Below are 115,092 nucleotides of genomic sequence, written 5' to 3'. Positions count from 1 at the left end.
AAGATCGGGGCTAGACGTGCCCGTTTCTGGCGGGCAGGAAAGCCCGTACATGCCATGGGGTCAGAAGAAAAGCGGCCATGCCACATGCGGTACTCACCATGGCAATGGCCCAGCAGGGAATGCTTTCAGGCGGCTGGCCGGTCCAGTCCCACCACCGGGCCTGGCCCTCACCGTCCTGCCCCAGATAGGTGAGCGGAAAGATCGTGGCAACCGGGATGATCCAGGACAGCTTCCGGCCGAAAATTCGACCGGAGAGCAACGCGAGACCGAACCAGATGACGCAGGCCCGGGCAAGCACGATCGCAAGGCCGGCCCCGGACGCGAAGAACTCGGTTCCGCCGACCAGTGCCACGGATACGCTACCCGCGATGAGTACATGCCAGATCTCGTAGACCCGCAGATTCGGGCCGGCGGCAAGTTCGAACTGGCCCATGCGACTGTTCAGACTGCCCGCCGCGAGCGCGGCGAAAGCGATGGGAAGTTCACGGCGCATCGGGACGCCGATCATCCCGCCGGGACCACTTCCTGGAATGGCCAGCATCTGCGATCCAAAGAAGGCGCTGATAGCAGTCAGTAGGGTCAGGCCTATGGCGAGCGCCAGGAGCTGATGCGCGCGGGCATACTGCAGAAAATTCCTGGCTTGCGGACTCGGGATTTTCTCAGCCGCAGTAGGCATGTTGAATCTTGTCAATCCGCTGCTTTGCCCATTCCAGTTGGATCTGCTCGGGTTGATGAATCAGCTGCGCGATGGGTTCCAAATTCACCTCCGGTGGGCCGCCGTGCATCCCAGCCGGCTGGCCGCCCCCGAAGATGCGCATCGTCAGCCACATCATGAGCTCCCCGTTTGACTGGACGAAGTCCTTGGTGACTCGTGACCCGTCAGGCAGTGGGCAGTTCTTCGGCCGAGATGCGAACAGGATGCTTCCGGCCAGCGACTGGGCCGGATCCCACATGGATCCTTCCAGGATGTAGAAATCCTCGAAGGCATGCTGCCTGCCGCTCCGGAGGCCCTTTTCGTAGAAAGCATCAGGAATCACGAACATGCCCTGGGGGAGCTGCCGAATGCGCTCGCTCATCGCTCCGGCCTGCGAAAGGTACTTCTGGTCGTCGGGCCACAGGCAGAGTGCCGGTGCTCCGGAGGTGCACAGCGGCTCACCCGGCGTGGCACGGTCGACCTGGACGGGCTTCGTGGCCATCAGTCCGACACCGGCGATGACCAACGAGAGGCAGGACGCGGCTGTACCGATGCGACGTGCGGTGTTGGGCCAACTGCCTTCCGTCGCAAGCGGAGACCGCCTGGTGAATGTCACCGCGACAAGAAAGGCCGCCAGGGCCAGCAGGCTCCGCGCCAGGACCGCCGGCTGCGACGCCGAGCGGAACGGCTCTCCTGAGATCACGTAGAGGCCGAGTGATGTCGGGGCGCCGAACCAGGCGATGACGACCAGTGAGCCCAGCCCGACGAGCACCGGTGCGGTGAACTGTGTCCGCGACCACGAGCCGACCAGGTGCCCCACGCTCGCGAAGGTGACCAGCAGCGCGGCACCGAGGATCAGATAGCCAGGCCAGAGAAAGCCTGATCCGGCCTTCGGCCAGCTGACGGCAGCTGCTACCAGGACACCGACGAGATAGGCGCTCAGACCGTAGGTGAGCGTTGAAGAAAGCTGGGCCGCCTGAACCTGCCAGGAGGGTCGGGACGCAGAGTCCATCTGGTCGTGGAAGTTGTGGCGAGCGGAGCGCCCCCCCGCCCAAGCGGCTGCCGCAGCCAGCACAGGAGCGAAGTAGAAGGCCGGGATCTGTGCTTGAACGCTCGTCTGGGCCCACTCGCCGATCCACCACCGGCTACGGCCGAAGAGGGTTGCGAGATCGAGTGCGACCAGCAACGGAAACCACCAGCGGAGCGGGGAACGGCGCAGTTCCACCAGGTAGGGCTTCATCGAACACCACCCGACCGGGCCGCGAGCGCGGCCATATAACCACGCTCGAGCGACGTGTCCCCAGGTGTGCCCACCGGTACCGGCAGTTCACCGAGTTGCTGCGGAGTGCCCCGGAACACGAAACCTCCGGATGCCATGACCGCGACATCGCTGCAGACGGCCGCCACATCCTCGACCAGGTGAGTGCTGAGCACCACCGCCGTATCGTCGAGAGATCGGATGAGCTCGCGGAACTCCAGGCGCTGCGCGGGATCCAAGCCGACGGTGGGTTCGTCGAGCAGGACCAGGCCGGGGGACCCGACGATCGCCGCGGCGATACCGGCGCGGCGCACCATCCCGCCGGACAGGGATTTCATTCGCGCGTTCATGCGGTCGGCCAAACCGACGCGCTCGATCACCGCGACGGAGTCACGGTCGGCCTGGGAGGACGGGACCTGACGCAACCACGCGTTGTAGCGAACGAACTCGTGGACGGTGAACGCCGGTAAATACCCGAAATCCTGCGGAAGGAATCCGATCCCGCGTCGCGCCATTCGGGCAGTCTTTTCTGACACAATTTTCTGATTGTGGATTTCGACCGTCCCGGAGCGCGGCGGTGTGATCGTCGCAAGGGTACGCAGGAGCGTTGTCTTGCCGGCGCCGTTGGGGCCGAGCAGTGCAAACACGCCAGTGCCTATTTCGAGATCCAATCCCGAAATGATGATCTTTTTTCCGTAACCTTGCTTTAATTCGGAGATACGGACTACCGAATCCACAGGATTCCCTTTCATGTATGAGCTGTGTGTCGCAGGGCGTGCTCTCGACGAACTGCCGGGCGTCCTTCTCCTGTTCGTCGCGGCCCTTGATGTCCCGTCCCGTGAGGGGGACGAATTTCCGGCCCGGTGCCGCGTTGTCCGAGTCGGAATCTTTGCCTGCGGCGGGAGTTGGGTCGGCGTCCACCTCGAAGGAGAGGCGGGCCGGTCCAGCCCAGTTCTGCCCTGTCAGATCGCCCAATGGGCGCGAGTCACCAGGTCTTCGGCCATGGACGTAAAGGTACATCTGATGATGCGTTGCCCGGTCGAGGGCATCGACAACTACCTCGTCTACACCCGCTGGCGCAGCGAGGAGGACTTCAAGGCCTGGATGGAGGGCCGATGAAGGCCGCGCACCAGAGTGGCGGCGAGGGTGAGGCCCCGAAGCGGCCGGCTGCCTCCGGGGCGACCCTGTGGTCCTTCGAGGTCGTCCAGTCGGCCGGGCCCAAGGGCGCTCACCCGGACGGTCATCAGGCCGTCCATGGGTACGAGGTCGACGGTCGGCCGGCCGCCGTGTGGACCTGGAGTGACCTCGACTGACGACGGCGACGCGACCGCCGATCAGACAGCCGCAGCTGCAGCCGCTCGGGCCCCGACGGTCCCCGGTGCGGGGCGGGTCGCCCCGCACCGGGGACGCGGGCTCAGGCTTCCACGCCGTAGTACTGGGCGAGGAAGCCGATCACGTCGGCGGTGTGGGGGAGCAGTTCGGGGAGTTCCCGGGCCAGGGTGGTGCGGGTGGCCTCGGCCAGTTCGGGCAGGCTGGTGGCGGCGGACTTGACGTACGGGTCGAGGCGGCGGACGAGTTCGTGGTTGCTCTCCACGTCGAGCTGGCGCATGGCCTTCTCCAGCGGGGGGCGCGTCGGCCGGCGGGATGTCGGGCAGGACGCGGCTGACGAAGGTGACCCGGTGCAGGACCCGCCGGCACGGCGGCTTGCGGTCCGCCTGGCGGGCCTGGCGCAGCGCAGCCGCGTTGGGGTCGTTGCCGTTCTGCAGCCGGAGCGGGTCGACGACCTTGTTGACGCGGGGCTTGAAGTAGCTGTACTCGCCCCGGTCGCGGGCCCCCTGGTAGTCGGGGTCGGCGACCTTGCCGCGCTCGTCGAAGCCGACGGTGCCGTCCAGGGTGCCCTGCTCGGTGTAGCGCGGGTTGATCGGGAACGGGACGACGTTCCAGTCCTTGGGGATGTCGGGGTTGGGCTGGATGCGGTAGGCCACCAGGGCGCCGCTGTGCGCCAGGCGCAGCGCAAAGACGTCGGCGGTCTGCGACTGGACGACGGCGAAGCCGGTGTTGGCCGGGACGTACCGGCGTCCGGCGGGGTCGGGTCGCGGGGTTGACACCGACCACTCGGCGTGGGAGTGACGGAGCCCGCGATCGTGTCAGTGGGCTGCGGTTGAATCAGCGCATGACCGTTTATGAGGTGACAAGTCGGCTGCCGGAGATCTCGGCTGTTCGTGACCGAGCCCAAGCCATGGCCGTGCTGGAAGTGATCATGTGCGACGAGCCATCGCTGCGCTACTACTCGTTCGACCTGGCGTGGTCCGAGTCGGAGATGCTGGCGTCGATGGACGACGGCTCGGGGAACGACTACTCGGTGGTGTTCTCGTCGGCCGGCGCGTTCGCTCGCGGCTTCGACCACGAGTCGCCCATGACACCGTGGGCCGAGGACCCGCTACGGCTCTGGCCGGGGTTGGTGGATGCGGTGCCCGAGGCGTTCCACTCGCTCCTGACCGAGCCGTCGTTCTGTGAGACGGACGGAACCCTGAGGGCGACGGTGTGCTTCTGGCGGGAGTCCTCGGACGTCGGCTGGCAGAGCGGGGCCGTGGACCTTCCGGACGGGGGCATCGGCGACGTGGACGGTGCGAGCTGGCTCTTCGACGTGCTGCTGGCCGGAACGGCCACGGCCTATCGGGACTTCGCCGAGGAGTACTACGAGAAGGCCCCTGACCTGACGGCGATCCAGCACGTCCTCGATCATCGACCGCTCACGGAAGCCGTCGTCGCCCTCCTGAATCCCGATCGCCGCCTCGGCGACATCCACGGAGACGTCGCCCGGATCGGGTACGGGCGCGACCTGGCCGTCGGCTGAGTCGGCGGGTGCCCGAGAGGCCCCGGAGGCCTCGGTCGTCCCGGTTCACACCGTCGAGGCGGTCGCCGCGTCGCGTGCGGCGCTGCCGACCCGCCTGGCCGTGTTGCGTGCGGACCGACGCGCCGGGCGGGGGCCGCTTTCGCGGCCCCGTTCGGTTCCTCGGTGGTTCAGGGCGCCGCAGGTTCTGCCGGGAGGGGGGCGTCTTCAGTGGTCCCTGAGGTGTCTGTGGCGGTGGGCACGGCGGTGGGGGGCAGGGTGCCCTCCTCGGCGCTGCGGCAGCTGCTGCAGGTGGTCCAGGGGAGGCGGGGGCGCAGTTCACCGAGGTCGGTGGGCAGGTGCGGGGCGAGGGTCATGTCGGCGGTGTCGAGGCCGCACAGCGTGAGGGGGTCGCAGACGCCCGAGGCCCCCGCGCGGGCGGTGTGCGCGCGGCGTACGGGGTTCTCGGGGTCGGCCGGGGTGTGGTCGGGGCCGAGGAGCCGCACGTTGGTCGGTGTGTCCGCTTCGAGCACGATGATGGTGTCCATCTCCTCAACCTCGTCGCAGGGCCGGTGCGCTGCACGCGCACGGTGGCATCCGGATCAGTCGGTCGAGCCGGGTGTCTCGCGTCCTGGCCGTCGGACCGTCGAGACCCCGGGCTCTCACCCGGGCTGGGCCAGGCCGCCGAAGCCCAGTGCGGTCGTCCGGGCCGCATGCAGGGCCGCCCTGGCGCGGGCCACTCCGACGAGGGTGGTCGCGCCGCTGCCGCCGACGGCGGGCGGGGGTGCTGCAAGGCCGGCGCAGGGGCGGCAGATGCCCGGCTGCGGGACGGGGTCGTGGCACTTGGCGCACTCGGCGTACCGGGGCGCTGAGGGGCGTGCGGGGGCCCGTTCGGGCGGCATCTTGTGCTCCAGGCGGTAGCGGATCACGGCTGCCGCCGAGTGCAGCGGGACGGGCAGCCCGGGCAGCAGGGCCCGGGCGAGTTCGGTGTGGGTGGCGCCGCGTTCCAGCCACCGGGCGACCAGCGGGGCGAGCTTCCGGGCTTCGGCCTCGCCGAGGTGGAGGCGGGGCTCGGGCCGGATCGCTCGGAAGAGTGCGGCGACCGCCTCCCGGGTTTGCTCGTCCGGCAACGGGGGAGGGTCGTCGGCAGTCTGGTGCCCGTCCTCCGGCCCGTCCTCCGGCCCGTCCTCCGGCCCGTCGTGCTGCGCGGCGTGCTGCGCGGCGGGGAGGGAGGGTTCTTTGTCTTGGTTCTTTACTACGGCGTCAGCACCACCGGTGGTCGCCTCACCGGGCGCCGGACGGGTGGTACCCGGTACCGGGAGCTGCGGGGTGTCGTAGACGTGGTTCTCGGTGCGGAGGGTGCCATCGGGCAGGCGGATCGTCTCGATCCGGTAGAAGCCGGCGACGATCAGCTCCTTCAGGGCCTTGCGGATGGCGCCGCGCCCCTGGGGGCTGGTGTCGGCCATGTGCCGGCCGTCCTCCTGCCAGCCGTCGGGGCGGGAGAGGAGGTCCGCGAGCAGACCGCGGGCGGTGTAGGAGAGCCGTCGGTCCTGCAGGACGGCGTTGCGAAGTACGGCGAAGTCACGCACGAGAGCGCTACGATGAATACGCATCGGGAGCCGATTACTCCTGTTGCCGGGCCCCGGGGTGTTGCAAGCACCGCCGGGGTCAGCCAGTTTTCCGGTTGGTTCGCGAAACGTAACACGGCAGGTCAGGCGGGGATCCAATCGGTCGCCAAGCGACTCTGATGGCACGTCAGTCGACGGCGAGCGGTCCGATGCCGACCGAGATGCGACAGCTCCGGTCACCGGGCCGTGCCGTGGGCGGCACCAGTGGGTGGCCCGGCCGCGCGGCCGGGACCGGTGGGACGCGAGTCGTGCGGCCGGTTCATGGAGGGCGCGCCACACATTTCACCTCTTCGAGTGAATCGGTGGCGGGAGCACCCCACATGGGGCCGCCGCGCTGATCACGTGGGCGAGGGTGACGGCGAGGGTGACACCGCCAACCTCGGCGGCGACCCGGACGACCTCACCGCCCCGGCTCGGAATCGCTCAAGCGCCCCGGCGGGATTGCGTGCGGCGCAGGTGGCGGTGGGGCCGGGCGGGTTCACGGAGTAGGGGAGTGTGGTCGTGCTTCTCGGGCCGGGCGGGTGGTCAGCGGTAGGGCCGGCCGTCGTCCCGGTGGTCGGTGGTCCCGCCGACGAGGCGCCAGGAGCGGCTGTGTCGCGTCAGGGTCCACGCCTCGGGCGCGCGTTCGGCGGCGTCGATCCAGGCGGCGAGTTCGGGGAGGGCCTGCTGTCGCAGGGCCTCGCGGGCGGCGGCCCGCCGGGTGGACGGGAGCGGCGTGACGCGGATCCGCACGCTGGACCACAGGCTGGGGTGGATGCCGCAGCCGTAGTTGGAGGAGAGGGGCGGGAGCCATTCCGCGTGGAGCAGGGTCCCGTCGTCGCACGGACGGTCGGCGAAGTCCAGATCGACGGTGTCCGTTTTCTGCTCCCTGAGGACGGTTCGGATGTCCGTCGGGGTGAGCGGCCAGGACAGCCCTCGCGGCAGACGGCGGTTACGGGACGGCATGGCCCCGAGAGTGGCATGCGCCCTGGTGGGAGCGCATGCGATTTTCGGCTCGGCCGCCGGGTCGTGGTCGGGCTGTCGGGCTCCGGGGCGAACGGTCGGGGTTCGTACGGCCTGTCGGCTCGTGCCGACCATGCCCGCTTCGCGGGGGTTTACGGGGTCCAGGGCGGGAACCTGATCTGCCACGAGGGAGCGGGCCGGAGCGGGGATCAGGCGAGGGATCAGGACGGGGACCAGGACGGGGACCAGGACGCGGACGAGGGCGGCGTCCGGCCGGGTCGGCGTAGGTCGCCGCGGCCGGGGCGAGCGCTCGGCGAGCTCCGCGCGGAGCGCGTCACGGTTGTGCGTGAAGCGCCTCAGGTCGGCCGTGAACGCCTCGGGGTTCGCGGCCGCCAGGGCCTGCTGGATGCGCACCGCCTCCTCGGTGGCGGTCGGTGCCGCCTCCGGCCGAGCGGCCGCGGCGAGTCGGTTGCCGAGGTCGGACAGCGCGCCGGCGAGGCACGTGGACGTCGGCGTCGACCCCGCCGCACACGGCCGACCTCCGAGCCGCCGGTCCTGCCGGAGATCTGACGACTGGTCAGATATGGTCCTCCTGCCCCGACCCCGACACCGAGAGGCTCGTGCGTTGAAGGTAACCAAGATCGTCCCCGGTTCCCCGTGCTGGGCGCAGCTGAGCGCCCACGACCTCCCCGCCGCTCAGGCGTTCTACGGCGAACTGTTCGGCTGGAGTGCCGAGACCGACCCGGACCCGCAGTACGGCGGCTACACCACCTTCTCCCACGGCGGAGCGCCCGCCGCGGCCGTGGCGCCGCTGATGAACCCGCAGCAGCCGGTGATGTGGCTGGTGTCCTTCGCGGCCGACGACGTCGACGCCACCTGCGAGACCGCCAAGGGCGCGGGCGCCCAGGTGTGGATGGGGCCGATGGAGATCGGCGACCTCGGCCGCTGGGCGCTGTTCAGCGACCCGACCGGCGCGCCGTTCGCCGTCTGGCAGGCCCGGAAGTTCGCCGGGTTCGGCGTGGTCAACGAGCCGAACGCCTTCGGCTGGGTCGACCTGTCGACCCGGGACAAGAACGCCGCGGTCGAGTTCTACAGGACCACCTTCGGCTGGCAGGTCTGGCCGAACGATGTCTACCCGATGGTCGGCCTGGCCGGCGAGATGTTCGGCGGCGTGATGGCGATGGACGCCTCCATCCCGGCGGAGGTCCCGTCCCACTGGGCGCCGTACTTCCAGGTCACGGACGTGGACGCCGCCGCGGCGACCGCGACGCGCCTGGGGGCGGAGATCCTGCACGGGCCCGTCGACGTGGAGATGGAGAACGGCCCCCGGATCGCCGTGGTCCGCGACCCGCAGGGCGCCACCTTCGGCGTCTTCGCCCCCCGCACCACGAACTGATCCCGCCGGGCGCCCCGCCCACCGCCACGGGTCCCGGCCGCACAACGGCCGGGACCCGTGGCGGTGGGCGCCACCTCATCCCATGCGGTCCGGACGGTTCGCGAAGCAGACAGGGGAAGCTCTGGCAGGGTCTACTCGGCCGGTGACGTGCTGCTTCTCGTCGACCGCCAGGATCTGCTGCCGGCGGGGCAAGCCCGCGGCGTCCTGGAGTCGCCGAATCACCACGCCGCACGGGCCGTTGATCAGTAGGCTGGCTCACCGACCAGCAGATCGTGTCGGCTGGACGAGGGCGGGGGCGCTTCGTGTCGGATGCAGTGCTGAATGTCGTGATCGGGCTGGTCACGAGCGTCGTCAGCGGCGGGTCCGTGTGGGTGTGGAAGCGCGTGAGTACCGCTCGCATTCTTCACCGGAAGCAGGCACTCCTCGGCCTGCGGCCCGGCGTGCCCTGCGTCATCATCCTGAACAGCCACTGGCAGGTGCCCGCGGTCACCGAGCACAGTGATGTCTACGCGATCATCGAGCTGGCGATGCTCGCCGAGGAGGCAGGCTGTGCGTTCTCGCTCGTTGCCGCCGAAGCACCTGAGCTGAACGGGGATCGCGCCGAACTCAGCATCGGTGGTCTTGGATCGAATCGGCGCAACGTCGAATACGTGGCACGGCACCTGCCGGGCGTGAGCGTCAATCAACGTGGTGACTTCACCGTCGGCGGTGAGTGTTTCATCCACGAGCAGGGGCGGGCTGACCATGCCCTGGTCGCGAAGTTCACCCCGCCCCGGCACGCTCAGCCGGTCCTCGTGATCATGGGGCAGTCGGCGATCGCCAACCGCGCTGCGGTGCACCTGCTCAAACGCGACTACAAGGTTCTCCTGAAGGAGATCGAGTCGCCCGATCGGTTCTGTCTCATGGTGCGCGTCGACGCGGCGGATACCTACGGGTACCAGGCTGTCGAAGTCGCTACCGACCTCTCGGCCGTCGCGTTCCAGCGTTGATGTTCCCCGGTGGGAGGACGGTGGCACGGGCCGCCCTCCGGCGTCAGGCCTGTGCGGTGGGGCGGACGACGATCTCGCTGACGTCGACGCCCTCGGGCTGGTCGATGGCGTAGGCGATCGCGGAGGCGATGGCGGAGGGCGGGATGGCGATCTCGTCGCGCTGCCGGAGGAGTGCCGCGGCCACGTCGGGGGCGGCGCCCTTGCCGATGCCCTCGGTGTGGGTGAAGCCGGGGGAGACGAGGGTGACGCGCAGGTCGGGCCCGGACTCCTGGCGCAGGCCCTCGGTGAGCACCTTCACCGCGGTCTTGGTCGCCGCGTAGACGGCCTGGGGGGACTTCACCGTGTAGGCCGCGGTGGAGGCGATGGTGACGAACTGGCCGGAGCGCTGCGCCCGGAAGACGGGGAGGGCGGCCGCGATCCCGTTGAGCAGGCCGGTGATGTGGGTGGCGACCATGGCGTCCCAGTCGTCCTGGCGCAGTTCGTCGAACGGGGACACCGCCATGGTGCCGGCGTTGGAGACCAGGACGTCGAGCCGGCCGAACCGGTCGAGCGCCGTGTCCGTCAGGCGCCGTAGGTCCTCGCGGCGGGTCACGTCGACGACGGCGCCGACGGCGTTGCCGCCCTGCGCGGTGATCTGCGCGACCACCGCGTCCAGCCGGTCCTTCCGTCGTGCTCCGAGGACGAGTCGGGCGCCCCTCCCGGCGAGGTGGAGGGCCGTGGCCGCCCCGATTCCGCTACTGGCGCCAGTGATCGCCACGACCTTGCCTTCGATTCCCGTCATGGGCAGCCTTCCTGAGTCGTGCAGGCGGACCGGTGTGAGAGTGGCCTGCGGTTGAAGTGGGGAGTCCTCCACTTGATGGAACGTTAAGCGGGGAACCCCCCGTTTGGCAATCGGCGGACAGGCCGGGAAGGATCGACCGGCAGACAGGAAGGGACGACACGTGACCGACGGCAGCTCACACCGCCCGTTGCGCGCCGACGCGCAGCGCAACCGGGACAAGATCCTCGCGGCCGCCGTGCGCGTGTACACCGAGGACGGGCTCGACGCCCGGATGGAACACATCGCGAGGGCGGCGGGCGTCGGCAGTGCGACCCTCTACCGCAACTTCCCCACCCGGGAAGCCCTGATCGAGGCGGTCTACCGCAACGAGCTGGCCCAGTTGTGCGACGCCGTCCCCGGCCTGCTCGCGGCCGAACCGCCCTACGAGGCCCTGCGCGCCTGGACCCGGCTCTTCCTCGACTACGTCGCCGCCAAGGCCGGAATGGCCGACGCGCTGCGCGCCCTCGCCGTAGCCGGGAACATCTCGCACGGCCGGAGCCGGGACATGATCCGCGCGGCCCTCGCCGACCTGATGGACGCCTGCACGGCCGTCGGCGCGATCCGCACCGACATCAGCCCCGCCGACCTCGGGGCCGCCCTCGAAGGCATCGCCCTCACCTCGGCCGGGCCCGACCGGAGAGCACGCGCCGAACGCCTGTTGGACCTCACCCTGGACGGCCTGACGGTCCGTTCGTGAGTCATCGGAGCGGGTAGCCACCGGCACGGATGGCCGTCGGCGGATGGCCACGGGCGCGAACGGACCCGCGCCTCCCCGGTGGGTGACCGGGGAGGCGCGGGTCGGCGGATGGTTCAGGAGCGGCGGCGCAGGCGGCCGACGAGGACGAGCGCGCCGGCACCGAGGGTGGCGAGCGCCGCGGCGGCGGCGACTGCCGGGACGGTGTCGGACCCGGCGCCGGTGGCGGCGAGTTCGCCCGCGACGGGTGCGGCGGGGGCGACGCCCGCAACGGGGGCGACGGGGGCGGGCACCGTGTCGGTCGCGGGCTTGGTGTCCGTGGCCGGCCTCACGTCCGTCGCGGGCTTGGTGTCGGTGCCCGAGGTCCCGGTGGTCGGCTTGGTGCCGGTGCCCGAGGTGCCCGTGGTCTTGGTGGGCGCCGGGGTCGGGGTCGGGGTCTTGGTGGAGGTCGGGGTCGGGGCCGAGGTCGGGGCGACGACCTTGACGGTGCTGCCCTGGCTGCACAGGGTGGTCCCCAGGAACGGGGTGCTCCCCTCGTTGACGAAGACGCACGGGTTGATCTCGGTCGCGCCCAGCGGGGTGGTCCCGTCGTAGGACACGCGCACCCGGGTCACCGTGGTCTTCCCGGCGCCGATGGAGGAGTTGCGGCCCTGCAGGTAGACGCCGGGCTTGTCGTCGGGGTCGCCGCCGGTGACCTTCTTCAGCGTGGTCCACGTGCCGTCCGCCTTGCGGACCTGGACGGTGGCGTGGCTGTCGGTGAAGAGCACGTTGCCGAGGTTGACGTAGGCGGACGGGGTGGGGTTGGACAGCACCGCGTCGAATTCGATCGGCTCGCCGCCGGCGACCGCCGTGGCGGGCACGTGCGCCACGGAGTTGGCGATGGACTCGACCGAGATCGTCCTGACCAGCTCGCCCAGGTTCTCCCACGTTCCCGGAACGGTCAGGCGGGAGCTCAGGGTGATGGAGCGGAAGCCGCCGTTGCTCGCACCGTCGTGCGGCAGGCCCATCGGGGCGCCGATGCGCATGTCCAGCTTCACGGTCTTGCCGGCCGCGACCGTGATGCCGTTGATCAGGCCGTGGTAGGTGGCCTCGCCGTCGCCGCGGTAGAACTCCAGCGGGACCGACGTCCACGTGCCGTTCGCCGGGTCCTTGTAGTCGATCGTGATCGCGTGCGGCGGGGTGCCCGCCTCGGTCGTGGTCTGCAGGACGAGGGAGAAGGCGGTGGTCTCGGTGCCGGTGTTGGTCACGGTCTCGGTGAACGCGACGGGCTGGCCGGCGAAGCCGACCGCCTCGGGCGTCCGGACGGTCAGCGTCCCCTGGTGCACGCCGTCGGCGAAGGCGGCCTGCGCCGGGAGCGCGAGCGAGCCGCCGAGCGCGAGGACACCGAGCGTGGCAGCGACGGCGACCGCGCGGCGGGAACGGCGGATGCGGGTGGTGCTGGACATGGTTCCCCCTGGAACAACTTGTTGTGGGCATGCCGAATAGAGGATTCGGCGACACCGAATGCGATGGGATGTGGGTGTGTGCGTGTACGTGGGTGTACGCGAGTCAGCGGTCGAGACGCCTCGTGGACCCGACGGGTCGCGGAGGCCGGCTCTCGGACGGAGGACGCCCCCTTGGGAGTTGGCCCCGTTCCTCGCTTCTCACTGATACAGACGTGCGGCGGTCGCCGGGGTTGCGGGTGGTTTCGAAGAATTTTTCTCGCCTCCGGAACTCGCCTTCGGACGCGCCTCCGGAACTCGCCTCCGAGCTCGCCTTCGGAGCGGCCGCCGTCGGTATGCGCCGGGACGGGCCGGCGGACCGTGGGACGCCGGGGACGCCAGGGGTGCGCGGGACGCCTGCGACGGCAGGTGACACCGTGACGGCCGGTGTGCGACGCTGCACCTCGCGCGCCCTTCGCGCGCGGGGGACCGGGGGGTTCGCATGAGCGGTGGATCGCCGTCGCGTACGCGCGGGCGGTACGGCAGGCCGACGGGGGTGCTGCTGGTCGTCGTCGGGCTGCTGACGGCTGCCGCGACCCTGCGGCCGGGGAGCGGGTTACTGGGCACGGCGGCGAGCGGGCCGGTGACGGGCCTCGGCTACGTGGTGCTGCTCTCGCTCGGCTGGGCCGTGCTGGTGGGCAGGTTCGCGGTGCGCTTCCGCGAGGAGGTCCGCCACCTCGACGGGCCGACACCCCGGGCCGACCGCCTGCGGGAGACGGCCATGCTCCTGCTGCCACTGGCCGCCGCCGCGGTGCCGGTCCTGCTGCTGGTCCTGTACAGCCGGTCGCGGTCCGGGCCGGACGAACTGCCCCACCTGCCGCTGCCGTCGCCCACCTCCACGCCCGAGGTCGTCCCGTCGGACCCGCCGGTGCCGGTCTCGCCGGACTCCGGCCACGGGATCGCGTTGCTGCTCGTGGCACTGTCCGTCCTGGCGGCGGCAGCCTTGGTCGCCCTCGGCGTGGTCGCCGTGCTCCAACTGCGCACGTTGAGGCGTCGCCGCCGGGAGCTGCCCGAGGTGCCGCCCGCTGCGCCCGCGAGCCCCGAGGGCGCGCTCGTCGAAGCCGTCGCCTCCGGCCGCAGGGCCCTGGAGGGAGCGGACGCCCGGGCGGCGGTGATCGCCTGCTACGCGGCGATGGAGGGTTCGCTGGCCGCCTCCGGACTGCCCCGGCAGGCGTGGGAGAGCCCGACGGAGCTGCTGTTGCGCGCCATGTCCGACGAGCGGATCGACGCCGTCGGAGCACGGGAGTTGACGGCGCTGTTCCGCGAGGCCCGGTACTCGACCCACCCGATGGACGACAGCCAGGTGCGCCGGGCCCGTACGGCCCTGGACGCCATCGCAGCCCGGCTCGCGGACGCCGAAGCCACGACGGCTGCCGGCGCACAGGCCGCGGCCGACGCAGCGGCGGCACACACAACTGGGGAGCAGCGGTGAGCAGTTCGGCACTCCGACGTGACGGGTCCGTGGACGGGGCGGACCGCGAACTGGCCCGGCCGGGCTCGGTGCGGCACAGCCTGATCGAGCTGGCCGTACCCGCCGTCCTCGCCGAGATCCTCTTCGCCCTGGTCGGCGGCTGGCCCGGGGCGGGGGCCGGTGCGGTGCTGCTGACCGCAGTCGGCCTGCTCGTGGCCCGCCGGGTCGCCGGAGCGGGAGCGGGAGCCGAGACCTTCTTCCGGCGCCGTCGACCGCACCAGATGGAGGCGTACGAGCCCGGCCTCGGCGACTGGCGCTGGACGGTCCGCCAGGGCCTCGACCCCCAGGGGGACACCGCGCCGCTGCGCTTCCGGCTCCAACGGCTGTACGCGGTACGGCTCGCGGAGGCGCACGGCGTGGACCTGTCGGCCGACCGCGCCCGGGCCGCCGAGCTCCTCGGGCCCCGGCTGTGGCCGTGGATCGACCCGTTGGCGCCCGCCCCGGCCGAGGCCTTCCCGGCGGCGGTCCTGCGCGAGCTGGTCGACCGGCTCGACTCGCTGTGACCCACTGCGTCCCGGGGGCGGCCCCGGGCCCGGGCGGGCACCCCTCCCATCCCTCCCGTCCCCTTCCACCCGTCCCAGTCCTCCCCACCGACCGAATCGTTTCTGCAGGAGAGTCATGCCCGACCTTTCCACCAGCCCCACGAGCCCCGTACTGCCCGGGGCCGTCCCGACGACTCCGCCGCCGACCTTGTCGCCGACCCCGCCGCTGACCCCGCAGCAGGCCGGCGAGCGGGCCCGCGCGGTGATCGCGGAGATCGAACGGGCCGTGGTCGGCAAGCCCGAGGCGCTGCGCCTGGTCATGCTCGGCGCCCTCGCCGGCGGGCACGTCCTGATCGAGGACCTGCCCGGCCTCGGGAAGACCCTGCTCGCCCGCTCCTTCGCGACCACCCTCGGCCTGGACTTCCGCCGGATCCAGTTCACCCCCGACCTGCTGCCCTCGGACGTCACCGGCGCCCCCTTCTACGAGCGCAACACGGGCGAGATGGTGTTCCGGCCCGGCCCGCTGTTCACCCAGCTGCTGCTGGCCGACGAGATCAACCGGACCCCGCCCAAGACCCAGGCCGCCCTCCTGGAGGCGATGGCCGAGGGTCAGGTCTCCGTCGACGGCGCCACCCGCCGACTGCCCGACCCCTTCCTGGTCATCGCCACCGCCAACCCGATCGAGTACGAGGGCACCTACGCCCTGCCCGAGGCCCAGCTGGACCGCTTCCTGCTGCGCGTGCGCATGGGCTACCTCCCCACCGCCACGGAGGCGGCGATGCTGCGCGCCAGGATCGACCGCGCGGCCCCCGAACCGGTCCTGGAGACCGTGGTCGGCCCGGCGGAACTGCTGGCCATGCGGGCGGCGGTGGAACGGGTCGAGGTCGACGACGACCTGGTCGGGTACGTCATCGCCCTCGTCGACGCCACCCGCAACGACCAGCAGATCCAGGTGGGCGCCTCGCCCCGCGGAGGCCTGGCACTGGTCCAACTGGCCCGCGCCCACGCGATGGTGGAAGGCCGTGACTACCTGACCCCCGAGGACGTCAAGGCGCTCGCCGGCCCGGCCCTGGCCCACCGCATCACGCTCAAGCCGGAACTGTGGGTGCGCCAGATCGAGGCGGACGACGTGCTGGCGCGGCTGGTCGCCTCCGTCCCGGCACCGCAGACGCTGCCCCGGGCGGGCGCACGGTGAACCCGGTGCCGGACAGCGGCGGGACCCCGGCCACCGGCCGGGCCCCAGCTGCCAATCAGGCCCCGGCCACCGGCGGGCCCGCCGACGGCACGGACCGGATCGCCCGCCGCGTCCGGGCACTGGCCGTCGCCCGCAGCGCCCGCGCCACCGCCGCCGGCCTGCCCGACAGCCCGCCGTCACCGCACTGGCGGCCCGGCGAGCAGACCCTGCGCCTGCTCACCGTGGCCACCGTCGCGGCCGTCGCCGCCCTGGTCACCGGCCACGCCTGGCTGCTCGCCCCGGCCGCCTTCGCGGCCGTCCTGCTCGCGCTGGCGGCTCCCGGCCGCAGCCGCCCCACCCGGCTGTCCGCCGAGAGCACCGTCCGCCCGCAGCGCTGCTTCGAGGGCGAGCCCGTCGCCGTGCACGTCACCGTGCACCACGACGGCCGGATCGGCCCGCCCGAGCCCGTCGTGACGCTCGGCCCCGGCCTCACCCTGGACGCGCTGACCGTCACCCCGACCGGCGTCGACCTCGTCCTGCACGCCGCCAGCTGGGGCCGCCGCCACCTGGGCGTCGTCGACGTCGACGTCCCCGACGCCCGCGGCCTGACCCGCCGCACCGTCCGCACCGACCTCGGCACCGTCGACGTCTTCCCCGTCCCCGACACCGCCCGCCTCACCCCGATCCCGGTCCGCCTGCCCGAACGGATCGGCGAGCACACCACCGCGCACGAGGGCACCGGCATCGAGGTCGTCGGCGTCCGCCCGCACGTGCCCGGCGAACGGCAGCGCCGGATCCACTGGCCGTCCACGACCCGCCGCGACGCCGTCCAGATCAACCAGTTCGCCGCCGAACGCGCCGCCGACGCGGTCGTCCTGCTCGACACGCTCGCGGACTACATCGACGCCGCCACCGGGCGCCGCAGCCTCGACGAGACCCTGCGCGCCGCCACCGGCCTGACCCGCGCCTACCTGCGCCGCCACGACCGGATCGGCCTCGTCGCGGTCGGCGGGCGCCTGCGCCTGCTCACCGCCTCCACCGGGGACCGGCAGTTCTACCGCATCGTGGAGAGCGTGCTGGAGGTCCGTCAGGACCGCCCCCAGCGCGGCCCCCTGCCGACCCTGCCGCTCGCGGCCCTGCCCGGCCACGCCCTCGTCTACGCGTTCACCCCGCTCGCCGACCAGCGCATCCTCGACGTGCTCGGCCAGGTCCGCGAACGCGGCAACCCGCTCGTCGTGGTGGAGATCCCGGTCGGGGAGCCGGCGGTCGGCCCCGACGAGGAGACCGACGCCCTCGCGCTGCGCCTGTGGCGCGCGGAACGCGAGGCGATGCGCGCCACCCTGCGCGGCCGGGGCGTCCCGGTGGTCCGCCACACGCCCGGCGAGAGCCTGGACCTGGCCCTCGGGCCCCTGCTGCGCCGCCGGATCGTGGGAGCCGCCCGATGACCGGACCGACGAAGACGAATACGCCGGCGACCCGCGCGACCCGCCAGACCCGCACGAGCGGTCCGACCCGCGCGACCCGCGCCACGCAGCCGGGGTCACCGCTGCGCACGCTCGCCGAACCGGCCCGCCACCCCCGTACGGGCGCCGCGGCACCGGCCCACCACACCGGCTGGGCCCCGCGCCTGGAACGCGCCGCCCTGCGCGCCACCGGCACCGCCCTCGCCCTCGCCGCGGCGGGCACCGGAGACGGCACGCTCACCGACCGGCTCGGGCCGGTCAGCCTCCTGCCGGTCGCCGTCGGCGCCCTGTGGGCCGCCGTCCCCGCACCGGACGCCTCGGACGCGTCGGGTGCCCCGCCGGCCTGGCTCGCGCGCCTGTCGGCGACCCGCACCACCCTCCTCGCCGCGGCCTCCGTCCTGCTCGCCGCCCTCGGCGAACCGTCCTGGTGGCGGGCGCTCGCCGTGACCGTCCTGCTCGCCGGTCACCTGCTGCTGCTCGACGCGTTCGGCCCCCGGCACCCGAGCATCCGGCCCGCCTCCGCGGCCGCCGCCCTCACCGCCGCGCTGCTGGTCCTGCCACCGGCCTTCGCCCCCGCCACGGTGGGCGAGTGGTCCCGGCCGCTCGCCGCGCTGGGCCTGGCCGCGGCCGCCGTCGGCGTGGGCCTGGCCCTGCGCCCGGAGCGGACAGAGCCTCCGGCGGACCAGCCGCCGCCCGCCGACGGCCCGGCCCGCTCCCGCGACGCCGCCGGCCGCCGCCCGGCCGGACGCCGACACTGACGCGGCAGCCACCGCGCGCCACCACGCCGTCCCCGACCCACCCACGTCGCCTCGAGTCCCACCCACGTCGCCCCGCCCACGCGGTGGCGCGCGGACCAACCGCCGTAACGCCACGGGCCGTTGCCGCCCGCCGGTGGTTGCGCGGCCTGAGGTGGGTGGCAGGGGCCGACATCTGAAAAGGGGTGCGTCGGTGGGTGCCGGGCGGGTAGTGTGCGGACCATGTCGAGTCCTGAATCAGACCGGGTGGGGGCTTTCGGTCACGCCGTCAGCCCCCTGAACCACTGACTCCACAGTTCCGCCGTCCCGCCGCGTTCCGCGGCCGGACGCGTGCGCCCCAGGGGTGCTGACCGCGGTGACGAGATGACCTTCTCGCTTCTCCTCACCCCGGAGCCACTCGATGCCTCTCCCGTTGTACCTGCTTGCCCTGGCTGTCTTCGCCATGGGCACCTCGGAGTTCATGCTCGCCGGCCTCCTGCCGGACATCGCCTCGGACCTCGGCGTCACCGTCGGGACCGCGGGCCTGCTCACCTCGGCCTTCGCGACCGGCATGATCGTCGGCGCCCCGCTCGTGGCAGCGTCGGCCCGCCACCGGCCCGCACGGTCGAGCCTGCTCGGCTTCGTCCTCGTGTTCTCGGCAGTCCATGCCGTGGGTGCCGCCACCCCGAGCTTCCCGGTCCTGTGCGTGACCCGGGTGGTCGCGGCGCTCGCCTGTGCCGGGTTCCTCGCCGTCGCTCTGACGACCGCCACCAGGCTGGTCCCTGCCGACAAGAAGGGACGCGCGCTCGCCGTGCTGCTGTCGGGCACCACGGTGGCCACGATCGCCGGCGTGCCCGCGGGATCACTGCTCGGCACTGTGCTCGGGTGGCGGGCCACGTTCTGGGCCGTCGCCGTCCTCTGCCTGCCTGCGGCCGTCGGCATCCTCCTCGGAGTCCCGGCGCGCCGCGTGCGGAGGAACGCGGCTGACGGGCCGCCACTGCGGGCGGAGCTCGCACAGCTCAGGAGTCCGCGGCTGCTCCTGGCCATGCTGCTCGGCGCGCTGGTGAACGCGGCCACCTTCACGAGCTTCACCTTCCTCGCCCCCCTGGTGACCGGCACCGCCGGGCTGGGCGAGCACTGGATCCCCGTCGTCCTGGTGCTCTTCGGCGCCGGTTCCTTCATCGGCGTCACCGTCGCCGGACGGCTGGCCGACCGGCGTCCGGGGCAGGTCGTCGCGGTCTGCGGTCCGCTGCTGCTCGTCGGCTGGCCGGCCCTGGCCGTGCTGGCCGACCGGCCGGCCGCCCTGCTCGTCCTCGTGTTCGTCCAGGGCGCGCTGTCCTTCGCGCTGGGCAGCACGCTGATCACGCGGGTCCTGTACGAGGCGGCCGCGGCCCCCTCCATGGCCGGCGCCTACGCGACCGCGGCACTCAACGTCGGTGCCGCCGTCGGACCGGTCGTCGCCGCGACGGCCCTGCGCACCGCGGCCGGGGACCTCGGGCCGCTGTGGGCGAGCGGACTCCTCGTCGCTCTCGCGCTCCTGGTCGCGTCGTTCTCGCGCGGCGTGCTGCCGGCCGGCACGGTGACCACCAACCGACCCTGAGTCGAGGACATCGAGGACGTCGAGGACGTCGAGGACGCCGAACGCCGGCCCCGGGCCGGGCGGGCGGAAAGTCGGGCGGGTCGAGTGAGCGTCAGGACCGTTCGCCCGGCGCGCGATCGCCGGGTACCTGCCGGTACGAAGCGGGCGCGGTCCGGGGGTTCCGATCGCCGTGGCACCCGCGCCACCATGGCTGCACCACCGTAGAGACCGGAGGGAATCGCCATGCAGTGTCCGAACTGCGGGTCGCTGATGCAGGATCAGGGTAAGCAACTTGCCTGCGGGCAGTGCGGCGCCGTCATCGGCCGCGCGGTGCCGTCGGATCCGCTGGCCGTCCCCGTCGTCCCGTCCATCGTGAGGTAGGTATGAACACTCCCCGTTGCGGCAAGTGCCGGCAGCCCGTCGGCCGCGGCCCGCAGGGTGGTTACGTCTGCGGATCGTGCTGGTACGTGGTCCCGCCGCCGGCGAACGCCGCACTGCGGGAGGTCACCACGCGGGAGGTGAGCGTGTCCGGGATGCACTGCGCGCAGTGCGGGGCGGAGATCACCTACGGGCCGGAGGGGGGCTACGTCTGCGGCAACTGCAACTTCGTCGTGGAGCCCCCCGGTGCGGCCCAGGCGCGCAAGGACGCCGCGAAGGACCGGGCCAACCGACAGCGGCGCGCGGCGGAGGACCGGGCGATGCAACGGCGTTAGGCAGCAGCGTCGTTGACCCACCAGCGGGCATCGGGCACGGCCGCGCGGGTGGCCGTGCCCGATGCCCCCTGTTTCCCGGCGACGGAGGCGGCCCGGCGCGTAGCATCGGAGGATTATCGGGCCAGGGGCGCGGCGGCGGGGCGCGGACAGGGGGGGCGTGTGACGGGGCGTGATGTCCGCCGCGGTGCGGTGCGGGGTGCGGTGTGGCGCGGGGTGTGGGCGCTGGCCGCCTGGTGGCTGTGGATGCCGCTGGTCGTGGCGCTGGTGTGGCTGGTCAAGCACGTCGCGTTCGGCGGGTTCGGGCAGCAGGACCAGAGCTATGTGCTGCTGCTCCAGCAGGAGTTCTTCCCGCACGGCGGCGTGCTGGACGCGACCCCGCTGTTCTGGGTGTGGGTCGCGGTGGGGCTGTGCGGCACGGTCGGCGCGGTCGTGTACCTCGCCGAGCAGTCCGGGGCCGACTCCCGTGGGTGGCGGGCGCGCCTGGCGGTGGCGGCGGTGGTGCTGGCCGTGGTCGGCTCGCTGGTACGGGTGGGCACCGGGCTGTGGGACGACGACAAGGACGCGGGCCGCTTCTACGCGGCGGCGACCGTGCTCGACGTCCCGGCCGGCGGAGCGGGCACACCGCGGTCGGTGCTGCCGGTCACCGAGCACACCCGGGCCGGCGACGGCGGCCGCTGCGACCTGGTGGGCACCGCGGACGTGCCGGCCTGCGTGAAGACCGCGCCGATGCCGGACTTCGACTTCGAGGCGCGCACCGCCTCCTACGCGGCGGCGACCAAGGCGCTCACCGACAGCGCCGGCCTGACCTCCGGGGTCCACCTGATGGGGCACAGCCTGCACTACCTGCCCGACGCCTCGCAGGGCGGCGGGGTGTGGACGGCCGTCCTGGACGGCTCCGGCGAGCAGCCGACAGAGGGCGTCGCGGTCTGGGACGGCCGTTCGAACTCCGTCGTCACCTGCGCCTTCCGCGGCGACCATGCGTTCGACCGGGCCTTCGCCGGCACGGGGGCCGTCAGCCTGCGCAACCTGCTCGCCGAGCGGTTCCCGGACCTGGTCTACAGCGACCAGGACATCTGGGGCTACTGCGACGGCGCCGACCCCCGGACCGCCCAGCCGGTGGTGGTGATCTCGGTGGCCCGGCAGATCGGCTGGCAGCAGCGCACCGTGCTGGAGCCGGCCGGGGTGCTCGTCCTGCGCGGCTCGCCGGACGGCCGCCCGAGCATGACCTACCGGGCGCAGGTGGCCCCGGGCGACCTGCCCGGGGCGGTGTACCCGGCCTCGGTGGTCCGGGACCAGATCCACGAGGTGCAGTGGCTCGGCGGACGCGGCGCGAAGGACGACCGCGGCTTCGGCTACGACCACACCTCGGCGGCGACCAACGCCGGCAACCCGGGCGAGTTCCTGCTGCGCTCCAAGGCGGACGGCCACCTGTACTACGTGACGCCGCTGGTGCCCCGGGAGAGCTCCTCGCAGCTGGTGGTGGCGTTCGCGGTCCTGCAGGCCGACCGGGCCGGCGGCGGCCTCAATGACCTGCACGTGTACGTGCGCGGCGACGACGCCCCGCCCGTGAACCTGGACGTGCTGGCCAGTCGGATGGTGTCGTACATGGCGCAGCAGACCTCGATCACCATCAGCGCCGGGCAGGGCGGCGCGCTGCAGGAGATCATCCCGTACGGCCGGGACATGTGGCGCGGCTTCGTGGACTTCAACGGGCAGACCCAGGACTACATCGACCTGTCGGGCGATGCGACGGTGACGCCCAACCTGGTGTCGCTGAACGGCAGCATCACCCCGCCCGGCGGCGGCCAGCCCACCCCGGCACCGGCACCGACCCCGGCCCCGGCACCGACCCCGGCCCCCGGCGCGCCGACGCCGACGGGCGCGCCGCCGGTCGTACCGGCGGGCGGGTGCGGCGGTGATCCGGGGCAGTTGACGACCGGGCAGCTCGCGGCCTGCGTCGCGGAGCTGTCCAGGCAGCTGCAGGGGCGCGTCCAGGACCCGGCGCCGGCCCGGCCCTGACGGCGCCCGACCGGCCGTGACGCCGCCGAGCGCCGCCGACGGCCGCGCGGGGACGCACACCCCCGCGCGGCGGCCGGACGCCCGGCCGGGCGGAGGAGGTGAAGGATCTGCGAGCAGCCGCTCCCGCGACGCCGTCCGGCGGTAGATTTCGCTGCCATCGTGGGACTCCGCCGGAACGACCGCCGCCCGGCAGCGGTCCCCGGGGAGAGTGAGGACACCGTGCCCGGTCCACCCTTTCGGCCCGCCGGCCCCGCGCGCCGCCCCGAACTCCTCCAGGCCCTGCGCACCGGACCGTTCGACCTCGCGCTGCGCACGGCGATCCGGGACAGCGGACTGAGTCTGGAGGGGATCCAGCGCCGGCTCGACCGCCGTGGCGTCCAGGTCAGCGTCTCCAGCCTGAGCTACTGGCAGCGCGGCCGCAGCAGACCCGAACGGCCCGACTCGCTGGCCGCCGTAAGGGTGTTGGAGGAGGTGCTGGGGCTGCACCGGGACGAACTGGTCGTCCTGCTCGGCCCGCGCCGCCCGCGCGGACGCTGGGTGGAGCACGTCCCCGGTTCACTCGACTACGCCAGCACCTTCGGCGACCCGGCGGTGGAGGGCGTCCTGGCCGACCTCGACCCGCGCACCAACGCCCGGGTGGAGACCCTGCACACCCGGGTCGACGTGCACATCGGCGCGCGGCGGGAGGAACGCCGGGTGGACGTCGTGCAGGTGGTCCGCGCCCTGGCAGCGGGCGCCGACCGGCTGATCCTGCTCACCCAGGCCAAGCCCGAGATGTCCGCCGGTGCCGACCTCGGCCTGACCGGGTTGGTCGGCTGCCGGCTCGGTCGGCGCCGGGTGGACCGCGAACGCGGCCTTGCCGCAGCCGAGTTGCTCCTGGACCTGGTGCTCGTCCCGGGGCAGTGCACGATCGTCGAGTACAGCTACGCCTACCCCTCGGAGCAGGTCGCCACCCACTACCAGCGCATGGTGCGCTTCCCCGGGAAGAACCTGGTCCTGCGGGCGCGCTTCGACCCCGCCGACCTCCCGGCCGGGTGCGCCGCGCTCTGGCGCCCGCAGCACGACGCGCCGCCGTCCAGCGACCAGCAGGTGCGGGTCTCCCCGGCCGGCCACGCCTGTGCCGTGTTCCCGGACGTCACCCCCGGCATCTACGGGCTGTCCTGGGAGTGGAACGACGACCTCGCGTCGGTGCCGCCCGGAGCGGGCTGACCGCCCCGGCGGGGAGCGCCCCTCGGCGGGCCGCCGATCCTGCCGGCGGCCCGCCGAGGGATAATTGACGATTCGTCAGGTCCGTACCGAGTCCGTTCCGGGCCCGTCGTATGGTCCGTTGCAGGCCCGCCGTGGAGGGTCAGCGGACGACGGCCGGTGCCAGGGCGGCGCGCACCAGCAGGGCGGGCGCCCCGGAGCCGTCGGCCGGGACGTTCCACACGTCGGTGCCGTCGTCGCTCGGCAGCGCGTATGCGAGGGTCCGCCCGTCCAGCCACAGGGCCTGGTCGTCGACGTCGCGCTGCTCGGCGGTCGCGCTCTCCGCCATGGTCCGCAGGTCCAGCACGTACAGCCGCCAGGGCGCGTCGTCCGGCAGCCCGGGCACGCGCTTCTTGTACGCGATTCGGGAGCCGTCGGGGGAGAGCGAGGGGCACTCGACGTTGCCGTGCAGGGTGGTCAGCGTGCGGCGGGTGACGTCGCCGGCGGCCAGGTAGGTGCGGCCGCCGGTGGCCACGGTGGCGTAGAACCGTTCGTCGTCGGCGAAGGTCACGCCCCAGATGTTGACGTCCGGGGCGCGGTAGGGCGCGCCGTCGAGGGTGACGGCGTCGTCCTCCAGGTTCTCCTGGAGCGTCCAGGTGCGGGTGTCCAGGACGGAGGTGCGGGTGGAGAAGGAACCGCCCGCGTAGGAGTCGCCGCTGAGGAAGACCGTCCACGCCACCAGGTGCCCCGAGGGCGACACCCGGGCCCGGGTCGGGATCCCGGCCAGGTCGTAGTGCCGCACCTCGTGCAGGGCCGCGTCCAGGACCACGGCGCGGTAGCCGTCCTGGACCAGCCCGTGCACCGCCTGCAGGCAGATCCCGGTGCCCGCCGCCGCGTGGAAGCGCAGACAGGTGGGGGCGGCGGCCGCGGTGCGGGTGTCCTCCGGCTGCCCGAGCGGGACGGAGGCCAGCCGGTCGCGGTCGGGGCCCCAGGTCATGGTGCGGAACACCAGGCGGGGGCCCGCCGGTTGGGCGCCGAGCGTCACCGTCCCGGCCCGCACCGGCGGACCGCCCGCCCGGGCGCCGCGGGCCTGCCCGGCGGCGTGCAGCACGGCCAGCGTGGCGGTCGCCGCCAGCAGGGCGACCGCCGTGAGCAGGACGAGGAACCTGCGCCCGTCGCTCACACCGCCTCCTTCCCGCGCGCGGGACCAGGCCGCAGCACGCACGTCGCCACGGCCACCGCCCCGGCCAGCACGGCCGTCATCACCGCCAGCGCCGCACCGTCGCCCCATCGCGCCCACAGCACACCGACGGCCAGCGAGCAGCCGAACCGGCCGGCCGCCTGGCCGGTGCCCACCAGCGCCAGGCCCGTCCCCTGCCGCGCCGCGGGCACGACGGCGGCGGTGGCCGCCGCGAGCATCCCGTCGGTCGCCGCGTAGAACACGCCGTGCAGGGTGAGGACGACGGCGGCGACCGGCAGGCCGCCGGCCGGGCGCAGCAGCAGGACGGCGTACCCGCACAGCAGCGCCAGGTGCCCCAGGACGAACACCCGCCGCCGACCGTACCGGTCTCCGGCCGCGCCCAGCGGCACCGCGAGCAGCAGGTAGACCGCGGCCGTGCCGAGCGGCAGCAGCGGGAACCAGCCGACCGGCAGGCCCAGCCGCCGCTGGGCGAACAGGTAGACGAACGAGTCGCTGAGGGTGGCGAGTCCGAGCAGGGCCGCGCACAGGCAGACACGGCGCAGGCCGGGCAGGCGCAGCAGCCGGGCGGCGGGCCGTCCGGCCGGCAGCGGGAGCATGCCGCCGACCGTGCCGCCGGGGCGGGCGGGCACGCACAGCACGAGGACCACGACGCCGAGCGCCGCGACGCAGGCGCTGACCGAGAAGACCGCGTGGTAGCCGCCCGGGGCGGCGCGCAGGATCAGAAAGGCCAGCAGCGGTCCGGCCAACGCGCCGGCGGTGTCCATCGCCCGGTGCACGCCGAAGGCGCGGGCGCGGCGCTCGGGCGGGGTGGACAGGGAGATCAGCGCGTCGCGCGGGGCGGTGCGCAGCCCCTTGCCGGCCCGGTCCACGGCGAGGACCAGGCCGAGCATCGGTGTGGTGCGGGCCAGCAGCAGCGCCGGTTTGCACAGCGCCGACAGGCCGTACCCGGCGGCCGCGACGGCCTTGTGGCGCCCGGGCCCGCCGTGCCCGCCGGGGTCGCCGTGCCCGGCGCCGGGCCGGTCGGCGAGCAGCCCGCCGAGCAGCCGGACCACGACGGTCGCGCCGTTGTAGACCCCGTCCAGCACCCCGAACCCCAGCGGGGACACGGCCATGGCGGTGACCAGGTAGAGCGGGAGCACGGCGGCGACCATCTCGGAGGAGACGTCCGTGACGAGGCTGACGGTCCCGAGCGCCAGCACGGTGGTGGCGATCCGCGCGGGCCGCCCCGGCCGTGGGGCCGGGGCGGCGTCGGACGCCGGGGTGTGGCGGCTGTCCGCGAGGTACACGGTCAGTTCCAGACGCCGGTGATGTCGGCGGCCGAGGCGGACTTGCCGGCGTGCGCGCCGGTGCCCGCCAGGTCCTCCAGGGTGTGCAGCAGGTCGTAGTGGTTGTACGAGGTGCTGCTGGTGGCGCCGGCCTTCGCGGGCTGCCCGTAGACGAGGGTGGGGATGTGGTTGCCGCTGTTGCGGTCGTCCTCGTCGTAGGTGACGACCAGCAGGCTGTTGTGGTTCTTGGCCCAGGAGGCGTAGCCGCCCAGGTTGTTCTTCAGCCAGGTGTCCCCGGTGCCCACCGAGCAGTTGTGCATGTCGCTGCAGAGATCGGGGATGACGAAGGAGACCTTGGGCAGTTTGCCGTAGTCCGAGGGGAACTGCGCGAAGGTGTGCTCGGTGGAACCGGGGACGTTGTCGAAGCCCACCCAGGGGGCGTGCTTGCGGGCGTAGTTGCCGCTGCTGCAGGTGGTGGACCCCTGGCTGGGCAGGGCTTCGCTGTAGCTGCCCCAGCTCTTGCCGGCCGCGCTCAGCTCGGAGGCCAGGTTGGCCGCCTTGCTGAAGCCGGGGGAGTAGCAGGAGTCGTCGGTGATGCCCTGGGTGCTGCCGGAGAACACCGCGAAGTAGTTCGGCTGACTGGGGTGGGTGATCCCGTACGAGGCCTTGAGCAGGGCGCCTCCGGTGGCGAGCGAGTTGAGGAAGGGGGCGTCGGAGCTGCCGATGATCTGCCCGTAGGCGTGGTTCTCCAGCATCACCACGACGATGTGGTCGGGCGACGGGAGGGTGGCGGCGGCCGAGGCGGTGGTGCCGACGGTGAGGGCGGCGGCCGCGGTCGCGCCGGCCACCGCGGCGGCCAGGACGAGCGTGGTGCGGGAACGGGCCTTGGCGAGGGGCATGCCTGTCTCCGGGAAAGGGGTGGGGGTGGGATGTCCGGCGCGGTGCGCGCCGGTGCGGACGGCGGTTGCACCGGGTTCGGGGCGCCGGGCCGTCGGCAGGGGTAGACGGTCCCGCAGCACCGACTGACCGTCAACACCCGGTGTGGCAGGGGCGGTTCGTGCTGTCAAGCGGCCGTCAACTGTGTGGATGCCGCCGGACCGCAACGACGGGCCCGCAGCCGGATCGCGGTCCGCGGCGACGGCCAAAACTGTGGATTCCCCAGTGCCGGCGAGCGGCTCCGCGGCAGTGCGGCCACTCGACTGGCGAATCCACAGAATTGCCGGCGCCGGTGCCCCGGGAAGCATGCCGCACCGCAGCTCACCGGCCCCGCGTCCATGCACTCCGGAAACCGCCGTCAACCGTCAACCATGAGCAATTCCAGTGGCGTTGACCATCACGGCGACGATCGACACGCTCGTCCCAGCACGGCCCGCCCCCTCGGGGCCGGCCCCTTCCCCCCTTCCCGAGGAGTCCCCTCATGCCACCGCGCGCCACCGTCCGTCCCCGGTCGTACGCCCGCTCCCGGTCGTACGACCGCAGCCTCGCCGCCGCCGCGGCGCTGCTGCTGTTCGCGCCGCTGACCGCCACGCTCATCGCCACCACCCCCGCCGTCACGGCCGCCTCCGGCGCCTCCACCCCGGCGGGGACGCCCGCCGCCTCCTTCGCCGGCATCACCTCCGGCAACTGGTCCGGCTACGCGTCCACCGGCACGACCTACCACTCCGTCACCGCGAGCTGGACCCAGCCCCGGATCAGCTGCACGGCGGTCGGCGCGGTGTCCATCTGGGTCGGCCTCGACGGCCAGGGCACCAGCACCGTCGAACAGACCGGCACCCAGGCCGAGTGCACCGCCGTCAACGCCACGCCGCACTACTTCGCGTGGTGGGAGAACTACCCGGACCCGGAGTCCCCCTACCGCGACAGCGTACGGCCGGGCGACACCATGACCGCCTCCGTCGAGTACGACCACGCCCAGGACGCCTACACCGCCAAGCTCACCGACGAAACGCTCGGCTGGACCGAGACCAAGTCCTTCCCCCGCTACAGCGGCGCCACCAACGGCAGCGCCGAGGTGATCGCCGAGGCCCCCAACCGCAACGGCTCCCGCCAGCCGCTGGCGAACTTCGGCAGCGTCACCTTCACCCACGCCGCCATCGACGGCCGCACCCTGGCCGCCGCCTCCGCGGCCACCGTGACCATGGCCCGCAACGGAGTCACCGAGGCCGTGGCCGGCCCGCTGTCCACCGGGGGCGACTCCTTCACCGACACCTGGAAGCACTCCTGAACCCCTCGATCCCCCAACCGACCGGAGAGGAAACGACGATGACCCCCCAACACCGCGCCCCCCAGCACCGCGCCCCCGAGCACCGGACCCCCCGTCCCCGCGCCCGGCGCCGGGCCCTGTGGGCCGCCGCCGCGCTGACCCTGACCACCCTCGCCACCTCCCCCCTCGCCCACGCCGCGCCGTCCGCCGCCCCCCACCGGCCCTGGCACCAGCTGTGCGCCGTCCCCACCGAGACCACGGCCGGCTGTGACGTCCTGGAAGCCGACGCCCCGTCCGGGAACACCGTCTCCGCAGGGACCGCCACCCCCTCCGGCTACGGGCCCGCCGACCTCCAGTCCGCCTACCACCTGCCCTCCGACGGCGGCTCCGGCCAGACCATCGCCGTCATAGACGCCTACGACGACCCCAACGCCGAGAGCGACCTCGCGACCTACCGCAAGCAGTACGGCCTGCCCGCCTGCACCACCGACAACGGCTGCTTCCGCAAGGTCAACTCCGACGGCCGGACCAGCCCGCTGCCCTCGGGCGCGAGCGCCAACCAGGGCGCCGAGGACTCCCTCGACCTCGACCTGGTCTCCGCCACCGCCCCCAACGCGAAGATCATCCTGGTCGAGGCGAACAGCGCGAAGATCGGCGACATCGGCGCCGCCGTCAACCGGGCCGTCGCCCTCGGCGCCAAGTTCGTCTCCAACAGCTACATCTTCAAGGAGTCCGCCGACGACCCCACCTACGACAAGAACTACTACAACCACCCGGGCGTCGCCATGGTCGCCGGCAGCGGCGACTGGGACTACTCCTGGGGCGTCGGCTACCCCTCCAGCTCCCCCTACGCCACCTCCGTCGGGGGCACCTCCCTGGTCCGGGCGAACAACACCCGCGGGTGGAGCGAGAGCACCTGGAACACCAAAGCCGGCGAGGGCACCGGCTCCGGCTGCTCCGCCTACGAGGCGAAGCCCTCCTGGCAGAAGGACACCGGCTGCGCCAAGCGCATGGCCACCGACGTCTCCGCCGCGGCCGACCCCGGCCACGGCATGGCCGTCTACGACAGCTACCAGAAGAACGGCTGGGGCTCCTACGGCGGCACCAGCGCCGCCACCCCGATCATCGCCGGCGTCTACGCCGACGCCGGCGCCCCCAGCGCCGGCTCCAACCCCGCCTCCTTCCCCTACGCCCACCCCGGCGCCCTGAACGACGTCACGACCGGCAACAACGGCACCTGCAGCCCGGCGTACTTCTGCACCGCCGGCGCCGGCTACGACGGCCCCACCGGGCTCGGCACCCCGAACGGCACCACCGCCTTCAAGGGCTGACACACCCGTCGGACCGGCCCGGGTACGGGGGAGCCGTCGTCGTCGCAGCGTCGACGGCTCCCCACCCCGCCGCACCCGGCCCTCCGGCGCCCGACCGGCCCTCCGGCGCTCGACGGCTTTCCCGGCCCCCGCCGCCTCCCCGGACGGGAGCCGGGAGAGCCCGTCGGAAGGAATCCGAAAAAAATTCATCCGTGTCGCTCCACCGTGTCGATTTCGCTGTCGCGCCGTTCGACCTGGGACTGAGAGGGTCGAGGAACGACCCCCGAACAAGGAGACCGACCATGGCGAAGTACATGCTGATCATGCGCGGCACGGACGAGTCCCTCGCGAAGATGATGGACACGCCCTTCGAGGACATGCTCGAAACGGTGGGCCGCTTCAACGAGGAGCTGATCCGGGCCGGTGTGCTCGTCGCCGCCGAGGGACTGGACGACCCGTCGCAGGGCGTCGTGGTCGACTTCGACGGGGAGACCCCGGTTGTCACCGACGGGCCGTACGGTGAGACGAAGGAGCTGTTCGGCGGCTTCTACCTGATCGACGTCGCCTCCAAGGAGGAGGCGGTGGAGTGGGCCAAGCGGCTGCCGTCGATCCCCGGTTCCAAGTGCGAGGTCCGCCGGGTGCCGGGCATCGACGAGTTCCCGCAGGACAACGAGTGGATCATCAAGGAGCGGGCGTGGCGCGAGCGGACCGGCCAGCTGTGACGTCCGCGGCCGCCGACGGCCCGCCGATCGCCGACGCGGCGCGGCGGGCCGTCGAGGCCGTCTGGCGGATCGAGTCCGCCCGGATCGTCGGGGCGCTGGCCCGCTACACCGGGGACTTCGCGCTCGCCGAGGACGTCGCGCAGGAGGCCCTGGCGGAGGCGCTCGTCGCCTGGTCGCGCGACGGGGAGCCGGGCAGCCCGGTGGGCTGGCTGCTCGCGACCGCCCGGCGGCGGGCCATCGACGCCTTCCGCCGCAGGTCGGCGCTCGACGAACGGTACGCCGTACTCGCCGGCCCGCTCGCCGACGGCGAACTCAGCTCGGGTGCGGCCGCCGCGCCCGAGCGGACGGACGACCTGCCGTGGGACCCGGACCGGGTCGACGACGACGTCCTCGCGCTCGTGTTCACCGCCTGCCACCCCGTGCTCTCGCCCGAGGCCCGGGTGGCCCTCACCCTGCGCGTGGTGGGCGGCCTGTCCAGCGAGGAGATCGCCCGCGCCTTCCTGGTGCCAACGGCGACCGTCCAGGCCCGGATCACCCGGGCCAAGAAGACGATCGCCGCCGCCCACGTGCCGTTCGAGCTGCCGCCGCCGGAGGACCGGCGCGAGCGGCTCGGCGCCGTCCTGAGCGTCCTGTACGTGATCTTCACGGAAGGCTCGACGGCGACCACCGGCGACGACCTGCTGCGCCCCGACCTCGCCTACGAGGCGGTCCGGCTGTCCCGGACGCTGGCCGCCCTGCTGCCCGCCGAGCCGGAGGTGCACGGCCAGCTCGCCCTGTTCGAGCTCACCGCCGCGCGCTTCCCGGCCCGCACCGGGCCCGACGGCGAGCCGGTGCTGCTGGAGGACCAGGACCGGCGCCGGTGGGACCGCTCCGCGATCCGCCGAGGCCTGGCCGCGCTCGGCCGGGCCTCGGCCCTCGGGCGGGGCCTCGGACCGTACGGGCTGCAGGCCGCGATCGCCGCCTGCCACGCGACGGCGCCGTCGGTGCCGGACACCGACTGGGAACGCATCGTGCTCCTCTACGAGGCGCTCGGCCGGGTGGCCCCTTCGCCCGTGGTGGAACTCAACCGGGCGGTGGCCGTCGCGATGGCGAGCGGGCCGCTGGAGGCGCTGTCCGCGGTCGACGACCTGGCCGCCTCCGGCCGCCTGTCGGGGTCGCACCTGCTCCCGACCGTCCGGGGTGAACTCCTCACCCGGCTCGGCCGCACCGTCGAGGCCCGGGCAGAGCTGGAACTCGCCGCCCGGCTGTGCCGCAACGCCCGCGAGCGGTCCGTGCTGCTGCGCAAGGCGGCCGCCCTGGGGTGACGCGCCTGCCCGCCGGTGCCTGTGCCGGTGTCGGTGCCGGTGTCGGCGGGCGGGTGCGGGCAGGTGCGGGAGTCAGTCGTCGGCGCTGCCCGGCTGTCCCGCCTTCCACGTCAGCTCGATCTCCAGCTCGATCTCGCCGTCCTCCAGCTCGACCTCGATCTCGGTGTGCAGCTCGTCGGGGATCCGCAGGGACAGCTTCCCGGGTCCGAGGTCCAGCTCGGCCTGCCCGCCGCGCCTGAGCGCCGCCGCCAGCGCGTCGAGCTGATCGGCGGCCTCGGCGCGGGTCAAGGTGCGCTTCTGCTTGAACTCAAGGTCCTTCATGGAGGCCTCCCGAGCCGGTCGAACACGGCAGCTACGGCCCATTCTCACGCCGCTGCCCGGCATCGGCCCGGCGGCAGCGGTGCGGTGCGGTGCGGTGCGGTCACGCGAATCCGGGCGGTGTCGGTGGAGGTGGTGGTCGAGGGCGTCGGGCTGCGGGACGGTCACCGGCCGGAGCGACCCGTGCCGTCCCCCAACCAGCGGATCAGGGCGGCTTCCAGGCCGCCCGGGCCGACGGGGTCACCGGCGGTCGACGCCCACGCCACGAAGCCGTCGGCACGGACCAGCAGGCCGTTCGCCCCGACGCCGTCCGCACGGCCCCGGACCAGCTCCAGGCGCCCGGCGTACCGCTCGGCGTACCGCTCCGCCGGGGCTGCCGGCCGGTCGTTCCCGCCGAGGTCGACGAGCAGCGCCCGGCCGGCACGGGTGTGGTCGGAGAGCCGGGTGCCGTCGTCCAGCCGGAGGTCGGGCACCGTCATGCCGACCAGCGGATGGCCGTTCCCCAGGTCGTAGCGCTGCCACAGGCCGGAGATCCGCTTCACGTAGTGGGTCGCCCCGTCCCGGGTGGCGAGGAAGTCGGTGGTCACGTCCCGGAGGGCACGGCTGTGGGCGTCGCCGCGCATCACGGCCACCTGGGCGCGGGTCCAGTCGAGCACCCGGGCGCCGATCGGGTGCCGTTCGCCGGTGTAGGTGTCGAGCAAGTCCTCGGGCGCCCACCCCTGCACGGTGGCGGCGAGCTTCCAGCCGAGATTGACGGCATCGCCGATTCCCAGGTTCAGGCCCTGGCCGCTGAACGGTGAGTGCACGTGGGCGGCGTCACCGCAGAGCAGCACGCGACCGCGCCGGTAGGTCGTCACCTGCCGCGCGTGGTCCGTGAAGCGGGTGCCGAAGGTGAGCGTGGTCATGCGGACGTCGGCGCCGCTGACGCGCCGCAGACTGGCCTCCATCTCGGCCGCGGTGAGCGGCGCCTCACGGTCCGCCGGGGGACCGTCCAGCTCCACGGTGCGCACCTGGCCCGGGCCCGGCCCGTGAACGTACACGCCGGTGGGAGTGTGCTGCCAGCCCCGCCCGAGGTGCTCCGCCCCCTCGACGGTGCCCACCGCGTGTCGGACCGTGATCTGCGGGTCCGTGCCGGGGAACTCGAAGCCCGCTCGGCGGCGGACGGTACTGCGGCCTCCGTCGCAGCCGACGAGCCATGCCACGCGCACGTCCTCCCCGCCGTGCAGGTGAACGGTGACACCGGCCTCGTCCTCGTCGAAGCCGCGGACCTCGACCCCGCGCCGGACCTCGACGCCCAGCTCCGCCGCACGCTCGCCGAGGACCCGCTCCACCTCGACCTGCGGGACCTGCACGTACCAGTCCGGGCCGCGTCCGCGCAGGGCGGGATCGTGCTCGTCGACGGGGCCGGACGGGACCTGGATCCCGCCGAAGTGCCCGACGAAGGGCGATCGCCTCCCGTCGGCCTGCAGCGGCTGCCTCCCCGCCACGGCCCGCATCGCGGCGAGCAGGCCACGCCGCTCGAAGGCCTCGGCGGTGGCCGTGTTGAACGCGCCCGCCTTGGGCGCGGTGTCCAACTCCGTCCGCCGCTCGACGACCACGACCCGGACGCCCGTCAGCCGAAGTTCCGTGGCCAGCATCAAGCCGACCGGGCCGGCACCCACCACGAGCACGTCGTGGTCCGTCGCTGTCGACATCCGGTTTCCCTCTCCCATGGACATCCGGTTCTCCTTACGGAACACCACTTAAGATAGAGAGATCTATCTTGTGACTCTCAGGCTAGGATGCCGAGATAAGAAAGGCAACTCTTTCCAAAGGGGTCCGGATGGCTGAGCGACGCCGCGGAGCGGCACTGGAGAAGGCGCTCCTCGACGCGGCCTGGGAAGAACTCGCGGACAGCGGCTACGCCGGATTCACCATGGACGCCGTCGTCCGGCGCGCGGGCACCAGCCCGCCCGTGCTCTACCGCCGCTGGTCGGGCCGCGACCAACTCGTCCGGGCAGCCATCACCCACGTCCTCGAACAGTCCCGGGTCGACGTGCCCGACACCGGCAGCCTGCGCGAGGACGTCCTCACCCTCATGCGGACGATCAACGCCACCCGCGTCCAGCTCGTCACCGTCATGAACGTCCACCTGGCCGGCTACTACCAGGCGACCGGCACCAGCCCCGGCGACCTCCTCACCGCAGCACGCGAGAACACCGCCGACGTCCTCTTCGACCGCGCCGTCGCCCGCGGAGAGGTCGACGAGGAACACCTCAGCGAACGCATCAAGGCCCTCCCCTTCGACCTCCTGCGCCACGAGATCCTCACGACCTTCGCCCCCGCGCCCGACCACGTCCTCGAAGAGATCGTCGACACGATCTTCCTCCCCCTCGTGCGCTGACCGCGGCACCCCGGCAGGCATCAACCTCCGGGAGCCGCTTGGCCGTTGGCCGTAGCCGGACGGGAGCGGAGCCTTCTGTGCTGGGCCCGTCGCATCGACGTTCGACGGGCGGTCAGCCCGTGGGCAGCTCGAACCCGAGGGCGGTCAACGCCTCTTCGGCAGCCTGCTGGTCCTGCTGGTAGCTGCCGCCGGAGATCCCGAGTCCACCGACGCACCTGCCGTCGTCGGTGATCGGGTAGCCGCCGCCGACCGCCATCAGCCGCGGATGGCCGGCCAGCGGCGCGACCTGCGGGTCGGCCAGGTAGCCGTTCCACACGTGGGTCGGGGTGTGGAAGGCGGCCGCGGTCCAGGCCTTGTCGACGGCGACCTCGGCGGTCAGGAACGGCGCACCGTCGGAGCGGTCGAAGGCCAGCAGGTGCCCGCCCTGGTCGGTGACGGCGACGGCGGCGGTGAAGCCGATCCGGGCGGCCGCCGCGTGCACCGCCGCGATGAGCGCGCCGGCGGCTGCCTGGGTGATCGAGCCGGTGGGGCCCGACTTCCGGAGTGTGTCAGTGGTCATGAACGGTCTCCTGTCTTGCTGTGGCGAACTGCTGCGGTCGCCCGGTCACCGCAGCGGTGAGGCGGGCGTGGGGGTGACGCGGGTGACGACGGAGTTCTCGGCGATCAGCAGTCCGTGGACCACGGGCCCGATCTCGTTCTTCCAGCGGTCGTGCCGGTAGACCGCCGCGTACAGCGCCTCGCTCTGGGCCACGTCCTCGAAGCGGCGGATCCACACGTAGCCGTCCTCGTCCTGGTCGTCGGTGAAGGAGGCGGTCACGTCCATGCCCAGTGAGGCCTGGAACGGGATGACCACGTCCTCCATGTAGCGCACCCACTCGTCCCGGCGTCCGGGCCGGGCCTGGTAGCGGCGGATCTCGTAGTACATGACGCTCCTCCAACTTCCTTGCAGAGGTGCTCAGTCGGTGACGGTCAGGACGAGCTTGCCGCGGGTGCGACCGGCCTCGCCGCGGGCGTGGGCCGTGCCGGCCTGCTCCAGCGGGAAGGTCTCCTCCACCTCGACGGCGACCTCGCCGGCGTCGATCAGGCCGGCGATCGCGGTCAGCGCCGCGCCGTCCGGCTCGACCAGGAACGGGGTCACCCGCACACCGGCCGCCTCGGCGGCCTGGGCCAGCTCCGGGGAGACGCCGGCCGGGATCGCGACCAGCAGGCCGCCCGGGCGCAGCACCTTCAGCGAGCGGGTGCTGGTGCTGTCGTGGGCGTCGCCCACCAGGTCGATCACCACGTCGACGTCCTCGACGGCGTCCTCGAACCGGGTGGTGGTGTAGTCGACGCTCTCGTCCGCGCCGAGTTCCTTGAGCCAGGGGTGGCGGGCGGCGCTGGCGGTGGCGATCACGTGGGCGCCCAGGTGTCGGGCGAACTGGACCGCGAAGTGGCCCACTCCGCCGGCCGCGGCGGTGACCAGGACGCGCTGGCCGGCCCGCACCCGGGCGGTGTCGACCACGGCCTGCCAGGCCGTCAGCGCCGCCAGCGGCACCGCGGCGGCGTGCACGTGGTCGAGTGTGGCCGGCTTGCGGGCCCACTGGCGGGCCGGCGCGGTCACGTACTCGGAGTAGGCGTTGGCGACGCGCGGGAACCACGGCATGCCGTAGACCTCGTCACCGACCTTCAGCGTGGTGACGCCGAAGCCGACCTCCTCCACCACGCCCGAAACGTCCCAGCCCAGCGTGAACGGCGGCTCACCCAGCAGGCCCGCCATGCCCGTTCCGCCGCGGGTCTTCCAGTCCACCGGATTGATCCCGGCCGCGTGCACCCGGACCAGCACCTCGGTCGGCAGCGGCACCGGCCGCGCCACCTGTGCGACCCGCAGCACCTCCGGGCCGCCGAAGGTGTCCTGGACCACCGCGCGCATCATGTCTGCGGACATGCGTCATCTCCTGAAACAGTGCTCTGGGGAAGGCCGTTGGCGGCTCTTCCCTGACGTCGACGACGCTATCCCCGTGGGTATGGTTACCTTCAAGGTCCACTACTTCCCATGGGGAAGTGACCTGGTGAGGAGCCCACGAATGACGACCACCTGCCCGAGCGGCCAGCACTCGCACCACGACGTCTACGCCGCCCAGTGCCCCTGCCGCGCCCTGCTCGACCTGCTCGCCAACAAGTGGTCGGCGCTGGCCATCGGCGCCCTCGAGGACGGCCCCCGGCGATTCGGCGAACTCCAGCGCAAGCTCCAGGGCGTCAGCCCCAAGGTCCTCACCCAGGCGCTGCGCCGGCTGGAGGACTTCGGCATCCTCGACCGCACCGTGTACCCCGCGGTCCCCCTGCACGTCGAGTACTCCCTCACCCCGCTCGGCCGGAGTGCCGCGGTCCCGCTCAACGCGCTCCGCGCGTGGGTCGAGGACAACATCGACCACGCGTACCGTCCCGAGCCGGTCGCATCGTAGGACGGTCGAACGCGACACGCGGCCCGGGCGGGAGCGGCGGGTGCCGGGCTCAGGCAGCGGCCACCGGCGGGCGCAGGCTCTCCCGGTGTGCCCGGGCCGCGGCCATCAGGGCGTCCAGGGCCTCTCTCGTGCGGGTGAGGTCGGCGATGTGGTCGTTGAGCCGGTCGCGCTCCTGGGCCATCCGTTCCAGCGCGGCGTCGGAGTTCTCCGTGCTGGGCGATTCGACGCACGGCAGCAGTTCGGCGATGGTGCGGCTGGACAGGCCCGCGGCGTACAACCGCTGGATGAAGGTGACCCGTTCGATCTCGTCGTCGGTGTAGTGCCGCTGCCCGCTGGCACTCCGGGTGCTGGTGAGCAGCCCCTGTTCCTCGTAGTAGCGCAGGGACCGGACGCTGACCCCGGCCCGTTCCGCGAGCTCCCCGATACGCATGCCGCCCTCTCCGCCGTGACCTGTGCCACATGGCTTGCCTCTGACATCGACGTGAGGTTTTAGCGTAGCTGCCGGGCCCGAAGGACGGGCGCCACGGAGCACGAAGGAGTCCCACGATGAGCCTCTTCGACAGCCATCGACTCGGTGACCTGACCCTGCCGAACCGGGTGGTGATGGCCCCGATGACCCGGGTCCGGGCAGCCGCCGACGGTCTGGCGACACCGTCGATGGCCACGTACTACGCCCAGCGGGCGACGGCCGGGCTGATCGTGTCCGAGGGGGTGCAGCCGAGCCTGATCGGGCAGTCCAACCCCGGGACGCCGGGACTGCACACCGCCGAGCAGACCGCCGCCTGGCGCCCGGTGACCGCGGCGGTGCACGCCAACGGCGGACGGATCTTCGCCCAGATCATGCACGGCGGGCGGGTCTCGCACCCCGACACCACCGGGATCCGGCCCGTCGGCCCCTCGGCCGTCCCCGCCACCGGTGACGTGTTCACCCCGACCGGACCCCAGCCCGCGCCCGTGCCCCGCGCCCTGGAGACCGCCGAAGTGCCCGAGCACGCCCGGTCGTACGCCGACGCCGCCCGCCGCGCCCTCGACGCCGGCTTCGACGGCGTCGAGCTGCACGGCGCCAACGGCTACCTGATCTCCCAGTTCCTCTCCTCCAACGCCAACCTGCGCACGGACCGCTACGGCGGCTCCGTGACCAACCGGATCCGCTTCGCCGTCGAGGCGGCGGCCGCCACCGTCGAGGCCGTCGGCTCGGCCAGGACCGGCATCCGCCTCTCCCCGGGCGGCACCTTCTGGGGAGTCGCGGAGAGCGACATACCCGAGCTCTACGCCGCCCTGCTGAGCGAGCTCGCCCGCCTCGACGTGGCCTACGTCCACCTCGAAGCCACCATCGCGGAGGACGTGCTCCTCGAACTGCGCCGCGCCTGGCCGGGCACCCTCATCGTGAACCCGACCGTCCCGATGGGCCCCAAGCAGGCCGGCCGAGCCGACGCCGACCACTGGCTGGCCCTGGGCGCCGACCTGATCAGCTTCGGCCGCGCCTTCATCGCCAACCCCGACCTGGTCGAGCGCCTGCGCCTGGGAGCGCCGATCGCCCCGGCGGACGAGGCCACCTTCTACCAGGGCGGCGACGCCGGCTACCTGACCTACTCGGCGTACCAGCACACGAACTGAGGCCGATCCACCGCGGCCGCTGCCGACGGGCCGCGGTGCCGACGGACCGCCATGCGCTCCCCCGAGGGGGCCGGCCCGGCTTCGAGCAGAGGAACCCCAGCCGACGCGCGGCTGGGGTTCCTCGACGCAGTGAGTGTCGGTCAGCAGTCGGAGTCACCAGTGCCGTAAGCGGCTTGCCTCCGTGCCGGCGAGCCGCACCCGATCTCGGTCACTGTGGATCGGGCGGGTCAGTGCTGGAGCGTGAGGAGGCTCGGGCGCCAGGGGAGTTGGTTGTAGGGGCCGGTGGCGTTGGGGGACTTGCCCTGGTAGAGGAGTTGGAGGTTGCAGGGGTCGATGGTCATGGTCTGGTCGGGGTTGTTGCGGATCAGGTCGCCGTGGCTGATGTCGTCGGTCCAGGCGGCGCCGCTGTTGGTCTTGCCGGCGAAGGGGTTGTTCTCGGTGGCGGCCTGCGGGGTCCAGGAGCCGCTGAGGCTGGTGGCGGTGAAGGAGCGGAAGTAGCGCTGCTCGTTCGCGCCCCGGGCCTCGACGATCATGAGGTACTGGTTCTGGTCCTTGACCTTGTAGACCTGCGGCGCCTCGAACAGGTTCTTCGTCGTGTCGCTCATGGCCGTCGTGTAGGACGAGCCGAAGGTGCCCGGGAAGTTCCCGATCGGCATGCTCGCGCGGTAGATGTTGCCGTTGTCACCGGCGAAGAACAGGTACATGTTCTGGTCGTCGGCGATCAGGGTCTGGTCGATCGGGCCGGTGCCGGAGTTGGGGATGCTGCCGGTGAACAGTGGCTGCGGTGCGGACCAGCCGTTGGGGTTGGTGGGGTCGCTGGACGTGCGGTAGACGAACGGCCACTGGCCCCACTGGTAGGCGAGCACCCAGATGTTCTTGGGCGCGAAGTAGAAGAGCGTGGGTGCCACCGCGGCCTGGCCCATCCCGGTCTGGGGGGCGGAGGCCATGTCCGACCAGTTGGTGAAGGGGCTGAACATCATCGAGCCGTACGAGGATCCCGACACGTTCGACGCGTACACCAGGTGCTTGCCGTTGTAGACGACGTCGGTGAAGTCCTTCACCGCGCCCCACCCGTTCGCCGGCTGCGCCAGCGCACCCGTCGAGGACCACCGGTAGGTCGACGGAAGGGCGCAGGTGCCGCCCGTCGAGGTCGGTGTGGGGGTGGACGAGCCGGACCCGGACGGCCTGAGGTTCCAGTGCTGGTTGGCGGCGCCCCAGGAGTCCCAGATCTGCACCGGAGTGCCGTTGTCGGTCTGGTTGCCGGGGGTCTCCAGGGCTCGGCCGCTGGCGACGTTGGTGAGTGTGTAGGAGCCGTCGCCGTTCTGGCTTGCCTTCCAGTGCTGGTTGGCGCCGCCGTTGGCGTCCCAGACCTGCAGCTTCGTCCCGTTGCCGGTCTGGCCACCCGGCTCGTCCAGGACCCGTCCGCTGGCGAGGTTGGTGAGCGTGTAGGAGCCGTCGCCGTTCTTGGTGGCCCGCCACTGCTGGTTGGTGGCGCCGCTGGCGTCCCACACCTGGAGCGGGGTGCCGTTGCCGTTCTGTCCCGCGTACTCGTCGAGGACTCGTCCGGCGGCGGCCACGGCGGAGAGTGTGTAGATGCTGCCGGAGGTGATGCCGCCGCCCGGGGTGCTGCCGCCGGCGCCGGCCAGGGTGGTGAGTACCGCGTTGTAGGCGGGCTTCCTGTTGCCGTTGTTGTCGAACAGCAGCGGGTTCTCGCCGGTGCGCCAGGAGTCGCTGTCGCGGATGCCCCAGACCGTGATGCCCGTGCAGCGAGGGACGTTGAGGCAGTCCTGGACGGCGTTGGTGTAGGCGGTGGCGGACGCCTGGGCGATGTCGAGTTCGGTGATCTGGACGTCCACGCCGAGCGCGGCGAAGCTCGACAGGGTGGTCCTGAAGCTCCCGGGCGGGCCGCCCGCGCCGAAGTGGCTCTGGAAGCCGACGCAGTCGATGGGTACGCCGCGGGACTTGAAGTCCTTGACCATGTTGTAGACGCCCTGGGTCTTGGCGTCGGACCAGTTCTCGATGCTGTAGTCGTTGTAGCAGAGCTTGGCCGAGGGGTCGGCGGTGCGGGCGGTGCGGAAGGCCTCTTCGATGAAGCCGTCGCCCAGTACGTTCTGGAACACGGAGTCGCGGTGCCGGCCGCTGCCGCCGTCGGCGAACGCCTCGTTGACCACGTCCCAGGCGTAGATCTTGCCCTTGTAGTGGCTCGCCTCCTGGGTGATGTGGTTGTCCATCACGCTGCGCAGGGTGTTGGCGTCGGTGGTGGACTTGACCCAGTCGGGCAGTTGGGAGTGCCAGACCAGGGTGTGGCCGCGCATGCGCTGGCCGTGCGCGGAGGCGTGGTTGACGATCGCGTCGCCGGGGGCGAAGTTGAACGACCCGCGGGAGGGTTCGACGGTGTCCCACTTCAGCTCGTTCTCCGGGGTGATCGCGTTGAACTCCCGGTCGAGGATGGTGGAGTACGTCGAGTCCCCGAGCCTGCCCGCGGCCACCGCCGTACCGAAGTAGCGACCACTGCCGGCCGCCGCCGCACCCAACGTGGTCGGCGTGGGGGCATTCGGCGTGAGTGCGGCTTGGGCGACCAGCGGTACGGCAGCACCCACGGCGGCGAGCACCACGGCGGTGGCGATCAGGCGGCGGGTTGCCGGACGGCGGCGATGAGAGCGGTTCTGATCTGGCAAAGGCTTGTCCTTCTGGCGCGGTGGGCCTTGGTTTCGGCCCCGGTTACCCGCCAGTTGCCGCTACGCACAGAAAGGTTGCCGTGATCGGGGAGGAATATTTCGTCGAGCCGGAGAGTGGCGCAGCCTTCGTCCCGTCGGGGCGAGGTTGCCCGGACCGCGAGGACGCCCGCCTGTGGCGGTCCCGGTTCCGTCGGGCTGCGCACCGGCCCGTGCCCTCACCGTCGGAGGCCTTCGTCCGGCCGGTGACACGAACATCGTCGCCGGCCTCCGCGACCACGCCCGGAACCCGAACCGTCCACTCGCCACGCTGGGCATCACGTGATCAAAACGGGACGGATCACCTGCACGACGCCACCCTGACCCCACCGTGCCGACCCTGCCCCGCCGACCCCATCGTGCCGGTCTCAGCCTGCCGGGCCGAACCCTCCCCAGACCGAGGCGGGGCCGCCGACCGACTGGGTGTCGACCCGGTAGCTGTCGTTCGCGGCGCTGCGCACGCCGGTGGCGTGGTTGAACTGGCCGGCGAATTCGTGCTGTCCGACCGGAACAGTGCGGCCCGGCTTGAGGACCCAGCGGTAGACCAGTGCGCCGCCGGACTCCTGGACGGTGACGGTGAAGTCGTCGCTCGGCAGGGTCCGCCAGTTTCCGGTGTCGCGCACGTCGCCGGTCTGCGCGATGCGCAGCTCGACGGTGAGCGAGGTGAGTGGTTGGGTGGTCCTCAGGATCAGGTTGTTCTGGCCCCAGTAGACGGTGCTGTGAGCGTCGATCGACCCCTCCGACCACAGCGGCCCGTTCTGGGCCCGGGGGCTCGCGGGCGGGGTCGGGCGTGCGGTGGGAGGGGTGGTGGCGGCGGGTGCCGGACCCGACGTGACCGGCGGGGCCGACGGCGTCGGCGAGGGTGTGACCGTCGGGGGGGCTGTGACCGACGGCGAGGGTGTGACCGTCGGGGAGGGGGCCGACGGGGCGGTGGTGGTCGTGTCCGACGGCGGCTGCGTCCGGGCGATGCCGGCCGCCGCGAAGGCACCGGTGGCCAGGATGCCGGCGGCGGCGAGGCCCGCGAGCGCGGCCTTGGGCCACGAGCGCAGGCCGGACCGCGCGCGGTGACGGGCGGCGGGGCCGGCGGCGCCGCGCTGCACGCGGGCGAGCATCCGCGCGCGGTCGGGCTGGTGACCCTCGGCGGCCTCGCGCAGCTGCCGGGCGATGTGCTCGTTCACCGGTTCCTCCTTCCTGTCGCCAGTTCACCGGCCGCTCGTGCGCCGAGCAGCTGTTCCAGTTCGGCCATGCCCTTCGAGCTCTGGCTCTTCACCGTACCGACCGATATGCCGAGCGCCGCCGCGGTGTCCTTCTCCGAGAGGTCGAAGGCGTGGCGCAGCACCACGCACGCCCGCTTGCGGAACGGGAGCCGGGCGAGTGCCGCCCGGACGTCCAGCACGGCCGCGACGTCAGGTCCTTCGGTCTTCTCCGGGCTGCGGGTCCAGAAGAGCAGGACCCGGCGCCGCTCGCGGACCGCGCTGCGGATCCGTGCGCGCGCCATGTTGGCGACCACCCCGCGGGCGTAGGCGAGCGGGTGGTCGGCCGCGCGGAGCCGGTCCCAGCGTTGCCACAGCGCGATCATGGCGTCCGCGGCGAGGTCGTCGGCGGCGTCCGTCTCACCGGTCAAGAGGTGGGCGAGACGGGCGAGTTCGGCGTAGTGGCGTTCGAAGAAGTCGTGGAACTCCGCGGACGCGTCATCGAGGAGCATCTCCCCCGGTCGCCCTCTCCCTGCAATGTGAGCGTTAACAACCGGCCTGAGCCTAGCAGTGCCCGTCTCCTGCGCGCGGCGGTGGTCGCCCCGGAGGGGCGTCCCCGAGGGCCGACGGGCGAGCTGTGCGGTCAATGCCGGGCGAACTGGACCTGGGTCGGCTGGACGACGTCCGGCTTCACCGCGATCCCGTCGACGGTCAGTTGCTCCCCGTAGATGTCGGTGATCCTGATCGGGCCGCCGCACCCGCTGCCGTCGGGGGAGAGGAAGTAGTTGTAGTCGGTGCGGGACAGCTGCCGCCAGCCGCCGCCGACCCGGACCTCCAGGGCGGCCACCGGGTTCCGGTGGCCGATCACCTGGATCCCGCACCACCACTGGCTGGACCCCGCCTTGTACCGGATCGACATCGTGGCGGGTGCCGTGCCGGGGCTCAGCAGCGTCCAGGTGATCGGGAGGCGGCCGACCGAGAGGTCGGCGAGCTTGCCGAAGGCCTCGTGGCTCAGGTCGAGCTGCCCGGGTTCGCAGGGCAAGGGGCACTCGTTGACGATCCGCACCGTGATGCTCGGTCCGTTGGCCGCGTGGACGAGCACGTACGCCCCGCACGCGTCGGACGTCTCGTAGTCGGTGTGGTTCATCGCCGCGACCATGAGGTCACCGGACGGGCCGAACGAGCAGGCACCGTTGCCGTCCGCGGCATCGTAGGACGTCGCGACGCCCTGGTGACTCGCCCCGGGCTTGATCCGTCCGGCCAGGGAGGCCGTGGCCGGTGCGGTGCGGGCACTGCTGGTGGCCGAGGGTGAGGGCGAGGGGGCGGTCGTGGTGGCCGACGGCCGTGTCGCGGCCGTGACCGACGGCGGGGGAGTGCCGGTGGCCGAGGGCGAGGGTGCGGGGCCGGCGGCTGTCGGTGCTGCGGTCGAGGACGTGGCGGCGGCCGGTGCGGTGGCGCCCGGCGGGTCGCCGGCCGGGGTGCCCGTCCGGGTGGCCGCGACGGACGCGGCGGCCGGTACCCCGGCGTCGGAGACGCCGCTCCCGCCGTCCGGCAGGAGTGCGAAGGCCAGGCACATCAGCGCACCGACCGCGATCAATGCCAGCGGTACGCCCATGACCAGCCCACGGCTGCGGTTCGACAGCGGGGCGGCGTGCTTCGTTGCTCTCATTCCCGTCCATTCGGTAGATCGACTCGGCGTCGCACCCACCAGTGGGCGCCGGGGACGGAAAGGTTGCCGTTCGAGCGAAACCTTTTCCGGCGCGGCGCACGCTCAGCCGGACGCCCGGACGACCAGCCGGGTGGGCAGCACGACCGATTCGCCGCGCTCCGGGTTGCGCAGCAGCAACTCCATGGCACGGGAACCGAGTTCTTCCACCGGCTGGCGGACCGTGGTCAGCCCCGGCCGGCACCGCGCCGCGACGGGGGCATCGTCGAAGCCGATCACCGCCACGTCCTCGGGTACCCGCAGGCCGTGTCGCCGCAGGGTCCTGAGGGCTCCCGCGGCCATCTGGTCGGAGGCGGCGAACACCGTGTCCACCTCGGGGCGCTGGTCCAGCAGCCACTGCATCGCGTGCTCACCGGAGGCGCTGCTGAAGTCGCCGAACGCCACGGCGGGCCGTGCCGCGGCCCTTGCGGCCATCGCCTGGTGGTAGCCGGCCAGCCGATCCGCGCCGGGGGCGGTGTCGGGCGGCCCGGCGATGGTGGCCACCGCGCGGCGCCCGGAAGCGCACAGCCGCCGTACCGCCTCTGTCGCGCCGACGAGGTTGTCCGCGTCCACGAACGCCACCGTGCCCGGCTCCGGCGGCCTGCCCAGCGACACCACGGGCACCCTGGCGGCGTGCAGCAGGCGGATGAGCGCGGTGTCCCCCCAGGGGCCGACCAGCAGCACTCCGTCGGCGTGGCCGCCGCACAGGTAGCGCACCAGCGGCGGTCTCCGGGAGCGCCTGGGCACGGTGAAGACGGCCGGTTCCCGCTCCGCGCCCGGAACGGAGCGTCGCAGCCCGGCCAGCAGCCGTTCGGGGAAGGCGTCCGCGTGGTACTGCAACGGATCCGCGAAGACCACGACGGCGACCACGCCGGTCTCCCGAGCGCTGGCCGCCCGTCGGCGGACGTACGCCAACTCGCGCGCTGCGTGTTCCAGCCGGGCCGCCACCTCCTTGGAGACCCGGGCGGAACGGTTCAGCACGCGGGAGGCCGTGGCGGTGGAGACTCCGGCGCGACGGGCGACCTCGGCCAGCGTCGGAGCGGGATCGTCGCCGTGAGGGGGTCGGGGCATGGGGCCGTCCTCGATCGGTCCTCGACAAGGGAACTTCACCCCGGACCCGCCACCCCTGCCAGCTTGGTCGTTTGAATGACCAGCGTCAAGGGATCCGACACCCTCACGCACGCGGGTCGGGCAGTGCGCCCCGGCGGATCACCTCCGCGTACCACCGGGCACTGTCCTTGGCGATCCGGGCCTGGGTGGCGTAGTCCACGAAGTACAGGCCGAACCGTTTGCCGTAGCCGTACGCCCACTCGAAGTTGTCCATCAGCGACCAGAGGAAGTAGCCCCGCACGTCCGCGCCGGCGGCGATCGCCTGCCGGACGGCGTCGAGGTGGCCGCGCAGGTAGTCGATGCGCTGCGGGTCGTGCACCGCACCCTCCGGTGTCAGCCGGTCGTCGAAGGCCGCACCGTTCTCGGTGACCATCAGCGGAAGCCCGGGGTGTTCGCGGTGGAGGCGCAGCAGCAGGTCGGACAGGCCGGTCGGGTCGATCGGCCAGCCCATGGCGGTGCGCCGGCCGGGCGCGCGGTGGAGGAGCACGTCGGCGCAGCCGGCGAAGGGGGACTGGGCGCCGTCGCCGTGGCCTGCGTCGCTCGCCGCTGCGGGGTCCGGGCTCCGCCCGTCGGGCAGGGCCGAAGCCACGGTGGGGGTGTAGTAGTTGACGCCCAGCAGATCGATCGGCCTGGCGATCGAGGTCAGGTCGCCGTCGTGGACCAACGCCGACCAGTCCACCAGGTGTCCCGTGTCGGCGAGCAGGTCCTCGGGGTAACCGCCCTTCAGCATCGGTCCGGTGAAGACGCGATTGCCCACCGCGTCGATCCGCCGGGCGGCCTCGCGGTCCGCGGCGGACTCCGTGAGCGGCCGTACCTCGTGCAGGTTGAGCGACACGGCGATCCGCGCCTCCCGGGGCAGCGCCGAGCGCAGCGCCTCGACCGCGAGGCCGTGCCCGAGGTTGAGGTGGTGGGCCGCGCGCAGGGCGGCCGCCCAGTCGGCACGGCCCGGGGCGTGCACCCCTGAGCCGTACCCGAGGAAGGCCGAGCACCAGGGTTCGTTGAGGGTCGTCCAGATGTTCACCCGGTCTCCGAGCGCGTCCGCCACCAGCGCGGCGTAGTCCGCGAAGCGCCCCGCGGTGCTGCGGGCGGGCCAGCCCCCGACGTCCTCGAGCTCCTGCGGCAGATCCCAGTGGTAGAGCGTCACCGCGGGTTGGATGCCGTGTTCCAGCAGCTCGTCCACCAGGCGCCGGTAGAAGTCCAGGCCCCGTTCGACGGCAGGCCCGCGCCCGGTCGGCTGCACCCGGGGCCAGGACACCGAGAACCGGTAGGCGGCCAGGCCCAGGTCGCTCATCAGCCGGATGTCCTGCCGGTAGCGGTGGTAGTGCTCGGTGGCGCGGTCGCCGGTGTCACCGCCGGCCGTCCGCCCCGGGGTGCGGCTGAAGGTGTCCCAGATCGAGGGCGTCCGGCCGTCCACGTCGACGGCGCCCTCGATCTGGTACGCCGCCGTCGCGGCTCCCCAGAGGAAGCCGGCGGGGAAGTCGCGGACGGAGATGTCGGCCGGGGCCGACCCGGTCCGTGCGGAAGTCATGGCTGTTTTCTCCATTGCGGTGGGAGTGGGCGTCAGTTCTTGATCGCGCCGGCCGTGATGCCGCCCACGACCTGCCGGCCCAGGAGGGCGAACACCAGCAGGAGCGGTGCGGTCCCGAGCAGCGAGCCGGTGAGGATGACGGCCTGGTCGGAGTCGTACGAGCCGCCGCCGAGACCGGCCAGCGCGACCTGGACGGTGGGATTGCTCCGGCTCAGCGCGATCAGCGGCCAGAAGGAGTCGTTCCAGGACTGGACGAAGACCGGCATGCCCAGCACGGCCATGCCGGGCCGGGCGAAGCGGCTGCTCTGCCGTCACGGGTGGTGCCGGGGTTCCGCATGGCCGAATCTCCTTGTCCAGGGTGGTCCATGGCTGCGCCGCGCGACTGGCGGCCGGAGGTGCTCGGAACTGGGTGGGGCATGAGGTGGGAGCGCTCCCACTATGATGTGGGAAGATTGCTTCGCCACGCGGGGCGTGTCAAGGGCGTGGATCGGCTCCGTTACCGGAACGTGTCGTCCGGCCCGCCGTCGCCGTCGCCGAGGTCGCCGTCGTCCACCGTCTGCCGGGAGAACGATCATGAGTCGAGCCGAGCAGCAGCAACCCGCTGCCCGCCCCACGCTGGAGGCGGTGGCAGCGCGGGCCGGCGTGGGCCGGGGCACGGTGTCCCGGGTCGTCAACGGCTCGCCCAAGGTGAGCGCCAAGGCCCGCGCGGCGGTCGAGCAGGCCATCGCGGAACTCGGCTACGTCCCCAACCAGGCGGCGCGCTCCCTGGTCACCTCCCGGACGGACTCGGTCGCGCTGGTCATCCCCGAGAGCGTCGCGAAGCTGCGCTCCGAACCCTACTTCTCCGACATCATCACCGGAGTCTCCGCCGAACTCGCCGAGTCCGACCTGCAGTTGCTCCTGGTACTGGTCCGCGACGAGCGCGAGCGGGAACGGCTGACGCGTTACCTCACCGCCCGCCGGGTCGACGGCGTCCTGCTCGTCTCGGTGCACCAGGACGATCCGCTCCCCGAGCTGCTGGAGCGGCTGGAGCTGCCCGCCGTGCTCAACGGCCGCCGTTCGGCCGAGGAGTCGCTGAGCTACGTGCACGCCGACAACGCGGGTGGTGCCCGGGCGGCTGTCCGGCACCTGCTGTCCCGGGGCAGGACGGCGATCGGGACCGTCACGGGACCGCTCGACATGGAGGGCGCGGCGGCGCGTCTGGCCGGCTACCGGCAGGCGCTCGCAGAGGCCGGGGTTCCGGTCGACGAGGGGCTCGTCGCCCACGGGGACTTCACCGAGCACGGCGGCCGTGAGGGCATGCGGGAACTGCTCGCCCGTCGGCCCGGCCTGGACGCGGTGTTCTGCGCCTCGGACCTGATGGCGGCGGGTGCCCTGCAGGCGCTGCGCGAGGCGGACCGGCGGGTGCCGGAGGACGTCGCCGTGGTCGGCTTCGACGACTCCGTGGTGGCCCGGCACACCGAGCCGCCGCTCACCAGTGTTCGTCAACCGACGGAAGAGATGGGCCGGTTGATGGTCCGGCTGCTGCTCAGGGAGATCGCCCAGCCGGGCCGGTTCCGTCGGCAGACGGTCCTGCCGACGGAACTGGTGGTGCGGAAGTCGGCCTGACTACGGGCCGCCCGCCAGGTGTGCGCGGTACCCGGCGCCGAAGGCCGTCGGGGTGCCGTCGTAGGAGCTGATCAGCGCCGGGCCGCTGCCGCAGTCCCAGGTTTTCCAGGCCCAGGTGAGATAGGAGACGCCGTGCCGGTCCAGCCACGGCAGCAGCGTGTCCAGGTAGCCGTGCGCGCAGTCGTTCTCGCCCAGCTCTCCGGTCACGACCGGTACGTGGGCCGCCGGCGGCCCGATCTGCGAGTCCCAGCAGGAACCGGTGCTGCAGGCGTTGAAGTTGTACGAGTGCCACGACGCGGCCAGGTTGTGCAGGGGATCGGCCGGCTGGTGGGCGGCCCACTGGGTGAGGTCGTTGGCGTACTCCAGGCCGCCGAGCATCAGGACGTTGTCCGCGCCGGTCGAGCGCACCGCGTCGACCATCGCCTGCATGCCGGCGACCTGGAAGCCGATCCCGGGGCAGCTGCCGCCGTCCCGCCAGCACGCCCAGCCGCTGTCCTCGCTGCCGGTGGCGCGTGACGGGTAGGGCTCGTTGAACAGGTCGAGGACGGTCGCGTCGTCGCCCTTGAAGGTCCGCGCCACCGAGGTCCAGAACGGGAGCGCACCGGCGGCGTCCGGCATGGGTTTCTGGCAGGTGGCGGTGGCCTCCGAGCAGCCTGCGGACGGTCCGGTGTACGCGCCGTCGGTCCAGTGCAGGTCGAGGATCGCCACCAGGCCGTTCCGGTGCAGCAGGTCGACGTAGCTCCGGACCGCGCCGATGTAGGCCGAGCCGGCGTACGCGGGGTCGACGTTGGAGTGGCCGAGCCAGCAGTCCTCGTTGAGCGGCACCCGGACCGCGTTGACGCGCCAGGACTTCATCGCGGCGACGGACGCCTGGTCGGCAGGGCCGTCGAAGATGCCGTGCCCTTGGACGCACATGAACTCGGCCCCGGAGCGGTTGACCCCGTGCAGGGTGATCGGCGTGCCGTCGGCCGTGGCCAGCGTGCTGCGGTTCCGCTGCCGCCTACGACAGCTGGATCGCCGCGTTCGCCGACGGCATCGGCAGCCGGCCGGCCGTGGTCGTCCTCGAACCCGACTCGCTGGGGGACGAGAGCTGCATGACGCAGGCCCAGATCTCCGAGCGCAACGCCCTGCTGCGCAACGCCGTCGCGCAGTTCAACGCCAAGGCCCGGAACACCTGGGTCTACCTCGATGCCGGCAACCCCGCCTGGTTGAGTGCCGAGACCATGGCCCGGTACCTGGCCGCCGCCGGTGCGAGCGGCGCCCACGGCTTCTCCCTCAACGTGTCCAACACCTACCCCACCGCGCAGAACACGGCGTACGGCGACGCAGTCAACGCGGCCCTCGGGGCGGCGAACGGGTTCACCAAGCCGTACGTGATCGACACCAGCCGCAACGGCAACGGATCCGACGGCACCTGGTGCAACCCGGCGAGGCGGAGGATCGGCACGCCCACACGGGTCGGCGACGGCGCCGAGATGCTGCTGTGGATCAAGGCGCCCGGCGAGTCCGACGGCAACTGCGGCACCGGCACCGGATCGACCGCCGGACAGTTCCTGCCGCAGAACGCCTACAACCTGGTCTACGGCTACTGACCTGAGGACGAAGAACCTGTTCGAGGCGCCGCAGGTCTACGAGGTCAAGGACCAGAACCAGTACCTCATGATCGTCGCGGCCCGGGGCACGAACGAACAACGCTACTACCGCTCCTTCACCGCCACCAACCTGAACGGCTCCTGGACCCCGCAGGCCGCCACCGAGAACACCCCCTTCGCAGGCAAGACCAACACCGGCACCACCTGGACCGACGACATCAGCCACGGCGACCTGATCCGCAACAACCCCGACCAGACCATGACCATCGACCCCTGCAACCTCCAACTCCTCTACCAGGGCAAGTCCCCCAACGCCACCGGCCCCTACGACCGACTCCCCTGGCGCCCGAGCCTCCTCATGTTCCAGCACTGACCGGCACTCGCCGCCTCAAGGGACCCCGGCCGACGCGTCGGCCGGGGTCCCTTCCGATCAGCGACCGGTCCCGCAGGCGCGCAGCGCGGCGCAGAGGGCGGGGCCGATTGGGACGAGGAGGTCGACGTTCCGGTCCCGGCGGGTGCCCGCCGACTCCGGCCCGCCGACCCGAGTCGGCTCGTTCGCGCCGAGCTCGCGGTGGGCGGCGGCCAGGTCCCACAGGTCGAGGACGGTTCCCGGTGCGAGCGGCGCGGCATGGTCGATCATCGTGGAGCGGACCACCAGGACGCCTTCGCCGACGAGGAGTTCGACCATGCGTGCCTGGGACGGCCACTCGCAGAGGCCGGAAGTGATGACGTGCCAGAAGCCGCCACCATCCGAACGCCTTTTTGCTGTCACCGCGTTGAGGTGCTGGTGACCCGCCAGCCAGAGTGCCACGTTGTCGAAGCGGTGCAGGAGCGCCTCGACCTCGCGGCCGAGCACCCGCGGCAGGTCCGCATCCGGGTGCGCCGCCTCGTCCGGCCGTTGGGTGGTGTTGTCGAACACGGTCAGCCCGTGGTGCGATGCCAGGACGACCACCCGGTCCTGGAAGCCCGTGCGGACCTCGGCGCCGGCCACGTCCCGGTAGGAGGAGTGCACCTCGATCAGGCGCTGCTCCAGCCAGTCCCGTTGGCGTCGTCCGATGCTACCGGTGGAGTGGCCGGCCGGGTTGGTGGTGTCGAGGACGATCACCCGGACACCGGGGACCTCGTCGTAGCAGTAGTAGGTACGGCCCTCGGCGAGGTCGGTCTCGCTGAACCCGTGCCCGCGGGGGGTGCCGGGGCTGTCCAGGTGCGCCCGGATGTACTCGGTCTTGTCGATGATCCGCCGGTCCGTTCGCGGCCGGATCTTCATCGTCGCTCCGCCGGCCAGCACCGCCGGATCCGTCAGGTAGGCGTCGGTCGGTGCCCGGGGTAGTGCGGCGGGTGCGGCGACCGGCCGTTGGTCACCGGTGAGCAGGCCCTGGAAGCCCGGTGTGACCGGTGCACGTCCCTGCGCGAGGCAGTCGTGGTTGCCGAAGCAGGCCAGCCAGTCGACGCCGAAGCCCCGGGCGGGGAACGGCTCGGTCGCCGAGGCCAGCAGGCCCGGCCGGTCCGGGAAGCCGTACCTCTGCTTGTACCGGTCACGCGACCCCGGCTCCGGGTTGTAGTAGTCGCCGGACACGGTGTACGACGGGATCGCCGTGGTGTCGCCGCTCCCGCTGACGCCGAATGTCGGGTCCACGCTCGCGCCGCCGTGCATCAGGGTCAGGAACTGACGCAGCTCGTTGCGTTGGGCGTTGTCGGTGTTGTCCCCGGTGGTGAGCACGAACCGGACGGGCGTGCCCGGATCCCTCGCCAACCTCGCCACGGTGCGGGCCATCGCCTCGAAGGCATGGGTGGAGACGATCTCCTGCGGACGGTACGCCGGTACCATCCCGGCCCAGCCGCGCCGGTCGGCGTACCGCTGGACGAAGTCGATCCGGCCGGGCGAAGCGAGGTCCGCGAGCTGGTAGTCGGTGACGTGCACGAACCGCAGAAGGGAAAGGAGCGGTCCCGTCCGGCGCCCGGTCAGGTCGTCCCGCGTGACGTGCGGTTCACCGGGCGCCGGGGCGAGCCTGCGGTACGCCTGCTCACTGCCGCGGCCGACCACTTCACCCGGGACGATGGTGGCGTCGAGCGTGGTCACCACGGCATCGGTTCGTTCTGACATGGGAGTTCGGGTTTCCTGTCCTATGGGGTGACAGCGCCGCCCACCGGGGTCGGTGAGCGGGGTGTCCGACTACCCGGCGAGGCGGTTCTGTTCGTCGGCCTGGGATTCGCCATGGCGGATGACGAGCAGGGGCATGGGCGCCCTCTGTGCTGGGCGGCGACGCACGACTTGATGCGCCTCAGCCGAAAGGCGATTCAGTTGAATCGTCAAGTAGAATGTTAGCGTTAACACGACGCTGCCGCCGCGAGGGCCCCTGGAGCAGGTGCTACCTGGCGTGGAAGTGGCGGGCGACGAACTCGTTGCGGAACGTGCCCGCCGGATCGAACTCGCCCAGCAGCCGGCAGAAGTCCTCCCAGCGCGGGTACGACTCGCGGATCGCCTCGGGCGTCATGGCGAAGACCTTGCCCCAGTGCGGCCGGGCGGTGAAGGTGGACAGGGCCTCCTCGACCGCCTCGACCGCGCCCGCCGCGGCCGCCGCATCCGGGTGCCAGGTGAAGTGGAAGGCGACGCAGTCGCGTTTGTACGCGGGGCTGAGCCACAAGTCGTCCGCCGCCACCGTGCGGATCTCACCGATCTGCAAGGCCGGTGAGATCCGGGCCCGGACGGCGTCCAGTGCGTCGAACGCGGCGACGGCGTTGGCGCGGGCGACGAAGTACTCGGACTGCAGCTCGTCGCCGCTGCTCGGCGTGAAGTCCGGCCGGAAGTGCGGGAGCCGGGTGTGCCACCGGCCGGGAACGCCCAGTTGCCGCGTGCAGGGTTCGGGCGGGCACCCCGGCACGGGGTGGCGCGGACCGTCGGCGAGCACTGCGCCGAGCCAGGCCCCGGGGGCGTCGGCGCCGCCCCGCGCCTTGAGCCAGACCTGATCGATCCGGTCCGTCCGCCAGGCGGTGAAGAGGCTGACGCTGTACGCCGCCGCCATGACCTCGTCGAAGCGCTCACGCAGCACGGCCGTCGGCAGGCCCTCGTACACCCACTGCCGCACCTCGAACGCCGGCACGACGTCCAGGGTCAGCCGGGTGACCACACCGAGGGCGCCAAGGGACACGACCGCACCGGGGAACTCCGCCGCGCCCCGCTCGACCGTCACCAGGGCGCCGTCCGCCGTGACCAGCTCGACGGATCGGACCGCCGCCGCGAGGCAGCCGTTGGCGACCCCCGAGCCGTGTGTCCCGGTCGCGCACGCGCCTGCGACCGAGATGTGCGGCAGGGACCCGAGGTTGTGCAGCGCGAGCCCCGACCGGTCCAGCACCTCGGCGAGTTCGCCGAACCGTAGCCCGGCGCTCACGGTGACCGTGCCGGCCCGCTCGTCCAGGCCGACCACCCGGGGCAGGCCGGCGACGGACACCAAGTCGCCCGTGGTGTCCGCGATCGCGTTGAACGAGTGCCCGGTCCCGACCGCCCGCACCGACCGGCTGCCCGCGACGATCCGTCGTAACTCGCCCACGGAGCGCGGCTCGTGGAACCGCTCGGCGCCGAACGCGATGTTCCCGGCCCAGTTGGTCGCGGCCACGGTCATGGGGTGTTGCCTCCTCGGGCTCGGGAGCGCGCGGGTGCGTTTCAGCAGCGGGTCAACCGGACTGCCAGGCCGTCGGGGGTGTAGAGCACAGTCGCCCGGTACCCGTCCGCGTCGACTGTGATGTCGACTGTGATGCTGCCGAACCCGCCCTGCCGCGTACGCCCGCTGAAACCGCAGCACGACGTCGTCGTCCGACTCGTTGATGTCCGGCAGCCGCGGACGAGATCGGCGGCCCGACGGACAGGGTGCGCAGCCGGGACGCGGCCGAACCGGTGTGTGGCCGGCCGACGGCGGATCTCGGCGATCTCGTGACGCCGGCCCACGAAGCGGGTCGATGCGGCGGGAAGGTTCCCACGTTCGGGGGTCTCCCTGTTCACGTCGGCTCCTGTCTGCTCACGGGTCTTCTCGCCGGTCTTCTCGCCGGTCTTCTCGCCGGGTCCTCGCACCGGCTCCGGACGTGCTCTCGTACGGAGAAGTCTGCACGGAGGAGCGGGCGGAAGGACGACAAGCGGGCGGGGTGCAGCGCCGTGCCCTCAATCAGGGCGCTGCTCCCCGCCCGCGCTCAGGGGGTCAGGAACCGGCTTTGCGCTTGTTGTAGACGTCGAATCCGACGGCTGCGAGCAGCACCAGTCCCTTTATGACCTGCTGGTAGTCGGTGCCCACGCCGACCAGCGACATGCCGTTGTTCAGCACGCCGAGCACCAGGCCGCCGATGATGGCGCCGAGGACGGTGCCCACGCCACCGCTGGCGGAGGCGCCGCCGATGAAGGCGGCGGCGATGGCCTCCAGCTCGAAGTTGATGCCGGCCTGCGGCGTGCCGGCGTTGAGCCGCGCGGCGAAGACGAGCCCGGCGAGCGCCGCGAGGACGCCCATGTTGGTGAAGGCGAGGAAGACGACCCGCTTGCTCTTCACACCGGACAGCTTGGCCGCGGCCTCGTTGCCGCCGATGGCGTAGGTGTGCCGCCCGATGATCGAGTTGCGCATCAGGTAGCCGAACCCGACCAGCAGGGCGCCGAGGATCAGCAGGACGATCGGCACGCCGTGGTAGCTGGCCAGCAGCAGCGTGAAGACCACCACGGCGGCCGTGATCGCGGCGAGCTTGACGAAGAACAGGCCGACCGGGAGGACCTCCAGCCCGTACGAGGCGGTCTGCCGCCGGCCGCGCACCTCCTGGAGGACGGCGACGGCCAGCACCGCGAGGCCCAGTAGCAGGGTGAGGTTGTGGTAGTTGGTGTGTGGTCCGACTTCGGGGAGGAATCCGCTGCTGATGCTCTGGAAGCCCTTGGGGAACGGCGCGACCGACTGGCCCTGGAGCAGGATCTGGGTGCCGCCGCGGAACAGCAGCATGCCCGCCAGGGTGACGATGAAGGACGGGATGCCGAGGTAGGCGATCCAGAAGCCCTGCCAGGCGCCGGCGAGGGCGCCGACCACCAGCGCGGCCAGCACCGCCACCGGCCACGGCACATGGTGCTTGACCATCATCACCGCCGCCGCGGCCCCGACGAAGGCGGCCAGCGAGCCGACCGAGAGGTCGATGTGCCCGGCGATGATGACGATCATCATCCCGATCGCCAGGATGAGGATGTAGCCGTTCTGCTGGATCAGGTTGGTGATGTTGAGCGGCTGGAGCAGGATGCCGTCCGTCCAGACCTGGAACAGCAGCACGATCAGCGCGAGCGCGACCAGCATGCCGTACTGGCGTACGTTGCCGCGCAGCGCGCGGGCCAGCACGCCGCCGAGGGAGGGGCCGGGGCCCGCCTGCGGCGCCTTCGGGGACGAATCCGGGATGATCTCGGTCGGGGCCATGCCTCACACCTGCTCGTTGCTGGATGCGGCGCTCATGGTCATGAGCCGCATGAGGGATTCCTGGGTGGCGTCGGCGCGGGCCACCTCACCGGTGATCCGGCCCTCGGCCATGGTGTAGATCCGGTCGCACAGGCCCAGGAGTTCGGGGAGTTCGGACGAGATGACGATCACGGCCTTGCCCTGGGCGGCCAGCTCGGCGATGACGGTGTAGATCTCCGCCTTGGCGCCGATGTCGATGCCGCGGGTGGGCTCGTCGAGGATCAGCACCTCCGGCTCGGCGAAGATCCACTTGCTGAGGACGACCTTCTGCTGGTTGCCTCCGCTCAGCGTGCCGGTCCGGGTGAACACCGTCGGGGCCTTGATGTTCATGGTCTGCCGGAACGATTCGGCGACCCTGGCCTCCTCGTGCCGGTCGACCCGGCCCCTGCGGGAGAGCTTGCCGAGCGCGCTCAGGGAGATGTTCCGGCTGATGTCGTCGATCAGGTTGAGGCCGAGCTGCTTGCGGTCCTCGGTGACGTACGCGATGCCGTGCGCGATCGCCTCGGGCACCGTCCGGGTGCGGATCTCCTCGCCGTGCAGCCGGACCTTGCCCCCCGCCCATCGCCCGTACGATCGGCCGAAGACGCTCATCGCCAGCTCGGTGCGGCCGGCGCCCATCAGTCCGGCGATGCCGACGATCTCGCCGCGCCGCACGCTCAGCGAGGCGCCGTCCACGACCGTGCGCTGCTGGTCGATCGGGTGCCGGACGCTCCAGTCCTCGACCTCGAAGGCGACCTCCCCGATGTCCGCCCCGTCCTCTGAATAGGGCTGTCGCTCGGGGTAGCGGTGCTTCAGGTCGCGGCCGACCATGCCGCGGATGATCCGGTCCTCGGAGATGCCCTCGGAGCCGATCGCGATCGTCTCGATCGTCTGCCCGTCGCGCAGGATGGTCACGGCGTCCGCGACCCGGGCGATCTCGTTCAGCTTGTGCGAGATGATGATGCAGGAGATGCCCTGCGCCTTGAGTCCGAGGATCAGGTCGAGCAGCTTACGGCTGTCCTCGTCGTTCAGCGCGGCGGTCGGCTCGTCCAGGATGAGCAGCTTGACCTTCTTGGCGAGCGCCTTGGCGATCTCGACCAACTGCTGCTTGCCGACGCCGAGATCGGCGACCCGGGTGTGCGGGTTCTCGTCCAGGCCGACCTGCCGGAGCAGTTCGGCGGCGTGGGTGAGCGTCCGGTGCCAGCCGATGATGCCCCGGGTGGCGTGCTCGTTGCCCAGGAAGACGTTCTCGGCGATGGATAGGTACGGCACCAGGGCCAGTTCCTGGTGGATGATGACGATGCCGCGCTGCTCGCTGGCCCGGATGTCCTTGAAGCGGCAGGGCTCGCCCTCGAAGAGGATCTCGCCCTCGTAGCCGCCGTGCGGGTAGACCCCGCTGAGCACCTTCATCAGGGTGGACTTGCCGGCGCCGTTCTCGCCGCAGATGGCGTGCACCTCGCCCGCGGCGACGGTCAGGTTGACCTCGGAGAGTGCCTTGACGCCGGGGAACGACTTGCTGATCGACCGCATTTCGAGAACGGGTCCAGCCATGGGTGTGTTTCCGTATCGTTCGGGGGCGGTGTGGTGGCCACGGGTTCTCCGGCTCCCGCACCGCCGGTCGAGAGCCGGGCCCGCCCGGGCGGGCCCGGTGGACTACTTCAGCTGGTCGGCGTTGTACTGGCCGCTGTCCACCAGGACCTGCTTGTAGTTGTCCTTGTCGACGCTCACCGGCTGGAGCAGCTGCGCCGGGACGGTCTTGGCGCCGTTGTCGTACTGGCTGGTGTCGTTGACCTCGGGCTTGCCGCCGGTCAGCACGGCGTCGCCCATCTGGGCGGCCGCCTTGGCCAGTTGGCGGGTGTCCTTGTAGACGGTCTGGGTCTGCTCGCCCGCGATGATCGACTTCACCGAGGCCAGCTCGGCGTCCTGGCCCGTGACGACGGGCAGGGACTTGGCGGTGCCGTAGCCGACGCCCTTGAGCGAGGAGAGGATGCCGATCGAGATGCCGTCGTACGGCGAGAGCACGGCGTCGAGGTGGGCGGAGGTGTAGGCCTTGCTCAGGAGGTTGTCCATCCTCGACTGCGCGAGACCGCCGTCCCAGCGCAGCGTGGCGACCTGGTTGAAGTCGGTCTGACCGCTCTGCACGACCAGCTTCTTCTGGTCGATGTAGGGCTTGAGGACGCTCATCGCGCCGTTGAAGAAGAAGGTGGCGTTGTTGTCGTCGGGCGAGCCCGCGAACAGCTCGATGTTGAACGGGCCCTTGCCGTCCTTGAGCCCGAGCTTGTCGGCGATGTAGCCGCCCTGGAGGACACCGACCTGGTAGTTGTCGAAGGTCGCGTAGTAGTCGACGTTCTTCGTACCGCGGATCAGCCGGTCGTAGGAGATGACCGGGATGTGCGCGTCGGCCGCCTTCTGCAGCACGTTGGTGAGCGAGGAGCCGTCGATGGCGGCGATCACCAGCAGCTTGGCGCCCTTGGTGATCATGTTCTCCACCTGGGAGACCTGGTTCTCCACCACGTTGTCGCCGTACTGCAGGTCGGTCTTGTAGCCCTTGGCCTGGAACTCCTTGACCATGTTGTTGCCGTCGTTGATCCAGCGTTCCGACGACTTCGTCGGCATGGCGATGCCGACGAGACCGCCCTTGGCGTCGCCCTTGGCCGCGCCGTCGCCGGCTCCGTTGGCGCTCTGGCCGCAGGCTGCCAGGGACAGGGCGAGACCCGTGGCGACGAGGCCTGCTGAAAGCTTCCGCACAGTTCCTCCAGTGATGTTCCGCGACCGGCACGGTGCCGCCCGGTGGCAGGGCGGCCGGGAGCGGTCGAGCGGGGACCGGCCGGGTGCGGTCCTCGTGTCGAGGGAGTGGGTCCGCACGGCTCCGGCCTGGCGTGACATGAGTGTTAACGCTCACAACGATGGCGTCAAGGGGCTCCGGATCACTGTTGGATCCCGGTTCCCCGTCGACCGGTCCGTGCGAACGCTCGCCACTGGCAGGAGAGTTGCCCGGATGGCCCGGGAGTAAAAATTGGGTGAATATTTTATGTCGCCCGGGTCTGAAACCTGGGTCCCCGCCTCCTGCCGGCGGCCGGGGAGCGGGCACCCGCTCGGGGGAGGGGGGCAGCTGGTGGCCGGCGTCAGGCCGTAGGCATCGAGGATCGGGTCGACGGGCCGGAAGTAGATGGTGCCGCCGCCGGAGGTGCAGTTGCCGGAGCCGCCGGAGGTGACGCCCTGCGCCTGGCTGCCCGAGATGAACGAACCGCCGGAGGCGCGGTCGCCTCGTGTCACGGCGCCGAACGGGCCCTCCGCCGCAGCCATGCCGCGTACGCCGCATTCAGCGCCGCGGCGTCCGCGTGCACCGCCTTGGCGTAGCCGACCACCTCGTCCGCGAGCCCCCACGCCAGGGAGTGCGGCACCCAGCCGATCACCTGGCGCCAGCTCAGCTCCGGCGGATCCAGCGGAACCGTCACGACCCCGTCGGTGGGCGGGAACGTCGCTCGGCACAACGACACGGCCCGGCCCGTCCGCACGAGGTGGAGGCACGACGCCGCATCGGCCTCGTACACCGGCAGGGGCAGGAAGTCCGCCCGCACGCAGGCGGCCGTGAAGCACTCCGTGAAGCACTCCGTGAAGCAACTGTCGCCGGGCGGCAAAGCCCAGCGCTCACCGGCGAGTCGCCCGAGTTCCAGCTCACGTTCCCGCGCCAGCGGATGGTCCTCGGAGAGCACGGCGAACACCGGGTCGACGGCGATCTCCCGCCACTCCAGCCGTCCGTCGCCCATCGCCTTCCGGTGTCCGCAGAGCCCGGTCAGCACGAGGTCCAGCCGCCCCTCCGCCACCCGGCTCACCAGTTCCGAGGTCGAGCTCGACGATTGGGTGCTCAGTGCCATCTCGGGCCTGGCCGCCGCCAGCCGGTCGACCAGGGCGCCCAGCAGCGGACCGTGGGTCGCGCCCACGCGCAGTCCGCTGGTCTCGCGCGCGGCGTGCGCGAAGCGGACGGCGTCCTTCTGCAGTTGACGCATGGCGGGCAGGAGCACCCGGCTGCGCTCCAGCACCAGGACGCCCAGAGGGGTCGGTCGCACGCCCTCCCTGCCCCGCTCGAAGAGCCGGCCGCCCAGGGCGTTCTCGATGCGTTTCAGCTGGGTGGAAAGCGCCGATTGGGCGAGTCCGAGGCGGTCCGCCGCCTTGGTCACGCTTCCGGCGTCGCCGATGGCTCGGATCATTCTGAGATGACGGAATTCCAACTCCATGGCAGCAGGACTATACGGGAGGGAAATGGAGGGACATGAATCCCCCGGGTGAAGATTCGGAGGGTGCGCCTGGGGCTTCAATTCCGGGCCGCCGAACGGGCTTTCCGGAAGCGCGTCAGGGCTCCTCCGGTCGCCGCCCGGGGAAGGCGGGCGCCATGGCTTTCCTGCCCGGGGGAAATGCGGGATGGAACTGGCGGTGACCGGAGAGCCCCTGCGTCGTGTCCGCGAATGGATGACATCACGGGCGGTCGGGGATTGATCTCAGAGTTCGATCAGAATCACCTCGGGATTCGATCGGCGGCCGTGCCGGCAGCCGGACGGTGAACCGCGCGCCCTTGTCGGACGGCGCGATCCGCACGGTGCCGCCGTGGGCTTCGACCAGGGCCGCGACCAGACTCAGGCCGAGTCCGCCGCCGGGGGCCGCCCCGCGCGGCCCGCTCCCGTCCTCGTGGCCGGCCGGTGATCGCCGGGCGCGGAAGAACGGCTCGAAGACGCGCTCGTGGAGGCCGGGCGGAATCCCGGGTCCGTCGTCGGCCACGTCGACGCAGGCCCAGTCCGCCTCGTGGCGCAGCCGCACCTCGGTGCGTGTGCCCGGTGGTGTGTGATGGTGCACGTTGACGAGGAGGTTGATCAGCACCTGCCGGAGCCGGTGCGGGTCTCCCCGGACGAGGTGGCGGCCTTCGTCGACGACGAGGGCGACCGGTCGGCCGGGGTGGCTCACCTGCGTGTCGGCCACGAGCTCGGCGCAGAGCTCGGCCAGGTCGACGGGGACGCATTCCAGGGGCCGCCGCTCGCCCAGGGTGGAGAACAGCAGCAACTCGTCGACCAGGGCTGCCATCCGACGGGCTTCCGCCTGCACCCGCGTCATGGCGCGGTGGAGGGCCTGGCGGTCGTCCAGGCCGCCGAGGAGGCCCAGCTGGGCGTAGCCGGCGATCGTCGTCAGGGGCGCTCGCAGCTCGTGGCCGACGGTGGCCAGGAGATCGCGCAGCTCCTCGTCGGGCCGCAGTCCCGGTGGTTCTCCGTTTTCGGATGCTTCGGAGGGCCTCGTCATCGTCACTCCGCTCGCGGGGCGTGGCCGGCGCGCAATGCGTAGCCGACGCCGCGCACCGTGCGGATCAGTGCCTGATCGGTGTCGCCGAGCTTCCGCCGGAGGTAGTAGATGTACGTCTCCACGATGCCCGTGTCGCGTTGGAAGCCGTGGCCCCAGACGTTCGTGAGGATGTCCGCCTTGGTCACGACCTCCTCGGGGCGCTCCATGAGGTACTGCAGCAGGAGGAATTCCGTGGCCGTCAGCCGGACCGGCGCTCCGTGCAGCCGGACATCGTGGCTCATGCGGTCGAGTTCGACGTCGCCCGCCTTCAGGCGGCGCGGCGCGGTGTGGTCCGGTGAACGACGCAGCGTCGCGTGGATCCGTGCGGCGACCTCGTTCAGGTCGAAGGGTTTGGTGACGTAGTCGTCGCCGCCCAGGGTGAGGCCGCGGATCCGGTCGCTCACCGAGGTCCGTGCACTGAGGAAGATGACGGGGGTCCGCACGTCGGACCTCCGCAGCCGGGCGCAGACTTCGAAGCCGTCCACGTCGGGCAGCAGCACGTCGAGCAGGACGATATCGTGCTTCCGCGCCAGTGCTTGGGACAGGCATTCCTTGCCCGACGCCACGGCGTGGGGATCGAATCCGAGGAACCGCAGACCGGTGGTGAGCATGTCTGTGACTCCGGCCTCGTCCTCCGCGACGAGAACGCGCGGCCGGAAAGTGGAAACGGTGGGATTCACAGGTGTCGGCCCCAGGGTGGTGTCCTGCTCTGACGGCATCACGGTAGTTGAATGTTAACGCAAACATCCAGTCCGGGCCCGATTTCGCCGGGGGCTGGGTGCGCTACCCGGCCCCGTGCCGGTGCCATCGGCTTGCGGACGCGGCGAAACCCCCGCCGGGCCGGTCGGGGGTTCGCCGGGACGGCCGAGGGGGCACGAGGCACCGTCGGCGATCCGGACGCAGGGTCAGGAGCGCCTCGCCACGTGTCTGGCGCGCAGGCGGTCGGCCGTGATGGCCAGGCCGAGCACGCAACCGAGCACGATGTTGGTGTAGTCGGAGTCGACCTGGAGGGTGGTCAGCCCGTTGTTGATCAGCTCCAGGAGGACGGCACCGGCGACGATACCCACGACGCGGCCCTGCCCGCCGGTCAGGCTGACCCCGCCGATGACCGCGGCCGCGATCGCCGAGAGCTCCCAGCCGACGCCGACGCCACTGGCGGAACCGACCCCCATCCGGCCCAGTACGAGCATCCCGGCGAAGGCCGACACCAGGGAGGAGGCCACGTACATCGACACCACCCGGCGGTCGCCGCGGATGCCGGCCAGCCGGGCCGCCTCGGGGTTGCCGCCGACCGCGTAGACATGCCGTCCCGCGTAGGTGCGCTCAAGGAAGAACCACGCGGCGGCGGTCACCGCCGCGAACAGCACCAGCGGCACCGGGATCTGGGCCAGGTAGCTCTGGCCGACGTCGCCGAAGAACGGGGAGATGCCGACGATGGAGGTTCCCGAGGTGATCGCCAGGGTCACGCCCTGCGCCACCGTGTAGGTGACCAGCGTGACGACGAACGGCGGCATCCGCAGCCGGGTGACGGCCAGCCCGTGGACCAGCCCGACGAGCCCGGCGACGGCCAGGGTCGCCAGGACCGCCACACCGGCGGGCAGGCCGGCCCGGACGTCCAGCCAGGACATGAGGATCACGATTCGCCGATCGCGATCAACCCGTACTGCGCGAGGTCGGCGCCCATGCCCTGGAGGTTGACCGCGCTCGCGAAGGTGTCCCGGGCCAGGGTGAGCCCGGTGAATACGGCGACGCAGGCGAGGACGACGCCCACTTCGGGCGTGCCGACCAGGACGCGCAGCCGGTTCCGGGCCGGTGCGGGCGCCTCCTCGCGGGCGGGGGCGGTCTCGGTGGTCATGCGTGTTCCTCCGTGCTCGCCGACGGCTGCGGCCGACTGGTGGCCGCCGCCATGATGCGTTCCTTGCCGAAGTGCTCGCGGGGTAGGTCGGCGACGATCCGTCCGTGGGCCATCACCAGGATCCGGTGGCAGATCCACAGCAGTTCCTCCAGTTCGGACGAGGCGGCCAGGACGGCCAGACCGTCCGCCGCGGCCCGGTCGACGAGCCGGTAGATCTCGGCCTTGGCCCCCACGTCCACGCCGCGGGTGGGCTCGTCGAGCAGCAGGACGTCGGGGGCGGCGTGCAGCCACCGGCCGAACACGACCTTCTGCTGGTTGCCGCCGGACAGGTCGCGGATCGGCTGCTCCTGGCTGTGCAGTCGGACTCCCAGGCCGTCGACGATCCGTTGTGAGCGTGCACGGTCGCCGCCGGGGGTGAGGACGCCGTGCCAGGAGTCGCGCCGCAACGTGGCGAGGGTGGCGTTCCAGCGCACCGGGTGTGACAGCAGCAGCGACTGCTCCTTGCGGTCCTCCGGCACCAGGCCGATGCCCGCGGCGACGGAGTCGGCGGGGTGGCGCGGGTGGAAGCGGCGTCCGGCCAACTCGACGGCGCCGCCCGTGCGGGGTTGCGCGCCCATCAGGGTGTGCAACAGCCGGCTGCGGCCGGAGCCCATCAGCCCGGCCACGCCGACGATCTCGCCGGCCCGCAGGTCCAGGTCGATCGGACCGAGACCGTCCGCCGTCAGCCCCCGCGCGCTCAGGACGGTGCGGGCCGTCGCCGGAACGGGTCCCACGGCGGTGTCACGGTCGAGTTCGCCGCCGACCATCTCGCGGATCATCCGCGCCTCGGTCGCCTCGCCAGGGCCGAGGTCCGCGACCAGGCTGCCGCCGCGCAGCACGAGCACGCGGTCTGCGATGTCCCGCACCTCGTCCAGACGGTGGCCGATGAACAGCACCGCGCCGCCGTCCGCGGCGTGCTGCCGTGCGAGGGCGAGGACCTTTCCGGCCTCGACCGGCCCGAGCGAGGAGGTCGGCTCGTCCAGGATCAGGACCAGCGGCCGGTTGCCCCAGGCCTTGGCGATCTCGGTCATCTGTCGCAGCGGGACGGGCAGTTGCTCCACGGGCCGGTCGACGTCGACGCCCTCGACACCGATCTCCGCCAGCAGTTCACGGGCCTCGCGCCGGGTGCCGGCGCGGTCGAACAGGGCCCGGCGCAGCCTCCCCGCACCGTGCCTGCCGCGGGTACGCCGGCCGAGCAGCAGGTTCTCGGCCACGCTCAGCCGTCCGACCAGGGGGAACTCCTGGGCCACGAGAGCGACGCCGAGCGCCTTCGCGTGGTCGGGGCGGCCCGGCTGGAGCGGCCGGTCCGCGATCAGGACCTCCCCGGTGGTGGGGGAGACGGTGCCGGACAGCACGCCCATCAGGGTCGACTTCCCGGCGCCGTTCTCTCCGACCACGCAGGTGATCCGGCCCCTCATCAGGTCGAGTTCGGGGATGTCCAGCACGGTGACCGGCCCGTAGCTCTTGCGCACCGCGCGAAGGGTCGCGGCCGGCCCGCCGCCGGTGGAGTGGGTCGCCCTGATCATCCGGTGATGCCGAGCTGGGACTGCCTGGCTCGGAAGGCGTCGAGGTTGCCCTGGACGACGACGCCGACGCCGGAGCTCAGGGTGTTGCCGTCGGATTCCAGGAACGGCTTGACGACGGCCATCGTGGCGTCCTTGCCGAGCACCTTGAGCGCGGCCAGCAGATAGGCGCCGGTGTAGCCCTGCTGGTAGGGCGACTGGACGACGGTGGCCTGGATGACGCCCTGCTGGATGAACGTCAGGGTCTGGGCGTCGCTGTCGTCGGAGATCACCTTGACCTTGCCGGCGCGGCCCGCCGCCTGCACCGCTTGCGCGGCCGAGGGGCCGTCGTAGGAGTAGACGCCGTAGAGGCCGGTCACGCCCGGGTCGGTCTGGATGGCGGTCTGCGCGTTGGTCAGGGCCTTGGCCGCGTCCATGTTGTCGGCGAGCTTGTTGGCCACCTCGATGCCGGTGCCCTTCAGCGCGTCCTCGAAGCCCTGGATGCGCTCGACGGCGTTGGACGCGGTCAGCGAGCCGACCAGCACCACGACCTTGCCCCGGCCGCCCAGTGCGGCCTTCATCGCCTCGCCGGCCCGCTTGCCGGCCTGGTAGTTCGGGGTGCCGAGGTAGAGCGCGGCGCCGTCCTCGGCGGGCAGTGGCGAGTCGATGGCGAGGACCGGGATGGAGGCCGAAGCGGCGGCCTGGATCGGCGACTTGACGGCGGCGGGGTCGATCGCGGAGAGCGAGAAGGCGGAGACGTCCTGCCCGCGCAGGGTCTGGAGGATGGACAGCTGCTGGTCCAGTCGGCCGTTCGCGGGGGCCTGGAAGGTGCCCTTGACCCCGAGGTCGGCGAGCCCCTTGGTGAAGCCGGCCTTTCCGGCGTTCCAGTAGTCCACGGCGACGTTGACCACCATGGCCAGGTCCAGCTTGGAGAGGTCCTTGCCCTGGAGGGCAGCCTTGAGCGCGGCGTCGAGGCGGCCGAGGCTGTCGTCGTTGAAGGTGATGTCGCCCTGGATCGCGGGCGCGGTGGCGGCGGAACCGCCGGCGGGCGTGCCGGAGTCACCGGCGCCCTGCTTGCTGCAGCCGGCGGCCAAGGCCACGACGACGACTGCGGCGCAGGCGACGCGGGAGGCTCTGGACCACCGTCGGAAGGGTGCGCGCATGGATGGTTCCTCTCGATCTCGGCCGACGCGTGGGGGAGCCGGTGGAAGGCGCGGCGAACCGGCGCGGGCGATCAGGTGTACCGGTGTTGGAGTGTGAGCGCTAACAATCTCCAGCGTCAACCACCGTGCAGCTAAGGGTGGGTGATGATCCGTCGGCCGCCCCGGTCCCTGTCGATCGCTTCGGTGTGAATCGGTCGAAAGCCTTGACGGAGCACGGTGGGCGCGGGCACTGTCACCGATTCAGGAACCCTCCACCTCCAGCCCGGGTCGGTACAGGTCGCCGCGGGCAGGATTGTTAGCGCTCACATTCCCGTGGCCGCGCTCAACGATGAGCAGGGAGACCCCATGAGTGACAGCAACAGGACAACCCGTGGAATCGGTGTACGACGGCGCCTCGCCCGAGCCGGGGCGGCCCTCGCCGTCCTCGTCGGCGCCCTGGCCGGCGCCACCGCGACGAGCGGCGTGGCGCAGGCGGCCGCACAGGGTCCGTGCGACGTGTACGCCGCCGGCGGCACGCCCTGCGTCGCCGCGCACAGCACCACCCGCGCGCTCTACGCCAGGTACGCCGGGCCGCTGTACCAGGTCAGGCGCTCGTCGGACCAGGCGCTCCGGGACATCGGCGTGCTGAGCACCGGCGGCTACGCCGACGCGGCGGCGCAGGATGCCTTCTGTGCCGGCACCACCTGCGTGATCACCGTGATCTACGACCAGAGCGGTCGGAGCAACCACCTCACCCAGGCACCCGGGGGAGGGGCCGCCTCCGGTCCGGACAACCTCGCGGACGCGGCCGCGGCGCCCACCACGCTGAACGGTCACCGGGCCTACGGTGTGTACGTGGCGCCGGGCACCGGCTACCGCAACAACCACACCTCGGGCATCGCCACCGGCGACCAGCCCGAGGGGATGTACGCGATCCTGGACGGCACGCACTACAACGGCGGCTGCTGCTTCGACTACGGCAACGCCGAGACGAGCAGCAACGACACCGGCAACGGTCACATGGAGGCCATCTACTTCGGCAACATCAAGGTCTGGGGCTACGGCACCGGCCCGGGCCCCTGGGTGATGGCCGACCTGGAGAACGGCCTGTTCTCCGGGGCCAATACGGGCTACAACGCCAACGACCCGACGGTGAACCACCGCTACCTGACGGCCATGGTCAAGGGCGCGCCGAACCAGTGGGCGATCCGCGCCGGCGACGCCCGGTCCGGCGGCCTGTCGACGTTCTACTCCGGGCCGCGCCCGAACGCGTCGGGCTACAACCCGATGCACAAGGAGGGCGCGATCATCCTCGGCATCGGCGGGGACAACAGCAAGGGCGCCCGCGGCACCTTCTACGAGGGCGTGATGACCGCCGGCTACCCGTCGGAGGCAACCGAGAACGCCGTCCAGGCCGACATCGTCGCCGCCGGCTACGCCAACTCCCCGGCCACCGCAGGGGCGGTGCGCGGCACCGGCTCGGGCAAGTGCCTGGACGTCCCCAACGCCTCCGCCACCGCCGGGACGCAGGCGCAGATCTACACCTGCTGGGGCGGGGCGAACCAGACCTGGACGCGCACCGCCGACGGGCAGCTCACGGTGAACGTCTCCGGCAGCACGCTGTGCCTGGACGCGTACGGCGGCGCGACGGCCGACGGCACCAAGGTGGTGACCTGGCCCTGCAACGGCGGTGCCAACCAGCAATGGCGCTTCAACGCCGACGGCACCGTCACGGGCGTTCCGTCCGGCCGGTGCCTGGACGTCGCCGGCGCGGCCGTCGCCGACTCCACGCCCGTCCAGCTGTGGAGCTGTTGGGGCGGCGACAACCAGAAGTGGACCCTCGGATAGGACCCACCCCGGTCGGGCCCGGTCCCGCTGCCACGCGGAGCCGGGCCCGGCCGACCGGCCGGTGGCGGAGGGCGGGCCGGTGGCGGAGGGCGGGCCGACGGCGAACAACACCGTTCGGCGCGAGGGGGGCCGAGTGGAGCAGAAGGTCGATTTCGAGACGCGGCTGGGAAATCGGTCGCCCCGGGCGTGCGAGGATTCGTACAGTCGCCGGCATGAAACTGCTCTCCGTCAACGTAGGCAGGCCCCGTCCCAACCCCTGGAAGGGCCTCAGCGCCACGGGCATCGACAAGCAGCCGGTCGACGGTCCCGTCAGGGTCACGTCCCCGGGCCCGAAGGGCACCGGTGCGGTCGGTCTCGCGGGCGACCGCGTCTACGACGTGAAGAACCACGGCGGTTCCGACCAGGCCGTCTATGCCTACGCCCGCGAGGATCTCGACCGTTGGGAGACCGAGCTCGGGAGGCGGCTCGCCAACGGCGTCTTCGGGGAGAACCTCACGACCGTCGGCCTCGACGTCAACGGTGCCCTGATCGGTGAGCGCTGGCGCATCGGGGCGGACGTGGTCCTGGAGGTGTCGTGCGCCCGGATCCCGTGTGCGACCTTCCAGGGGTGGTTGCAGCGAGAGGGCTGGATCTCGCGTTTCACCCGGGCCGCGGTGCCGGGCGCCTACCTACGAGTGATCGAGCCCGGGGACATCCGGGCCGGCGACCCCGTCGAGATCGTGCACCGGCCCGACCATGACGTGACCGTCGACGTCGTTTTCCGTGCCATGACACTCGAACCGGACCTGCTGCCGCGACTCCTGGTCGCCGACGCGTTGCCCGAGGCGGATCGGGCACTGGCTCGCAGGCGTACCGTGGGTAGATGATCGAGTTCTGCACGGGATCGTCCGCGTGAGTGCGACGAGGGTGCACCGCTGTCGCCAGGGCAGGGGGATGCGCGGCATGTCGGTCCGATCCGCCCGGCCTGATCGCGATGCGTGTGCAAACGCTCACGAGTTGCTTCCGCCTCCGTAATCCACGGGACCATGATCCGGCAAGGTCCCCCGCGTGGGAGCTGTGAGCGCTAACTTGGCACTATCGGCACATGTCGGCGACCCGAAGGACTGGTATGAAGGGAAGCCGCCTGTTGAACCGAGGGTGACGGATTGGCCTGGACCTGGTCGCGTACTGTGGTTCCAGCCGAGGAGGGGACTGCGAGTGGGAACCGACAGCGCCGGGACGGAACAGCGCCAGCCCGTGATGGCGGACGTGGCCAAACTGGCGGGGGTCTCCCACCAGACGGTGTCCCGGGTGCTCAACGGCGCCCCGCACGTCCGGCCCGACACCCGGGACCGGGTGCTGGCGGCCATACGGGAACTGGACTATCGCCCCAACTCGGCCGCCCGCGCGCTGGTCACCCGCCGCTCGCAGACCCTCGGCGTGGTGAGCTTCGACTCGACCCTCTACGGCCCGGCGTCGATGCTGGACGGGATCGAGCGCGCCGCGCGGAGCGCCGGGTACTTCGTGAGCGTGACCAGCCTGCGCTCCCTGGACGGCCGTTCGGTCCAGGAGGCCGTCGACCGGCTGCGCGACCAAGGGGTTGAGGGCGTCGTCGTGATCGCGCCGCAGACCTCCGCCGTCAGCGCGGTGGCCCGGCTCTCCAGCTCCGTGCCGCTCGTCGCCGTCGGTTCGGGCAACCAGACCCAGGTGCCCATGGTGTCGGTGGGCAACCGCTACGGTGCGGGCGAGGCCACCGGGCACCTGCTCGACCTGGGCCACCGCACCGTCCACCACGTGGCCGGGCCGGCCAACTGGCTGGAGAGCCAGGACCGCGAGGAGGGCTGGCGGCTCACGCTGCAGGCCGCCGGGGCCCCCGTGCCGGAGGTGGAGCGCGGCGACTGGAGCGCCCGCTCGGGCTACCAGGCCGGACTGCGGATCGCCGGACTGGGCGACGTCACCGCTGTCTTCTGCGCCAACGACCACATGGCCCTCGGCCTGCTGCGCGCCCTGCACGAGGCCGGCCGGTCCGTCCCCTACGACATCAGCGTGGTCGGCTTCGACGACATCCCGGAGGCCGCCTACTTCACCCCGCCGCTGACCACCGTGCGGCAGGACTTCGGCGAACTCGGCCGCAGAGCCCTGGAACTTCTCGTCGGCGAACTCGAGGGCGTGGCGCCCGCCGAGACCCAGGTACAGATCGCCCCGGAGATGGTGCTGCGCCGCAGCGTCGCCCCCATCGGGCACCGGTGATCCGGTGGCCGGAACGTAGGCGGCGCCCTCCGGCCGCGGTCGCGCGCCCGGCTGGTGGCGGTCGTTGGCCCCGCCGTTCGCCGACGTCCGGTCCGGCTGACGAAACCTGCCTTGACAGCACATATGTTAACGCTAACAATCTCTGTGAGCGCTAACAAAGTCGCTCCAAAGACTCCGCTGGCGGGCAACGACGTCGCCTCCGTCCGTCCGCCGGCGGCCCACCTTCCGCCCCTCCTCCGACGGAGCCGGCGGAACGGAACCCGTCGCCGGTGCGGTCCGCCCTGCCCCGGAACCGGACCGCACCGGCGACGGGCGACAACACCGCCCTCCCGCACGAAGGATGAGGAAGTGACCGTGATTCCTGCCACCCGGGACTCGGAGGGATACGTCGTCGGCGTCGACTTCGGCACCCTCTCCGGCCGCGCCGTGGTGGTCCGCGTGCGTGACGGCGAAGAGGTCGGCACCGCCGTCCACGACTACCCGCACGCCGTCGTCGAGCGCGAACTGCCCGGCACCGGACGACCGCTCCCGCCCGACTGGGCGCTCCAGCACCCCGCGGACTGGCGCGACGTGCTGCGCACCGCCGTCCCGGCGGCGCTCGCCGACGCCGGCATCGACCCCGTCGACGTCATCGGCATCGCCACCGACTTCACCGCCTGCACGGTCCTCCCGGTGCTCGCCGACGGCACCTCCCTGGCGGAGACGCCCGACTGGGCGCCGTACCCGCACGCCTGGCCCAAACTCTGGAAGCACCACGCCGCCCAGGGCCAGGCGGACCGGATCAACGCGCTGGCCCACGCCCGCGGGGAGAAGTGGATCTCCCGGTACGGCGGCCGGATCTCCGCCGAGTGGCAGTACGCCAAGGCCCTGCAGGTCCTGGAGGAGGACCCGGCCGTCTACGCCGCCTGCGCCCGCTGGATCGAGGCAGCCGACTGGATCGTCTGGCAGCTCACCGGCGCCGAGAGCCGCAACACCTGCACCGCGGGCTACAAGGGCATCCACCAGGACGGCAGTTACCCGAGCGAGGACTACCTCGCCGCACTCCACCCGGACTTCGCCGACTTCGCCCGCACCCGCCTGGAGCTCCCGCTCTCCCCGCTCGGCTCCCGGGTCGGATCCCTCACCGCACAGGCGGCGCAGTGGACCGGCCTGCCCGAGGGGATCGCGGTGGCGGCGGGCAACGTCGACGCCCACGTCGCCGCACCCGCCGCCCGGGCCGTCGACAACGGCCAGCTCCTCGCCATCATGGGCACGTCCACCTGCCACGTCGTCAACGGCGCCGCGCTGGCCGAGGTCCCCGGCATGTGCGGCGTCGTCGAGGACGGCATCATCGCCGGCTCCTACGGCTACGAAGCCGGCCAGAGCGCCGTCGGAGACATCTTCGCCTGGTGGCTGCGCCAGGGCCTGCCCGCCGACTACCTGGCCGAGGCCGAGCGGAACGGCGAGGACGCGCACCGGCTCCTCACCCGCAAGGCCGCCGCCCAACCCGTCGGCGCCCACGGCCTGGTGGCGCTCGACTGGATGAACGGCAACCGCTCCACCCTGGTCGACCACCACCTCTCCGGCGTGATCGCCGGACTCACCCTGGCCACCCGGCCCGAGGAGATCTACCGCGCCCTGCTGGAGGCCACCGCCTTCGGCACCCGCGTCATCGTCGAGGCCCTGGAGCGGGGCGGCGTCCCCGTCACCGAGTTCGTCGTCACCGGCGGCCTCAAGAAGAACGAACTGCTCATGCAGATCTACGCCGACGTGCTGCGCCGCCCGGTGTCGGTCGCCGAGTCGGAGCAGGGGCCGGCGCTCGGCTCGGCGATCCACGCCGCCGTCGCCGCCGGGGCCCACCCCGACGTCCGGACCGCGGCCGCCGCCATGGGTCGGGTGCGTCCGGCGGCGTACCTGCCGGACCACGCCGCCGCCGACGTCTACGACCGGCTCTTCGCCGAGTACCGGGCCCTGCACGACCACTTCGGCCTCGGCGCCGACAAGCTCCTGCACCGCCTGCGCGACATCCGCGATGCCGCCCTCACCCCGACGAGCGAGGCCCTGTGAACGCGACCACCAACCTCATCCGCCGGCAGGTCAGCGATCTCCACCAGGAACTGGTCCGCTACGACCTGGTGGTCTGGACGGCGGGCAACGTCTCCGCCCGGATCCCCGGCGAGGACCTGCTCGTGATCAAACCGAGCGGTGTCCCCTACGACGACCTGTCGGCGCAGAACATGATCGTGTGCGACCTGGACGGCAACGTCGTCGAGGGCGACCACTCGCCCTCCTCCGACACGGCGGCGCACGCCTACGTCTACCGTCACATGCCCGAGGTCGGTGGAGTGGTCCACACCCACTCCACCTTCGCCAGCGCATGGGCCGCCCGGGGCGAGGCCGTGCCCTGCGTCCTCACCGCGATGGCCGACGAGTTCGGTGCCGAGATCCCGGTGGGACCGTTCGCCCTGATCGGCGACGACTCGATCGGCCGCGGCATCGTGGACACCCTCAGGGGCCACCGCTCGCCCGCCGTCCTCATGCAGAACCACGGCGTCTTCACCATCGGCAAGGACGCCAGGGCCGCCGTCAAGGCCGCCGTGATGTGCGAGGACGTGGCCCGCACCGTCCACCTCTCCCGGCAGCTCGGCGAGCCGCTGCCGATCGCCCAGGCGGACATCGACAGCCTCAATTTCCGCTACCAGAACGTCTACGGCCAGCACCCCGAGGCCCGGTAAGGAGTCACCACCATGACGTCACTCGCAGGACGCGAGATCTGGTTCCTGACCGGCAGTCAGGGCCTCTATGGTGAGGAGACGCTGCGGCAGGTCGCGGAGCAGTCCCAGCACATCTCCGAAGCACTGAACCGCGCCTCGGCCGTGCCGGTCGAGGTCGTCTGGAAGCCCGTCCTCACCGACGCCGCCGCGATCCGCCGCATCTGTCTGGAGGCCAACGCCGAGGACCGGTGCATCGGCCTGATCGCCTGGATGCACACCTTCTCCCCGGCGAAGATGTGGATCGCCGGTCTGGACGCCCTGCAGAAGCCGCTGCTGCACCTGCACACCCAGGCGAACGTCGAACTCCCCTGGCAGTCCATCGACATGGACTTCATGAACCTGAACCAGGCCGCCCACGGCGACCGCGAGTTCGGCTACATCCAGTCCCGCCTCGGCGTCGCCCGCAAGACCGTCGCCGGACACGTCACCGACCCCTCCGTGACCTCCCGGATCGCCTCCTGGGTGCGCGCCGCCGCAGGCCGCGCCGAACTGCGCGGCCTGAAGCTCGCCCGCTTCGGCGACAACATGCGCGACGTCGCCGTCACCGAGGGCGACAAGGTCGAGGCCCAGCGCCGCTTCGGCGTCTCCGTCAACACCTACGGCGTCAACGACCTCGTCGCCGCCGTGGACGCCACGGCCGACGCCGACGTCACCGAGCTCGTCAAGGAGTACGAGGACAGCTACCACCTCGCGGCCGAGCTGCGGGCCGGCGGGGAGCGCCACGAGTCCCTGCGCTACGCGGCGCGGATCGAACTCGGCCTGCGGGGTTTCCTGGAAGAGGGCGGCTTCAAAGCCTTCACCACCAACTTCGAGGACCTCGGCGGCCTGCGCCAGCTGCCCGGCCTGGCCGTGCAGCGGCTGATGGCCGACGGCTACGGCTTCGGCGGCGAGGGCGACTGGAAGACCTCCACGCTGCTGCGCACCCTCAAGGTGACCGCCACCGGCCTGGCCGGCGGCACCTCCTTCATGGAGGACTACACCTACCACCTGGAACCCGGCCGCGAGCTGATCCTCGGGGCGCACATGCTGGAGGTCTGCCCGAGCATCGCGGCTGCCACCCCTTCGTGCGAGATCCACCCGCTCGGCATCGGCGGCCGCGAGGACCCGGTCCGCCTGGTCTTCGACGCCGAGCCCGGCCCCGCGGTGGTGGTCGGCCTCGCCGACCTCGGCGACCGCTTCCGGCTGGTCGCGAACGACGTCGATGTCGTCGAGCCGCCGGCGCCGCTGCCCAACCTGCCCGTGGCCCGCGCCGTCTGGAAGCCGCGCCCCGACCTCCACACCTCCGCCGAGGCGTGGCTGACGGCGGGAGCGCCGCACCACACCGTGTTCTCCGGCGCGCTCGGCGCCGAGGAACTGGAGGACCTGGCCGAGATGCTGGGCGTGGAGCTCCTGGTGATCGACGAGGACACGTCCATCCGCCGGTTCACGAAGGAAATCCGCTGGAACCAGGCCTACCACCGACTGGCCCAGGGGATGTGACGCACCACCACCGTGCCGACGACGCCCGCCCGCACGGCGGGCGTCGTCGTTCTCCACATCGCACCGCACCGAACGCAATGGAGCAGCACCCGTGCCGAAGGCCGCCGTGCTGAGCCACCCGGCCACCGGCCGTCGCGTCGAGTGCTTCACGATGGAGCCGGGGCACCAGGTCTACACCGGGAACCACTTCGACGGCTCGCCGACCGGCCGCTCCGGTCGCCCGTACCCCGCTTACGCGGGCATCGCGCTGGAGACGCAGCACTTCCCGGACTCGCCCAACCGGCCCGAGTACTCCTCCACCGTCCTGCGTCCGGGGGAGGAGTACGGCTCGATGACGGTCTACCGCTTCCTGACCGAGTAGGAGTGCGGTCGGGGGGGTGAAAGGGGGGCGGTGGCTCGGCGGAGCCCACCGCCCCCTTTCACAGCGGGCGACGAACACCCGTACGTCCCACGCGTTCAGGGAGAGCGAGCCTCCGGACGCGACCGCGGTGTCGTCCAGGACGTCGGTCAGTTCCACGGGCGCCCGGACGTCGGCGGGCTGCCAGCTCCAGTTGTGGACGACGTGGACGCGGCGTCCGTCGGGGGATGTCCCGGTCGTCGCGGTGACGGAGGCCGGCAGGTCGCGCCACTCGCCGACGGGAACCGGAGCCAGCCAGACGGCGAGCTCCCGGGCGAGGTCGCGTCCGGGCACCGTGCCGACGCAGGTCACCCGGCCCTCGCCGTGGCGGCGGGTGGTGACGGCGGACCAGCGGCCGAAGTGGGGGTGCTCGTAGCCGGCCAGTACCGTGGCGTCGGTGGTCGTGAGGCACTCCACCCAGCGGGTCGCGGTGGCGCCCGCCGGCAGCGCCAGCGGACTGCCGGGGGCGGTGCGCAGCGGGAGGTCCGAGGCCAGGTTGCCGAACTCGTCGTACCAGGCGCCCGCGGCGGTCGCCAGGCGCGGCGGGGCGGTCTCGTGGCGGGCCCGGGCCTCGTGGTCGGCGTAGCCGGTGCGGGGGCCGAGCACCAGGTGGCCGCCGGCCTCGGCGTAGGCGGCGAGCCAGTCGAGCAGGGAGTCCCCGGCGAGGTAGAGCCCGGGGACGATCAGCACGGGGTGGCGCCGCGCGGCCTCGCCGGGTGCCAGGCCCGCACTCCCCCCAGCCTCCGGCCGGGGGACCCCCATGCCCCGGGCGTCGTGCAGCTGTCGGGCGTGCAGGATCCGCACCTGGCGGCCGGCCTCGAACGCACCGCGGTAGAACGGGTCGAAGAGGCGGTGGTAGGAGGTCGGGTCGGGGCTGCCGTCCGGCTTCGCCAGCGGTGGGTACTTCTGCATCAGCCACTTGCTGGGCATCGAGTAGACCATCGCGATGTCGGCGTCGGGCTCGATCCCGGCGACCAGCGGTCCGGCGGTCTCGAACTCGGCTCCGAGCCGCGCGAGTTCGGCGTAGACCCGGCCGGGCCTGCCGCTGTGGGGGAGGATGCCGCCCCAGTAGGTCTCGGCGCCGAAGTGCAGGGTGTGCCAGTGCCAGTACTCGATCATCCGGGCACCGCGGGAGACCAGCGCCCAGGCGGCCTGCCGCCACTGGCCGTCGAAGGCCGGCCGGTTCTCCGAGGTGCCGCTGATGGCCTGGGCGTTGGTCTCGGTGACGAGGAACGGTTCCTGGCGGGAGGAGAAGATCCGGTCGGCGCTCTGGTACAGCGCCCACACGCCGGTGGTCTTCCACTGCTGCTCGTGGTCGTCCGGGGTGGGGTCGGGCAGGGCGAGGGCGTCCTGCATGTCGTAGTACGGGTTGCCGGCGGTGACGTCGAGGGCGTCGGTGATCTCGTCGTCCTCCATCGCGGGGTGGTTGTAGGCGAGGCAGGTGGTGACGAACTGGTCCGGGCGGGCGTACTCGCGGGTGATCCCGGCCTGCCAGGCGATGAACTCGGTGGTCCGGCGGGCCTGGAACGCCCGCCAGGCGACGTCGTACTGGGGCTGCTGGTTGTCGTCGGGCCGCCACAGGTCGGCCCAGGTGGAGAGGCGGTGCGACCAGTGGACCAGGCCCCATTCCCGGTTGAGGGTCTCCACGTCGCCGTAGGTGTGGCGCAGGTGGTCGACGAAGCGCTGGAAGATGCCGTCGTTGTGCGGCAGGCGCAGGCCGGGCTCGTTGTCGACCTGGAAGCCGATGACGGCCGGGTGTGCGGCGTGGCGGCCGAGGATCGCCCGGGTGACGCGTTCGGCGTGGTGGCGGAAGGCCGGGTGGGAGAAGTCGGCCTCCTGGCGGCCGCCCCAGCCCGTGCGCTGCCCCGTGGCCCGGTCGCCGACGATCTCCGGGTACTGCCGGGCCAGCCACGGCGGCACGGCGTAGGTGGGGGTGCCCAGGACGACCGCGATGCCGCGCTCGTGGGCGCCGTCGAGGACGGGGGTCAGCCAGTTGAGGTCGAACCGTCCGTTCTCCGGTTCCCAGGTGGACCAGACGGACTCGCCGACCCGGATGACGGTGAACTTCGCTTCCGCCATCAGGTCGAGGTCCGCCTTGAGCCGTTCGTACGGCTGGTACTCGTGGTAGTAGGCGGCGCCGAACAGCACGCGCGGGGGCAGCGGGGCCATGGATGCACCTCGGGACGTGTGGGAGCCCCGGCCGCCCGGAGGCGGCCGGGGCCGGGAGGACTGGGGTCAGGAGGCGGTGCCGGTCACGGTGTCGCCGGACCTGGTCAGGTGGTAGGTGACGGTGTCGCCGCTCCAGAAGCGGAAGACGAGGGTCGCCTGGGCGCCGTCCTTGAGGGACTTGAGGAAGTCGCCGTTCACGGTGGTGGTGTCGGCGCCGTAGTCGGGGCCGAAGTTGCCGAACGCCGGGTAGGTGGTCCAGGACGCCGGGCCGGCGGCGGTGCCGTCGGCGTAGGTGGACTGCAGGTTGGCCATCAGGTCACCGTTGAACCGGGTGGGGATGACCAGTGTGTCGGCGGTTCCGGTGGCGTCGGACATGGCCGGCTTGTCGTAGGAGCGGATGTTGAGCTGCCAGGGGACGCCGTTGGAGTAGCGGACCTGGATGTTCGCGTTCACACCGCGGGCGCGGTCACCGGCGAGCCGGGTGAGGGCGTCGGCGGTCAGGGTGAGCCGGTCGCCGTCGAGGGTGTAGTCCGTGCCGGGGATGAGCGGGCGGTCGCCCTGCCAGAGCCCGGCGAACCAGAGGCCGTTGCGGTTCAGGGTGATGGTCTGCGCGGTGATGGGGCCGGAGGCCGGCAGGAAGACGTTGTCGGTGGAGGCGGTGCCCGAGCGGGTGGTCCAGGACGACTTGACCAGGTCCATCAGGGCCGGGTCCCGCCACTGGAGGGTGGTGCGGTTCAGGTAGTTGGCGTCGTCCCAGAGCGCGGTGGTGATGCCGTAGGCCCGGGCCATGGAGTTGAAGTGCTCGTAGTACTTGAGCATCTCGCCGCGCTCGACCACGCCGGAGGTGGGCTCGCTCAGCAGGCCGTACTCGCCGACGTAGACGGGGATGCCCTTGGCGATGAAGGTGTCGTGCACCCGGGTGAAGCCGTCGGTCAGGTCCTTCTGGCTGGCGGTGTCGTAGGTGGTCCCGTTGGCGATGTTCACGCTGAACGGGTACCAGCTGTAGTAGTGCACGGTGGCGACCAGGTTGCGGTCGTGCAGCGAGGCCATCGTGGTGGACAGGTCGTCGAGCAGGTTCTGGGCGGAGTTGGTGACCTCCGTGGGCAGGACGAGCAGACGGTCCTTGTTGCCGCCGCCGGAGTTGCGCACGATGTCGTGGAACGAGGTGTTGAGTTCCCGCAGGTACCGGGTCTTCTGGGCGTCGGTCGCGTTGGCGAACTGCGGCTCGTTGATGCTCTCCATGAGCAGCGTGCGCGGCTCGTCCTTGAAGACGGTGGCGATCTGCTGCCAGGTGGAGTCGAACCGGGCCACGACGTTGTCGTGGTCGGTGGACATGTTCAGGATCCAGTTCCACGAGTCGTGGTGGACGTTGATCTCGACGTAGAGGCCGTCCGCCAGGGCCCAGTCGACCACCTGCTTGACCCGGTTCATCCACACCGGGTCGATGGTGTAGGGCGCGGTCTCGGACTGGTGCGGGAACCAGCTGACCGGGATCCGGACGCTGCGGAAGCCCTCGGACCTGAGGCGGTCGAACAGCGCCTTGGTGGCGGCCGGGTTGCCCCAGGAGGTTTCGCCGGGGATCGCGTCGAGGGTGTTGCCGAGGTTCCAGCTGGGCTGCATCCGGGCGACGGCGGCCATCGGGTCCTGCGGGACCCTGACCCCCGCCGCCTCGGCCGCCGACCGGGGCTGGTCGGCGGGCGCGGCGATCGCCGTGCCGCCGCAGAGGGCGCCGGTGGTGACCAGGGCCACCAGGAGTCCGGCCGTGCGGTGGAGGCGGCGGTTGCGGGTGGGTGCGGTCTGGTGTGCGTCGTTCACGGAGTGTCCCTTCGGGGTGAACGGGGTGGGGGAGCCCCTGACGGGTGGTCAGGGAAGGCGGAGCGGCTCGTAGTCGAACCGGTCGAAGTGGACGGTGCCGGCCGCGGCGTACATGCCGATGACCCGGCCGGTGAAGCCACCGGCCACCTCGGTGGACAGGTAGCGCCCGTCGACGGCGGCGAGCGCGGTGAAGGTGCCGTCGGGTTCCTCGATGCCGAAGGAGAGGACGTCCGGCCCGCTCCGTGCGCCGCGCGGGGGCGCGGGCGTGATCTCGACACCGAGCACCACGGTTCCGACGGGCACGGGCCGGGCGGCGACCTCGCTGCGCAGCGCGCCGATTTGGGCGAAGACCCGCACCTCGCCGTCGGCCGCCTCGATCTCGTAGTGGTGCTCCTCGTCCAGGCGGACGGCGAGGCCGCCGCGGCCCGCCGCGGGGTCGATCAGGGTGCGGGCCCGGCAGGCGAGGTGCTGCTGGCGCCGGCCCACGAAGACCGCGTCGTTCTCGTCCAGCGAGGCGCCGGCGGCGCGCAGGGTCAGCCAGCCGGAACGTTCCTTCGTGGTGCACAGGTGCTCCGGGCGCCGGCGCACCGAGATCCACTGCGGGTGCAGGTCGGCCTGGTCGAAGTCGTCCCGGGCCGGAACGGCGGGCGCGGGGTGCAGCGGCCAGACGGGGGTGGGCAGTTCGGGCGTGACCCGGCCGACGACCGGCCAGCCGTCCACCCATTCCACCGGGGCGAGGAAGGTTTCCCGGCCGAGCACGGACCAGCCGGGGGTGCCGCCGCGCGGCCGGACGGCGAGCAGCACCATCCACCAGGAGCCGTCGGGCGCCTGGACGAGGTCGGCGTGCCCGGTGTTCTGGATGGGACTGTCGATGCCGCGGTGGGTCAGCACCGGGTTGTCCGGACACGGCGCGAACGGGCCGGAGGGCGAGTCGCCGCGGGCGATGGAGACGGCGTGGCCGCGCTCGGTGCCGCCCTCGGCGATCATCAGGTACCAGTACTCGCCGATCCGGTACAGGTGCGGGGCCTCGGGGGCCTTGGCCCCGGGCGCGCCGGACCAGATGCGCCGCTGCTCGCCGAGGGTCTCGCCGGTCGTCGGGTCGATGCGGACCTGGGACACGCCGGCCACGGTGCACCAGCAGGTGCCGTCCTCGTCCCAGGTGAGGTCCGGGTCGATCCCGGGGACCCCGGGCAGCCGGACCGGGTCGGACCACGGGCCGGCCGGGTCGGTGGCGGTGAAGAGCATGTTGCCGCCGTCGTCGACGTTGGTGACGATCAGCCAGAAGCGCCCGTCGTGGTGGCGCAGCGTCGGCGCGTAGATCCCGCCGGAGGACGGTGTGTCGATCGGGAGGCGCAGCTGGCTCGGCCGGTCCAGGGCGTTGCCGATCCGGGCCCAGTTCACCAGGTCGCGGCTGTGGAAGACCGGGATGCCGGGGAAGTACTCGAAGCTGGAGCACACGAGGTAGTAGTCGTCGCCCACGCGGCAGACACTGGGGTCGGGGTGGAAGCCGGGGACCACCGGGTTGGGGACGGTGCCGGAGGGCTGGTGCTGGTCTGACACGCGGTCGGGTCCTGATTCGTGAGGAGGCGGTTCGAGTTCGGGGGTGCTGCCCCGGGCCCCGGGGAGCCCGGGGCACCACCGGCTCATCGGGTTCAGCCGATCGCGCAGGAGGCGCCGTTGAACCAGAAGGCGGAGGGGTTGGCGTCACTGCCGGACCAGGTGGCCTTGAAGCCCCACTGGACGCTTCCGCCCTGGGGGACGGCGGCGTTGTAGGACACGTTCCCGGCGTTGATGCCGGGGCCGCTCTGCTTCACCGTGGCGTTCCAGCTGCTGGTGATCGCGTTGTCGCCGGCGAAGTTGAAACCGAGGTCCCAGCCGTTGACCTGACCGAGGCCGTTGTTGACGACGGTGACGGTGCCGATCACGCCGCCCGGCCACTCGTTCTTGTTGTAGACGACCCGGCAGCTGGTGTGAACGATCACGAAGTCGACTTTGGAGCCGGCGATCGACAGGACCGTGTGGTTCCAGTCCATGGTGTCGCCCGGGCCGACGACGCCTTCCGGCCAGCCGCCGGGGGTGGTCAGCACGGCGCCGACCTTGATGCCCGGGTCGACCGCCTTCATCGCGTCGACGTACTGGACCGGGTTGGTCGCGTAGGTCATGGCGCTCTTGCTGCTGTGGGTGTCGTACTCCCAGCCGGTGCCGTTGCTGTACTCGCCGTTGCCGTAGACCTCGTTGCCGACCTCCCAGTACTTGATGCCGAAGCCCTTGGTGAGGTTGGCGTACCGGACCCAGTCGGCGGCCTCCTGGGGGGTGCCGGAGCCGTAGTTCACGGTGATGATCGGCTGTGCTCCGGCGGCGTGCACGGTGCCCATGAAGGCGTCGAAGCCGGTGTCGGGGGCGACGTACGCACCGCCGGAGGCGGTGCCGGTCTGCCAGTGGTAGACGTCGGAGTGGCTGCCGCCGGGGTAGCGGACGGCGCCGATGCCGGCGTCGCGGAGCAGGCCGGGCGTGGCGGAGTCGTTCATGGCGGGGTCGAAGACGGCGGTGTTGATGCCGATGCCGATGCCGATGCCGGTGTCGGGGACGGTGGCGAGCTGCAGGGCGGCGTCCACGGACACCGACACGGTGCTCGCGGCGGCCGCGGGCGGCGCGACGGCGGCGATCACGCCGGTGACCGCGAGCGGCAGGGCCGCCGCGGCAGCTATGACGCGTTCATGACAGGACTGCCTGGGTGATGTCACTGCGTCCCTCCAGGGGTGGGGGTGCGTGGTGTTCGGGTGGGGGATCGAACTCCCGCGTTCTGGACGGTGGGGCCCGGTGCGGCTGCACGGTGTCGGGCCCGGACGCGAAGCGTGCTCCGTTCGGGATGCGGGCCGGCGCGGTGGGGCGCGCGCGGTCGCGGGGTGCATGGTCAACTCCCTTCGGCGGGGCTCCTGGTGAGGCGCAGCAGGGCGGCGGACGGTGCCGTCGGCAGCGTCACGGTGAGGTGAGCGGTGTCCGGGTGCCAGGTGGTGGTGGCCCGGCCGGCAGCCGGGTAGAGCACCTCGGTGCGGACCTCGGCGCCGAGCAGGTGGGGCAGGTCGAGTTCCCTGACGGAGTCCTCGCCGTGGCGCCGCCAGACGGTGAGGTAGGTGGTGGTCGGGGTGTGCAGCGCCAGGGCGATCCACGCGTCCTCCCACCCGGGGAGGCCGAGCGGCCAGGCCGGCAGCGCGTGCGGCAGGTCGGCGCGGACGGACTTGTGAACGGTCACCGCCTCGTGGACCAAGTCGCGGGCCTCGGGCTCGAGTTCGGTGAGCCGGCCGGAGAGGTGGACGCGGCCGAGGAGCGCGTTGGCCATGGTCAGGGCGACTTCGTCGAGGGTGTCCCCGGGCTGTGGGTACGCCCACACGGCGCCCTGTTCGGGTGTGACGGCTGTCGGGGCCGCCGCCGCGATGGGCGGGTACAGGAGGAGGTCCTGCTGGTCGCTGGTGGACTGCAGCTGGAGCCGGGAGAGCAGGGCGTGGTCCGTGCGCATGCCGCCGGAGGCGCAGTTCTCGATCACCAGCTCCGGATGACGGTCCAGGATGCCGTCCAGCCAGGCGAGCTGGGCCCGGTTGTGGCCCAGCAGGCCTGCGGCCGGGGCCTCGCCGGGGTGGGCGCTGGTGCCGGATCCGGGGTCGGTGTTGTGGTCGAGCTTGAGGTAGCCCACGCCCCACTCGCCGACCAGGCGGTCCACCACGCCGTCCAGGTGTGCCCGGGCGGCCGGGTGGCGCAGGTCCAGGTGGTAGTGGCCGCTCTCCTGGACGCGCTGCCCGTCGCGGCGGAAGAACGCCTCCTGCGGCAGGGAGTCGGCGACGGGACCGGCGGCCCCGACCGCCTCCGGCTCCAGCCACAGGCCGGGGAGCATTCCCCGCTCCCGGATGCGGGCCAGGACCTCGTGGATGCCGTCCGGCCCGGGGAAGCGGGAGCCGGAGGGCTCCCACGCGCCGACGGTCTCCCACCAGTTCTCGCTCTCGTCGGCGTACCAGCCGGCGTCGATGACGAAGTACTCCGCACCGGCGTCGGCGGCGGCGTCGACCAGGGGCAGCAGCCTGGCGGTGGTGGGGTCGCCCATCAGGCAGTTCATGTAGTCGTTGAACACGACGGGCAGGCGGTGGTGGTCGGGGTGCGGGCGGCGCGTGGCCCGGCGGTAGCGGGTGAGGGCGGCGAACGCCCTGTCCGGGCCGCCGTCCGCGGCGAACGCGAGGGCCACCGGCACGGTGCGGAACCCGGCCCCCGGCTCCAATGGGTGGCGCCAGCCGTGGGCGGCGTCGTTCGGGCCGTGGAGCGCCACGTACGCCGAGTCGTCGCGCACGCCGCACTCCCAGCGCCAGCCCCCGCCGTTGTGCTCGATCTGCCACAGCCAGGTGCGGCCGGACCCCCGGTCCGTCAGGCCGCCCATCGGCAGGTGGCCGCAACTGGACCACGCCCCCTGTCCGGCCACGACGTGGGCGCTGCGGCCGGCGCGGAGGTGGAAGCGGCCGCCGCGGGCGGGTGAGGACGCCCGCAGCGGTCCGCGCTGCCACCGGAATTCGGCGAACCAGTCGTTCTCCGCCCAGAGCAGGTCCGCGCTTTCCAAGGCCTCGGGGGCGCCCCCGGCGAGGCAACCGGTCACGAACGAGCCGACCGACTCCAGGTGCAGGGTCCGCGTCCCTTCGTTGCGCAGCAGCACCTCGCTGCGCAGTACCGGCAGGCCGTCCAGCGACCGGTAGACCGCCTCGGCGGTCAGGCCGGTCTGCGGGTCGTGGAGCTCGACGGTGAGCACGTGCCACTCGCCGTCGCGGGTCGAGCGGTGGGAGCGGTGGCGCAGCTGCGCGCCGAGCGCGGTGTCGACGAGGTGCCGGCCCGACCAGTGGCGGCCGTGGGCTGCCGTCGTCACCTCCACCAGAGGCAGCGGAGCGCCGGGGCGCGGGCCGGCGACGTCCTCGCCGGGTGTGCCGATGCGGACCAGGCGGGGGGTGCCGTGCTCGCCGAGGGTGATCTCCAGCTCCAGGGCCCGGTGGCCCCAGCGGATCGTCTCGTGCGGGTCGGTCATGGCGGCCTTCCTCGGTCGTGCGGGGAGGACTCAGTGAGCGTTCACCAGGTTGTGAGCGTTCACAAAGCGCGCAGGACGGCGCAGCCGCCGGCGGGCAGCCGGCTCAGGGGGGCGTCCGTGAGCAGGTCGTGGGCCGGCTGGGGGAGCGGTGCGGCCTCGGAGCCGTGGTTGATCAGCAGCTGCCAGCTCCGGCCGTCCGGCGCGTGGCGGGTGACGACCTCGACGCCGGCCGGCAGGCCGGGCAGGTCCGGGGTGACGCCCGCCTCCGTGAGCAACCGCCCCACCAGCACGGCGTAGGCGGCGTCGTCGAGGCGGGTGGAGAGGTACCAACCGTGTCCGGATCCGAAGCCGTGCCGGGTGAGCGCCGGGCTGCCGGTCAGCATGCCGTGGGTGTAGGCCGCGACCGTCTCGGCGCCCTCGGTGCGCAGGGACTCGCTCCAGGAGGTGGCCGTCGAGCCGTCGGTGAGCGCGATCCGCTCGCTCTGGCGCAGCGGGCGGTGCTCCTCGACCCGGATCCCGAGCGCCTCGCGCAGGGGTGCGGCCGGGTAGCCGCCGAGCCGGGCGTGCAGGTGCTCGTCGACGATGCCGGTGAAGTGCTGGACGAGCAGGGTGCCGCCGTCGGCGACGTAGCGGCGCAGGTTCTCGGCGCCCGCGTCGGTGAGCAGGAACAGGGCCGGGGCGATGACCACCCGGTAGCGGCTCAGGTCGTGCTCGGGGTGGGCGAAGTCGACCGTCCGGCCCGCGTCCCACAGCGCCCGGTGGGCGCGGCGCAGCGCGGTGGGGTAGTCGAGCTCGGAGGACGGGAGGCCGTCGACGTTCATCGCCCACCAGGCGGCGGAGTCGTGCAGCACGGCGACCTCGGCCCGGACGGTGGAGCCGGCGAGTTCGCCGAGCCGCGCGACCGCCTCCCCGGTTGCCGTGACCTCGCGGAAGGTGCGGCTGTCCGGCCCGGCGTGCGGGACCATCGCCGAGTGCCAGGTCTCGGCCCCGGCCCGGGACTGGCGCCACTGGAAGAACAGCGCGCCCTCCGAACCGCGGGCGATGTGGGCGAGCGAGTGGCGCAGGACGTCCCCCGGCTCCTTGGCGAGGGTGCGGTCGCCGGCGTAGACGGTGTTGGTGCCCGATTCCATCAGCAGCCAGGGGGCGCCGCCGGCGAAGGAGCGGGCCCGGTCGGCGTCGTAGGCGGCGTGGGCGGCCGCGTCGACGCCTGGGGCGTCGGGGTAGTGGTTGACGGAGACCACGTCGACCTCGCGGCCGAGGGCCCACAGGTCGAGGTTCTGGTAGCCGGGCATCATGAGGTTGGTGGTCACCGGGCGGTCGCTGTGGGCGCGGATCGCGTCGCGCTGCTCGCGGTAGGCGGCGAGGGCCTCGTCGGACCAGAAGCGGCTGTAGTCCAGGGCCTGGCCGGGATTGCGGTGCCACTGGCTCGTCCGGGGCGGCAGGACCTGCTCCCAGGAGGTGTAGCGCTGGCTCCAGAAGGCCGTCCCCCAGGCCTCGTTGAGGGCGTCCAGGGAGCCGTGGCGGGCCCGCAGCCAGACCCGGAAGGCGGCGGCGGTGTGGTCGCACCAGCAGAGGGTGACGTACTCGTTGTGCACGTGCCACAGGGCGAGCGCGGGGTGGTCGCCGTAGCGTTCGGCGAGGGCGGCGGCGATGCGGCGGGCGGCCCGGCGGTAGGCGGGGGCGGTGAGGCAGTAGGTGTCCCGGCTGCCGTGGGTGAGCCCGGTGCCGTCGCGGCCGACGGGCAGGGCGTCCGGGTGGGCCAGGGTGAACCAGGGCGGCGGGGAGGCGGTGGGGGTGGCGAGGTCGACGGCGACGCCGGCCGCGTGGAGGCGGTCGAGGTGGGCGTCGAGCCAGCCGAAGTCGTAGCGGCCCTCCTCGGGCTCCATCAGGGCCCAGGAGAAGACGCCGACGGTGGCGAGGTTGACGCGTGCCCGGCGCATCAGCTCGTCGTCCTGCTTCCACACCTCCGCGTCCCACTGTTCGGGGCTGTAGTCGCCGCCGAAGGCGAGGCCGCCGAGGCGGTCGGTGAGCCGGCGTATGTCCATGGCGGAAGTGTCCTTCGGTAAGGGGGTCAACTGTGGTGCGGGGCCGGTGCGGTGCTTTCTCGGACGACCAGCTCCGGTGGCATCAGGACGAGTTGCTCCGCCACCTCGTCGCCCGCGGTCGTCGCGGCGATCCTCGCCATGACCTGGTCGACGGCGACCTGCCCGAGGTCCTTCTTCGGACTGGTCACCGAGGTGAGCCGGGGTGCGTGCTGCTCGGCCAGCGGGTCGGGGCAGATGGCGATGACGGAGGCGTCCTCCGGCACGGTCCGCCCGCTGGCGCGCAGGAGGCTGAGCAGCGGGCCGATCGCGGCCTCGTTCTGGACGACGAACCCGGTGGTGTCCGGGCGGTCCGCGAGGATGCGGGCCAGGGTGCCCGCGGTGCTCTCGTAGGTGCCCTCACAGGGTCGGTGGAGGAAGCGCAGGCCGCGCCGCTCGGCACGGGCGCGGAAGCCGTTCAGGGTGCGCTCGGCGTATCCGGCGTGCCGCCGGTAGACGCCGCTGCTGTAGCCGATGAAGGCGATGTCGCGGTGGCCGAGGTCGGCGAGGTGGTCGGCGCACAGGGCGCCGGCGGTGGCGAAGTCGTGGTCGACGCAGGAGAGCCCGGCCGGGTCGTCGGGCAGGCCGATGAGGGCGGCCGGGATCTCCTCGGCCCGCAGGACCGGGATGCGGTCGTCGTCGAGCCGGACGTCCATGAGGATGACTCCGTCGGCGAGCCCGGTGGCGGCGACCCGGCGGACACCCTCGGGTCCTTCGTCGTTGGTGAGCAGCAGGACGTCGTAGCCGTGTGCGCGGGCGGCCACGGTGACCGCGATGGCGATCTCCATCATCGTGGGCACGTGCACCTCGGGGCGGAGCGGAACCACCAGGGCGATGATGTGCGAACGCTTGCCGGCCAGGGCCCGGGCCCCCGCGTTGGGGTGGTAACCCAGGTCCGTGATGGCCCGTTCGACGCGGATCCTCGTCTCGTCGGAGATCGGGCGCTTGCCGCTGAGGGCGTAGCTGACCGTGCTCGACGAGACGCCGGCGTGCCTGGCCACATCGGCGAGTGTCACCATCGCTCTGCTTCCTTCGTGTCGCTTCCGGTGGAGGAGTGGTCCCGGTCGGACGGCTCAGCCCTTGATCGCGCCGGTGAGGACACCGGCACGCAGGTGCTTCTGCACGAACGGGTACACGATCATCAGTGGTACCAGGGTGAGGACCACGACCGCCATCTGCAGGGCGAGCGGTGCGGTCTGCGCGTGGTCGTTCCCGAAGCCGGCGTTGACCGAGCCGGGCAGGCCGTTGCCGCGGTTGACGTAGGTGAGCAACACGTACTGCAGCGGCCATTTCTGACTGTCCGTCGGCATGTAGAGCATGACGTTGAAGAACGAGTTCCAGTAGCCCACCGCGTAGAAGAGCGCGGTGACGGCGGTGACGGCGCGGGAGGTGGGCAGGACGACGGACCACAGGATCCGCCAGTCCCCGGCGCCGTCCATCCGGGCCGCGTCGATGAGTTCGGAGGAGGTGTCCTGGTAGAAGGAGCGCAGGACCAGGATGTTGAAGACGGAGACCGCGCCGGGCAGGATCAGCGCCCACCACTGGCCGTAGCCGCCGAGCCCGGTGACCACCAGGAAGCTCGGGATCAGGCCGCCCCCGACGAACATCGTGATGATCAGCAGCATGAGGACGAAGCGGTGGCCGAGCGAGCGGGGCCGGGAGAGGCCGTAGGCGCACAGGACCGAGACGACCATGGACACGGCGGTGCCCACCACGGTGATGCCGAGGCTCACGAACAGGGCGGTGAGGACCGTCGGGTCGCTGAGCATCTGGCGGTACGTCCCGGTGGTCAGGCCGTCCGGCCAGATCACCAGGCCGCCGGCCCGGTTGACGGCGCCGGGGGTGGAGAAGCTGGTCAGCACGATGATCCAGAGCGGGACCAGGATGACGGCGAGCATCCCGCCGAGGGTGAGGCCCTTGGCGGCCTGGCCGACCGCGGTCGGCGGCTCGTCCCAGGACGGGCGGTTGGAGCGGGCCCTGCGGCGGGCGGCCGCCGACGGTGCCGTGCGGGACTTCTCGCCCCGCGAACCGATGGTGAGTGCGTTGGTCATGTGCGATACAGCCCGTCCTCGCCGAAGGCGTGCGCCAGCTTGTTGGCGCCCCAGATGAGCAGCAGCGAGACCACGCTCTTGAAGAGCCCGGCCGCCGTGCCGTAGCTGTAGCCGCCGGTGGCGACGCCGTAGTAGAAGGAGAAGGTGTCCAGGACGTCCGCGGCCTCGTGGCCGACGGCGTCGCGCTGGATCAGGAACTGCTCGAACCCGACCGACAGGGCGTTGCCGAGCCGCAGGACCAGCATCAGCACGATCACCCCGCGCAGGCCCGGCAGCGTGATGTGCCACATCCGCCGCAGCCGCCCGGCGCCGTCGGCGGCCGCGGCCTCGTACAGTTCGCTGTTGATCGCGCTCAGCGCCGCGAGGAAGACGATGATCCCCCAGCCCGCCTCCTTCCAGACCGCCTGGGAGGTGACCAGCAGGGCGAAGGTGTCCGGGTTGGTCATGATGTCCCAGGTGGCGACGGAGTGCTGGCGCAGGAACTGGTTGAGCACGCCGGCGCCGCCGAGCATCTGCTGGAAGATCGTGATCGCCAGCACCCAGGAGAAGAAGTGCGGCAGGTAGACCACGGACTGGAAGAAGTTGCGGATCCGCTCGCTGACCACCGAGTCGAGCAGCAGGGCCAGGGCGATGGGGATCGGGAAGAAGAGGATCAGCTGGACGAAGCTGAGGTAGATCGTGTTCTGCAGCGAGGCCCAGAACGCCGGGTCGCCGAACAGCTGCTGGAACTGGTCGAACCCGACCCATTCGCTGTGCCAGACCCCGACCAGCGGGTCGTACTCCTGGAAGGCGGTGATGATGCCGAACAGCGGCACGTAGTTGAACACCAGGAGCAGGACGACCGCGGGGACGGTCATCAGCAGGAGGGACTTGTCGCGCCGCAGCCTGATCCGCCAGTCGAGCCGCTTCGGCTTGGCGGGGCGTTCCGTCCGCGTGGTCCTCACTGACCGGTGCCGTACTTGTCGATGACGTTCTCGGTCATCCACTTCTTGAGCCGGTCCCCGGGGCCGTTTCGCCAGCTGGCGATGACGTCCTGCAGTTCGGAGAGCTTCTTCTTGCCGCGGTAGCAGTCCCGGACGATGTCGTTGACGCTCTGTGCGGCCTCGGCCGTGGCGATGGCCTGCGGCATGGTGTAGTTCATGCCCCAGAAGGGCGGCTTGGTGAGGGCCTGGACGTTGGCGGCCTGCCAGGCCGAGTAGTCCTTGGTGACCAGGTCGGCGCCCGGGTTGCTGACCACGGCGGCGGGGGCGGCCAGGAACGGGTAGGTCTGCGCCTGGACGCACTTCTGGCCCTCGTCGGTGAAGGTCGGCACCCCGTTCACGCGGTTGTGGTGGACACCCTCGACGCCGTAGTTGATCAGGGTGAACTCGGCGGTGCCGTAGGGGGCGGCGAGGTAGTTCGCGACCGAGAGCAGTTCCTCGATCTGGGCGGGCTTCAGGTCGGCGTTGAGGTAGCTCAGGATCCCCGTGGCGGAGCCCATGTAGAGCACGGGCTTGCCCTTGCCGTCGGCGGCGAAGGTGTTGAAGGCGCCGCGCCGGTAGTTCGGGTCCGCGGCGGTGCCGGCCTGGTGGTCGGCCAGGTTCCAGGCGCCCGGCCCGCCGCCGCCGATCAGCGCCTTCCCGCTGTAGAAGCGGCTGCCGCTCTTGCTGTCGCCCGCGAGCGCGTCCGGGTGCACGTAGCCGGCGGCGGTCAGCTTCGCGTGCCAGTCGACGGCCTCCAGGAACTCCGGGGTCTCGAAGAGGTGGACCAGCCTGCCGTTGTCGATCTTCCACTTCTGCGGGCAACCGAAGGCCGTGAAGAAGTAGGTGAACACGTCCTCGAAGGCCCACACGCCCCGCTTGGCGTCGGTCAGTTCCTTGCCGAGGTTCGCCAGGTCGGCGGCGGACTTGACGTCCTCGGCGCTGATGCCCCGGGCTTCGAGGATGTCCCGGCGGTGGTAGATCACCCCCGCGATGGAGAAGTTGCTGGAGAAGGAGGGGATGCCGTAGAGCTTGTCGCCCCAGGCCCCGATCTGCCAGGCGCCGGTGGGCAGGGCGGCCAGGTTCGGGTACTTCCTGATGTTGTCGCCGGACAGGTACGAGGTCAGGTCCGCGAGCTGGGTGTTGGCGAGCTCGCCGGTGTTGAAGTTGGGGCTCCACCAGCTCGGCAGGCAGATCCAGTCCGGCAGCTTCTTGGCGGCGGTCATCGTCGGGACGATGGTGTCGTAGTGGTTGCCGTCCGCCGGTTTGACGGACAGCTCGCACCCGAGGGCCTTGGTCATCGCCTGGTAGAACGAGTTGTCGACCGGCGGGTTGGTGCCCCACAGCGGGGTGACCGCCGTGTAGCTGCCGCCCTTGCCGGGGACGCCGGAGACGCCGGAGGGCGGGTTGACGGGGTAGGAGAGGTAGGCGGGGTCGGTCGCGGCGTCGGGGCCGCCCGGTACGGAGGCTATGTCGGGCTTGACCGCGGTGCTGCTCGGCACGTGGGTCGGCAGGGCGGCCTTCAGGCCGTCCTTGGTGTTCGCCGTGCCCTTCTTGCCCGATCCACCACCGCAGGCGGACAGCAGGGGTGCCGTCGCGGCGGCTCCCGCGACGGTGGCGGCTGTGCTCAGGAAGCTCCTGCGGTTCAACCCGGATCTCATGGCGGCGTGGCCCCTCTCCGTCGAAGCGTCGAAGCGGCGAAGCGTCGAAGCGCTTGAATGTTTCGGCGAGACTAACCACGCGTTTCCAATTGGGCAAGAGCCTGAACAAAAGCAAAATCCATTGTTTCCGGGGTAGTTGACAGTTTCCTTGGGTCGTGTCAGCGTCGATGCGCTTCGACTAGTGACCATCGAGCCCAGTCAGCCCGAGGGGTATTCCACGTGAGTTCCGTGCCGGCGCCCGCAGCCGACCTGCCCGCCTTCCGCAATCCCGCACTCGCCCTGCGCAAGCGTGTCGACGACCTGCTCCACCGGCTCACGCTCGACGAGCGGATCGCGATGCTGCACCAGTACGCGCCGGCCGTACCGCGCCTGGGTGTCGGCCCGTTCCGTACCGGCAGCGAGGGCCTGCACGGCGTCTCCTGGCTCGGCGTGGCGACGGTCTTCCCGCAGGCCGTCGGCCTCGGCGCCAGCTGGGACGAGGACCTGGTGCACCGGGTCGCGGAGGCGGTCTCCACCGAGCTGCGGGCCTTCCACTACCACCGCCCGCCCGCGATCGGCAGCCCCGAGCGCGGGCCCAACTCCCTGCAGGCCTGGGCCCCCGTGCTCAACCTGCTGCGCGACCCGCGCTGGGGGCGCAACGAGGAGGCCTACTCCGAGGACCCGGTGCACACCGCGCGGGTCGGCGAGGCGTTCTGCCGGGGACTGTCCGGCGACCACCCGACCTACCTGCGCACCGCCCCCGTGCTCAAGCACTTCCTCGCCTACAACAACGAGGAGGACCGCTGCACCACCTCCTCCGGAGTGCGCCCGCGCGTACTCCAGGAGTACGACCTGGCCGCCTTCCGCCCCGTCGTCGCCGCCGGCGCCGCGACCGGCGCGATGGCCGCCTACAACCTGGTCAACGGCCGCCCCTGCCACGTCAGTCCGCTGATCGAGGCGGAGCTGCGCCGCTGGGCCGAACCGACCGGCCACGAGCTGTTCGTGGTCAGCGACGCCGAGGCCCCCTCCAACCTGGTCGACCCGGAGCACTACTTCGACGACCACGCCGAGTCGCACGCGGCCGCGCTCAAGGCCGGCATCGACAGCTTCACCGACCACGGCGAGGACAGCGACACCGTGGTCGGCCGGCTGCGCGAGGCACTGGAACGCGGCCTGATCGACGAGGCCGACGTGGCCCGCGCCGTCCGCCGCCAGCTCGAACTGCGCTTCCGGCTCGGCGAGTTCGACCCCGAGCTGGACCCCTACGCCGCCACCGGCCCCGAGGTCGTCGACAATCCCGAACACCGCGCCCTGGCCCGGCAGGCCGCGACCGAGTCGACGGTCCTGCTCAAGAACCAGGGCCTGCTGCCGCTCGACCCGGCGCGAACCCCGCGGATCGCCGTCATCGGCCCGCTCGCCGACACCCTCTTCGAGGACTGGTACAGCGGCACCATGCCCTACCAGGTGAGCATCACCGCCGGACTGACCGCCGCCCTCGACGCCCACGGCGGCGAGGTCGTCCCGGTGGAGGGCTCCGACCGGATCACCCTGCGCTCGCGCACCACCGGCGAACTGCTCGGCAAGTCCGCCTTCGACGTGACGGACTGGGGTGCCGGCGCCTCCACCCTGCGCGCCGCCGACACCGGCCACTACCTGACCCTCAAGGACGACGACGGCCTCGCCGCCGACCGGGAGATCATCAAGAGCTGGGACGTCAAGGAGACCTTCCGGTTCGAACAGGACGGCCCCGACGTGCTGCTGCGCTCGGTGTTCACCGGACGCTACGCCGCCGTGGACCCGGTCGACGGCCGGGTCGGCGTCACCGCGAAGACCGCGGAGGAGGCCGAGCGCTGGCACCGCGAGCTGGTGCGCGACGGCATCGCGGAGGCCCGGGCGGCCGCCGCGACGGCGGACGTCGCCGTCGTCGTCCTCGGCAACCACCCGATGATCAATGGCCGCGAGACCGAGGACCGCGCCGACATCGCCCTGCCCGCGGGGCAGGAGGGACTGCTGCGCGCCGTCGCGGCCGTCCGCCCGGACACCGCCCTGGTCGTGATGAGCAGCTACCCGTACGCCCTCGACTGGGCCGACGAGCACCTGCCCGCCGTGGTGTGGACCTCCCACGGCGGGCAGGAGACGGGCCACGCGCTGACCGCCGTCCTGCTCGGCGAGGCCGAGCCCGCCGGCCGGCTGCCGCAGACCTGGTACCGGGGCGACGACCCGCTGCCCGCCCCGCTCGACTACGACATCATCAAGGCGGGGTGGACCTACCAGTACCACGGGACCGCCGCCCGCTACCCCTTCGGCCACGGGCTGTCCTACACCGACATCGCGTACCGCGACCCGCGCCTGTCCGAGCCGTCGATCGGCCCGGACGGCGAGGTCGACCTCACGGTGACCGTGGAGAACCGCGGCCGGCGGCCCGGCAGCGACGTGGTCCAGGTCTACGTCCGGGCCCTGGACACGCGCTACGAGGCACCCCGGCTGCGCCTCGCCGACTTCCGGAAGGTCCGCCTGGAGCCGGGGGAGAGCCGCGAGCTGACGTTCCGGCTGCCGGCCGAACGGCTCGCCCACTGGGACGTCGCCACCGGCGCCTTCGCCGTCGATCCCGGCGACTACGAGGTCGTCGTGGCGCGGTCGGCCGAACACCCCGTCCTCGTCACGCCGCTCACGGTCACCGGGGCGGCGCCCGCTCCCCGCGCCGTCGTCGAACGGACCGTCCGGGCCGTCGACTTCGACGACCACGCGGACGTCACCATCGTCGACGCCACCCGTACCAGCGGCGACGCCGTCACCCCCACCGACCCCGGGCAGGCCGCGGCGCTGCTGTTCCGCGCCTCCGACCTGACGGGGGCCGTCCGGATCGAGGCCGAGACCGCCCGCGAGGCCGGCGAGGACGGCGCCGCCCGGCTGGAGATCCGAGCCGGCGGGCACGTGCTGGCCGGGATCGACGTGCCCGTCACCGGCGACCGCTACGCCTGGACGACGGTCACCGCCGAACTCTGCGCCCCGCTCGACGGCGTGCACGACCTGAGCCTGACCCTGCACGGGGACTTCCGGCTCTCCGCGTTCCGCTTCGGCGCGGCAGGCTGACGCCTCCCGCCCCACCGACCGGCGGCCCGCCCCTGGGGGAGGCGGGCCGCCCACCATCTCCGCCCACCATCTCCGCCCGGCACCCGGCGCCGCGATGCCCGTCCGGTACCGCTTCCGCTCCGCACCCCTCACCGCCGCCCGGAGGCGGCCCCCATGACGCTGCTCACACCCCACCACGCCGGCTCGTCGTCGCACCACCCGGAGGAATCCCCCATGCCGCCCACGGACCTCGGACTCGACGAACTCCTCCGGTACCGGCCCGAGTTGACAGACCCGCAAGACTTCGACGAATTCTGGCGGCGGACCCTCGCCGACGCCCGCTCGCACGGTGGGGCGGTCAAGGCCGAACGCGTCACCGAGCAGTACTCGCTGCGCACCGTCGAGGTCGACGACGTGCGGTTCCCCGGCTGGAACGGCGAGCCGGTGGCCGCCTGGCTGCTGCGCCCGCGCGGCATGGACGGGCCGCTTCCCGTCGTCGTCACCTACCTCGGCTACTGCGCCGGCCGCGGGCTCCCCACCGAGCACCTGTTCTGGCCCTCCGCGGGCTACGCCCAACTCGTCGTCGACAGCCGCGGTCAGGGCCACGACACCCCCGACCGGGGCATCGGCGACGGCACCCAGTGGGTCGAAGGCTTCATGACCAAGGGCATCGACTCGCCCGAGAACTACTACTACCGGCGGCTGATCACCGACTGCGTGCGCGCCGTGGACGCCGTCGCGCACCTGCCCGGTCTCGACACCGGCCGGATCGTGCTGACCGGCGGCAGCCAGGGCGGTGGCCTGTCCCTGGCCGTGGCAGGGCTCAGCGGGGACGGCGTGGCGGCGGTGATGCCCGACGTCCCCTTCCTGTGCCACTTCCGCCACGCCGTCCGGATCGCCGGCGAGGGGCCGTACCCCGAGATCGTCAAGTACCTGCGCTGGCACAGCCGGCACCGCGTGGAGCCCGCCCTCGCCACGCTCGACTACTTCGACGGCGCCCACTTCGCCCGGCGGGCCACCGCTCCGGCCCTGTTCAGCGTGGGCCTGATGGATCCGGTCTGCCCGCCGTCGACGGTCTACGCCGCGTTCAACCACTACGCGGGCGAGGACCGCACGATGACGGTGTGGCCGTTCGCCGACCACAGCGGAGGGTGCGGCTCCAACCCGCCCGCCCAGCTCGCCTGGCTGCACGGGCGCGGCCTCGGGCCCGAGCTGTGACCGCAGCGCGCTCCGGCGCGGGGCCGGCCGCGAGCCCCCGGCCTTCCCCGACCCGCCCGCAGGATTCCGGTTCGGCGCCCCCACCGCCGCCGAGACCCGGGAGGGCCGGCCCGTCGTTCCGCGTCGACCACGACACCGTCACCCGCACGCCCAAGGACAGCCACCACTGGTACCCGGGCCTGATCACCGCGCACCGCGCGCGGACGGAGGAAGCCTCCCGATGAAGTTCACCGACGGCTACTGGCTGATGCGCCCGGGCGTCACCGCGCGCTACGCCACCGAGGTCGCCGACGTCCGGACCACCGAGGACCGGATGACCCTCTACGCGCCCGTCAAACACGTGCGTGGCCGCGGTGACACGCTCAACAGCCCGCTGCTGACCGTCGAGTGCTGGTCCCCGGCCGAGGGCGTGATCGGCGTGCGCACCACCCACCACGCCGGATCGGTGCGGCGCGGACCGGAGTTCGCGCTGCCCGGCGCCGAACAGGGCAGCGGGAAGGTGCGCCGGGACGGCGACGTCGTGGAGCTCTGCGCCGGCGAGCTGGCACTGCGGGTGGACTCCTCCGCGCCCTGGCGGCTGGAATTCACCGCCGGCGGTCGGGTCCTGACCTCGGTGGGTGAGCGCGGCACCGGCTTCGTCACCGACGCCGACGGCCGGCACCACATGCTCGGACAGCTCGCCCTCGGCGTCGGCGAGCTGGTCTACGGCCTGGGGGAGCGGTTCACCCCCTTCGTCCGCAACGGCCAGGTGGTGGACATCTGGCAGGCGGACGGCGGGACCAGCAGCGAACAGGCCTACAAGAACGTCCCGTTCCACCTGACCAACCGGGGCTACGGGGTCTTCGTCAACCACCCCGGCAGGGTCGGCTACGAGGTCGGCTCCGAGTCCGTCGGGCAGGTCCAGTTCAGCGTCGAGGACCAGTCCCTGGAGTACTTCGTCATCCACGGACCGACCCCCAAAATGATCCTGGAGCGCTACACGGCGCTCACCGGCCGCCCCGCGCTGCCCCCGGCCTGGGCGCTGGGCCTGTGGCTGACCACCTCCTTCACCACCGAGTACGACGAGGCCACCGTCAGCCGCTTCGTCGGCGGCATGGCCGAGCGCGGCATCCCGCTGAGCGTCTTCCACCTCGACTGCTTCTGGATGCGCGAGTACCAGTGGTGCGACTTCGTGTGGGACCCGGACACCTTCCCCGACCCGGCCGGCATGCTGGCCCGGCTCAAGGAACAGGGGCTGCGCATCTCCGCCTGGATCAACCCGTACATCGCGCAGAAGTCCGCTCTGTTCGCCGAGGGGATGCGCGAGGGACACCTCGTGCGGCGACCGGACGGCAGTGTGTGGCAGTGGGACCTGTGGCAGCCGGGCATGGCACTGGTGGACTTCACCGACCCCGCCGCCCGCGACTGGTACACCGGCAAGCTGCGCGCCCTGCTCGACGTCGGCGTGGACTGCTTCAAGACGGACTTCGGCGAGCGCATCCCCACCGACGTGGTCTGGCACGACGGCTCCGACCCGGAGCGGATGCACAACCACTACACGCACCTGTACAACCAGGCGGTGTTCGAACTGCTCCGCGAGGAGCGCGGGGAGGGCGAGGCGCTCCTGTTCGCCCGTTCCGCCACCGCCGGCGGCCAGCAGTACCCGGTGCACTGGGGCGGCGACTGCGAGTCGCACTTCAACGCCATGGCGGAGTCGCTGCGCGGGGGCCTGTCCCTCGGCCTGTCCGGCTTCGGCTTCTGGAGCCACGACATCGGCGGCTTCGAGGGCACCCCCACCCCCGCCGTCTTCAAGCGCTGGACGCAGTTCGGCCTGCTCTCCTCGCACAGCCGGCTGCACGGCAGCAAGTCCTACCGGGTGCCGTGGGACTTCGGCGAGGAGGCCGTCGACGTCACCCGCGAGTTCACCCTGCTCAAGCACCGGCTCGCGCCCTACCTCCAGCGCGCGGCGCAGCAGGCCCACGCCACCGGCGTCCCCGTGATGCGCGCGATGGTGCTGGAGTTCCCGGACGACCCGGCCGCCGCCGCGCTCGAGCGGCAGTACATGCTCGGCGACGACCTGCTCGTCGCCCCGGTCTTCACCGAGGACGGCACGGTCGAGTACTACGTGCCCGAGGGGACGTGGACCAACGTCCTCACGGGCGATCAGGTCACCGGCCCCCGCTGGGTGCGCGAGCAGCACGGCTTCCACACCCTGCCGCTGCTCGCCCGCCCGAACTCCGTCATCCCGCTCGCGGCGGACGACCAGCGCCCGGTGTCCGCCTGGGCGGAAGCCGTCGAACTGCGGGTCCACGCCTTCGCGGACGGAGCCGAGCGCACCGTCGTGATCCCGCGCGGCGACGGGCCCGGCGAGAGTGCCCGCTTCCACGTGCGCCGCACCGGCGACCGCCTCCGGGTGACCACCGACAGCCCGCACCCGTGGCGGCTGCGGATCGGCGGCCCGGACGGCGCCGTGCACGTCAGCCCCGCAGGCACCTTCGAGGCCGAACTGCCCCACCTGGCCTGAGGCCTGCCCCCGACGCGAGGTCCCGCGCCACCGCACCGTGGCGCGGGGCCTCGTCCCGTACCGGGCAGCGGCCGCCCACGTCACCGACGTTGCCGCCGACGTGGGCGGGTAGGACGACTGAACCAGGACCCACCTCCCCGAACGAGGACCACATGACTGAATCGAACGTCGTCGTGTTGTCGGCCGGTGATGCGGCCCTCGCGCTCGACCTCGCCGGACCCGAGCTGCCCCGGGTGCTGCACTGGGGCGTCGATCCCGGCTTCCGGGCCGGGGACGCCGAGCAGGTGCTCGACGCCATGGGCCGCACCTCGCGCCACCGGGCCGGGAGCCTGATGCCCTCCCAGGGGCAGGGCTGGTTCGGACGGCCGGCCCTGGCCGGGCACCGCGACGGCCGGGTCCGCCCCCCGCGTTTCGAGCTCGCCGAACCGGTCGGCGTACGCGCCCGGGACGGCCGGGGCGGTGTCGTCCGCCTGCGGGCCCTGGACCCTGGCGCGGGACTCGCACTGGACACCGAACTGCACATGACGGAGCACGGCGTGGTGCGGCTGCGCCACGCCCTGACCAACACGGCGACCGACGCCTACACCCTGGACGCGCTGGCGTGCGTGCTGCCGGTACCCGCCCACGCCGTGGAACTGCTGGACTTCGCCGGCCGCTGGGCCCGTGAGCGCTCGCCGCAGCGCGCCCCGCTGCGGCAGGGCGTGTGGTCGAGGGAGAGCCGCCGTGGCCGGACCGGCTTCGACGCCGGGCTGCTGCTCACCGGCACCGAGGGCTTCGGTTTCCGGCACGGCCAGGTCTGGGGCGTGCACTCCGCCTGGAGCGGCAACCACGTCCAGTACGCGGAGCGGCTGGCCGACGGGACGACGGTCCTCGGCGGCGGCGAACTGCTGGACGCGGGAGAGATCCGGCTGGCGGAGGGCGAGTCCTACCGCACCCCGTGGGTGTACTTCGCGATCTCCGGCACGGGTCTGGACGGGATCAGCCGCGGATTCCACGGCATGCTCCGAGACCGGCCCCGACACCCGACCACTGCCCGGCCGGTCACCCTGAACATCTGGGAGGCGGTCTACTTCGACCACGACCCCGAGCGGCTGCGCGCCCTCGCGCACACCGCTGCGACGGTCGGCGTGGAGCGGTTCGTCGTCGACGACGGCTGGTTTCGCCACCGCCGCCACGACCGGGCCGGCCTCGGCGACTGGTACGTCGACGAGAAGGTGTGGCCCGACGGCCTCGGCCCGATCGCCGACCACGTCCACGGGCTCGGCATGCAGTTCGGTCTCTGGGTCGAGCCCGAGATGGTCAACCCGGACTCCGACCTGGCCCGCGCCCACCCCGACTGGTTCCTCGCCGATGCCGAACGCCTCCCGTTCGAGCAGCGCAACCAGCACGTCCTGGACGTCGCGAACCCCGACGCCTACGCCTACCTGCTGGAGCGGATCAGCACCCTGGTCGGGGACGTGGGCATCGACTACCTCAAGTGGGACCACAACCGCGACCTGGCCGACGCCGTCCACGACGGCCGACCCGGCGTACACGCGCAGACGACGGCGGTCTACCGGCTCCTGGACGAACTGCGCAGCCGCCACCCCGAGTTGGAGATCGAGTCCTGCTCCTCCGGCGGGGCCCGCGCCGACCTCGGCATCCTCGAACGCACCGACCGGATCTGGGGATCGGACAACATCGACCCGATCGAACGCCAGGCCGTCCAGCGCTGGACCGGCCTCCTCCTGCCCTACGAGCTGATCGGCTCCCACGTCGGCTCCGCACCCGCCCACATCAGCCGTCGCGACACCACGCTCGCCTTCCGCTGTGCCACCGCCCTGTTCGGACACGCCGGCATCGAGTCCGACATCTCCGGTTGGTCACGGGACGACCTGGACGCGCTCACCGCGTGGGTCGGCGCCTACAAGCAACTGCGGCCGCTGCTCCACGGCGGCGACGTCGTCCGCACCGACCACCCCGACCCGGCCGCCTGGGTCCACGGCGTCGTCTCCCGGGACCGGACCCACGCCGTCTTCGCCTACGTCCAGCTGGACACCTCCGTCGCCGAGAACGGCGCGCCCGTACGCCTGCCCGGCCTGGAGCCCACGACCCGCTACGCCCTGCGGGTGCGCCCCGAGCTGTCCTCCCCCGAGCACACCTGGCCCGCCTGGGCACGGCGTACGACCGCGCTCACCCTGACCGGCCGGTACCTCGCCCAGGTCGGCCTCGCCGCCCCGGGCCTGACCGACCGGCCCGGCAACGCACTGGTGATCGAAGCGCAGGCACAGCCACCCGCCTCGGGGGAGTGAACCTCGCCCGCCCCACCGGCTACCGCGACGGAGCGAGCCGGGCCGTGCTCCCGGCACGGCCCGGCTCGGTCACGGATGCGGTCACGGATGCGGTCAGCGGGTGCCGGGGAGGTGCCGGCAGACGCGGGAACGCTCCGCGAGGCCCGTTCCCGTCGTCATGAGCGGTGGAGCGGTGTGAGGAGGAGGGTGAAGTCGGCGGTGCCGACTTCGAGCCGGTGCTGGGGCAGGACGCCGGGACCGCAGGCGGCGCTCCCGAGGCCCTGGACGGCGTGGTCGGTGTGCAGGTGGACCACCGGGCCGGGGGCCGGTTCGGTCCGGTGCCGGGCCGCGGCGAGTTCCCGGTCGGTCCAGCGACGGGCGGAGAAGTGGAAGAGCTCCTCGCCCCGGACACGGACGGCGGCGGAGCCGTCGCCGATCTCGGCCCACCGCACGTCCATCCGGTTGCCGTTCTCCTGCGGGCGCACGTAGGGCGTCTGCAGTTGGTCGACCGTGGCGTGGAAGCGTCCGACCCGGACCGCGTGGCGCGAGTCGGGGTAGGCCTCTCCCGGGCCCGCGCCGAACCACTCGGTCAGCGACCAGTCGGCCGGCAGTTCCCACGCGAGACCGATCCGGGCCAGCGGAGGTGCGGCGTTCCTGCGGAGCAGTTCCTGCTGTTCCTGCGGCGGCAGTTCGGAGTCCACCACGGAGTCGGTGGAGCGGATCGTGTACTCGGGCCAGTGACCGACCGGTTCGGCGTGCACCTGGAGGCGCAGGCCGGTTCCGTCGCTGGTCCAGCGGTAGGTGGTCAGGTAGCCGCAGGCGACCGCGGCGGCGGCGCTGCGGACCACGACGGTCAGGCCCCCGGGGCCGGGGTCGACGGACACGGTGCGGTGCCGCAGCCGGTCCAGGCCCCGGTCCTTCCAGTAGGCGGCGTCCTGCTGGCACCAGCCGCCGTGGTCGTTGTCCGTGGGGGCGCGCCACAGGTTCAACCATGGTCCTCGGAGGGGCAGTCGACCGAGGGTGAGCAGACGTCCGGTCGTGGGGTCGAAGCGCCCGGGCCCGAGCACGAGGTGCCGGTCGGTGACGCCCGCCGCCACCGGCGGGCCGTCCGGGCGGCGGCGGCCGCTTCCCCGGTCGGTCGTGGGCAGCGGGAGTTGACCCCAGGCGACCACGTGGCCCTCGGGGGCCCACGCGGTGGCCTCGGCGAGCTCCGCCCGGACGGTGAGCCAGCATTCGCCGTCGCCTTCGCCGTCCGGCCCGCTCGGCAGGTCGAACGCGGGCAGCGGCAGCCGGCCGTGCTCCCCGGCCGCCAGCTGCGGCGTGGGCAGCTCACCCCGGGCCAGCTCGGTGCCCTCGCACTCCAGCGACCAGGTGAACCGCAGGTGGGAGAGGCCCAGCACCTCGTAGTGGTTCTCGATGGTCAGCGTGTCGGCCGTCGGCCCGGGGCCGATCCGGACCGGGGCGATGACCTTGGCGTACTCCAGCAGGCCGGGCGAGGGGGTGCGGTCGGGGAAGACCAGGCCGTCGCAGATGAAGTTGCCGTCGTGCAGGTCCTCGCCGAAGTCGCCACCGTATCCGAAGAACTCGCGGCCTTCGGCGTCGTGCGTCCGCAGCCCCTGGTCCATCCACTCCCACACCCAGCCGCCCTGCACCCGCGGGTACTCGTCGAAGAGCCGCGCGTACTCGGCCAGGCCGCCGGGCCCGTTGCCCATCGCGTGGCCGAACTCGGTCAGGAAGAAGGGCATGCGGTTGCGCGGATCGTCGGCCGGGTCGCCGGAGCCGGGCCGCGCGGGGTAGTGGATCTCGCCCGGGAGCAGTTGCCCCCGCCCGATGCGGGCGACGGCCGCGGGCGGGCGGTACATCTGGCCGAGGACGTCGGTGTACTCCGCGAGCCGGTCGCCCTCGTAGTGGATCGGGCGGGAGGGATCGCGCCGGCGCACCCGGTCGGCCATCGCGCGCAGGTTCTCGCCGTCGCCGGCCTCGTTGCCCAGTGACCAGAGGACGATGCCGGGGTGGTTCTTGTCCCGCTCGACCGTGCGTTCGATGCGGTCCAGGTACGCGTCGCGCCATCGCGGGTCGTCGGACGGGTTCCGTTGCCAGGGTTGCGGGTCGGCGTACTCGAACCCGTGGGTCTCCAGGTCGCATTCGAGCGTCACGTACAGGCCGAGCTCGTCGCACAGGTCGAGGAAGGCCGGGTGCGGCGGGTAGTGGGAGGTGCGGACGGCGTTGATGTTGTGACGCTTCATCAGTTCGACGTCGCGGCGCATGGTGTCGACGGAGAGGGTGCGGCCGTGGTCGGGGTCGAACTCGTGCCGGTTGACCCCGCGCAGCACGACACGGCGTCCGTTGACCCGCAGTACTCCGTTCTCGTCGACGGCGATGGAGCGGAAGCCGATTCGGATCCGCACGCGTTCGCTGTCGGTGGCCAGCCGGGCCTCGTAGAGGTGTGGGTCCTCCGCGCTCCAGGGCCGCACCGCCGGGAGCCGTAGCTCGCTCCCGGCCGGCTGATCGCGGACGCCGAGGGCGGGGACGCTGATCCGCACCGGCGCGTCCGCGTCCGCGTCCACATCCACGCGCAACCGGCCCGCGCCGGTGGCGGCGTCGTAGTCGGCGTGGACGAAGACGTCCCGGATCCCGCCGACCGGGCGGGCCAGCAGTGCCACGTCGCGGAAGATGCCCGACAGGCGCCAGGTGTCCTGGTCCTCCAGGTACGTACCGGCGGAGAACTGGTGCACCCGGACGGCCAGCACGTTGCGGCCGGGCCGCAGCAGCGTGGTCGCGTCGAACTCGGTCGTCAGACGGCTGCCGTAGGTGACGCCGAGTTCGGTGCCGTTGAGCCAGACCCGGGCACAGGAGTCCACGCCCCCGAAGCGCACCACGGCCGGCATGCCGTCCCAGGACTCGGGCAGGTCGAAGACCCGGCGGTAGTCCCCGGTCTCGTTCTCGTCCGGGACGAAGGGCGGGTCGAGCGGGATGGGGTAGGAGACGTTGAGGTAGATCGGCCGGCCGTAGCCGCGCAACTGCCAGTGCGAGGGGACGGGGAGGGCGTCCCAGGAACCGTCGTCGAACTCCGGGTCCTGGAAGCCGTCCGGTTCGCCGTGCAGCGTCGGCGAGAACCGGAACGCCCACTGCCCGTTGAGATCGATCCTGGGGGCATCGGAATCCAGGACCGCGCGTGGGGCGAGCCCCCCACGGCCGCTCGCGAAGTCCTCGAAATAGCGTGCCGACATGTGCGGTCCTCTCGTTGAAGCGCTGGGCGGCGGCAACGGACCGGGCCGGGCCGGGCCGGGCAGACGGCGCGGCCCGGCTCGGTGGTGGATCCGGTCAGCGGGCGCCGAGGAGGTGCTCGTAGGCCAGCTGGTCGAGCTGCTCGAAGGCCATGCCGCGGCCGGCGGCGGCGTCGACGTCGAAGTCCTCGAAGGCGGAGCGGTCCGCCAGGAGGCCGGCGAGGCCGTCCTGGGCCGTGGGGCGGGCGAGTTCGGGCAGCCGCGAGGCGGCGAGCGCGGCCCGGACCTCCGGGTCGGCTCGGAAGGCGCGGGAACGCTCCGCCAGCAGCAGGTAGTTGCGCATGCAGGCGGCTGCCGAGGCCCACACGCCGTCGAAGTCCTCGGTGCGCGGCGGCTTGAAGTCGAAGTGCCGTGGCCCGTCGTAGCCGGCCGACTCCAGCAGGTCGACGAGCCAGAAGGCCTGCCGCAGGTCGCCCGCGCCGAAGCGGAGGTCCTGGTCGTACTTGACGCCGGACTGGCCGTTGAGGTCGATGTGGAACAGCTTGCCGTGCCACAGGGCCTGGGCGATGCCGTGCGGGAAGTTCAGCCCGGCCATCTGCTCGTGGCCGACCTCCGGGTTGAGGCCGACCCGGTCGGGGCGTTCCAGCTCGTTGATGAACGCCAGCGCGTGGCCGACGGTGGGCAGCAGGATGTCGCCGCGCGGCTCGTTGGGCTTGGGCTCGATGGCGAAGCGCAGGTCGTAGCCCTGCTCCTCGACGTACTCGCCGAGGAGGTCGAAGGCCTCCTTCAGCCGGTCGAGGGCCGTGCGCACGTCCTTGGCCGCCCCCGACTCGGCGCCCTCGCGCCCGCCCCAGGCGACGTAGACCGAGGCGCCGAGCTCCGCGGCCAGGTCGATGTTGCGGATGGTCTTGCGCAGCGCGTAGCGCCGTACGTCGCGGTCGTTGGCGGTGAACGCGCCGTCCTTGAAGACGGGGTGGGTGAAGAGGTTGGTGGTGGCCATCGGCACCTTCAGCCCGGCCGTGTCCAGGGCGGCGCGGAAGCGCTTGACCAGCTGCTCGCGCTCGGCGTCGCCGGCGCCGAAGGGGATCAGGTCGTCGTCGTGGAAGGTGACGCCGTGGGCTCCGAGCGCGGCCAGCCGTTGCACGGTCTCGACCGGGTCGAGGGCGGGCCGGGTCGCGTCGCCGAAGGGGTCGCGCCCCTGCCAGCCGACGGTCCACAGGCCGAAGGTGAACTTGTGCGCGGGGGTGGGGACGAGCGGGTCGCTGGACATGACGCGGCTCCGAATCACGTGCGGAGGGGTGTTTGTCAGGGCCCTCAACAAATTAGTATGCCGGAACGTCAAAAGGGAACCCACACACCGGAGGAACACATGGCCGAGCAGCGCGTCGTGATCGGTGTCGACAGCTCGACCCAGTCCACCAAGGCCCTGGCCGTCGACATCGACACCGGCGACGTGGTGGGCGAGGGCCGCTCCCGGCACACGGTCGGCACGGGCGCCGGCCGGGAGAGCGATCCCGAGCAGTGGTGGGAGGCGCTCGGCGAGGCCGCGGTGCGCACGGGCTGGGCTGACCGCGCGGCCGCCGTCTCCGTCGCCGGCCAGCAGCACGGCCTCGTCACCCTGGACGCGGCCGGCCGCCCGGTCCGTCCGGCGCTGCTCTGGAACGACGTCCGGTCCGCGCCGCAGGCGGCCGAGCTGCGCGACGCGCTCGGCGCGGCGGAGCTCGCCCGCCGGACCGGCAGCGTCCCGACCGCCGCCTTCACCGCCCCCAAGTGGGCCTGGCTGCGCGCCAACGAGCCCGCCGCGGCCGACCGCGTCGCGGCCGTCCGCCTGCCCCACGACTTCCTGACGCAGCGGCTCACCGGCGAGGCCGTCACCGACCGCGGAGACGCCTCGGGCACCGGCTGGTGGGGCCCGGACGGGTACGACCAGGACATCCTCGCCCGCATCGGCCTCGACCCCGCGCTCCTGCCCCGGGTCCTCCCGCCCGGTGCCCGGGCCGGCGTCGTCCGTCCCGGCCTGCCGCTGCGCGAGGGGACGCCGGTGGCCACCGGCACGGGCGACAACATGGCGGCCGCCATCGGGCTCGGCCTGCGCCCCGGGCAGCCGGTGCTCAGCCTCGGCACCTCCGGCACCGTCTACGCCGTCGGCCGGGAACGGCCCGCCGATCCGAGCGGCACCGTCGCGGGCTTCGCCGACGCCCTCGGCCGCTGGCTGCCACTGGCCTGCACGCTCAACTGCACCCTGGCCGTCGACCGCTTCGCCGCCCTGCTCGGACGCGGCCGCGAGGAGGTCGAGGAGGGCGGCACCGCGGTCGTCCTGCCCTACCTGGACGGCGAGCGCACCCCGGACCTCCCCGGCGCTTCCGGTCTGGTCCACGGGCTGCGCCACGACACCACCCGGGGGCAGCTGCTCCAGGCCGCCTACGACGGCGCCGCCCACGCCCTGCTCGCGGCTCTGGACGGGGTCCTGCGCGCAGGAGGCGAGGACCCCGAGGGCGACGAGCCACTGCTGCTGATCGGCGGCGGCGCCCGCGGCCCGGCGTGGCAGCGGACCGTCCTGCGGCTCTCGGGCCGGGCGGTCCAGGTGCCCGAGGCGCAGGAGCTGGTCGCGCTCGGCGCCGCCGCCCAGGCCGCCGCGCTGCTCACCAGCGAGCCCGCGGACGCCGTGGCGCGCCGTTGGCGGACGGCCGAGGGCCCGGTGCTGGAGGCCGTGAAGAAGGACGAGGACGCGCTGATGCGGATCGGGGATACCCTGCGTCGGGCCGGGGCCTTGCAGGGCGCCCCGGCCGAGGACCGGTAGGAGGGGCGCGTGACGGTGGTGGTCAGGGCGGGCAGGGGGCTGGAGAACGGACCCGCGTCGCAACAGGACATGCGGCGGCAGAACCTCTCGTTGGTCCTCGGCGCGGTCGCCGGGCACAGCCCGCTCTCCCGCGCGGACGTCGCCGGGCGCATCGGCCTGACCAGGGCGGCCGTCTCCTCCCTCGTGGACGAGCTGATCGGCCGCGGAGCCCTGACCGAGGCGGCGGCCACGGCCAGCGGACGGGTCGGGCGCCCCGGCCGGGCCCTGGCCGTGAACGACCGCGGCCCGGCCGGCCTGGGGCTGGAGATCGGCATCACCCACCTCGGCGCGTGCGTGGTGGACCTGCGCGGCGAGCCCCGGGTGTGGCGCCGGGTCGAGCGGGCCAACACGGGCCGGCCGGTCGGGGAGGTCCTGGCGGAGACCGCCGCGCTGGCGGCCGACGCGCAGGCCGAGGCCGCCGCCCTCGGCCTGCGCGTCGAGGGCCGCGTCCTGGCGGTCCCCGGAGTCGTGGCGAACCAACCGGCCGGGCTGGTCGAGCGCGCACCCAACCTCGGCTGGCGCGGTGTCCGCCCGGCCGACCACTGGCCCGACCCGGACACCGCGCCCGAGCCGGAGAACGAGGCCAACCTCGGGGCGCTGGCCGAGTACTGGAGCGCCGAGCAGGCCGCGGAGACCTTCGTCCACGTCTCCGCCGAGGCCGGGATCGGCGCCGCCCTCGTCATCGACGGACGGCTGTTCCGGGGCGCCCGCGGCTTCGCCGGCGAACTCGGCCACATACCCGTCCGGCCGGACGGCGCCGACTGCGCCTGCGGCGCCCGCGGCTGCCTGGAACAGTACGCGGGCGACGCGGCGGTGCTGCGCGAGGCCGGTCTCGCGCAGCACCGCCCGGGCGACCCGGTCGCCCTGCTCACCGAGCGGGCGGCGGCCCGGCACGAGCCCACCCTGCGCGCGTTGGACCGCGCCGGGCAGGCCCTGGGCCTCGCCCTCGCGTCCGCCGTGGAGCTCATCGACCCGGACGCCCTCGTCCTGGGCGGCGCCTACGCCGAACTCGCCGAGTGGCTACTGCCGCCCGTGCGCGCCGAGTTGGCCGCCCGGGTCACCGTCCGCCCCTGGGATCCGGACGCGCTGCGCCCGTCCGCGCTGGGGCGGCGCGGCCCGCTGCTGGGCGCGGCGCTGACGACGGTGCGCCGGATCATGGCGGACCCGTTGCTCCTGCCCGCCGGGTGACCCGGGGCCCGTACCTCGCGGTCAGTCGTGCTCGACCACGACCATCGCGTGGCCGTCCCCGGTGGTGACCCGCACACGGACGTACTCGCCGTCGTACTCCCAGGGCAGCTCCTGCCCGGCCGGCTGGAGCCGCACGGAGCGCGGGGCGGCGGCGAGACGGACGGCGACGGGCACGTCGACCAGCGGGAACGGGTCGTGGACCAGGTCGAGTTCCGGCGTTTCCCGGGACGGGACGAAGCTGATCAGGTGCACCACGGTGCCCGTGGCGGTGCGCTTCACGGTGGTCTCCAGGTGGACCGGCCCGCCGGCACGGACGAGCGGGTCCGGCAGGAGCCGGTCCAGGGCGGCGCCGAGCAGCTGACGGTACGTCTCCAGGCCGTGTTCGTGGAAGGCCTCCAGCAGCGGCACGGTCACCGCGGCCACCCCGTCGCCGACGACGACGGCCGCCTCGTCGGTCGGGTCGGCCGGGGGCGTGTAGGAGTGGCCGCAGAACCGGTCCCAGGAACGAGGGAAGTAGGGTGCCACCACCCGGGCCAGGACCTCGGCGCCGGGCAGTGCCCGGGCGGTCAGCCGGGAGCCGTGGCTGATGACCGGGAAGTCCTCCGGGACACCGGGGACGCCCTGGCAGGCGAGGAAGACCTCACCGGCCGGCGCGGGCGCCAGGCCCTCGACGGGGAGATCGGGGAGGGCGGGCTCGGAGCCGTTCCTGAGCAGCGCCGGCCCGACCAGCAGCACGGCCCCGCCGGCCCGCCGGAACGCGAGCAGGCGCTCCGCCAGGTCGTCGTCGACCGTCGTGGTCTCCGGCACCACGACCGCCCGGTACCCGCTCAGGTCGGCTGTCGGCAGGACCACGTCGAACTGGGCCCGGAGCTGTTGCAGTGCCCGTACGGCGCCGATGTTGCTCGCGCCGGGGTTGTCGCCGAGGCCGGGGTCGGTGACCAGGGCGACCTCGCTGAGGACCTGTCCGCCTTCGACGAAGGGCTCGCACGCCTCGATGTGTCCGTAGACCGAGCCGATGAGCTCGTACACCGCCGGAGCGGCGACGCCCCGCGGGTGCAGCACGTCCCCCACACCGCCGGTCAGACCGTGGCTCAGCATCTGGCTGGTCTCGTAGAGCAGCGCCGCCCGCGGCTTGAGGGCCGCGTTGTCCCCCCAGCTCTCGTGGAACCGCCCGGTGTGGCTGAGCATCGGCAGCCCCAGGGGACGGACGAAGCGTGCCACGTACGGGAGGAACGCGTAGCCCCAGCCGCCGGTGGGCAGGCCCTCGATCTCGACGTGCCGGACGAACTGCCGCTCTTCGGGCAGCCCGGTCTTGGGCCGGCCGTTGAACCAGACGCTCTGGACGGCGTCGGCGGGCAGGACCTTCTCCACCATCGCGGAGTAGCGGGCCATGTAGCGCCGGGCCACGAGGTCCGCGTAGCGGTTCCGGTGGTCCGCGTCGGCCGGGTCCAGCCCCTCGCGGCGCATCCCGTCCACGGCCCAGCGGCTCACGCTGGGCTGGTTCCAGCACATGTCGATGAAGATGCCGTCGACCGGCGCGAAGCGCCGCAGCACCTCGTCCAGCTGGTCGGCGAAGTAGTCGGCGTAGGGGCTGGACATGTCGAGGATGTTCCAGGCCGCCTCGAACGCCGAGGTGCTCCAGCGGGCGAGCTTCAGGTCCTCGCCGTGCGCGATCCACTCGGGGTGCTCGCGGGCGGCGTACTCGTCGACCTGGAGCGACAGGTAGATCGGAGCACGGATGCCCTCGGCGTGCAGGGCCTCGACCTGCTCGGCGAGCAGGTCGAGGTCGGGAGCGAGCCCGGGGTGGCGCTCCGGGCGGTCGGTCCCGTAGTAGAGGTGGCCGTGGTGGCACTTGGCGAAGACGGTCACACTGTCGACGTGGGCGTCCTTGAAGGCCCGGGCGAAGGTCGCGGGGTCGAAGTCCCTTCCCACGTCGGGGATCTTGGGGCCGGTGTGGAAGTCCAGGTGCACCGTCCGGCGGGGGAAGCGACGGAAGGTGTGAGCGTTCACATCGATTCGGGTCATGTGATGGATTTATAGGCCGTGCGCGCCGAGGAGTCCAGGCAGTCGGGGGTAATACATCTGATGTATGTCCATATCGAGCCGACGATAGCGCGAAGATATGGCCGAAACCCTGATGTCGCGTTGGAGAATCATCGGATGCCTCTACTTGTCATCCGGACTCGCGGCGACTCGTTCCCTCATGGCGCCGCCGGGCCGGTCGCAGGTCCTGGTCGGCTGCCCAGAGGTGTGACTCCGCCTCGCCGAGGGTGTCGCGGAGCCACTGTTCGACCCCGGCGACGTGTGCGGTCGCCCAGGCGTGGGCGACCTCCGGCATGCGGCGGGAGATGGCGTCGAGGATGGCGCGGTGCTGCTGGCGGGTGCGGGCCACCGCGCCCTCCTCGGTCAGTCCGCGCCAGATCCGCGCGCGCGTGGTGGGCCCGGACAGGCCCTCGATCAGCGAACAAAGCACGGTGTTGCCAGACCCGGCCGCGATCCTGCGGTGGAACTCCAGGTCGTTGGCGATGAGATCGTCGAGCGACGGTTCCTCGTCCAGGCTCTCCAGCAGATCGCGCAGGGCGGCGATGTCCTCGTCGGACATGACCCGGGCGGCCATCGCGGTGGCCGCGGGCTCCAGGATGCGGCGGACCTCCAGGAACTCCAGGACCGTGTTGTCCTGGTGGAAGTCGACGACGAAACCCAGTGCGTCCAGGAGGACTTCGGGCGACAGGCTGGTCACGTACGTGCCGTCGCCCTGACGCACGTCGAGCACCCGGATGAGCGAGAGGGCCTTGACGGCCTCCCGCAGGGAGCTGCGCGAGAGGCCGAGCCGCTCGGCGAGGTCGGCCTCCTTCGGAAGCCTCGAACCGGGGCGGAGCTCACCGCTCACGATCATGGCCTTGATCTTCTCGATCGCCTCGTCGGTGACTGGCACGACTACGCCCTTCCTGGTCATCTGATCTTCGCAGCATAAGGGTTCCGCTCGGGCCGGCCACAGCGCTTCCCGGCACCGCAGCGCTTCCCGGCACCGAGGCCGGCCCGAGCGTCCGGCGGGGTCAGAGCTCCCACACGACAGGCAGCCCGGCGAGGAGCGAGGCGGTGGCGAGGCCGATCCCGGAGGCGCCGCCGGTGACGAGAGCCGTCAGTCCGTCGAGTTCTGCCGCGGTCATGCGCTCGCTCCCTCGGTCTGCGCCAGTTCCGCGGCCCAGAACGAGCCGTGCGGGTAGTGGTAGGTGTCCAGCGAGGACTGGTGCATGGCGGCGGAGAACCCGGGCGCGGTGGGGGTGCGGTAGTGGCCGTCGGTGATCACCACCGGGTCGAGGAAGTGTTCGTGGAGGTGGTCGACGAACTCGATGACGCGGTCCTCGGTGGTGCCGGTGAGCGCCACGTAGTCGAACATGGACAGGTGCTGGACGAGTTCGCACAGGCCCACGCCGCCGGCGTGCGGGCACACCGGGACACCGAACTTGGCGGCGAGCAGCAGGATGGCGAGGTTCTCGTTGACGCCGCCGACGCGGGCGGAGTCGAGCTGGAGGACGTCGATGGCGCCGGCCTGGAGCAGCTGCTTGAAGACGATGCGGTTCTGCACGTGCTCGCCGGTGGCGACCTTCACCGGGCTTACCTGTCGCCGGATGGCCGCGTGCCCCAGTACGTCGTCGGGGCTGGTGGGCTCCTCGATCCAGTACGGGTCGAACTCCGCGAGGGCCTTGGTCCACTCGATGGCCTCGGGGACGTTCCAGCGCTGGTTGGCGTCGATGGCGATCCGGATGTCCGGTCCGACGGCCGCGCGGGCGGTGCGGCAGCGGCGGATGTCGTCGGCGAGGTCGGCGCCGACCTTGAGCTTGATCTGGGTGAAGCCGTCGGCGATGGCCTCCTCGGCGAGGCGGGTGAGCTTCTCGTCGGAGTAGCCGAGCCAGCCGGGGGAGGTGGTGTAGGCGGGGTAGCCGCGCCGGAGCAGCTCGGCGGCGCGCTCGGGCGCGCCCTCCTTGCCGCGCCGCAGCAGTTCCAGGGCCTCCGCCGGGTCGAGGGCGTCGGCGAGGTAGCGGAAGTCGACCTGGGAGACGAGCCACTCCGGTTCGGCGTCGGCGAGCAGCTGCCAGAGCGGCTTGCCCTCGTGCTTGGCGGCGAGGTCCCAGACGGCGTTGACGACGGCGCCGATGGCCATGTGCATCACGCCCTTCTCGGGGCCGAGCCAGCGCAGCTGGCTGTCGCCGATGAGGTCGCGGTACAGCGAGCCGGGGTCGGCGCACAGCTCGGCGACCGGGCGCCCGACGACGTACCCGCGCAGCGCGTCGATGGCGGCGACCTGGACGTCGTTGCCGCGGCCGATGGTGAAGGTGAAGCCGTGGCCCTCGTGGCCGCCCGCCGAGGTGCGCAGGACGACGTAGGCGGCGGAGTAGTCGGGGTCGGGGTTCATCGCGTCGGACCCGTCCAGCTCCCGCGAGGTGGGGAAGCGGATGTCGTGGGTGTCGACGGCGGTGATCCGCGCGGTGGTTGCGGACAAGGGGGTGCCTTTCACGCGTCGATGAACGTCTGGCGCTGGGTGCCGAGGCCGTCGACGGACAGCTCGACGGTGTCGCCCGCCCGCAGGTAGCCGCGCGGGATCTGCACCTTGTCTCCGGGGCCGACGACGGTGGACGGGTCCTTCATGAAGAGCACCGGCCGCTCGGGGACGGCCGCCCCGGTCTCCTCCGCGTGGTCGCGGTAGTTGAGGCCGATGCAGACCACCCTGCCGGGACGGGCGACCGGGGCGCCCACCCGCAAGCCGGCCGCATCGAGGCGCGGCAGCGTCCCTTCGGCCAAGGCGCGCTGGACCCGGCCGATCCCGCCCGAGGCGAGGAAGGCCCCGTCGATGTCATCGGTCAGGCCCGCGAGGGTGTAGACCGTTCCGTCCTCGTCGCGGACGGCCTGGATCTCCGCTCCCGGCTCGCCGACTCGCAGCAGCTTCATGTGATGGCTCCCATCAACACATCAGATGTATCCGTGCTGCGATGACCATACGAGGCCTCACTGGACGCCGCAAGAATTCCTCCGATGTTTGCTCGTGGAGTGCCCCAGCTGCTTTCAACTACGCAGGTTAGTCCGTGCATTGGAGTCCCCGGGGAGGCAAGGGGAGAGGCCGGGATCACGGCCGGGAGTCATCCGAGGTTTCCTCTTGTCAGCCGGATTTCCGGCTCGTAAAGTCCTCCGCACCAGCAGCCATCCGATGACTGCCGCCGGATGCCCGGACGCCCCGCGATCCGCCTCCCACCCCGCGCCGCCGCGGCGCCGGCCTTCCCAGCCAAGGAGACCCGCACCATGAAGCCTCGCTCCTCCAGAATCGCGGCCACGGCCGCCGCCGTGGTCGTCCTGGCGGGCTTCGCCACGGCCTGCAACCGCGGCAGCGACTCGACCTCCTCCTCCGCCGCCGGCGGCAAGCCCTCGATCGGCGTCGACCTGCCCCGCGCGGACTCCGATTTCTGGAACTCCTATGCGCAGTACGTCAAGCAGGACGCCTCCTCCCAGGGCCTGAACACCCTGCCGGTCAGCAACTCCCAGAACGACGTCACCAAGCTGGTCGCCAACGTCCAGGTCTTCCAGAACACCGGCGCCAAGGCCGTCGTCATGGCTCCGCAGGACACCGGTGCGATCGCCCCGACCCTCGACCAGCTGTCCGCCAAGAAGATCCCGGTCGTCAGCGTCGACACCCGCCCCGACAAGGGCACCGTCTACATGGTGGTCCGGGCCGACAACAAGGCCTACGGCACCAAGGCGTGCGAGTTCCTCGGCAAGCAGCTCGGCGGCAAGGGCAAGGTCGCCGAGCTGCAGGGCGCGCTGAGCTCCATCAACGGCCGCGACCGCTCGGAGGCCTTCGCGGCCTGCATGAAGGAGAAGTTCCCCGGCATCCAGGTGATCGAGCTGGCCACCGACTGGAAGGGGGACGTCGCCTCGGCGAAGCTCCAGTCGACCCTTGCCGCCAACGCCGACCTCGGCGGCATCTACCTGCAGGCCGGGGGTGCCTTCCTGCAGCCGACTCTCGCCCTGCTCCAGCAGAAGGACCTGCTCAAGCCCGCCGGTCAGCCGGGGCACATCGCGATCGTCTCCAACGACGGCATCCCGCAGGAGTTCGACGCCATCCGCAAGGGCGACATCGACGCCACCGTCTCCCAGCCCGCCGACCTCTACGCCAAGTACGGGCTCTTCTACGCGCAGGCGGGTGCCGCGGGCAAGACCTTCCAGCCCGGCCCGACCGACCACGACTCCACCATCATCCAGCTGCCCAACGGCCTGGAGGACCAGCTCCCCGCGCCCCTGGTGACCAAGGACAACGTCGACGACAAGAGCCTCTGGGGCAACAACGTCGGCAAGTGACCCAAGCCTCCGCGGAGCACGGCACCCCAGGCCGCCCGCCCGCGGACCCATGGAGAGGACTCCCCGCCATGGCGGATCCCAGCCCCGTCCGGGGCCCCGTCGTCGAGGCCGACGGGATCAGCAAGCGCTTCGGCGCCACCGTCGCCCTCAGCGACGCCCGCATCTCGGTCGCCCCCGGCGAATCGCACGCCCTGGTCGGGCGCAACGGCGCGGGCAAATCCACCCTCGTCTCGATCCTCACCGGACTGCAGAACCCCGACACCGGCACCCTGCGGTACAACGGAGAACCCGCCCCCGCCCCCGGCGACACCGACGCCTGGCGCTCGCGCGTCGCCTGCGTCTACCAGCGCTCCACGATCATCCCCGCGCTGACCGTCGCGGAGAACCTCTTCCTGAACAGGCACAGCCTGGACCGGCACAGCCTGGACCGGCAGAGGGCCGGTGCGCTGCGCCCGATCAGCTGGAAGCAACTGCGCCACCGGGCAAGCGAGTTGCTCGCCGAGTACGGAGTGGATGTCGACCCGACGGCCCGTGCCGAGGCCCTGACCGTCGAGCAGCGCCAGTTCGTCGAGATCGCCCGCGCACTGTCCTTCGGCGCCCGGTTCATCATCCTGGACGAGCCCACGGCCAAGCTCGACGCCCGCGGCATCGAGAAGCTCTTCGACAAGCTCCGGGACCTCCGGCGGCAGGGCGTCGCCTTCCTGTTCATCTCGCACCACCTGCAGGAGGTCTACGAGCTCTGCACCACCGTCACGGTCTACCGCGACGCCCGGCACATCGTCACCGCCCCGGTCGCCGACCTCGACCAGCAGGCCCTGGTGGAGGCGATGACCGGCGAGTCCTCCCGCGGCGCGGAGCCCAGCTGGTCGGTGACCGGAAGGACGCTCCCGGACGGCGCGCCGCCGCTGCTCGACGTCACGGGCCTGAGCCTGGCCGGCCACTACCGGGACGTCGACCTGACCGCCAGGCCCGGCGAGGTGGTCGGCCTGGCCGGCGCCGCCGCCAGCGGCAACGTGCAGCTCGGCGAGACCCTCGCGGGCCTGCACCGTCCCGGGGCCGGAGCCGTCACCGTCGCCGGACGGCCGGTGCGCACCGGAAAGGTCCCCGCCGCGCTCGCGGCCGGCATCGGGTTCGTGCCCGAGGACCGCCACGTCCAGGGCCTGGTGCCCCAGCGCAGCGTCGCCGAGAACGCGACCCTCACCGTCACCGACCAGCTCGGCCCGTACGGCACCGTCCTGCCCTCGCGCACGCGGGCCTTCGCCCAGCGCATGATCGACGGCCTGGACATCAAGACCCCCGGACCGGCGACCCCGGTGTCCGCGCTGTCCGGAGGCAACCAGCAGAAGGTCGTCATCGCCCGCGCGCTGGCCACCGAGCCGCACGTCCTGGTCGCCATCCGGCCGACCAACGGCGTCGACATCAAGTCCAAGGAATCCCTGCTCGGCACCATCCGCCAGGTCGCCGACGAGGGCAGAAGCGCCCTGATCGTCTCCGACGAACTCGACGACCTGCGCGTCTGCGACCGCGTCCTGGCCATGTTCCAGGGGCGCGTGGTCGCCGAGTTCGAACCCGGCTGGAGCGACGAACAGCTGGTCGCGGCCATGGAGGGCATGTCCGGCCCGACCGACACGAAGGAAGGCAATGTCTCCCACCACTGAGCTCCCCGAGCTCCCCGGCGCGGCGGGCGGCGTCCCCGCAGGCCGCCGCCTCGACCTCGCCCGCTACCGCGACCTGTCGCTCGTCCCGGTCCTGTTCGTGCTGGGCGTCATCGGCTTCATCGTGTCGCCGGCGTTCCTCACCTCCGACAACCTCCTGGGCGTCGGCCAGCAGGCCACCGAACTGAGCCTGCTGGTCCTCGCCGAGGCGCTCATCCTGATCGCCGGGCGGATGGACCTCTCCCTGGAATCCACCATCGGCGTCGCCCCGGTGATCGCCGTCTGGCTCGTCCTGCCCGACCACGGCGCCCGCTTCAACGGCCTCGGGCTCTTCCCCACCTGGACCGCCATCCCCCTGTGCCTGCTGGTCGGCGCCCTCATCGGCGCGATCAACGGCTTCCTCATCCTCAAGCTGCGCCTCAACGGCTTCATCGTCACCCTCGGCGCGCTCACGCTGCTCCGCGGCCTCCAAGTCGCCGTCTCCCAGGGCCAGTCCATCGTCAACGTGCCGGACTCCTTCCGCTACCTCGGCAGCGCGAGCTGGCTCGGCGTCCCGGCCGCGATCTGGATCTGCGCCCTGCTCTTCCTCGCCGGCGGCAGCGCCCTCGCCTGGCTGCGGCACGGCCGCGCGCTGTACGCCATCGGCGGCAACGCCGAGGCCGCCCGGGCCGCGGGCATCCGCGTCGGCCGGATCACCTGGGCCGTGCTGATCCTCGGCGGCCTGCTCGCGGCCTTCGCCGGCGTCCTCTACACCGGCCACTACGGCTCCATCTCCGCCGACCAGGGCAACGGCTGGATCTTCCAGGTCTTCGCCGCCACCGTCATCGGCGGCGTCAGCCTCAACGGCGGCCGCGGCACACTCTTCGGCGCCCTCACCGGTGTCCTGACGCTCCAGCTCGTGGTCAACGTCATGACCCTGGCCGGCGTCCCGCCCCTGTGGAACCAGTTCCTCAACGGCGCGATCATCATCATCGCGCTGATCATCTCCCGCTACGCCTCCGGCGAGAAGCAGGAATAGCCCGAGGGCCGCCACCCGACGGCGCCGGACCCTCCCGTCCGGCGCGGTCGGGTCGTCGTGGCGGAGGAGGAGACGGGAGCCGCCGCCAGACCCGTCCTCAGGCAGACCCGACGGCGACCGGGATCACGTCGGGCCGAGACCCTGGGCACACCAGATGGTCTTGCCGTTGGTGGTGCGCCGGGTGCCCCAGCCCTG

The 115,092-nt window shown here is 72.3% G+C and carries 90 protein-coding genes and 5 pseudogenes; 41 read left to right on the top strand and 54 right to left on the bottom strand.

From position 1 onward, the window contains the following. Positions 1–10: 10 nt before the first annotated feature. Genes ABTY56_RS14690 through ABTY56_RS14680 form a run of 3 tightly spaced genes read right to left on the bottom strand, consistent with a single transcriptional unit; the run spans position 11 to position 2,704 of the window. On the bottom strand, positions 11–676 hold the full coding sequence (locus ABTY56_RS14690) for a hypothetical protein (RefSeq protein ID WP_350629126.1): 666 nt from the start codon (positions 674–676) through the stop codon (positions 11–13). Then, on the bottom strand, positions 660–1,934 hold the full coding sequence (locus ABTY56_RS14685) for a hypothetical protein (protein WP_350629125.1): 1,275 nt from the start codon (positions 1,932–1,934) through the stop codon (positions 660–662). Before ABTY56_RS14685 ends, ABTY56_RS14690 begins: the two co-directional genes overlap by 17 nt. Beyond that, on the bottom strand, positions 1,931–2,704 hold the full coding sequence (locus tag ABTY56_RS14680; RefSeq protein WP_350629124.1) for an ATP-binding cassette domain-containing protein: 774 nt from the start codon (positions 2,702–2,704) through the stop codon (positions 1,931–1,933). Before ABTY56_RS14680 ends, ABTY56_RS14685 begins: the two co-directional genes overlap by 4 nt. Before the next feature lie 283 nt (positions 2,705–2,987). On the opposite strand from ABTY56_RS14680, the pseudogene ABTY56_RS14675 reads away from it, so the two are divergent. Then, a pseudogene (locus tag ABTY56_RS14675) lies at positions 2,988–3,181 on the top strand (antibiotic biosynthesis monooxygenase family protein); the annotation flags it as partial. Between the two features lie 185 nt (positions 3,182–3,366). On the opposite strand, the gene ABTY56_RS14670 reads toward ABTY56_RS14675, so the two are convergent. After that, positions 3,367–3,561: a hypothetical protein gene (locus ABTY56_RS14670; protein ID WP_350629123.1), complete on the bottom strand. Its 195-nt coding sequence runs from the start codon at positions 3,559–3,561 to the stop codon at positions 3,367–3,369. On the opposite strand from ABTY56_RS14670, the gene ABTY56_RS14665 reads away from it, so the two are divergent. Both ABTY56_RS14665 and ABTY56_RS14660 read left to right on the top strand, forming a co-directional pair. Further along, positions 3,560–4,057, top strand: a complete 498-nt coding sequence (locus ABTY56_RS14665) for a hypothetical protein (RefSeq protein WP_350629122.1) — start codon at positions 3,560–3,562, stop codon at positions 4,055–4,057. The genes ABTY56_RS14670 and ABTY56_RS14665 overlap by 2 nt on opposite strands. A 68-nt stretch (positions 4,058–4,125) precedes the next feature. Beyond that, positions 4,126–4,809, top strand: a complete 684-nt coding sequence (locus ABTY56_RS14660; RefSeq protein WP_350629121.1) for a hypothetical protein — start codon at positions 4,126–4,128, stop codon at positions 4,807–4,809. A gap of 167 nt (positions 4,810–4,976) precedes the next feature. Here the strand turns inward: ABTY56_RS14660 and ABTY56_RS14655 are convergent, their stop codons facing one another. The 3 genes from ABTY56_RS14655 to ABTY56_RS14645 all read right to left on the bottom strand — a co-directional run bounded on the left by ABTY56_RS14655 (position 4,977) and on the right by ABTY56_RS14645 (position 7,358). Then, complete coding sequence (locus ABTY56_RS14655; RefSeq protein ID WP_350629120.1) at positions 4,977–5,333, bottom strand: hypothetical protein; 357 nt, start codon at positions 5,331–5,333, stop codon at positions 4,977–4,979. A gap of 114 nt (positions 5,334–5,447) precedes the next feature. Further along, a complete protein-coding gene (locus ABTY56_RS14650) occupies positions 5,448–6,374 on the bottom strand; it encodes a hypothetical protein (RefSeq protein ID WP_350629119.1) in 927 nt (308 codons plus the stop codon). A 564-nt stretch (positions 6,375–6,938) separates the two neighbouring features. Then, positions 6,939–7,358, bottom strand: a complete 420-nt coding sequence (locus tag ABTY56_RS14645) for a hypothetical protein (RefSeq protein ID WP_350629118.1) — start codon at positions 7,356–7,358, stop codon at positions 6,939–6,941. A gap of 622 nt (positions 7,359–7,980) precedes the next feature. Between ABTY56_RS14645 and ABTY56_RS14640 the strand changes: the two genes are divergently transcribed. After that, entirely contained in the window at positions 7,981–8,751 is a 771-nt protein-coding gene (locus ABTY56_RS14640; protein ID WP_350629117.1) for a VOC family protein, read from the top strand. Between the two features lie 302 nt (positions 8,752–9,053). After that, positions 9,054–9,740: a hypothetical protein gene (locus tag ABTY56_RS14635; RefSeq protein ID WP_350629116.1), complete on the top strand. Its 687-nt coding sequence runs from the start codon at positions 9,054–9,056 to the stop codon at positions 9,738–9,740. A 43-nt stretch (positions 9,741–9,783) separates the two neighbouring features. On the opposite strand, the gene ABTY56_RS14630 is transcribed toward ABTY56_RS14635, so the two are convergent. After that, entirely contained in the window at positions 9,784–10,521 is a 738-nt protein-coding gene (locus tag ABTY56_RS14630; RefSeq protein WP_350629115.1) for an SDR family oxidoreductase, read from the bottom strand. 160 nt (positions 10,522–10,681) lie between these two features. Between ABTY56_RS14630 and ABTY56_RS14625 the strand changes: the two genes are divergently transcribed. Beyond that, a complete protein-coding gene (locus ABTY56_RS14625) occupies positions 10,682–11,257 on the top strand; it encodes a TetR/AcrR family transcriptional regulator (RefSeq protein WP_350629114.1) in 576 nt (191 codons plus the stop codon). 113 nt (positions 11,258–11,370) lie between these two features. Here ABTY56_RS14625 and ABTY56_RS14620 read toward each other — a convergent pair whose 3' ends face one another. Beyond that, positions 11,371–12,699, bottom strand: coding sequence for a hypothetical protein (locus tag ABTY56_RS14620; RefSeq protein ID WP_350629113.1), 1,329 nt, complete (start codon positions 12,697–12,699; stop codon positions 11,371–11,373). A 478-nt stretch (positions 12,700–13,177) separates the two neighbouring features. Here ABTY56_RS14620 and ABTY56_RS14615 point away from each other — a divergent pair, with 478 nt between their 5' ends. From ABTY56_RS14615 to ABTY56_RS14575, 9 genes are all read left to right on the top strand, one after another. Further along, positions 13,178–14,167: a DUF4129 domain-containing protein gene (locus ABTY56_RS14615; RefSeq protein WP_350629112.1), complete on the top strand. Its 990-nt coding sequence runs from the start codon at positions 13,178–13,180 to the stop codon at positions 14,165–14,167. After that, positions 14,164–14,709, top strand: coding sequence for a hypothetical protein (locus ABTY56_RS14610; protein ID WP_350629111.1), 546 nt, complete (start codon positions 14,164–14,166; stop codon positions 14,707–14,709). Before ABTY56_RS14615 ends, ABTY56_RS14610 begins: the two co-directional genes overlap by 4 nt. 115 nt (positions 14,710–14,824) lie before the next feature. After that, positions 14,825–15,883 carry an AAA family ATPase gene (locus ABTY56_RS14605; protein WP_350629110.1) on the top strand — a complete coding sequence of 353 codons (1,059 nt, stop codon included), beginning with the start codon at positions 14,825–14,827 and terminating at the stop codon, positions 15,881–15,883. A gap of 5 nt (positions 15,884–15,888) precedes the next feature. Continuing rightward, complete coding sequence (locus ABTY56_RS14600) at positions 15,889–17,307, top strand: DUF58 domain-containing protein (protein WP_350629109.1); 1,419 nt, start codon at positions 15,889–15,891, stop codon at positions 17,305–17,307. Then, positions 17,304–18,083 (top strand): hypothetical protein, encoded by a 780-nt coding sequence (locus ABTY56_RS14595; RefSeq protein ID WP_350629108.1) that lies wholly within the window; start codon positions 17,304–17,306, stop codon positions 18,081–18,083. Before ABTY56_RS14600 ends, ABTY56_RS14595 begins: the two co-directional genes overlap by 4 nt. A gap of 397 nt (positions 18,084–18,480) precedes the next feature. Then, positions 18,481–19,659, top strand: a complete 1,179-nt coding sequence (locus ABTY56_RS14590; protein WP_350629107.1) for a Cmx/CmrA family chloramphenicol efflux MFS transporter — start codon at positions 18,481–18,483, stop codon at positions 19,657–19,659. 362 nt (positions 19,660–20,021) lie between these two features. Continuing rightward, complete coding sequence (locus ABTY56_RS14585; protein WP_350629106.1) at positions 20,022–20,351, top strand: hypothetical protein; 330 nt, start codon at positions 20,022–20,024, stop codon at positions 20,349–20,351. 159 nt (positions 20,352–20,510) lie between these two features. Then, positions 20,511–22,370 carry a hypothetical protein gene (locus ABTY56_RS14580; RefSeq protein ID WP_350629105.1) on the top strand — a complete coding sequence of 620 codons (1,860 nt, stop codon included), beginning with the start codon at positions 20,511–20,513 and terminating at the stop codon, positions 22,368–22,370. A 219-nt stretch (positions 22,371–22,589) separates the two neighbouring features. Then, entirely contained in the window at positions 22,590–23,579 is a 990-nt protein-coding gene (locus ABTY56_RS14575) for a helix-turn-helix domain-containing protein (protein ID WP_350629104.1), read from the top strand. Positions 23,580–23,718: 139 nt separating this feature from the next. Here the strand turns inward: ABTY56_RS14575 and ABTY56_RS14570 are convergent, their stop codons facing one another. From ABTY56_RS14570 to ABTY56_RS14560, 3 genes are read right to left on the bottom strand one after another with little or no spacing between them, the layout of a single operon-like run. After that, entirely contained in the window at positions 23,719–24,738 is a 1,020-nt protein-coding gene (locus tag ABTY56_RS14570) for a TolB family protein (protein ID WP_350629103.1), read from the bottom strand. Then, entirely contained in the window at positions 24,735–26,042 is a 1,308-nt protein-coding gene (locus ABTY56_RS14565) for an MFS transporter (protein ID WP_350629102.1), read from the bottom strand. Before ABTY56_RS14565 ends, ABTY56_RS14570 begins: the two co-directional genes overlap by 4 nt. A 2-nt stretch (positions 26,043–26,044) precedes the next feature. Then, the gene (locus ABTY56_RS14560; RefSeq protein ID WP_350629101.1) at positions 26,045–26,920 is read right to left on the bottom strand and encodes an alkaline phosphatase family protein; all 876 of its coding nucleotides are present in this window, start codon (positions 26,918–26,920) and stop codon (positions 26,045–26,047) included. A gap of 518 nt (positions 26,921–27,438) precedes the next feature. On the opposite strand from ABTY56_RS14560, the gene ABTY56_RS14555 reads away from it, so the two are divergent. The 4 genes from ABTY56_RS14555 to ABTY56_RS14540 all read left to right on the top strand — a co-directional run bounded on the left by ABTY56_RS14555 (position 27,439) and on the right by ABTY56_RS14540 (position 31,560). After that, positions 27,439–28,245, top strand: a complete 807-nt coding sequence (locus ABTY56_RS14555) for a G1 family glutamic endopeptidase (RefSeq protein ID WP_350629100.1) — start codon at positions 27,439–27,441, stop codon at positions 28,243–28,245. A 38-nt stretch (positions 28,246–28,283) separates the two neighbouring features. Next, the gene (locus tag ABTY56_RS14550; RefSeq protein ID WP_350629099.1) at positions 28,284–29,555 is read left to right on the top strand and encodes a S53 family peptidase; all 1,272 of its coding nucleotides are present in this window, start codon (positions 28,284–28,286) and stop codon (positions 29,553–29,555) included. A 281-nt stretch (positions 29,556–29,836) separates the two neighbouring features. After that, the gene (locus ABTY56_RS14545) at positions 29,837–30,256 is read left to right on the top strand and encodes a YciI family protein (RefSeq protein ID WP_350629098.1); all 420 of its coding nucleotides are present in this window, start codon (positions 29,837–29,839) and stop codon (positions 30,254–30,256) included. Further along, the gene (locus tag ABTY56_RS14540) at positions 30,229–31,560 is read left to right on the top strand and encodes an RNA polymerase sigma factor (RefSeq protein ID WP_350629097.1); all 1,332 of its coding nucleotides are present in this window, start codon (positions 30,229–30,231) and stop codon (positions 31,558–31,560) included. Before ABTY56_RS14545 ends, ABTY56_RS14540 begins: the two co-directional genes overlap by 28 nt. A 72-nt stretch (positions 31,561–31,632) precedes the next feature. On the opposite strand, the gene ABTY56_RS14535 is transcribed toward ABTY56_RS14540, so the two are convergent. Further along, on the bottom strand, positions 31,633–31,881 hold the full coding sequence (locus tag ABTY56_RS14535) for an amphi-Trp domain-containing protein (RefSeq protein ID WP_350629096.1): 249 nt from the start codon (positions 31,879–31,881) through the stop codon (positions 31,633–31,635). Positions 31,882–32,042: 161 nt separating this feature from the next. Further along, a complete protein-coding gene (locus tag ABTY56_RS14530) occupies positions 32,043–33,572 on the bottom strand; it encodes an FAD-dependent monooxygenase (protein ID WP_350629095.1) in 1,530 nt (509 codons plus the stop codon). Between the two features lie 128 nt (positions 33,573–33,700). Between ABTY56_RS14530 and ABTY56_RS14525 the strand changes: the two genes are divergently transcribed. Then, positions 33,701–34,261 carry a TetR/AcrR family transcriptional regulator gene (locus tag ABTY56_RS14525; protein ID WP_350629094.1) on the top strand — a complete coding sequence of 187 codons (561 nt, stop codon included), beginning with the start codon at positions 33,701–33,703 and terminating at the stop codon, positions 34,259–34,261. Positions 34,262–34,373: 112 nt separating this feature from the next. On the opposite strand, the gene ABTY56_RS14520 is transcribed toward ABTY56_RS14525, so the two are convergent. Genes ABTY56_RS14520 through ABTY56_RS14510 form a run of 3 tightly spaced genes read right to left on the bottom strand, consistent with a single transcriptional unit; the run spans position 34,374 to position 36,185 of the window. Continuing rightward, a complete protein-coding gene (locus ABTY56_RS14520; protein ID WP_350629093.1) occupies positions 34,374–34,820 on the bottom strand; it encodes a GlcG/HbpS family heme-binding protein in 447 nt (148 codons plus the stop codon). Between the two features lie 45 nt (positions 34,821–34,865). Further along, complete coding sequence (locus ABTY56_RS14515) at positions 34,866–35,186, bottom strand: NIPSNAP family protein (RefSeq protein ID WP_350629092.1); 321 nt, start codon at positions 35,184–35,186, stop codon at positions 34,866–34,868. 30 nt (positions 35,187–35,216) lie between these two features. Further along, complete coding sequence (locus tag ABTY56_RS14510; protein WP_350629091.1) at positions 35,217–36,185, bottom strand: NADP-dependent oxidoreductase; 969 nt, start codon at positions 36,183–36,185, stop codon at positions 35,217–35,219. A gap of 139 nt (positions 36,186–36,324) precedes the next feature. Here ABTY56_RS14510 and ABTY56_RS14505 point away from each other — a divergent pair, with 139 nt between their 5' ends. Beyond that, complete coding sequence (locus ABTY56_RS14505; RefSeq protein WP_350629090.1) at positions 36,325–36,702, top strand: winged helix-turn-helix transcriptional regulator; 378 nt, start codon at positions 36,325–36,327, stop codon at positions 36,700–36,702. Positions 36,703–36,751: 49 nt separating this feature from the next. On the opposite strand, the gene ABTY56_RS14500 is transcribed toward ABTY56_RS14505, so the two are convergent. Then, positions 36,752–37,132 carry a MerR family transcriptional regulator gene (locus ABTY56_RS14500; protein WP_350629089.1) on the bottom strand — a complete coding sequence of 127 codons (381 nt, stop codon included), beginning with the start codon at positions 37,130–37,132 and terminating at the stop codon, positions 36,752–36,754. A 116-nt stretch (positions 37,133–37,248) separates the two neighbouring features. On the opposite strand from ABTY56_RS14500, the gene ABTY56_RS14495 reads away from it, so the two are divergent. Next, positions 37,249–38,319, top strand: coding sequence for an alkene reductase (locus ABTY56_RS14495; protein WP_350629088.1), 1,071 nt, complete (start codon positions 37,249–37,251; stop codon positions 38,317–38,319). Positions 38,320–38,546: 227 nt separating this feature from the next. On the opposite strand, the gene ABTY56_RS14490 is transcribed toward ABTY56_RS14495, so the two are convergent. The 7 genes and pseudogenes from ABTY56_RS14490 to ABTY56_RS14460 all read right to left on the bottom strand — a co-directional run. Further along, a complete protein-coding gene (locus ABTY56_RS14490; protein WP_350629130.1) occupies positions 38,547–40,949 on the bottom strand; it encodes a non-reducing end alpha-L-arabinofuranosidase family hydrolase in 2,403 nt (800 codons plus the stop codon). Between the two features lie 452 nt (positions 40,950–41,401). Further along, entirely contained in the window at positions 41,402–42,211 is an 810-nt protein-coding gene (locus tag ABTY56_RS14485; RefSeq protein WP_350629087.1) for a hypothetical protein, read from the bottom strand. Next, entirely contained in the window at positions 42,208–42,738 is a 531-nt protein-coding gene (locus tag ABTY56_RS14480) for a SigE family RNA polymerase sigma factor (protein WP_350629086.1), read from the bottom strand. The genes ABTY56_RS14485 and ABTY56_RS14480 overlap by 4 nt, the downstream gene beginning before the upstream one ends. A 131-nt stretch (positions 42,739–42,869) precedes the next feature. Beyond that, entirely contained in the window at positions 42,870–43,895 is a 1,026-nt protein-coding gene (locus tag ABTY56_RS14475; RefSeq protein WP_350629085.1) for an expansin EXLX1 family cellulose-binding protein, read from the bottom strand. A 102-nt stretch (positions 43,896–43,997) separates the two neighbouring features. Beyond that, positions 43,998–45,002 carry a LacI family DNA-binding transcriptional regulator gene (locus ABTY56_RS14470; protein ID WP_350629084.1) on the bottom strand — a complete coding sequence of 335 codons (1,005 nt, stop codon included), beginning with the start codon at positions 45,000–45,002 and terminating at the stop codon, positions 43,998–44,000. 103 nt (positions 45,003–45,105) lie between these two features. Beyond that, a complete protein-coding gene (locus ABTY56_RS14465) occupies positions 45,106–46,569 on the bottom strand; it encodes a glycoside hydrolase family 1 protein (protein WP_350629083.1) in 1,464 nt (487 codons plus the stop codon). A gap of 32 nt (positions 46,570–46,601) precedes the next feature. Then, positions 46,602–46,862: pseudogene (locus tag ABTY56_RS14460) on the bottom strand (carbohydrate ABC transporter permease); the annotation flags it as partial. Positions 46,863–47,142: 280 nt separating this feature from the next. On the opposite strand from ABTY56_RS14460, the gene ABTY56_RS14455 reads away from it, so the two are divergent. After that, the gene (locus ABTY56_RS14455) at positions 47,143–48,177 is read left to right on the top strand and encodes a LacI family DNA-binding transcriptional regulator (protein ID WP_350629082.1); all 1,035 of its coding nucleotides are present in this window, start codon (positions 47,143–47,145) and stop codon (positions 48,175–48,177) included. On the opposite strand, the gene ABTY56_RS14450 is transcribed toward ABTY56_RS14455, so the two are convergent. Further along, positions 48,178–49,131 (bottom strand): glycoside hydrolase family 5 protein, encoded by a 954-nt coding sequence (locus ABTY56_RS14450; RefSeq protein ID WP_502893115.1) that lies wholly within the window; start codon positions 49,129–49,131, stop codon positions 48,178–48,180. A 35-nt stretch (positions 49,132–49,166) separates the two neighbouring features. Between ABTY56_RS14450 and ABTY56_RS14445 the strand changes: the two are divergent. Further along, a pseudogene (locus tag ABTY56_RS14445) lies at positions 49,167–49,769 on the top strand (glycoside hydrolase family 6 protein); the annotation flags it as partial. A 1-nt stretch (position 49,770) separates the two neighbouring features. Next, the gene (locus ABTY56_RS14440) at positions 49,771–50,142 is read left to right on the top strand and encodes a non-reducing end alpha-L-arabinofuranosidase family hydrolase (RefSeq protein ID WP_350629129.1); all 372 of its coding nucleotides are present in this window, start codon (positions 49,771–49,773) and stop codon (positions 50,140–50,142) included. A gap of 57 nt (positions 50,143–50,199) precedes the next feature. Here ABTY56_RS14440 and ABTY56_RS14435 read toward each other — a convergent pair whose 3' ends face one another. From ABTY56_RS14435 to ABTY56_RS14375, 12 genes are all read right to left on the bottom strand, one after another. After that, positions 50,200–51,873: a metallophosphoesterase family protein gene (locus ABTY56_RS14435; protein WP_350629080.1), complete on the bottom strand. Its 1,674-nt coding sequence runs from the start codon at positions 51,871–51,873 to the stop codon at positions 50,200–50,202. A 265-nt stretch (positions 51,874–52,138) separates the two neighbouring features. Beyond that, positions 52,139–53,389 (bottom strand): D-arabinono-1,4-lactone oxidase, encoded by a 1,251-nt coding sequence (locus tag ABTY56_RS14430; protein ID WP_350629079.1) that lies wholly within the window; start codon positions 53,387–53,389, stop codon positions 52,139–52,141. A 570-nt stretch (positions 53,390–53,959) separates the two neighbouring features. Beyond that, on the bottom strand, positions 53,960–55,195 hold the full coding sequence (gene mmsB / locus ABTY56_RS14425; protein WP_350629078.1) for a multiple monosaccharide ABC transporter permease: 1,236 nt from the start codon (positions 55,193–55,195) through the stop codon (positions 53,960–53,962). Positions 55,196–55,198: 3 nt separating this feature from the next. After that, positions 55,199–56,764, bottom strand: coding sequence for a multiple monosaccharide ABC transporter ATP-binding protein (gene mmsA / locus ABTY56_RS14420; RefSeq protein ID WP_350629077.1), 1,566 nt, complete (start codon positions 56,762–56,764; stop codon positions 55,199–55,201). Between the two features lie 102 nt (positions 56,765–56,866). After that, positions 56,867–57,961 (bottom strand): multiple monosaccharide ABC transporter substrate-binding protein, encoded by a 1,095-nt coding sequence (gene chvE / locus ABTY56_RS14415; RefSeq protein WP_350629076.1) that lies wholly within the window; start codon positions 57,959–57,961, stop codon positions 56,867–56,869. Positions 57,962–58,485: 524 nt separating this feature from the next. Further along, positions 58,486–59,451 carry a LysR family transcriptional regulator gene (locus ABTY56_RS14405; RefSeq protein WP_350629075.1) on the bottom strand — a complete coding sequence of 322 codons (966 nt, stop codon included), beginning with the start codon at positions 59,449–59,451 and terminating at the stop codon, positions 58,486–58,488. A 238-nt stretch (positions 59,452–59,689) separates the two neighbouring features. Next, complete coding sequence (locus tag ABTY56_RS14400) at positions 59,690–60,502, bottom strand: sensor histidine kinase (protein WP_350629074.1); 813 nt, start codon at positions 60,500–60,502, stop codon at positions 59,690–59,692. Between the two features lie 2 nt (positions 60,503–60,504). Beyond that, on the bottom strand, positions 60,505–61,260 hold the full coding sequence (locus ABTY56_RS14395) for a response regulator transcription factor (protein WP_350629073.1): 756 nt from the start codon (positions 61,258–61,260) through the stop codon (positions 60,505–60,507). Positions 61,261–61,446: 186 nt separating this feature from the next. Continuing rightward, positions 61,447–62,169, bottom strand: a complete 723-nt coding sequence (locus tag ABTY56_RS14390) for an ABC transporter permease (protein ID WP_350629072.1) — start codon at positions 62,167–62,169, stop codon at positions 61,447–61,449. Between the two features lie 5 nt (positions 62,170–62,174). Next, on the bottom strand, positions 62,175–62,396 hold the full coding sequence (locus ABTY56_RS14385; protein ID WP_350629071.1) for a hypothetical protein: 222 nt from the start codon (positions 62,394–62,396) through the stop codon (positions 62,175–62,177). Then, a complete protein-coding gene (locus ABTY56_RS14380) occupies positions 62,393–63,961 on the bottom strand; it encodes a sugar ABC transporter ATP-binding protein (RefSeq protein WP_350629070.1) in 1,569 nt (522 codons plus the stop codon). Before ABTY56_RS14380 ends, ABTY56_RS14385 begins: the two co-directional genes overlap by 4 nt. Then, on the bottom strand, positions 63,958–65,100 hold the full coding sequence (locus ABTY56_RS14375) for a substrate-binding domain-containing protein (RefSeq protein WP_350629069.1): 1,143 nt from the start codon (positions 65,098–65,100) through the stop codon (positions 63,958–63,960). Before ABTY56_RS14375 ends, ABTY56_RS14380 begins: the two co-directional genes overlap by 4 nt. 345 nt (positions 65,101–65,445) lie before the next feature. Between ABTY56_RS14375 and ABTY56_RS14370 the strand changes: the two genes are divergently transcribed. The 7 genes from ABTY56_RS14370 (at position 65,446) to ABTY56_RS14340 (ending at position 73,749) form a co-directional block, all read left to right on the top strand. Next, complete coding sequence (locus ABTY56_RS14370) at positions 65,446–66,927, top strand: arabinofuranosidase catalytic domain-containing protein (RefSeq protein WP_350629068.1); 1,482 nt, start codon at positions 65,446–65,448, stop codon at positions 66,925–66,927. 212 nt (positions 66,928–67,139) lie between these two features. After that, positions 67,140–67,793, top strand: coding sequence for an MOSC domain-containing protein (locus ABTY56_RS14365; protein ID WP_350629067.1), 654 nt, complete (start codon positions 67,140–67,142; stop codon positions 67,791–67,793). A gap of 331 nt (positions 67,794–68,124) precedes the next feature. Continuing rightward, positions 68,125–69,156 carry a LacI family DNA-binding transcriptional regulator gene (locus ABTY56_RS14360; protein ID WP_350629066.1) on the top strand — a complete coding sequence of 344 codons (1,032 nt, stop codon included), beginning with the start codon at positions 68,125–68,127 and terminating at the stop codon, positions 69,154–69,156. A gap of 348 nt (positions 69,157–69,504) precedes the next feature. Further along, a complete protein-coding gene (locus ABTY56_RS14355) occupies positions 69,505–71,202 on the top strand; it encodes a ribulokinase (RefSeq protein ID WP_350629065.1) in 1,698 nt (565 codons plus the stop codon). Then, complete coding sequence (locus ABTY56_RS14350; RefSeq protein WP_350629064.1) at positions 71,199–71,870, top strand: L-ribulose-5-phosphate 4-epimerase; 672 nt, start codon at positions 71,199–71,201, stop codon at positions 71,868–71,870. The genes ABTY56_RS14355 and ABTY56_RS14350 overlap by 4 nt, the downstream gene beginning before the upstream one ends. A gap of 12 nt (positions 71,871–71,882) precedes the next feature. Further along, on the top strand, positions 71,883–73,388 hold the full coding sequence (araA, locus tag ABTY56_RS14345) for an L-arabinose isomerase (RefSeq protein ID WP_350629063.1): 1,506 nt from the start codon (positions 71,883–71,885) through the stop codon (positions 73,386–73,388). A 151-nt stretch (positions 73,389–73,539) separates the two neighbouring features. After that, entirely contained in the window at positions 73,540–73,749 is a 210-nt protein-coding gene (locus tag ABTY56_RS14340; RefSeq protein ID WP_502893114.1) for an aldose epimerase family protein, read from the top strand. A gap of 66 nt (positions 73,750–73,815) precedes the next feature. Here the strand turns inward: ABTY56_RS14340 and ABTY56_RS14335 are convergent. From ABTY56_RS14335 to ABTY56_RS14290, 10 genes and pseudogenes are all read right to left on the bottom strand, one after another. Next, positions 73,816–75,954, bottom strand: a pseudogene (locus ABTY56_RS14335) (beta-galactosidase); the annotation flags it as partial. 66 nt (positions 75,955–76,020) lie between these two features. Then, complete coding sequence (locus ABTY56_RS14330; RefSeq protein ID WP_350629062.1) at positions 76,021–77,769, bottom strand: cellulase family glycosylhydrolase; 1,749 nt, start codon at positions 77,767–77,769, stop codon at positions 76,021–76,023. Positions 77,770–77,817: 48 nt separating this feature from the next. Further along, entirely contained in the window at positions 77,818–79,329 is a 1,512-nt protein-coding gene (locus tag ABTY56_RS14325; protein ID WP_350629061.1) for a glycoside hydrolase family 43 protein, read from the bottom strand. Positions 79,330–79,421: 92 nt separating this feature from the next. After that, on the bottom strand, positions 79,422–80,513 hold the full coding sequence (locus ABTY56_RS14320; RefSeq protein ID WP_350629060.1) for a cellulose binding domain-containing protein: 1,092 nt from the start codon (positions 80,511–80,513) through the stop codon (positions 79,422–79,424). Positions 80,514–80,683: 170 nt separating this feature from the next. Next, a complete protein-coding gene (locus ABTY56_RS14315) occupies positions 80,684–82,825 on the bottom strand; it encodes an alpha-galactosidase (RefSeq protein WP_350629059.1) in 2,142 nt (713 codons plus the stop codon). A 59-nt stretch (positions 82,826–82,884) separates the two neighbouring features. Further along, the gene (locus ABTY56_RS14310) at positions 82,885–84,870 is read right to left on the bottom strand and encodes a beta-galactosidase (protein ID WP_350629058.1); all 1,986 of its coding nucleotides are present in this window, start codon (positions 84,868–84,870) and stop codon (positions 82,885–82,887) included. Positions 84,871–84,896: 26 nt separating this feature from the next. After that, complete coding sequence (locus ABTY56_RS14305) at positions 84,897–85,925, bottom strand: LacI family DNA-binding transcriptional regulator (protein ID WP_350629057.1); 1,029 nt, start codon at positions 85,923–85,925, stop codon at positions 84,897–84,899. 54 nt (positions 85,926–85,979) lie between these two features. Continuing rightward, positions 85,980–86,957: a carbohydrate ABC transporter permease gene (locus ABTY56_RS14300; RefSeq protein WP_350629056.1), complete on the bottom strand. Its 978-nt coding sequence runs from the start codon at positions 86,955–86,957 to the stop codon at positions 85,980–85,982. Beyond that, on the bottom strand, positions 86,954–87,901 hold the full coding sequence (locus ABTY56_RS14295; RefSeq protein WP_350629055.1) for an ABC transporter permease: 948 nt from the start codon (positions 87,899–87,901) through the stop codon (positions 86,954–86,956). Before ABTY56_RS14295 ends, ABTY56_RS14300 begins: the two co-directional genes overlap by 4 nt. Then, positions 87,898–89,565 (bottom strand): type 2 periplasmic-binding domain-containing protein, encoded by a 1,668-nt coding sequence (locus ABTY56_RS14290; RefSeq protein ID WP_350629054.1) that lies wholly within the window; start codon positions 89,563–89,565, stop codon positions 87,898–87,900. The genes ABTY56_RS14295 and ABTY56_RS14290 overlap by 4 nt, the downstream gene beginning before the upstream one ends. Before the next feature lie 240 nt (positions 89,566–89,805). Between ABTY56_RS14290 and ABTY56_RS14285 the strand changes: the two genes are divergently transcribed. The 4 genes from ABTY56_RS14285 (at position 89,806) to ABTY56_RS14270 (ending at position 98,640) form a co-directional block, all read left to right on the top strand. After that, positions 89,806–92,649 (top strand): glycoside hydrolase family 3 C-terminal domain-containing protein, encoded by a 2,844-nt coding sequence (locus tag ABTY56_RS14285; RefSeq protein WP_502893113.1) that lies wholly within the window; start codon positions 89,806–89,808, stop codon positions 92,647–92,649. Positions 92,650–92,862: 213 nt separating this feature from the next. Then, positions 92,863–93,846: an acetylxylan esterase gene (locus ABTY56_RS14280; protein WP_350629052.1), complete on the top strand. Its 984-nt coding sequence runs from the start codon at positions 92,863–92,865 to the stop codon at positions 93,844–93,846. Positions 93,847–94,066: 220 nt separating this feature from the next. Beyond that, positions 94,067–96,349, top strand: a complete 2,283-nt coding sequence (yicI, locus tag ABTY56_RS14275) for an alpha-xylosidase (protein WP_350629051.1) — start codon at positions 94,067–94,069, stop codon at positions 96,347–96,349. Between the two features lie 152 nt (positions 96,350–96,501). Further along, positions 96,502–98,640 carry an alpha-galactosidase gene (locus ABTY56_RS14270; protein WP_350629050.1) on the top strand — a complete coding sequence of 713 codons (2,139 nt, stop codon included), beginning with the start codon at positions 96,502–96,504 and terminating at the stop codon, positions 98,638–98,640. Between the two features lie 155 nt (positions 98,641–98,795). Here the strand turns inward: ABTY56_RS14270 and ABTY56_RS14265 are convergent, their stop codons facing one another. Further along, positions 98,796–101,849, bottom strand: coding sequence for a glycoside hydrolase family 2 TIM barrel-domain containing protein (locus tag ABTY56_RS14265; RefSeq protein ID WP_350629049.1), 3,054 nt, complete (start codon positions 101,847–101,849; stop codon positions 98,796–98,798). A gap of 94 nt (positions 101,850–101,943) precedes the next feature. After that, positions 101,944–103,116, bottom strand: coding sequence for a xylose isomerase (xylA, locus tag ABTY56_RS14260; protein WP_350629048.1), 1,173 nt, complete (start codon positions 103,114–103,116; stop codon positions 101,944–101,946). 99 nt (positions 103,117–103,215) lie between these two features. Here xylA and xylB point away from each other — a divergent pair, with 99 nt between their 5' ends. Then, positions 103,216–104,646: a xylulokinase gene (gene xylB / locus ABTY56_RS14255; protein ID WP_350629047.1), complete on the top strand. Its 1,431-nt coding sequence runs from the start codon at positions 103,216–103,218 to the stop codon at positions 104,644–104,646. 69 nt (positions 104,647–104,715) lie between these two features. Further along, the gene (locus ABTY56_RS14250; RefSeq protein WP_350629128.1) at positions 104,716–105,873 is read left to right on the top strand and encodes an ROK family transcriptional regulator; all 1,158 of its coding nucleotides are present in this window, start codon (positions 104,716–104,718) and stop codon (positions 105,871–105,873) included. A 21-nt stretch (positions 105,874–105,894) separates the two neighbouring features. On the opposite strand, the gene ABTY56_RS14245 is transcribed toward ABTY56_RS14250, so the two are convergent. The 4 genes and pseudogenes from ABTY56_RS14245 to ABTY56_RS14230 all read right to left on the bottom strand — a co-directional run. Continuing rightward, positions 105,895–107,898: an alpha-L-fucosidase gene (locus ABTY56_RS14245; protein ID WP_350629046.1), complete on the bottom strand. Its 2,004-nt coding sequence runs from the start codon at positions 107,896–107,898 to the stop codon at positions 105,895–105,897. Positions 107,899–108,046: 148 nt separating this feature from the next. Further along, a complete protein-coding gene (locus ABTY56_RS14240; protein ID WP_350629045.1) occupies positions 108,047–108,808 on the bottom strand; it encodes a FadR/GntR family transcriptional regulator in 762 nt (253 codons plus the stop codon). Between the two features lie 231 nt (positions 108,809–109,039). Further along, entirely contained in the window at positions 109,040–110,377 is a 1,338-nt protein-coding gene (locus tag ABTY56_RS14235) for an L-fuconate dehydratase (protein WP_350629044.1), read from the bottom strand. 53 nt (positions 110,378–110,430) lie between these two features. Next, positions 110,431–110,823: pseudogene (locus ABTY56_RS14230) on the bottom strand (fumarylacetoacetate hydrolase family protein); the annotation flags it as partial. Positions 110,824–111,171: 348 nt separating this feature from the next. On the opposite strand from ABTY56_RS14230, the gene ABTY56_RS14225 reads away from it, so the two are divergent. The 3 genes from ABTY56_RS14225 to ABTY56_RS14215 all read left to right on the top strand — a co-directional run bounded on the left by ABTY56_RS14225 (position 111,172) and on the right by ABTY56_RS14215 (position 114,897). After that, entirely contained in the window at positions 111,172–112,224 is a 1,053-nt protein-coding gene (locus ABTY56_RS14225) for a sugar ABC transporter substrate-binding protein (RefSeq protein WP_350629043.1), read from the top strand. Between the two features lie 68 nt (positions 112,225–112,292). Then, the gene (locus tag ABTY56_RS14220) at positions 112,293–113,882 is read left to right on the top strand and encodes a sugar ABC transporter ATP-binding protein (RefSeq protein WP_350629042.1); all 1,590 of its coding nucleotides are present in this window, start codon (positions 112,293–112,295) and stop codon (positions 113,880–113,882) included. Next, the gene (locus ABTY56_RS14215; RefSeq protein ID WP_350629041.1) at positions 113,866–114,897 is read left to right on the top strand and encodes an ABC transporter permease; all 1,032 of its coding nucleotides are present in this window, start codon (positions 113,866–113,868) and stop codon (positions 114,895–114,897) included. Before ABTY56_RS14220 ends, ABTY56_RS14215 begins: the two co-directional genes overlap by 17 nt. Positions 114,898–115,092 lie beyond the last annotated feature (195 nt).

Origin of the sequence: Kitasatospora sp. NPDC097691 (assembly GCF_040302665.1) — a bacterium.
Classification (GTDB): domain Bacteria; phylum Actinomycetota; class Actinomycetes; order Streptomycetales; family Streptomycetaceae; genus Kitasatospora.
This window is presented reverse-complemented; position numbering and strand designations above follow the sequence as displayed.

What these genes read in the sequence shown, in the direction of transcription:
- ABTY56_RS14215 (WP_350629041.1), top strand. Translation starts at nt 113,866, where the DNA reads ATGTCTCCCACCACTGAGCTCCCCGAGCTCCCCGGCGCGGCGGGCGGC.
- ABTY56_RS14545 (WP_350629098.1), top strand. Translation starts at nt 29,837, where the DNA reads ATGGCGAAGTACATGCTGATCATGCGCGGCACGGACGAGTCCCTCGCG.
- ABTY56_RS14615 (WP_350629112.1), top strand. Translation starts at nt 13,178, where the DNA reads ATGAGCGGTGGATCGCCGTCGCGTACGCGCGGGCGGTACGGCAGGCCG.
- ABTY56_RS14530 (WP_350629095.1), bottom strand. Translation starts at nt 33,572, where the DNA reads ATGTCGACAGCGACGGACCACGACGTGCTCGTGGTGGGTGCCGGCCCG.
- ABTY56_RS14525 (WP_350629094.1), top strand. Translation starts at nt 33,701, where the DNA reads ATGGCTGAGCGACGCCGCGGAGCGGCACTGGAGAAGGCGCTCCTCGAC.
- ABTY56_RS14520 (WP_350629093.1), bottom strand. Translation starts at nt 34,820, where the DNA reads ATGACCACTGACACACTCCGGAAGTCGGGCCCCACCGGCTCGATCACC.
- ABTY56_RS14480 (WP_350629086.1), bottom strand. Translation starts at nt 42,738, where the DNA reads ATGCTCCTCGATGACGCGTCCGCGGAGTTCCACGACTTCTTCGAACGC.
- ABTY56_RS14300 (WP_350629056.1), bottom strand. Translation starts at nt 86,957, where the DNA reads ATGACCAACGCACTCACCATCGGTTCGCGGGGCGAGAAGTCCCGCACG.
- ABTY56_RS14550 (WP_350629099.1), top strand. Translation starts at nt 28,284, where the DNA reads ATGACCCCCCAACACCGCGCCCCCCAGCACCGCGCCCCCGAGCACCGG.
- ABTY56_RS14370 (WP_350629068.1), top strand. Translation starts at nt 65,446, where the DNA reads ATGAGTGACAGCAACAGGACAACCCGTGGAATCGGTGTACGACGGCGC.
- ABTY56_RS14265 (WP_350629049.1), bottom strand. Translation starts at nt 101,849, where the DNA reads ATGTCGGCACGCTATTTCGAGGACTTCGCGAGCGGCCGTGGGGGGCTC.
- ABTY56_RS14430 (WP_350629079.1), bottom strand. Translation starts at nt 53,389, where the DNA reads ATGACCGTGGCCGCGACCAACTGGGCCGGGAACATCGCGTTCGGCGCC.
- ABTY56_RS14605 (WP_350629110.1), top strand. Translation starts at nt 14,825, where the DNA reads ATGCCCGACCTTTCCACCAGCCCCACGAGCCCCGTACTGCCCGGGGCC.
- ABTY56_RS14670 (WP_350629123.1), bottom strand. Translation starts at nt 3,561, where the DNA reads ATGCGCCAGCTCGACGTGGAGAGCAACCACGAACTCGTCCGCCGCCTC.
- ABTY56_RS14655 (WP_350629120.1), bottom strand. Translation starts at nt 5,333, where the DNA reads ATGGACACCATCATCGTGCTCGAAGCGGACACACCGACCAACGTGCGG.
- ABTY56_RS14400 (WP_350629074.1), bottom strand. Translation starts at nt 60,502, where the DNA reads ATGACGAGGCCCTCCGAAGCATCCGAAAACGGAGAACCACCGGGACTG.
- ABTY56_RS14515 (WP_350629092.1), bottom strand. Translation starts at nt 35,186, where the DNA reads ATGTACTACGAGATCCGCCGCTACCAGGCCCGGCCCGGACGCCGGGAC.
- ABTY56_RS14435 (WP_350629080.1), bottom strand. Translation starts at nt 51,873, where the DNA reads ATGTCAGAACGAACCGATGCCGTGGTGACCACGCTCGACGCCACCATC.
- ABTY56_RS14585 (WP_350629106.1), top strand. Translation starts at nt 20,022, where the DNA reads ATGAACACTCCCCGTTGCGGCAAGTGCCGGCAGCCCGTCGGCCGCGGC.
- ABTY56_RS14280 (WP_350629052.1), top strand. Translation starts at nt 92,863, where the DNA reads ATGCCGCCCACGGACCTCGGACTCGACGAACTCCTCCGGTACCGGCCC.
- ABTY56_RS14225 (WP_350629043.1), top strand. Translation starts at nt 111,172, where the DNA reads ATGAAGCCTCGCTCCTCCAGAATCGCGGCCACGGCCGCCGCCGTGGTC.
- ABTY56_RS14475 (WP_350629085.1), bottom strand. Translation starts at nt 43,895, where the DNA reads ATGAGAGCAACGAAGCACGCCGCCCCGCTGTCGAACCGCAGCCGTGGG.
- ABTY56_RS14535 (WP_350629096.1), bottom strand. Translation starts at nt 31,881, where the DNA reads ATGAAGGACCTTGAGTTCAAGCAGAAGCGCACCTTGACCCGCGCCGAG.
- ABTY56_RS14340 (WP_502893114.1), top strand. Translation starts at nt 73,540, where the DNA reads ATGGAGCCGGGGCACCAGGTCTACACCGGGAACCACTTCGACGGCTCG.
- ABTY56_RS14560 (WP_350629101.1), bottom strand. Translation starts at nt 26,920, where the DNA reads ATGCCCCTCGCCAAGGCCCGTTCCCGCACCACGCTCGTCCTGGCCGCC.
- ABTY56_RS14590 (WP_350629107.1), top strand. Translation starts at nt 18,481, where the DNA reads ATGCCTCTCCCGTTGTACCTGCTTGCCCTGGCTGTCTTCGCCATGGGC.
- ABTY56_RS14315 (WP_350629059.1), bottom strand. Translation starts at nt 82,825, where the DNA reads ATGACCGACCCGCACGAGACGATCCGCTGGGGCCACCGGGCCCTGGAG.
- mmsA (WP_350629077.1), bottom strand. Translation starts at nt 56,764, where the DNA reads ATGGCTGGACCCGTTCTCGAAATGCGGTCGATCAGCAAGTCGTTCCCC.
- ABTY56_RS14465 (WP_350629083.1), bottom strand. Translation starts at nt 46,569, where the DNA reads ATGACTTCCGCACGGACCGGGTCGGCCCCGGCCGACATCTCCGTCCGC.
- ABTY56_RS14310 (WP_350629058.1), bottom strand. Translation starts at nt 84,870, where the DNA reads ATGGACATACGCCGGCTCACCGACCGCCTCGGCGGCCTCGCCTTCGGC.
- ABTY56_RS14250 (WP_350629128.1), top strand. Translation starts at nt 104,716, where the DNA reads ATGCGGCGGCAGAACCTCTCGTTGGTCCTCGGCGCGGTCGCCGGGCAC.
- ABTY56_RS14555 (WP_350629100.1), top strand. Translation starts at nt 27,439, where the DNA reads ATGCCACCGCGCGCCACCGTCCGTCCCCGGTCGTACGCCCGCTCCCGG.
- ABTY56_RS14690 (WP_350629126.1), bottom strand. Translation starts at nt 676, where the DNA reads ATGCCTACTGCGGCTGAGAAAATCCCGAGTCCGCAAGCCAGGAATTTT.
- ABTY56_RS14510 (WP_350629091.1), bottom strand. Translation starts at nt 36,185, where the DNA reads ATGTCCGCAGACATGATGCGCGCGGTGGTCCAGGACACCTTCGGCGGC.
- ABTY56_RS14505 (WP_350629090.1), top strand. Translation starts at nt 36,325, where the DNA reads ATGACGACCACCTGCCCGAGCGGCCAGCACTCGCACCACGACGTCTAC.
- xylA (WP_350629048.1), bottom strand. Translation starts at nt 103,116, where the DNA reads ATGTCCAGCGACCCGCTCGTCCCCACCCCCGCGCACAAGTTCACCTTC.
- ABTY56_RS14685 (WP_350629125.1), bottom strand. Translation starts at nt 1,934, where the DNA reads ATGAAGCCCTACCTGGTGGAACTGCGCCGTTCCCCGCTCCGCTGGTGG.
- ABTY56_RS14595 (WP_350629108.1), top strand. Translation starts at nt 17,304, where the DNA reads ATGACCGGACCGACGAAGACGAATACGCCGGCGACCCGCGCGACCCGC.
- ABTY56_RS14470 (WP_350629084.1), bottom strand. Translation starts at nt 45,002, where the DNA reads ATGCCCCGACCCCCTCACGGCGACGATCCCGCTCCGACGCTGGCCGAG.
- ABTY56_RS14665 (WP_350629122.1), top strand. Translation starts at nt 3,560, where the DNA reads ATGGCCTTCTCCAGCGGGGGGCGCGTCGGCCGGCGGGATGTCGGGCAG.
- ABTY56_RS14405 (WP_350629075.1), bottom strand. Translation starts at nt 59,451, where the DNA reads ATGGAGTTGGAATTCCGTCATCTCAGAATGATCCGAGCCATCGGCGAC.
- ABTY56_RS14395 (WP_350629073.1), bottom strand. Translation starts at nt 61,260, where the DNA reads ATGCCGTCAGAGCAGGACACCACCCTGGGGCCGACACCTGTGAATCCC.
- ABTY56_RS14220 (WP_350629042.1), top strand. Translation starts at nt 112,293, where the DNA reads ATGGCGGATCCCAGCCCCGTCCGGGGCCCCGTCGTCGAGGCCGACGGG.
- ABTY56_RS14645 (WP_350629118.1), bottom strand. Translation starts at nt 7,358, where the DNA reads ATGCCGTCCCGTAACCGCCGTCTGCCGCGAGGGCTGTCCTGGCCGCTC.
- ABTY56_RS14270 (WP_350629050.1), top strand. Translation starts at nt 96,502, where the DNA reads ATGACTGAATCGAACGTCGTCGTGTTGTCGGCCGGTGATGCGGCCCTC.
- ABTY56_RS14305 (WP_350629057.1), bottom strand. Translation starts at nt 85,925, where the DNA reads ATGGTGACACTCGCCGATGTGGCCAGGCACGCCGGCGTCTCGTCGAGC.
- araA (WP_350629063.1), top strand. Translation starts at nt 71,883, where the DNA reads ATGACGTCACTCGCAGGACGCGAGATCTGGTTCCTGACCGGCAGTCAG.
- ABTY56_RS14630 (WP_350629115.1), bottom strand. Translation starts at nt 10,521, where the DNA reads ATGACGGGAATCGAAGGCAAGGTCGTGGCGATCACTGGCGCCAGTAGC.
- ABTY56_RS14365 (WP_350629067.1), top strand. Translation starts at nt 67,140, where the DNA reads ATGAAACTGCTCTCCGTCAACGTAGGCAGGCCCCGTCCCAACCCCTGG.
- ABTY56_RS14620 (WP_350629113.1), bottom strand. Translation starts at nt 12,699, where the DNA reads ATGTCCAGCACCACCCGCATCCGCCGTTCCCGCCGCGCGGTCGCCGTC.
- mmsB (WP_350629078.1), bottom strand. Translation starts at nt 55,195, where the DNA reads ATGGCCCCGACCGAGATCATCCCGGATTCGTCCCCGAAGGCGCCGCAG.
- ABTY56_RS14660 (WP_350629121.1), top strand. Translation starts at nt 4,126, where the DNA reads ATGACCGTTTATGAGGTGACAAGTCGGCTGCCGGAGATCTCGGCTGTT.
- ABTY56_RS14385 (WP_350629071.1), bottom strand. Translation starts at nt 62,396, where the DNA reads ATGACCACCGAGACCGCCCCCGCCCGCGAGGAGGCGCCCGCACCGGCC.
- ABTY56_RS14680 (WP_350629124.1), bottom strand. Translation starts at nt 2,704, where the DNA reads ATGAAAGGGAATCCTGTGGATTCGGTAGTCCGTATCTCCGAATTAAAG.
- ABTY56_RS14245 (WP_350629046.1), bottom strand. Translation starts at nt 107,898, where the DNA reads ATGACCCGAATCGATGTGAACGCTCACACCTTCCGTCGCTTCCCCCGC.
- ABTY56_RS14500 (WP_350629089.1), bottom strand. Translation starts at nt 37,132, where the DNA reads ATGCGTATCGGGGAGCTCGCGGAACGGGCCGGGGTCAGCGTCCGGTCC.
- ABTY56_RS14455 (WP_350629082.1), top strand. Translation starts at nt 47,143, where the DNA reads ATGAGTCGAGCCGAGCAGCAGCAACCCGCTGCCCGCCCCACGCTGGAG.
- yicI (WP_350629051.1), top strand. Translation starts at nt 94,067, where the DNA reads ATGAAGTTCACCGACGGCTACTGGCTGATGCGCCCGGGCGTCACCGCG.
- xylB (WP_350629047.1), top strand. Translation starts at nt 103,216, where the DNA reads ATGGCCGAGCAGCGCGTCGTGATCGGTGTCGACAGCTCGACCCAGTCC.
- ABTY56_RS14390 (WP_350629072.1), bottom strand. Translation starts at nt 62,169, where the DNA reads ATGTCCTGGCTGGACGTCCGGGCCGGCCTGCCCGCCGGTGTGGCGGTC.
- ABTY56_RS14375 (WP_350629069.1), bottom strand. Translation starts at nt 65,100, where the DNA reads ATGCGCGCACCCTTCCGACGGTGGTCCAGAGCCTCCCGCGTCGCCTGC.
- ABTY56_RS14380 (WP_350629070.1), bottom strand. Translation starts at nt 63,961, where the DNA reads ATGATCAGGGCGACCCACTCCACCGGCGGCGGGCCGGCCGCGACCCTT.
- ABTY56_RS14495 (WP_350629088.1), top strand. Translation starts at nt 37,249, where the DNA reads ATGAGCCTCTTCGACAGCCATCGACTCGGTGACCTGACCCTGCCGAAC.